Annotated in this window: 102 protein-coding genes and 3 pseudogenes (1 of these 105 cut by a window edge); 43 read left to right on the top strand and 62 right to left on the bottom strand. The window is 71.9% G+C overall.

Going from position 1 to position 113,281, the window contains the following annotated elements; all coding sequences use genetic code 11:
• Together DLJ47_RS07700 and DLJ47_RS07695 are read left to right on the top strand one after the other, a co-directional pair.
• Positions 1–793, top strand: the 3' portion of a protein-coding gene (locus DLJ47_RS07700; protein WP_109899358.1) for a helix-turn-helix transcriptional regulator. It extends 197 nt beyond the left edge of the window; only the last 793 of its 990 coding nucleotides appear in the window; its start codon lies beyond the left edge, outside the window; its stop codon occupies positions 791–793.
• A gap of 144 nt (positions 794–937) precedes the next feature.
• Complete coding sequence (locus DLJ47_RS07695) at positions 938–1,288, top strand: DUF1801 domain-containing protein (RefSeq protein ID WP_233257705.1); 351 nt, start codon at positions 938–940, stop codon at positions 1,286–1,288.
• 22 nt (positions 1,289–1,310) lie between these two features.
• On the opposite strand, the gene DLJ47_RS07690 is transcribed toward DLJ47_RS07695, so the two are convergent.
• Positions 1,311–1,913: a hypothetical protein gene (locus DLJ47_RS07690; protein ID WP_109899357.1), complete on the bottom strand. Its 603-nt coding sequence runs from the start codon at positions 1,911–1,913 to the stop codon at positions 1,311–1,313.
• A gap of 298 nt (positions 1,914–2,211) precedes the next feature.
• Between DLJ47_RS07690 and DLJ47_RS07685 the strand changes: the two genes are divergently transcribed.
• The gene (locus tag DLJ47_RS07685; RefSeq protein WP_109899356.1) at positions 2,212–3,411 is read left to right on the top strand and encodes a Cmx/CmrA family chloramphenicol efflux MFS transporter; all 1,200 of its coding nucleotides are present in this window, start codon (positions 2,212–2,214) and stop codon (positions 3,409–3,411) included.
• 72 nt (positions 3,412–3,483) lie between these two features.
• Entirely contained in the window at positions 3,484–4,041 is a 558-nt protein-coding gene (locus tag DLJ47_RS07680; RefSeq protein ID WP_146228048.1) for a hypothetical protein, read from the top strand.
• Positions 4,042–4,284: 243 nt separating this feature from the next.
• On the opposite strand, the gene DLJ47_RS07675 is transcribed toward DLJ47_RS07680, so the two are convergent.
• A complete protein-coding gene (locus DLJ47_RS07675) occupies positions 4,285–4,620 on the bottom strand; it encodes an HIT family protein (RefSeq protein WP_109899354.1) in 336 nt (111 codons plus the stop codon).
• 116 nt (positions 4,621–4,736) lie between these two features.
• On the opposite strand from DLJ47_RS07675, the pseudogene DLJ47_RS07670 reads away from it, so the two are divergent.
• Positions 4,737–5,168: pseudogene (locus DLJ47_RS07670) on the top strand (transposase); the annotation flags it as partial.
• On the opposite strand, the gene DLJ47_RS36700 reads toward DLJ47_RS07670, so the two are convergent.
• The 4 genes from DLJ47_RS36700 to DLJ47_RS07650 all read right to left on the bottom strand — a co-directional run bounded on the left by DLJ47_RS36700 (position 5,117) and on the right by DLJ47_RS07650 (position 7,226).
• On the bottom strand, positions 5,117–5,482 hold the full coding sequence (locus DLJ47_RS36700) for a DUF305 domain-containing protein (protein WP_233257708.1): 366 nt from the start codon (positions 5,480–5,482) through the stop codon (positions 5,117–5,119). The pseudogene DLJ47_RS07670 and the gene DLJ47_RS36700 overlap by 52 nt on opposite strands.
• A 431-nt stretch (positions 5,483–5,913) precedes the next feature.
• Positions 5,914–6,117, bottom strand: coding sequence for a zf-HC2 domain-containing protein (locus DLJ47_RS07660; RefSeq protein WP_109899352.1), 204 nt, complete (start codon positions 6,115–6,117; stop codon positions 5,914–5,916).
• A complete protein-coding gene (locus DLJ47_RS07655) occupies positions 6,107–6,769 on the bottom strand; it encodes a cytochrome b/b6 domain-containing protein (RefSeq protein WP_109899351.1) in 663 nt (220 codons plus the stop codon). The genes DLJ47_RS07660 and DLJ47_RS07655 overlap by 11 nt, the downstream gene beginning before the upstream one ends.
• Before the next feature lie 4 nt (positions 6,770–6,773).
• The gene (locus tag DLJ47_RS07650; protein ID WP_109899350.1) at positions 6,774–7,226 is read right to left on the bottom strand and encodes a hypothetical protein; all 453 of its coding nucleotides are present in this window, start codon (positions 7,224–7,226) and stop codon (positions 6,774–6,776) included.
• Between the two features lie 83 nt (positions 7,227–7,309).
• On the opposite strand from DLJ47_RS07650, the gene DLJ47_RS07645 reads away from it, so the two are divergent.
• Positions 7,310–7,858, top strand: a complete 549-nt coding sequence (locus DLJ47_RS07645) for an RNA polymerase sigma factor (RefSeq protein ID WP_199235736.1) — start codon at positions 7,310–7,312, stop codon at positions 7,856–7,858.
• A complete protein-coding gene (locus DLJ47_RS07640; RefSeq protein WP_109899349.1) occupies positions 7,851–8,549 on the top strand; it encodes a zf-HC2 domain-containing protein in 699 nt (232 codons plus the stop codon). The genes DLJ47_RS07645 and DLJ47_RS07640 overlap by 8 nt, the downstream gene beginning before the upstream one ends.
• Positions 8,550–8,845: 296 nt before the next feature.
• On the opposite strand, the gene DLJ47_RS07635 is transcribed toward DLJ47_RS07640, so the two are convergent.
• The 3 genes from DLJ47_RS07635 to DLJ47_RS07625 form a co-directional block, all read right to left on the bottom strand.
• Positions 8,846–9,622 (bottom strand): peptidase, encoded by a 777-nt coding sequence (locus DLJ47_RS07635; RefSeq protein WP_109899348.1) that lies wholly within the window; start codon positions 9,620–9,622, stop codon positions 8,846–8,848.
• Positions 9,622–10,902 carry a VWA domain-containing protein gene (locus tag DLJ47_RS07630; protein ID WP_109899347.1) on the bottom strand — a complete coding sequence of 427 codons (1,281 nt, stop codon included), beginning with the start codon at positions 10,900–10,902 and terminating at the stop codon, positions 9,622–9,624. Before DLJ47_RS07630 ends, DLJ47_RS07635 begins: the two co-directional genes overlap by 1 nt.
• Positions 10,903–11,056: 154 nt before the next feature.
• Complete coding sequence (locus DLJ47_RS07625; RefSeq protein WP_158289796.1) at positions 11,057–12,157, bottom strand: serine hydrolase domain-containing protein; 1,101 nt, start codon at positions 12,155–12,157, stop codon at positions 11,057–11,059.
• A 178-nt stretch (positions 12,158–12,335) separates the two neighbouring features.
• Between DLJ47_RS07625 and DLJ47_RS07620 the strand changes: the two genes are divergently transcribed.
• From DLJ47_RS07620 to DLJ47_RS07575, 10 genes are all read left to right on the top strand, one after another.
• A complete protein-coding gene (locus DLJ47_RS07620; protein ID WP_199235735.1) occupies positions 12,336–13,883 on the top strand; it encodes an ABC transporter substrate-binding protein in 1,548 nt (515 codons plus the stop codon).
• A gap of 62 nt (positions 13,884–13,945) precedes the next feature.
• Positions 13,946–14,914 carry an ABC transporter permease gene (locus DLJ47_RS07615; RefSeq protein ID WP_199235734.1) on the top strand — a complete coding sequence of 323 codons (969 nt, stop codon included), beginning with the start codon at positions 13,946–13,948 and terminating at the stop codon, positions 14,912–14,914.
• Between the two features lie 34 nt (positions 14,915–14,948).
• Positions 14,949–15,839, top strand: coding sequence for an ABC transporter permease (locus DLJ47_RS07610; protein ID WP_109899344.1), 891 nt, complete (start codon positions 14,949–14,951; stop codon positions 15,837–15,839).
• A complete protein-coding gene (murQ, locus tag DLJ47_RS07605) occupies positions 15,836–16,735 on the top strand; it encodes an N-acetylmuramic acid 6-phosphate etherase (protein WP_109899343.1) in 900 nt (299 codons plus the stop codon). The genes DLJ47_RS07610 and murQ overlap by 4 nt, the downstream gene beginning before the upstream one ends.
• A gap of 11 nt (positions 16,736–16,746) precedes the next feature.
• The gene (locus DLJ47_RS07600) at positions 16,747–17,907 is read left to right on the top strand and encodes an anhydro-N-acetylmuramic acid kinase (protein ID WP_199235733.1); all 1,161 of its coding nucleotides are present in this window, start codon (positions 16,747–16,749) and stop codon (positions 17,905–17,907) included.
• Positions 17,907–18,881 (top strand): ABC transporter ATP-binding protein, encoded by a 975-nt coding sequence (locus tag DLJ47_RS07595; RefSeq protein WP_109899341.1) that lies wholly within the window; start codon positions 17,907–17,909, stop codon positions 18,879–18,881. Before DLJ47_RS07600 ends, DLJ47_RS07595 begins: the two co-directional genes overlap by 1 nt.
• Before the next feature lie 142 nt (positions 18,882–19,023).
• A complete protein-coding gene (locus tag DLJ47_RS07590; RefSeq protein ID WP_109899340.1) occupies positions 19,024–20,019 on the top strand; it encodes an ABC transporter ATP-binding protein in 996 nt (331 codons plus the stop codon).
• Between the two features lie 94 nt (positions 20,020–20,113).
• On the top strand, positions 20,114–21,064 hold the full coding sequence (locus tag DLJ47_RS07585; RefSeq protein WP_109899339.1) for an NAD-dependent epimerase/dehydratase family protein: 951 nt from the start codon (positions 20,114–20,116) through the stop codon (positions 21,062–21,064).
• Between the two features lie 244 nt (positions 21,065–21,308).
• Positions 21,309–22,124 carry an SRPBCC family protein gene (locus DLJ47_RS07580; protein ID WP_233257703.1) on the top strand — a complete coding sequence of 272 codons (816 nt, stop codon included), beginning with the start codon at positions 21,309–21,311 and terminating at the stop codon, positions 22,122–22,124.
• 69 nt (positions 22,125–22,193) lie between these two features.
• Positions 22,194–23,351: a vWA domain-containing protein gene (locus tag DLJ47_RS07575; protein WP_233257702.1), complete on the top strand. Its 1,158-nt coding sequence runs from the start codon at positions 22,194–22,196 to the stop codon at positions 23,349–23,351.
• Here the strand turns inward: DLJ47_RS07575 and DLJ47_RS07570 are convergent.
• The 3 genes from DLJ47_RS07570 to DLJ47_RS07560 form a co-directional block, all read right to left on the bottom strand.
• On the bottom strand, positions 23,276–24,229 hold the full coding sequence (locus DLJ47_RS07570) for a LysR family transcriptional regulator (protein WP_109899376.1): 954 nt from the start codon (positions 24,227–24,229) through the stop codon (positions 23,276–23,278). The two genes, DLJ47_RS07575 and DLJ47_RS07570, sit on opposite strands and share 76 nt — an antisense overlap.
• Positions 24,230–24,316: 87 nt before the next feature.
• Entirely contained in the window at positions 24,317–25,312 is a 996-nt protein-coding gene (locus DLJ47_RS07565; RefSeq protein ID WP_109899337.1) for an NAD(P)H-dependent flavin oxidoreductase, read from the bottom strand.
• Positions 25,313–25,362: 50 nt separating this feature from the next.
• Positions 25,363–25,866, bottom strand: coding sequence for a DUF2867 domain-containing protein (locus tag DLJ47_RS07560; protein WP_109899336.1), 504 nt, complete (start codon positions 25,864–25,866; stop codon positions 25,363–25,365).
• Positions 25,867–25,946: 80 nt separating this feature from the next.
• Here DLJ47_RS07560 and DLJ47_RS07555 point away from each other — a divergent pair, with 80 nt between their 5' ends.
• On the top strand, positions 25,947–26,528 hold the full coding sequence (locus tag DLJ47_RS07555) for a TetR/AcrR family transcriptional regulator (protein ID WP_109899335.1): 582 nt from the start codon (positions 25,947–25,949) through the stop codon (positions 26,526–26,528).
• A 60-nt stretch (positions 26,529–26,588) separates the two neighbouring features.
• Here DLJ47_RS07555 and DLJ47_RS07550 read toward each other — a convergent pair whose 3' ends face one another.
• From DLJ47_RS07550 to DLJ47_RS07520, 7 genes are all read right to left on the bottom strand, one after another.
• Entirely contained in the window at positions 26,589–30,851 is a 4,263-nt protein-coding gene (locus DLJ47_RS07550) for a papain-like cysteine protease family protein (protein ID WP_109899334.1), read from the bottom strand.
• A 9-nt stretch (positions 30,852–30,860) separates the two neighbouring features.
• Positions 30,861–31,145 (bottom strand): hypothetical protein, encoded by a 285-nt coding sequence (locus DLJ47_RS07545; RefSeq protein ID WP_109899333.1) that lies wholly within the window; start codon positions 31,143–31,145, stop codon positions 30,861–30,863.
• A 9-nt stretch (positions 31,146–31,154) separates the two neighbouring features.
• Positions 31,155–36,317: a poly(ethylene terephthalate) hydrolase family protein gene (locus tag DLJ47_RS07540; protein WP_109899332.1), complete on the bottom strand. Its 5,163-nt coding sequence runs from the start codon at positions 36,315–36,317 to the stop codon at positions 31,155–31,157.
• Positions 36,318–36,682: 365 nt separating this feature from the next.
• Positions 36,683–39,007, bottom strand: a complete 2,325-nt coding sequence (locus DLJ47_RS07535) for a beta-xylosidase/alpha-l-arabinosidase (protein ID WP_109899331.1) — start codon at positions 39,005–39,007, stop codon at positions 36,683–36,685.
• A gap of 38 nt (positions 39,008–39,045) precedes the next feature.
• Entirely contained in the window at positions 39,046–39,906 is an 861-nt protein-coding gene (locus DLJ47_RS07530) for a carbohydrate ABC transporter permease (protein WP_109899375.1), read from the bottom strand.
• Complete coding sequence (locus tag DLJ47_RS07525) at positions 39,903–40,898, bottom strand: carbohydrate ABC transporter permease (RefSeq protein WP_109899330.1); 996 nt, start codon at positions 40,896–40,898, stop codon at positions 39,903–39,905. The genes DLJ47_RS07530 and DLJ47_RS07525 overlap by 4 nt, the downstream gene beginning before the upstream one ends.
• Positions 40,895–42,202 (bottom strand): ABC transporter substrate-binding protein, encoded by a 1,308-nt coding sequence (locus DLJ47_RS07520; RefSeq protein ID WP_109899329.1) that lies wholly within the window; start codon positions 42,200–42,202, stop codon positions 40,895–40,897. The genes DLJ47_RS07525 and DLJ47_RS07520 overlap by 4 nt, the downstream gene beginning before the upstream one ends.
• Before the next feature lie 139 nt (positions 42,203–42,341).
• On the opposite strand from DLJ47_RS07520, the gene DLJ47_RS07515 reads away from it, so the two are divergent.
• On the top strand, positions 42,342–43,391 hold the full coding sequence (locus DLJ47_RS07515; RefSeq protein WP_109899328.1) for a LacI family DNA-binding transcriptional regulator: 1,050 nt from the start codon (positions 42,342–42,344) through the stop codon (positions 43,389–43,391).
• Between the two features lie 130 nt (positions 43,392–43,521).
• Here DLJ47_RS07515 and DLJ47_RS07510 read toward each other — a convergent pair whose 3' ends face one another.
• From DLJ47_RS07510 to DLJ47_RS07495, 4 genes are all read right to left on the bottom strand, one after another.
• Complete coding sequence (locus DLJ47_RS07510) at positions 43,522–44,715, bottom strand: endo-1,4-beta-xylanase (RefSeq protein WP_109899327.1); 1,194 nt, start codon at positions 44,713–44,715, stop codon at positions 43,522–43,524.
• A 268-nt stretch (positions 44,716–44,983) separates the two neighbouring features.
• Entirely contained in the window at positions 44,984–46,606 is a 1,623-nt protein-coding gene (locus tag DLJ47_RS07505) for a glycoside hydrolase family 43 protein (protein ID WP_109899326.1), read from the bottom strand.
• A 120-nt stretch (positions 46,607–46,726) separates the two neighbouring features.
• Positions 46,727–47,935, bottom strand: a complete 1,209-nt coding sequence (locus DLJ47_RS07500; RefSeq protein ID WP_109899325.1) for an MFS transporter — start codon at positions 47,933–47,935, stop codon at positions 46,727–46,729.
• A 77-nt stretch (positions 47,936–48,012) separates the two neighbouring features.
• Positions 48,013–48,495 carry a hypothetical protein gene (locus tag DLJ47_RS07495; protein ID WP_109899324.1) on the bottom strand — a complete coding sequence of 161 codons (483 nt, stop codon included), beginning with the start codon at positions 48,493–48,495 and terminating at the stop codon, positions 48,013–48,015.
• Between the two features lie 173 nt (positions 48,496–48,668).
• Here DLJ47_RS07495 and DLJ47_RS07490 point away from each other — a divergent pair, with 173 nt between their 5' ends.
• The gene (locus DLJ47_RS07490) at positions 48,669–48,857 is read left to right on the top strand and encodes a DUF6767 domain-containing protein (RefSeq protein ID WP_109899323.1); all 189 of its coding nucleotides are present in this window, start codon (positions 48,669–48,671) and stop codon (positions 48,855–48,857) included.
• Between the two features lie 8 nt (positions 48,858–48,865).
• On the opposite strand, the gene DLJ47_RS07485 is transcribed toward DLJ47_RS07490, so the two are convergent.
• Entirely contained in the window at positions 48,866–50,467 is a 1,602-nt protein-coding gene (locus DLJ47_RS07485) for a glycosyltransferase 87 family protein (protein WP_158289795.1), read from the bottom strand.
• 202 nt (positions 50,468–50,669) lie between these two features.
• Here DLJ47_RS07485 and DLJ47_RS07480 point away from each other — a divergent pair, with 202 nt between their 5' ends.
• From DLJ47_RS07480 to DLJ47_RS07470, 3 genes are all read left to right on the top strand, one after another.
• Complete coding sequence (locus DLJ47_RS07480; RefSeq protein ID WP_109899321.1) at positions 50,670–52,238, top strand: amidohydrolase; 1,569 nt, start codon at positions 50,670–50,672, stop codon at positions 52,236–52,238.
• Positions 52,239–52,470: 232 nt separating this feature from the next.
• Positions 52,471–53,097 carry a hypothetical protein gene (locus tag DLJ47_RS07475; RefSeq protein WP_146228044.1) on the top strand — a complete coding sequence of 209 codons (627 nt, stop codon included), beginning with the start codon at positions 52,471–52,473 and terminating at the stop codon, positions 53,095–53,097.
• Between the two features lie 235 nt (positions 53,098–53,332).
• Positions 53,333–53,845, top strand: coding sequence for an HAD domain-containing protein (locus tag DLJ47_RS07470; RefSeq protein ID WP_158289794.1), 513 nt, complete (start codon positions 53,333–53,335; stop codon positions 53,843–53,845).
• Positions 53,846–53,895: 50 nt separating this feature from the next.
• Here DLJ47_RS07470 and DLJ47_RS36690 read toward each other — a convergent pair.
• From DLJ47_RS36690 to amcA (DLJ47_RS37725), 6 genes and pseudogenes are all read right to left on the bottom strand, one after another.
• A pseudogene (locus DLJ47_RS36690) lies at positions 53,896–54,466 on the bottom strand (kinase).
• Between the two features lie 15 nt (positions 54,467–54,481).
• Positions 54,482–55,144 carry a pentapeptide repeat-containing protein gene (locus DLJ47_RS07460; RefSeq protein ID WP_109899318.1) on the bottom strand — a complete coding sequence of 221 codons (663 nt, stop codon included), beginning with the start codon at positions 55,142–55,144 and terminating at the stop codon, positions 54,482–54,484.
• A 59-nt stretch (positions 55,145–55,203) separates the two neighbouring features.
• Entirely contained in the window at positions 55,204–55,386 is a 183-nt protein-coding gene (gene amcA, locus DLJ47_RS07455) for a multiple cyclophane-containing RiPP AmcA (protein ID WP_109899317.1), read from the bottom strand.
• Entirely contained in the window at positions 55,383–56,519 is a 1,137-nt protein-coding gene (gene amcB / locus DLJ47_RS07450) for a cyclophane-forming radical SAM peptide maturase AmcB (RefSeq protein WP_109899316.1), read from the bottom strand. The genes amcA (DLJ47_RS07455) and amcB overlap by 4 nt, the downstream gene beginning before the upstream one ends.
• A complete protein-coding gene (locus tag DLJ47_RS07445; protein WP_109899315.1) occupies positions 56,516–56,863 on the bottom strand; it encodes a hypothetical protein in 348 nt (115 codons plus the stop codon). The genes amcB and DLJ47_RS07445 overlap by 4 nt, the downstream gene beginning before the upstream one ends.
• A complete protein-coding gene (amcA, locus tag DLJ47_RS37725) occupies positions 56,860–57,024 on the bottom strand; it encodes a multiple cyclophane-containing RiPP AmcA (RefSeq protein WP_342447630.1) in 165 nt (54 codons plus the stop codon). Before amcA (DLJ47_RS37725) ends, DLJ47_RS07445 begins: the two co-directional genes overlap by 4 nt.
• A 421-nt stretch (positions 57,025–57,445) precedes the next feature.
• Here amcA (DLJ47_RS37725) and DLJ47_RS07435 point away from each other — a divergent pair, with 421 nt between their 5' ends.
• Positions 57,446–58,792, top strand: coding sequence for a hypothetical protein (locus DLJ47_RS07435; protein ID WP_109899313.1), 1,347 nt, complete (start codon positions 57,446–57,448; stop codon positions 58,790–58,792).
• On the top strand, positions 58,789–59,364 hold the full coding sequence (locus DLJ47_RS07430; RefSeq protein ID WP_109899312.1) for a flavoprotein: 576 nt from the start codon (positions 58,789–58,791) through the stop codon (positions 59,362–59,364). Before DLJ47_RS07435 ends, DLJ47_RS07430 begins: the two co-directional genes overlap by 4 nt.
• Before the next feature lie 37 nt (positions 59,365–59,401).
• On the opposite strand, the gene DLJ47_RS07425 is transcribed toward DLJ47_RS07430, so the two are convergent.
• The 3 genes from DLJ47_RS07425 to DLJ47_RS07420 are packed head-to-tail and all read right to left on the bottom strand — an operon-like array spanning position 59,402 to position 61,271.
• Positions 59,402–59,587 carry a hypothetical protein gene (locus DLJ47_RS07425; protein ID WP_109899311.1) on the bottom strand — a complete coding sequence of 62 codons (186 nt, stop codon included), beginning with the start codon at positions 59,585–59,587 and terminating at the stop codon, positions 59,402–59,404.
• Positions 59,581–59,706: a hypothetical protein gene (locus DLJ47_RS37460; RefSeq protein WP_255562286.1), complete on the bottom strand. Its 126-nt coding sequence runs from the start codon at positions 59,704–59,706 to the stop codon at positions 59,581–59,583. Before DLJ47_RS37460 ends, DLJ47_RS07425 begins: the two co-directional genes overlap by 7 nt.
• Entirely contained in the window at positions 59,703–61,271 is a 1,569-nt protein-coding gene (locus DLJ47_RS07420; RefSeq protein ID WP_109899310.1) for a helix-turn-helix domain-containing protein, read from the bottom strand. The genes DLJ47_RS37460 and DLJ47_RS07420 overlap by 4 nt, the downstream gene beginning before the upstream one ends.
• Positions 61,272–61,407: 136 nt before the next feature.
• On the opposite strand from DLJ47_RS07420, the gene DLJ47_RS07415 reads away from it, so the two are divergent.
• Entirely contained in the window at positions 61,408–62,670 is a 1,263-nt protein-coding gene (locus DLJ47_RS07415) for an NAD(P)/FAD-dependent oxidoreductase (protein ID WP_109899309.1), read from the top strand.
• 85 nt (positions 62,671–62,755) lie between these two features.
• Positions 62,756–63,067: a molecular chaperone DnaK gene (locus DLJ47_RS07410; RefSeq protein ID WP_146228043.1), complete on the top strand. Its 312-nt coding sequence runs from the start codon at positions 62,756–62,758 to the stop codon at positions 63,065–63,067.
• A gap of 73 nt (positions 63,068–63,140) precedes the next feature.
• Here DLJ47_RS07410 and DLJ47_RS07405 read toward each other — a convergent pair whose 3' ends face one another.
• From DLJ47_RS07405 to DLJ47_RS07395, 3 genes are read right to left on the bottom strand one after another with little or no spacing between them, the layout of a single operon-like run.
• A complete protein-coding gene (locus DLJ47_RS07405; RefSeq protein ID WP_233257701.1) occupies positions 63,141–65,258 on the bottom strand; it encodes an iron ABC transporter permease in 2,118 nt (705 codons plus the stop codon).
• Positions 65,255–66,238, bottom strand: a complete 984-nt coding sequence (locus DLJ47_RS07400) for an ABC transporter substrate-binding protein (protein WP_109899307.1) — start codon at positions 66,236–66,238, stop codon at positions 65,255–65,257. The genes DLJ47_RS07405 and DLJ47_RS07400 overlap by 4 nt, the downstream gene beginning before the upstream one ends.
• A gap of 35 nt (positions 66,239–66,273) precedes the next feature.
• Positions 66,274–67,101, bottom strand: a complete 828-nt coding sequence (locus DLJ47_RS07395) for an ABC transporter ATP-binding protein (protein ID WP_199235732.1) — start codon at positions 67,099–67,101, stop codon at positions 66,274–66,276.
• A 109-nt stretch (positions 67,102–67,210) separates the two neighbouring features.
• On the opposite strand from DLJ47_RS07395, the gene DLJ47_RS07390 reads away from it, so the two are divergent.
• Positions 67,211–67,954, top strand: coding sequence for an N-acetyltransferase (locus DLJ47_RS07390; protein ID WP_233257700.1), 744 nt, complete (start codon positions 67,211–67,213; stop codon positions 67,952–67,954).
• A gap of 107 nt (positions 67,955–68,061) precedes the next feature.
• Here the strand turns inward: DLJ47_RS07390 and DLJ47_RS07385 are convergent, their stop codons facing one another.
• A complete protein-coding gene (locus DLJ47_RS07385) occupies positions 68,062–68,622 on the bottom strand; it encodes an NADPH-dependent FMN reductase (protein ID WP_109899306.1) in 561 nt (186 codons plus the stop codon).
• Positions 68,623–68,755: 133 nt separating this feature from the next.
• Between DLJ47_RS07385 and DLJ47_RS07380 the strand changes: the two genes are divergently transcribed.
• Together DLJ47_RS07380 and DLJ47_RS07375 are read left to right on the top strand one after the other, a co-directional pair.
• Positions 68,756–69,211: a MarR family winged helix-turn-helix transcriptional regulator gene (locus DLJ47_RS07380; protein WP_109899370.1), complete on the top strand. Its 456-nt coding sequence runs from the start codon at positions 68,756–68,758 to the stop codon at positions 69,209–69,211.
• A 140-nt stretch (positions 69,212–69,351) separates the two neighbouring features.
• Positions 69,352–70,203: a hypothetical protein gene (locus DLJ47_RS07375; protein WP_109899305.1), complete on the top strand. Its 852-nt coding sequence runs from the start codon at positions 69,352–69,354 to the stop codon at positions 70,201–70,203.
• 103 nt (positions 70,204–70,306) lie between these two features.
• Here DLJ47_RS07375 and DLJ47_RS07370 read toward each other — a convergent pair whose 3' ends face one another.
• On the bottom strand, positions 70,307–71,017 hold the full coding sequence (locus DLJ47_RS07370; RefSeq protein ID WP_109899304.1) for a YoaK family protein: 711 nt from the start codon (positions 71,015–71,017) through the stop codon (positions 70,307–70,309).
• Between the two features lie 111 nt (positions 71,018–71,128).
• On the opposite strand from DLJ47_RS07370, the gene DLJ47_RS07365 reads away from it, so the two are divergent.
• A complete protein-coding gene (locus DLJ47_RS07365) occupies positions 71,129–71,809 on the top strand; it encodes a GntR family transcriptional regulator (protein ID WP_158289793.1) in 681 nt (226 codons plus the stop codon).
• Positions 71,810–71,812: 3 nt separating this feature from the next.
• On the opposite strand, the gene DLJ47_RS07360 is transcribed toward DLJ47_RS07365, so the two are convergent.
• The 7 genes from DLJ47_RS07360 to DLJ47_RS07330 all read right to left on the bottom strand — a co-directional run bounded on the left by DLJ47_RS07360 (position 71,813) and on the right by DLJ47_RS07330 (position 80,843).
• Entirely contained in the window at positions 71,813–73,600 is a 1,788-nt protein-coding gene (locus DLJ47_RS07360; protein WP_109899302.1) for a gamma-glutamyltransferase family protein, read from the bottom strand.
• Positions 73,597–74,598: an ABC transporter ATP-binding protein gene (locus DLJ47_RS07355; protein WP_109899301.1), complete on the bottom strand. Its 1,002-nt coding sequence runs from the start codon at positions 74,596–74,598 to the stop codon at positions 73,597–73,599. Before DLJ47_RS07355 ends, DLJ47_RS07360 begins: the two co-directional genes overlap by 4 nt.
• Positions 74,595–75,656: an ABC transporter ATP-binding protein gene (locus DLJ47_RS07350; RefSeq protein ID WP_109899369.1), complete on the bottom strand. Its 1,062-nt coding sequence runs from the start codon at positions 75,654–75,656 to the stop codon at positions 74,595–74,597. The genes DLJ47_RS07355 and DLJ47_RS07350 overlap by 4 nt, the downstream gene beginning before the upstream one ends.
• Positions 75,656–76,540: an ABC transporter permease gene (locus DLJ47_RS07345; RefSeq protein ID WP_088994306.1), complete on the bottom strand. Its 885-nt coding sequence runs from the start codon at positions 76,538–76,540 to the stop codon at positions 75,656–75,658. The genes DLJ47_RS07350 and DLJ47_RS07345 overlap by 1 nt, the downstream gene beginning before the upstream one ends.
• Complete coding sequence (locus tag DLJ47_RS07340) at positions 76,537–77,493, bottom strand: ABC transporter permease (protein ID WP_088994307.1); 957 nt, start codon at positions 77,491–77,493, stop codon at positions 76,537–76,539. The genes DLJ47_RS07345 and DLJ47_RS07340 overlap by 4 nt, the downstream gene beginning before the upstream one ends.
• Before the next feature lie 5 nt (positions 77,494–77,498).
• Positions 77,499–79,175: an ABC transporter substrate-binding protein gene (locus DLJ47_RS07335; protein ID WP_109899300.1), complete on the bottom strand. Its 1,677-nt coding sequence runs from the start codon at positions 79,173–79,175 to the stop codon at positions 77,499–77,501.
• A gap of 165 nt (positions 79,176–79,340) precedes the next feature.
• The gene (locus DLJ47_RS07330; RefSeq protein ID WP_158289792.1) at positions 79,341–80,843 is read right to left on the bottom strand and encodes a pyridoxal phosphate-dependent decarboxylase family protein; all 1,503 of its coding nucleotides are present in this window, start codon (positions 80,841–80,843) and stop codon (positions 79,341–79,343) included.
• 84 nt (positions 80,844–80,927) lie between these two features.
• Between DLJ47_RS07330 and DLJ47_RS07325 the strand changes: the two genes are divergently transcribed.
• Positions 80,928–81,299 (top strand): nucleotide pyrophosphohydrolase, encoded by a 372-nt coding sequence (locus DLJ47_RS07325; RefSeq protein ID WP_109899298.1) that lies wholly within the window; start codon positions 80,928–80,930, stop codon positions 81,297–81,299.
• 143 nt (positions 81,300–81,442) lie between these two features.
• Complete coding sequence (locus DLJ47_RS07320) at positions 81,443–82,171, top strand: DUF998 domain-containing protein (protein WP_199235731.1); 729 nt, start codon at positions 81,443–81,445, stop codon at positions 82,169–82,171.
• A gap of 15 nt (positions 82,172–82,186) precedes the next feature.
• On the opposite strand, the gene DLJ47_RS07315 is transcribed toward DLJ47_RS07320, so the two are convergent.
• The 5 genes from DLJ47_RS07315 to DLJ47_RS07295 all read right to left on the bottom strand — a co-directional run bounded on the left by DLJ47_RS07315 (position 82,187) and on the right by DLJ47_RS07295 (position 86,094).
• On the bottom strand, positions 82,187–82,750 hold the full coding sequence (locus DLJ47_RS07315) for a TetR/AcrR family transcriptional regulator (protein WP_233257699.1): 564 nt from the start codon (positions 82,748–82,750) through the stop codon (positions 82,187–82,189).
• Positions 82,740–83,207, bottom strand: a complete 468-nt coding sequence (locus DLJ47_RS07310; protein WP_109899296.1) for an SRPBCC family protein — start codon at positions 83,205–83,207, stop codon at positions 82,740–82,742. Before DLJ47_RS07310 ends, DLJ47_RS07315 begins: the two co-directional genes overlap by 11 nt.
• 28 nt (positions 83,208–83,235) lie before the next feature.
• A complete protein-coding gene (locus DLJ47_RS07305; RefSeq protein ID WP_109899295.1) occupies positions 83,236–83,856 on the bottom strand; it encodes an L-threonylcarbamoyladenylate synthase in 621 nt (206 codons plus the stop codon).
• A 78-nt stretch (positions 83,857–83,934) separates the two neighbouring features.
• The gene (locus tag DLJ47_RS07300; RefSeq protein ID WP_109899294.1) at positions 83,935–85,275 is read right to left on the bottom strand and encodes a nicotinate phosphoribosyltransferase; all 1,341 of its coding nucleotides are present in this window, start codon (positions 85,273–85,275) and stop codon (positions 83,935–83,937) included.
• Positions 85,276–85,380: 105 nt separating this feature from the next.
• Entirely contained in the window at positions 85,381–86,094 is a 714-nt protein-coding gene (locus tag DLJ47_RS07295; protein ID WP_109899293.1) for an alpha/beta fold hydrolase, read from the bottom strand.
• An 85-nt stretch (positions 86,095–86,179) separates the two neighbouring features.
• Here DLJ47_RS07295 and DLJ47_RS07290 point away from each other — a divergent pair, with 85 nt between their 5' ends.
• Positions 86,180–86,731 (top strand): TetR/AcrR family transcriptional regulator, encoded by a 552-nt coding sequence (locus tag DLJ47_RS07290; protein ID WP_109899292.1) that lies wholly within the window; start codon positions 86,180–86,182, stop codon positions 86,729–86,731.
• Between the two features lie 163 nt (positions 86,732–86,894).
• Positions 86,895–88,550, top strand: a complete 1,656-nt coding sequence (locus DLJ47_RS07285; RefSeq protein WP_233257698.1) for a hypothetical protein — start codon at positions 86,895–86,897, stop codon at positions 88,548–88,550.
• A gap of 10 nt (positions 88,551–88,560) precedes the next feature.
• Here the strand turns inward: DLJ47_RS07285 and DLJ47_RS07280 are convergent, their stop codons facing one another.
• Both DLJ47_RS07280 and folE read right to left on the bottom strand, forming a co-directional pair.
• Complete coding sequence (locus DLJ47_RS07280; protein WP_109899290.1) at positions 88,561–89,802, bottom strand: NAD(P)/FAD-dependent oxidoreductase; 1,242 nt, start codon at positions 89,800–89,802, stop codon at positions 88,561–88,563.
• A 19-nt stretch (positions 89,803–89,821) separates the two neighbouring features.
• Positions 89,822–90,478: a GTP cyclohydrolase I FolE gene (folE, locus tag DLJ47_RS07275; protein ID WP_446723539.1), complete on the bottom strand. Its 657-nt coding sequence runs from the start codon at positions 90,476–90,478 to the stop codon at positions 89,822–89,824.
• A 101-nt stretch (positions 90,479–90,579) separates the two neighbouring features.
• Between folE and DLJ47_RS07270 the strand changes: the two genes are divergently transcribed.
• Positions 90,580–91,230: a helix-turn-helix transcriptional regulator gene (locus tag DLJ47_RS07270; protein WP_109899289.1), complete on the top strand. Its 651-nt coding sequence runs from the start codon at positions 90,580–90,582 to the stop codon at positions 91,228–91,230.
• A 9-nt stretch (positions 91,231–91,239) separates the two neighbouring features.
• Here DLJ47_RS07270 and DLJ47_RS07265 read toward each other — a convergent pair whose 3' ends face one another.
• Together DLJ47_RS07265 and DLJ47_RS07260 are read right to left on the bottom strand one after the other, a co-directional pair.
• Positions 91,240–92,844 (bottom strand): Na+/H+ antiporter, encoded by a 1,605-nt coding sequence (locus tag DLJ47_RS07265; RefSeq protein WP_109899288.1) that lies wholly within the window; start codon positions 92,842–92,844, stop codon positions 91,240–91,242.
• A gap of 173 nt (positions 92,845–93,017) precedes the next feature.
• Positions 93,018–94,655: a BCCT family transporter gene (locus DLJ47_RS07260; protein ID WP_109899367.1), complete on the bottom strand. Its 1,638-nt coding sequence runs from the start codon at positions 94,653–94,655 to the stop codon at positions 93,018–93,020.
• A 356-nt stretch (positions 94,656–95,011) separates the two neighbouring features.
• Between DLJ47_RS07260 and DLJ47_RS07255 the strand changes: the two genes are divergently transcribed.
• Both DLJ47_RS07255 and DLJ47_RS07250 read left to right on the top strand, forming a co-directional pair.
• Positions 95,012–95,869: a S1 family peptidase gene (locus DLJ47_RS07255; RefSeq protein ID WP_109899287.1), complete on the top strand. Its 858-nt coding sequence runs from the start codon at positions 95,012–95,014 to the stop codon at positions 95,867–95,869.
• A 121-nt stretch (positions 95,870–95,990) separates the two neighbouring features.
• A pseudogene (locus DLJ47_RS07250) lies at positions 95,991–96,484 on the top strand (ABC transporter ATP-binding protein); the annotation flags it as partial.
• Between the two features lie 220 nt (positions 96,485–96,704).
• Here the strand turns inward: DLJ47_RS07250 and DLJ47_RS07245 are convergent.
• A complete protein-coding gene (locus DLJ47_RS07245; protein ID WP_233257706.1) occupies positions 96,705–97,919 on the bottom strand; it encodes a low temperature requirement protein A in 1,215 nt (404 codons plus the stop codon).
• A gap of 588 nt (positions 97,920–98,507) precedes the next feature.
• On the opposite strand from DLJ47_RS07245, the gene DLJ47_RS07240 reads away from it, so the two are divergent.
• Complete coding sequence (locus DLJ47_RS07240) at positions 98,508–100,640, top strand: amylo-alpha-1,6-glucosidase (protein WP_109899285.1); 2,133 nt, start codon at positions 98,508–98,510, stop codon at positions 100,638–100,640.
• Between the two features lie 680 nt (positions 100,641–101,320).
• Here the strand turns inward: DLJ47_RS07240 and DLJ47_RS07235 are convergent.
• The 5 genes from DLJ47_RS07235 to DLJ47_RS07215 all read right to left on the bottom strand — a co-directional run bounded on the left by DLJ47_RS07235 (position 101,321) and on the right by DLJ47_RS07215 (position 107,015).
• Complete coding sequence (locus tag DLJ47_RS07235) at positions 101,321–101,869, bottom strand: hypothetical protein (protein ID WP_109899284.1); 549 nt, start codon at positions 101,867–101,869, stop codon at positions 101,321–101,323.
• A gap of 224 nt (positions 101,870–102,093) precedes the next feature.
• Positions 102,094–103,428, bottom strand: coding sequence for an ABC transporter permease (locus tag DLJ47_RS07230; RefSeq protein WP_109899283.1), 1,335 nt, complete (start codon positions 103,426–103,428; stop codon positions 102,094–102,096).
• Positions 103,429–103,495: 67 nt separating this feature from the next.
• Positions 103,496–104,200, bottom strand: a complete 705-nt coding sequence (locus DLJ47_RS07225; protein ID WP_109899282.1) for an ABC transporter ATP-binding protein — start codon at positions 104,198–104,200, stop codon at positions 103,496–103,498.
• Positions 104,197–105,087 (bottom strand): efflux RND transporter periplasmic adaptor subunit, encoded by an 891-nt coding sequence (locus DLJ47_RS07220; RefSeq protein WP_233257697.1) that lies wholly within the window; start codon positions 105,085–105,087, stop codon positions 104,197–104,199. The genes DLJ47_RS07225 and DLJ47_RS07220 overlap by 4 nt, the downstream gene beginning before the upstream one ends.
• Positions 105,088–105,689: 602 nt before the next feature.
• Positions 105,690–107,015, bottom strand: coding sequence for an MFS transporter (locus DLJ47_RS07215; RefSeq protein ID WP_233257696.1), 1,326 nt, complete (start codon positions 107,013–107,015; stop codon positions 105,690–105,692).
• Positions 107,016–107,113: 98 nt separating this feature from the next.
• On the opposite strand from DLJ47_RS07215, the gene DLJ47_RS07210 reads away from it, so the two are divergent.
• A complete protein-coding gene (locus tag DLJ47_RS07210; RefSeq protein WP_109899281.1) occupies positions 107,114–107,707 on the top strand; it encodes a CGNR zinc finger domain-containing protein in 594 nt (197 codons plus the stop codon).
• Between the two features lie 51 nt (positions 107,708–107,758).
• Positions 107,759–108,292 (top strand): DUF3592 domain-containing protein, encoded by a 534-nt coding sequence (locus DLJ47_RS07205; RefSeq protein ID WP_158289791.1) that lies wholly within the window; start codon positions 107,759–107,761, stop codon positions 108,290–108,292.
• 38 nt (positions 108,293–108,330) lie between these two features.
• Here the strand turns inward: DLJ47_RS07205 and nhaA are convergent, their stop codons facing one another.
• Together nhaA and DLJ47_RS07195 are read right to left on the bottom strand one after the other, a co-directional pair.
• Entirely contained in the window at positions 108,331–109,650 is a 1,320-nt protein-coding gene (gene nhaA, locus DLJ47_RS07200) for a Na+/H+ antiporter NhaA (protein WP_109899279.1), read from the bottom strand.
• 119 nt (positions 109,651–109,769) lie between these two features.
• Entirely contained in the window at positions 109,770–110,987 is a 1,218-nt protein-coding gene (locus DLJ47_RS07195; RefSeq protein WP_233257695.1) for an FUSC family protein, read from the bottom strand.
• A gap of 64 nt (positions 110,988–111,051) precedes the next feature.
• Between DLJ47_RS07195 and DLJ47_RS07190 the strand changes: the two genes are divergently transcribed.
• Both DLJ47_RS07190 and DLJ47_RS07185 read left to right on the top strand, forming a co-directional pair.
• Positions 111,052–111,678, top strand: a complete 627-nt coding sequence (locus DLJ47_RS07190; RefSeq protein ID WP_158289790.1) for a universal stress protein — start codon at positions 111,052–111,054, stop codon at positions 111,676–111,678.
• 231 nt (positions 111,679–111,909) lie between these two features.
• Positions 111,910–113,281 (top strand): tachylectin-related carbohydrate-binding protein (locus DLJ47_RS07185; protein WP_199235730.1); only part of this gene is annotated, 1,372 nt, incomplete at its 3' end.

Raw genomic sequence — 113,281 nt, 5'->3', positions numbered from 1 at the left:
CCGGCACGCCGCGGTCGCCCCCGACGTCGCGCTCGACAACCTGAGCCGGGTACGCGAGCAGGAGATCGCGAAGGCCCGGGCCCTCGCCGGTGAGCTGACCGAGCGGTGGCGGCGGGCCGGACGTGCCACGGTGCCGGCCGGGATCATCGAGGTCGTGGTGGGGCGGCAGGCGACCCTGCAACGCTTCGAGCAGATCCAGCGGACCTCCACGACGGAAGTCCTCATCATCGACACCCCACCGTACGCGGCGGAGCACCTGGGCAACCCGCTGGAGACCCAACTACTGACCGAGGGAGTGACCAGCTATCGCTGCCTCTACGACCGGAGCGCGCTGGAGACTCCCGGCAAGTACGAGGCGATTCGTGGCCTGGTCGCCGCCGGGGAGGTCGCCCGGGTGATCCCGGGGCTGCCGCTGAAGATGGTGATCGGTGACCGCCGCATCGCGATGCTGCCGTTGGAGACGGCACCGGAGGCGATCACCGCCGCCGCCGTCATCCACCCCTCGTCCCTGTTGGACTCGCTGCACCTGCTCTTCGAGACGCTCTGGCAGCAGGCCACCCCGCTCGTCGCCGGCCCGACGCCCGGGTCGCTGCGGACCGGGCCGCGGCTGGATCCGCTGGAGCAGAACGTGGTGCGGCTGCTGGTCGCCGGCCTGACCGACAAGGCGATCGGGCGCCAGCTCAACCTCGCGGAACGGACGACGCAGCGTCGGGTGCAGGCAATCATGCAGGCGTACGGCGTCCACAACCGTCTCCAGTTGGGCATCCGGCTGGCTCAGGAGGGCTGGGCCTGAACGCGCGACGCCAGTTCGATGCGAGGTGCGGGCCGAAACAGACTGATGGCAGCCAAAGGTGTCAGACTGATGATCTTTCATTCTTCGCGGACATTCGGAAGGACGTGGCAGGTGCCGAACAGGTCTGGCGAGGTTGACGCGTTCATGGCCACTCTCGATCACCCGCTGAGAGCCGGTGTCGAGGAGTTGAGATCGGCAATCCTGGCGTCGAACGCTGACATCTCGGAGCATGTGAAGTGGAACGCCCCGAGCTTCCGATACAACGGAGATGACCGCGTCACCTTCCGGCTTCGCCCCGCTGATCGCCTGCAACTCATCTTCCACCGCGGCGCGAAGGTCCGATCGGACGTTGCCGATTTCACCTTCCACGATTCCACCGGGCTGGTGACCTGGCTGGCACCCGACCGGGGCGTCGTTACCTTCCCCGACCTGGAGACCATCCAGTCCCAGCAGGCAGCTGTAGTGTCCCTGGTGAACCGCTGGGTCCGGGCATAGCGCTACCCGACACTTCCGGGCGTCAGTAGCGGCGTACGACGTCGGCGGCGTCGTCGGTGGTGGCACCGGGATCGAACAGCACCTCCAGGCACGCCGCCTGCGGCCCGTCGTGCCCGAAGCCGGCGATGACGCGATTCGGATCGAAACGGTGGCTCTCCCGCACCAGGTTCCAGGCGGGCTCGCCCGACCGCAGGCACACCACCGCGTCCGGCTGCGTGCCACCCCACGCCAGCGCGGGAGCCGACACGCCGATGGTGAGCACGAGGGCCAACCCCAGCCCGATCACGGTCGGCCGGCCGAGCGCCGGCCGGCCGGGCGGCAGCGCCACCGCCGCGAGAGCCGCCACGGCGTACGCCCACAGGGCCCGCTTGTCGGGCGTGTCGTGCAGGGCCAGCGCGATGACGCCGGCCCCGATGGTCTGTGTCGCCAGGGCGGTCAGCCGGAATCTTGGCGAGCCGGCGAACGCCGCCGGTATGGCGGCGAGCGCGCCGAGCAGCAGGACGAGCACGACGAGCCCGCCCGCGCTCCATTCCCGCCGGGCGTCGAGGGCGAGCAGCAGCCAGGCGAGCGCCTGCCCGCCCACGACGATCACGGGACGGAGCTGCGCCAGGAACCGCAGGGCCATCGGGCGACGATACGTGACGCGATCGATCTGGCGCAGACCCTCGTTTCTTCGCGGCAACAGGGCGACGACACCGAATCCAGTTGCGTGACGAGCGGTGGGCTTGAGTAGGGTGTGCGCCATGTCGAGCCCTGAGGCAGCCACGGTGGGGGCTTTCGGTCACGCCGTCAGCCCCCTGAACCACTGAGTTCCCTCGTTCGCCTCCCAGCAGTCTTCGCTGTCTGGGACATCTGCGTGCACCCATGGGCGCTGGCCGCGGTGACGAGACGTTTCCTCGTTCTCTCTCACCACGGAGTTCCTGATGCCTCTGCCGCTCTACCTGCTTGCCGTGGCGGTCTTCGCCATGGGCACCTCGGAGTTCATGCTCGCCGGCCTGGTGCCGGACATCGCCGCAAGCTTTGACGTGTCGGTCGGTGCCGCCGGGCTCCTGACCTCGGCGTTCGCTGTCGGGATGATCGTCGGCGCGCCGCTGATGGCGGCGCTGGCACGCTGGTGGCCTGCCCGGGCCAGCCTGCTGGGCTTCGTGCTGGCCTTCGCCGTGGCCCACGTCGTGGGCGCCAGCACGACGAGTTTCGCGGTCCTGCTCGTCACCCGGGTGATCGCCGCCCTGGCCAACGCGGGCTTCCTGGCGGTGGCGCTGAGCACGGCGGCCACGCTCGTCGCCACCGACCAGAAAGGGCGCGCGCTGGCGGTGCTGCTCTCGGGTACGACGGTGGCCACCATCGCAGGAGTTCCCGGCGGTGCGCTGCTCGGCACGGTGCTCAGCTGGCGGGCAACCTTCTGGGCGGTCGCGCTGCTCTGCCTTCCCGCCGCCATCGGCGTGGTGAGGGGCATCCCGGCACGTGCCGGACAGACCCCTCGGGGCACTCCGGCCGGTTCATCGCTGCGGGGCGAGATCGCCCAACTCGGGATGCCCAGGCTGGCCCTGGTCATGCTGCTCGGCGCCCTCGTCAACGCCGCCACCTTCGCCACGTTCACCTTCCTGGCACCCATCGTGACCGGCACGGCCGACCTGGGCGCGCTGTGGGTCTCGGTCGTGCTGGTGCTCTTCGGGATCGGGTCCTTCGTCGGCGTGAGCGTCGCGGGACGGCTCTCCGATCAGCGTCCCGGCATGGTGATCGCAATCGGCGGTCCCTCGCTGCTGCTCGGCTGGGTCGCGATGGCGACCCTGGCCGCCCAGCCGGTGGCGCTTCTGTCCCTCGTGTTCGTGCAGGGCACGCTCTCCTTCGCGGTGGGCAGCACGTTGATCGCCAGGGTGCTCTACGAGGCAGCCGGCGCACCCACCATGGGCGGATCGTATGCGACCGCCGCGCTCAACATCGGTGCCGCAGGCGGCCCCGTCGTCGCGGCAGCGACCCTCGGGGACGGCGCTGGAAACCTCGGCCCGGTGTGGGTCAGCGGCCTCCTGGTCGCGGTCGCCCTGCTCATCGCCCTGCCGCTCCGGAGACTCGTCGCACCCCCGCGCCAGCGAGGCGATGCGACGACCCACGCGAACGCCTGATGGAGTAGGACCTCGGTAGGCCGAGTCGGCATCGCATGCCGACCGCCGTCCGGAGCAGGCATGGTACCCGGCGTGACCAGCGGATCGGGATTCGAAGCGGCCTGTGAGGTGCAGCTGCCCCAGTTAAACGCCCAGTTGCAGACCAGGATCAGTTGGGCGCCGAGCTTCGCGGTGGCCCGGGCCCGCTTCGACCAGCTGCTCCGGACCTGCACCACGACCGTCGCGAACCGGCACAACGGGCCGCTGACGGTCACCGGCGTCACCTGCCTGATCGGGGCGACCGTCTCCGGGCCGGTCACGGTCCGCCCGGGTGCCACGCTGCTCGCCATCGACTCGTCGATATCCGGCCCGGTGTCGGCGTCGAATGCGGCGGCGGTGCACCTCTACCACAGCACCGTGCGCGGGCCGGTGAGCGTCACCGGTACGACGGGCAGCGCCGCCATCGTGGACACCGAGATCCACGGGCCGGCCGTGCTGACCGGCGGCACCGGAACGGTCGAGCCGATCATCGCCGACAGCACGGTGCGCGGCCCGCTCGCCTGCACCGGCAACTCGCCGGCGCCGATCAACCTCGGTGCGGCCAACACGGTGCAGGGGCAGGCCACCGGCCAGTGCGCCGGTCTCGACTGACGCACACTGAGGATCGCCAGGCGGGGGCGTGTCCTGCCGAAGCCTTGGCAGGACACGCCCCCGACGCTGTCCGGCGGCCAGTGGTGGCCTCGCGCACCGGGCGTCAGCGACGGCCCGCTGCGCGGCTCCGCCCAAGGGCGTCAGTGGCGGCCCGTGACGCGGCGCGGCCTGCGACGGGAGTCAGTGGGGGCCGGTGCCGCAAGGAGCGTGGGTTAGTAATGATCGCGCTGGCGGTGGTGTTCATCAGTCGTGACGCAACGGCTCGCCGCTGTTCACGTGGAAGTGCAGGTGCTTGGAGTCCTGGTAGGCACCGAGATTGGTCAGGACGCGAGCTGCGCCGTGTTCGGCGGTGACCTGTGTCGCGATATCGCGGACGACGGCCAGGACTTGATGGACCTCGGAGATGTCGGCGTCACCCAGGTCCACCAGCGACGGGATATGGCGTTTGGGAACGACGACGATATGGACGGGCCAGAAGGGCCGGGTGTGGTGGAAGGCGAGCACGTGGGCGGTCTCGGCCACGACCTGGATCGGGGTCCTGCCGTTGAGTGCCTGCTCGCAGTAGAAGTCGTCGGTCACCGGGCAGATGGTAGTGGTGTCGCGTCCAGGCAGTGATCGCCCGGTGGGCGAGGATGCGGTATAGCGCAGACGACGGCTTGTTCACGGTGGCGCCGGTATCCGGGCCGAAGATCGCGGTGGACAAGCGGTTCGGGATGTTCGATCCGCATCAGGTCTACCTGATGCCGCCGTCGCTGGACGAGTGGCTGCCCGAGGGGCACCTGGCTCGGTTCGTCGCCGATCTGGTCGACGAGGTGCTGGATCTGGGTCCGATCCTGGCCTCCTACACCGAGAAGCGCGGGTTCCCGCCGTACGACCCGCGGCTGATGGTGCGGCTGCTGATCTACGGCTACGCCACCGGTGGTGCGTTCATCAAGGGCGGTCGAGCGCAAGTGCGTGGACGGTGGCGTTTCGCTACCTGGCGGCGGGTCAGGGTTCTGACTACCGGTCGATCTCCCGGATCCGCGCTGGACGGCACCAAGCTGGAGGCGAACGCCTCCAAGCACAAGGCGATGAGCTACGCCCGGCTGATCGACAAGGAACAGCAGGTCGAGGCCGAGATCGCCAGCCCACCGCCCGCCGCGTAGAGCTGCTCCACCATGGTCAGTGCACCGTTGTGGTGCCGGATCATGAGGTCGAGGAAGAGCCGGTCGAACTCCGCGCCGCGGGCCCGCCCCAACCGGCCGAGCTGCTCCGGGGTGAGCATCCCCGGCATCACCGCGTCGTGCCCGGCGTGTTGCGCGTGCGGCCCGGGGACCTGCTCGCCGCGTTCGGTGAGCCACCGCTGCATCTGCGCGATCTCGTCGCGCTGCGACGTCTCGATCCGCTGGGCGAGCAGCGACACCTCCTGACTGTCCGCGCGGTCCGGGACGAGCGCGGTCATCTCCAGCGCCTGCGCGTGGTGCGCGATCATCCGCTGCATGAACTGGGTGTCGGCGGCGGTGTGCGCCGGCGGCGGGGGCAGTTGGGCCTGCTCGGCCGGGGAGAGCGTACGGCCGGCCTGCCCCGGCGCGCCCGGCTGGACGACCCGGGTGGCGGCCGGTTCCTCGGGCCGGTCGCCGGTGAGCTGGAGTACGGCGACCAGCGCCGCGACCGCGGTGACGGCGGCGACCGCCACGGCGGTCAGGACTCGGCGACGCGACGAGAACACGATCTGATCACCGTACCTAGGTTGTGTCCTGCGCCCGGATCGCGGCCAGCCCGGTCAGGTAGGTGGCCAGCGTATCCCGGCCCGCCGCTGATCTCCGCTGCTCGACCCCGGCTCGTCCCTGACCGGGGTCGCCGGACCGGCCTCGCGGCCTCCTGGCCCGTCGTTCACGGATCCCGTCGGGGGCACGAGCCAGGGGGCGCGGCTCGGTGCAGCAGGCCGGGCAGCGGCGCGAGGAGGACGAGTTCCCCCAGGCACGTCGGGCACTGCCGTAGGTGGGCTTCGAGGTCCTGCCGTTCGCGCGGGCCGAGAGCGCCGAGGAGCAGCGCGGCGATCGCTGTCGTGTAGGTGCATGGCGGCTCATCTGTCATGGTCTGCTCCGCGTTGCCGCTCGAGCCAGCCCGGCCAGATCCGTTCGGCGACGCGTAGCGGCAGCCGGCCACCGAGGTGCATGGCGCGGGAGACGCCGCGGTATCCGGGCGGCAGGCCGGCGGCGATCACGATGTGTCCGATGAGGATCGGCGTGATGAGGTACGTGGCCCAGCGGTGCACCCGTTGCAGCCAGACGAACCAGAAACCACCGGTGACGACCACCAGCCCGATGCCGCTGCCGATCAGGGCGGCGAGCAGGCCGACCATCAGCAGGTTCGCGACGCGCTGTCCCGGGTCGAAGTGGCCCTCGTGCCGGGCGAACCGGCCGGTCACGAGCCCGGCCGGCCAGCGCGTGAACCACCGCAGGTCTCCGCGGTCGTAGCGCAGCGACTCGCGGACGAACGTACGAGTGGCCCGTACCCCGAGCGTCAGCGCGGTCGCGGCGAGTGCCGCGAGCCCCCAGCCGGCGTACCGGTGCAGGCTGGTGTCGGCGATCCCGGTCAGCCGGGCGGCGACGCTGGGCTGCCCTTCCCGCCCGGCGACCAGCCACCAGCCGGTGCCCAGTGCGATCAGCACGGTGAGGTAGGTGAGTGCGTGAAACCACCGGGTGGCGCGGGAGTAACGCCGAACGGTGGCCGGGCCGCGAGCCATGCCGTCAGTAGCTGTACGGGTCGGTGCCGGCGGACGTCGGCGAAGCGCCATCGCCCCCGGCACTGGACGAGGGCACCGGTCCTCCGCCGCCGACGGTGATCGGCGTGGTGGCCTCGGCCCCGGCCGGCGAGTGGTTGGCGTTGCGCAGCGACACGTGCATCGTGTGCTGCCCGGCAGGCGCGGCGGTGATCTGAACGGTGTCCGACTCGACGATGAGGTAGTCGGATTCGTTGTCGTCGAACCAGATGTGTACGTGGTGCTGGCCGGACTCGCTGGGGCCGAGCGGCACGTTGCTGTCGATCTTGACGGTGAACGGGGTGGGCACGGTGGCGCCGCTCGCGGGCTCGACGACGATGACGGACGGTCCGCCGCCATCGCCCTCGGTCGCGGCGTTCGTCCCGGTGCAGGCGGTCAGCGTGGCCAGCAGTGCGGCGCATGCCGCGGTCTTGGGTCTCATGCCGGTACTACCTGTGTCGACCTGTTGCGGGATCTATCGCGCAGCAGAGATCCCGCACCGACCCGCCGTGCGTAGTACTGGACGTGGGTGTCAGTGACGAGGCGCTGGTCGCCGGGATGGCCGCCGGCGACCCGCAGTACACGGCGAGCTTCGTGCGCCGCTTCCAGGCCCGCGTCTTCGGCCTGGCGGTGAGCATCGTCGGAGTCTCGGCCACCGCCGAGGATGTCGCACAGGAGGCGTTCGTGCGGGCCTGGCGGTACGCCGGCGGCTACGATCCCCGGCGGGGTGCCGTTCTGCCGTGGCTGCTGTCCATCACCCGGAACGCGGCCATCGACGCCATTCGGTTGCGCCGCGATCTCCCCTACGAGCCGGAGGTGATGGTGGCGCTGCTCACCGCTACCGGAACTGCCACCACCGAACCGTCCGACGAGGTTGCTGACGCCGACCGTGTCCGCGTCGCCCTGCACGGGCTGCCACCCGAACAAGCCTCCGCCGTCGTGCTGGCGATCTTCAACGGACTCACGGCGAAGGAGATCGCCGAGTTGCAGGGCGTGCCGCTGGGCACTGTCAAGACGAGGATCAGGCTGGGCATGTCCCGGCTGCGCGATCATTTCGAGGTACGCGATGAGTGAGCTGCCGCCGTGTCGGGAGGTGCACGCCCTGCTTCCGGAACTCGCCGCTGGCGTGGCCGCCGGGGACGACCGGGCCTGGGCGCTGGCCCACGTCGCGCAGTGCCGTGACTGCCGCCGGGAACTCAGCCAGTTGACCACGGCCGCCGATGCGGTCCTGCTGCTCGCGCCCTCCGTCGATCCCCCGCCGCGGTTCGAGAGCAGGGTGCTCGCCCGGCTGGACGCGGCTCCCGCACCGCCATCCCGGCGGCGGTTCCTGGCCCGTCGACGAGTCGCGGCGGCCCTGGCGTTCGCGGTCTCGGTGCTGGTCGCCGCCGGCGGCGGAGCACTGTTCGTCCAGGCGCGTACGGCGGAGGACCGGCGTCTCGCCGACCAGTACCGGCAGACCCTCGCCGTCGCCAACGGGCGCTACCTCAAGGCGGTCGCCCTGACCACCGCGGACGCACGACCGGCCGGCACCGTCTTCCTCTATCAGGGAAACCCGTCCTGGCTGCTGGTGACCGTCACCGCCGCGCCGGCGGACGGCGCGTACCGGGCCCTCGCCGTCGACCGCGCCGGCGCCGCGCACCCGGTCGGCACGTGCCAGGTCGTCAACGGCACGGGAACGATCGGATACCGGCTCCGGCTGGCGGTGGCCGACATCAGCCAGATCCGCCTCCAGTCGACCGACGCCGTACTCATCGGCACTCTCTAGTGACTAGCGTTCGCTTGTGCCCACAACGGCGTCGGGCTCCCGCACCCCGCGCCGAGCGTCTCCGCGGTTTTCGTTCGGCGATTGAGTGCCGGGGCAAAGCGGCTCCGATTCGTAAGTCGCCCGCCGGCCGCTCCTCCGGATCGACTGTCGCAGACAGCGGTCTCCGGTGCCGCCGTCCACGACAACCAGCAACGGATGCGGCTCGAGCGAGGGCTCATCGGTTCGCTGCTCCGTCCTCCAATCGTCTCCGGTACCGACCGGTGGCCGCCCGCGCGGGGGGCGGCCACCGGCACCGGTCACGGCCGGCGGGGCCGGCGGGTGAGAGCGAAGCCGACGACGCCGGCCGCGGCGGCGAGTACGCCGCCCATGGTGCTCCAGATCCAACGCGAGCCGAGGTCGGGCAACCAGTCGAGGTACCCGCTCTCGTCCTCCTCCGCCGCTTGTGCCACCGGTTCGGCGTTGAGTATCGTGCCGGCCTTCGTGTGCGGCACCAGTGGCGCCTTCAGCTCGCCGTCGTCGCGGGAGTCCTGCCGGTCCGCGCTGACCTGCAACTCCACCTCGATCGGGAGACCGAGGTCAGCCTCCGGCAGCTCGGTCACGGACAGTCGGACGTAGTACGTCCCGGGCAACGGGTCGGCCGACCAGGGCTCGGCCCAGGACCGCACCTGCCGCAGCGTGCAGCCGAGCGACACGCTGTCGGCGGAGGCGTCGGCCGTAGGCGTCTGCGCGCCGGCCGTGCAGGACTGGCGTCGCCGGAGGCCGTCGAAGACCTCCACCGTCCAGATCGACGCGCCGCTGCGCGACTTCGGGAACGACACGGTGGCGGTGAGCTCGTGCCGTTCACCGGCCACGGCCGGGAACGACCAGTACAGAAAGTCGCCGGTGGAGGCGTCGACCTGGACCGGCTGGTCGGCGGCGATGCCGGCGGCGGTCAGGAAGGAGGTTCCGGCTCGGGTGACCGGGGTTGCGCCCGGCGAGGGCGTGGGCGCGGCCTGGACCGGGGCGGGGGCTGCCAACAGGGCCAGGCCGGCGGCGGCCAGCGCGGCACCGCTCCGGATCGTCGGGGTGCTCATCACTTCTCCCTCCAGGTGGCCACCCACCAGCGGGTGAGCAGGCCGGTAAGCAGTCCGGTGAGCAGGCCGGCCACGGCCAGCAGCAGCAGTAGCACCCAGCCCCGGCCGAGGTCGGGGGCGGTCGGGGCGGGGGAGGACGCGACCACGTCCACGGTCAGCTCGACCGGCATGCCGGGTGTCGCGTCGGTGCCCGGCTGCGGCGCGAGGGCGTTGCTGACCACCAGGCAGACTGTGGTGGCCGGGACGATCGTGGCCTCCGGCGTCGGGGGTGCCCCGTCCGCCCGCTGCTCGCCCGCCGACCAGCGCAGGCCGGCGGAGACCACGTCGGTACGGCCGCTGCCCGCGTCGACCCCGCGGACCAGTTCCCGGCCGTCGCTGGCGGTGGCCCGCAACAGCACCCCATAGTCGCGGTTGACCGGCCGGTCCAGCGCCACGCTGACCGAGGCGCGCAGTTCCTGCCCGGGGCGCACCGGCACCCGATACCACCGGTGTTCCGAGAACGCCTCCCGGTCGCTGTACACGCCGGGACCCAGCAGCGGTGCGTCGGCGCACGCCGACGTGCCGGCGATTACCGTCGGGGACGCCGTGTAGGTGTCCTTCGCCCGGTCGACCAGCTGCTTGATCCGACTGGTCAACTCGTCAGCGCTCTGCGCGGCGGTGTACGTGCCCCCGGTGGCCGCCGCGATGCAGAGCAGCTGCCGGCGCACCTTCTCGTCCGGGGCCAGGCCAAGCGTGTCGACCACCAACTTCGTACCCTGGGCGGCCAGCTCCCGGGCCACCTCACAGGGGTCCGGTGGCGCGCAGGTGTCCTCACCGTCGGTGATCAGCACGATCCGTCGGGCGGTCGTGCCGGTGCCGAGATCCTGGGCGGCCGAGCGTAGGGCCAACCCGACCGGGGTGAACCCGGTCGGCCGCAGAGTCGCCACCGCGGCCTTGGCCTGCACCCGGTCGACCCGACCGACCGGCACGATCTGCTGGGTGTCCAGGCAGCCCTGCTTCTTGTCCTTGCCCCGGTAGGTCGCGCCGAGGACCCGGATGCCGAGCTGGGTCTCTTCGGGCAGCGCATCGACCACCTCGTTGAACGCCTGCTGGGCCACGGAGATCCGGCTGCGCCCGTCGATATCCTTGGCCCGCATCGAGCCGCTGACGTCGAGCACCAGCTCCACCTTCGGCGGTTCAACCGGTGTCTCCTCGTCCGCGAGGGCGGGCGCCGGACCAGTCAACGCGGTCGCCGCCAGCAGTCCGATGAGGACGACCGCCGATCTTCTCTTGTTGATCACCGGGCGGAGTGTAGGCTAAATCCAGTTTGGACTGTCTTCCGGGTGGCTGGCTGGTTGCGACCGCACCGGAGATAATCAGTTGATCCAGCGGCGGGCGCCTACCCGACTCCACCGACTCCTGCAGTGCGCACACCGAGAACCCCTGCGCGGCGACTCAACCTCGGCATACGGGTGGGGCGGCGAACTCCGCCACGGCCCGTCGGATCTCCGCGATGTCCGACCATTCCCGGCTGGGGTGTACGCGGTTCGTGAGCAGGACCACCACGAGGTCCCGGCTGGGGTCGACCAGGAGGGATGTGCCGGTGAAGCCCGTGTGGCCGAAGGCCCCGTCCGCCGCCAGCGTGCCCATCCAGTGCGGGTCGCCGATACGTACGCCGAGGCCGTGGCGGAAGCCCGGGTCGATGGCCGGTGGTAGCTGATCGCGGGTCATCTCCGCCACGGTCTCCGGGCGTAGGACGCGGACCCCGTCGACGGCGCCGCCCTGCCGCAGCAGCTCGCCGAAGCGGGCGACGTCGGCTGCGGTGCCGAACAACCCGGCGTTGCCAGCGGTCCCGCCGAGGGACCACGAGTTTTCGTCGTGGACGCTGCCGCGCAGCATGCCGCGGCCGAGGTGGGGCTGGTGTTCGGTGGCCGCGGCGCGGGCCGCGCGTGCCGGGTCGGGCAGGAAACCGGTGTCGGTCAGTCCCAGGGGCCGGCAGATCCGCTCGTGCACCAGGTCGGGCAGCGGCTGACCGGTGATCCGCTCGGCCAGCAGTCCGGCGACCATGAATCCCACGCAGGAATATTCGAAGGAGGCGCCGGGTCGGTTGACCAGTGGGGCGCGCAGCACCGCCTGCACCCGGGACGCCGGTTCTGGCCAGTCGGTCCACAGTTGCAGCAGCGCCGGCAGCCCGGAGGTGTGGCTGAGCAGGTGCCGAAGGGTGATTCGCCGTCGCTCGTCGCCGCCGAAGGTGGGCAGCCAGTCGGCGATCGGCTCGTCGAGGCTCATCCTGCCCTCGTCGACGAGGCCGAGCAGGACGGTCGTGGTGAACAGTTTCGTCACCGAGGCGAGGTCGAAGATCGTCGACTCCAGGGCGGGCTGGAGGGCCTCCGGTGCGACCGGGGTGCCGTCCGCGTCGGCATACCGAGACAGGTGACCGACGGTAACCAGGTCGGTGGGGTGGCCGCCCCGCTGGATCAGTGCGACGGCCGCGCTGTAGAGCGGGCGGTGTCCGCCTACCAAGCCATCTACCAGCGTTGCTGTCAGTCTGGACACGGAGAGCACCATAGCGCAGCCGGCAAGTTTCTTCATCGCGCGCCAGCATTTCGGAAACTATTGACAGCTTTCCGTCACCCCTTGATACTCGGTCGCCGGGCGTACGGCCACCGCCGACGGCGGACGGCGCCCGCGGCACTCGCGGCGATCCGGCCGTGGCATACCGGAGGGAAGGAACGTGAAGCTCCCCAGCACGCTGAGCTCACCAGCGACCAGGTGTCTGGTGGCCGTCGCGGCCACCGCCCTCGTCGCGACGGGCTGCTCCAGCGGCACACCCGGCAAGGAAGGGTCGACCGGCGGCGGCACCCTGGTCGTCGGCTACACCGCCGACCCCAACACGCTCGACCCGTGGAAGGCCACCCAGTTCCAGGCGGTACATCTGCTCGAGCAGATGTACGGCACGCTCACCGAACTCGACGGCGACCTCAACGTCAAGCCCGGCCTGGCCGAGAAGTGGCAGTACGCCGACGAGAACAAGACGCTGACCCTGACGCTGCGTCAGGGCGTGAAGTTCCACGACGGCAAGCCGTTCAGCTCCGCCGACGTCAAGTCGTCGATCGAGCGCATCCAGAAGCCCGAAACCGCGGCGGTGGCTGCGGCCACGGTCAAGTCGATCCAGTCGGTCGACGCGCCCGACCCGCAGACCGTCGTGCTGCACCTGGCGGCGCCAGATGCGGGCCTGCTCGCCGGCTTCGCCACCACCAACCTGGCGATGCTGTCCAAGGATGACACCTCGGATGCGGTCGGCCAGAAGCCCAACGGCACCGGCGCGTTCAAGTTCGACAGCCGCACCGCCGGTCAGTCGGTGAAGCTGACCGCCAACGACGACTACTGGGGTGGCAAGCCGAAGGTCAGTGGCCTCGAGTTCCGTACCATCCCGGATCAGACGTCGGTGGTCGCGGCCCTGCAGTCGGGCAACGTCCAGTTCGCCACGCTCGACGACCCGCTGGTCGCCAAGTCGGCCGAGGGCAGCGGGATCAACGTGGCCAAGACGCCGAGCCTGTCGTACCACGTGTTGCAGCTCAACGCGCGCAAGGCGCCGCTGGACAAGCGGGACGTACGCCTGGCCATCTCCTGCGCCATCGACCGGAAGCAGGTGCTGGACACCGCCGCCCTCGGTGAGGGTGAGGTGACGGGGCCGATCACCTCCCCCGCGTACAAGTCCGACCCCGCCGCGCGTCCCTGCCCGACCCGCGACGTGGCCAAGGCCAAGCAGTTGCTGGCGGGTGCTGGCTTCGCCAACGGTGTCACGATTCCCGCGATCGTGTCCCAGGGCGGGTACGCCACGTCCGTCAACGAGGCGCAGAACCTGCAGGCCCAGCTCAAGGAGGCCGGCATCAACCTCACCCTGGAGACGCTGGAGTCGGGGGCCTACGTGGACAAGTGGGTCGCCGCCGACTTCAGCGCGGCCGTGGCGCTCAACGGCGGTCGACCGGACCCCGACGGTATGTACGGGCGCTACTTCACCAGCAACGGCAACCTCAACAAGGTCGCCGGCTACTCCTCGCCGGAGTTGGACCGGTACTTCGCCGAGGGCAAGGCGACCACCGACCCCGCCAAGCGCAAGGAGATCTACAGCCAGGTCTCCCGGCACCTGGAGGACAACGCGGCATGGGTGTGGCTCTTCTCGAGCTACGGCTACACCGCGACCACCCAGGGCGTCTCCGGCTTCAAGCCGATGCCGAACGGCTCTTTGCAGAACCTGCGCGAGATCTCGCTGCAGTGACCGCACGACCTGCCGGGCGGTGCGCGCACCGCCCGGCAGGACCCTCACCCAAGGAGGTGCCGGTGCGGTCCATCGCACGTCACCCGCTGGCCCGCAGACTCGTGGAGACGGTGCTCACCCTCTTCGGGGTCGCGGTGCTGGTCTTCACCACCCTGCGGGCGATTCCCGGCGACGAGGTCACCGCCACTCTCGGCACCGAGGCAGCCGGGCTCAGCGCCGAGCAGCAGGAGTCCCTGCGCGCCTACTACGGCCTGGACAAGCCGCTGGTCGTGCAGTTCTTCTCGTGGCTGGGCAACGTGCTCACCGGCAACCTCGGCTTCTCCCGCCGAGCCGGCGCCTCCGTCCTGGAGATGACCGCGAACGCCCTGCCGGTCACGCTGGAGCTCGCGGTTCTGGCCATGATCGTCGGTCTGCTGATCGGGGTGCCGCTCGCCATGCTCTCCGCGTCGCGCCCCAATGGCATCCGCGACGGATTCGGCCAGCTCGTCGGCCTGGCTGCCCTGTCCGTGCCGAACTTCCTCCTCGGCGCCGCGCTGCTCACCGTGGTCTCCAGATACGCGCACTACAACCCCAATGCCCAGGGTTTCGCCCCGCTCGCCCAGGACCCGCTGCTGAACCTTCAGCAGATGCTCTTTCCGGCGCTGATCCTCGGCTTCGGCCTCGCGGCCCCGATCATGCGCACCGCACGCTCGGCACTGCTGGAGGTCCAGACCCAGGACTTCGTCCGCACCGCGCGTGGCAAGGGTGTCGCACCGTGGCGGCTGCGGGTGCGCCACGTGCTGCACAACGCGTTGAACCCGATCGTCACGATGACCGGCATCCAGTTCGGCTACCTGCTCGGCGGCGCCGTGGTGGTCGAGCAGATCTTCTCCGTGCCGGGCCTCGGGCGGCAGGTCCTCGCGGGAATCCAACAGAAGGAGTACGCCGTGGTGCAGAGCACCGTTCTGGTGATCGCGACCACGTTCGTCGTGGTCAACCTCCTCACCGACCTGCTCTACCGGGTCATCGACCCCCGGGTGCGTGCCGCATGACTCAGCACAGCACGGGGTGCGGCGGGGGGCGGGCATGACGGCCGCGGTTGCCGGGCAGCAGGTGCCGGTGGCTACGGCGCCGACCCGCACGGCGGCGTGGCGGCGACTGCTGCGCAGCCCCGCCGGTCTGGTCGGCGCGGTGCTGGTGGCGCTCGTCGTCCTCGCCGCGGTCACCGCCCTGCTCGGGATGACCCCGTACGACCCCATCGCCCAGCACCCGCAGGCCCGCCTCCAACCGCCGTCGGCCCAGTACTGGTTCGGCACTGACCAGTTCGGCCGCGACGTGTTCTCCCGTTCCCTGGCCGGCGTGGGCAACTCCCTGCGCGTCGCCGTCGTCGCGGTTCTCCTCTCCGCCCTCGTCGGCACGACCGCCGGCATCTGCGCCGGCTTCTACGGCGCCCGGGTACGCGGGCCGGTGCTGGCCGTGACGAACGTGCTCTTCGCCTTCCCGCCGCTACTGCTCGCGTTGACTCTCGCGACCACGTTCACCCGCAACTGGCTGACCATCGCGATCGCGATCGCCATCGTCTATGTGCCGATCTTCGTCCGGGTCAGCCGCGGGCCGGTACTGTCGCTACGCGAAACCGACTTCATCAAAGCGGCCCGGGTGCTCGGCATCCCGACCTGGCGGATCCTGGTGCGTCACCTGCTGCCGAACCTCGCCGCCATCGTCATCGTGCAGGTGACCCTGTCGCTGTCCTGGGCGGTGCTCACCGAGGCCGCGTTGAGCTTCCTCGGCCTGGGCAGCCCGCCCCCCGCGCCGTCGCTGGGGTCGATGGTCTTCGACGCCAAGATTCTGGCCGGTATGGCCTGGTGGAACCTGGCGGCGCCGGGCGCCGTCATCGTCGTCTTCGTGGTCGGGCTCAACCTGCTCGGCGACGGGCTGCGTGACGCCCTCGACCCGAGAAACGGACGCAACGCATGACGGATCGCCTTGGTGACCTGCTGACCGAACAGGTGGACGAACGGTACGCCGGCCTCGACACCGCGTCGGTCGCGCAGTTGGCGGCGGTGATGAACGACGCCGACGCGACAGTGCCCAACGCCGTGCGGGCGGTGCTGCCGCAGATCGTGCCGGCCATCGAGGGGATCGCTGACCGGCTGGCGGCCGGCGGCCGGCTGCTCTACGTCGGGGCGGGCACCGCCGGCCGGATGGGAGTGCTCGATGCGTCGGAGTGCCCACCGACGTTCAGCACCCCACCGGACCTGGTGCGCGCCGTCATCGCGGGCGGACCCGAGGCGTTGCTCGCATCGAAGGAGGGCGTCGAGGACGACGAGGCGGCCGGCGCGGCCGTGATCGCCGACTGCGCGATCACCGCCGGCGACGCGGTCGTCGGTATCTCGGCGAGCGGTCGTACCCCCTATGTCCTGGCGGCCGTGCGGGCGGCCCGCGCGCGTGGCGCCCTGACGGTCGGGCTTTCGTGCAACGCCGGCACGCCGCTGAGCGCGGCCGCCGACCGGGAGATCGAGGTGCTCGTCGGCCCCGAGGTGCTGGCCGGCTCGACCCGGCTGAAGGCAGGCACGGCGCAGAAGCTGGTGCTGAACATGATCTCGACGATCTCGATGATCAGGCTGGGCAAGACGTACGGCAATCTCATGGTCGATCTGCGGGTGACCAACGTCAAACTGCGCGACCGGGCGGTCCGCATCATCCGGCGGGTCACCGGTGTCCCGCGGGCCGACGCCGAGGCGGCCCTCGACCGCGCCGATCTCGATGTCAAGACCGCGATCCTGCTGCTCGACCGCTCGGTGGCGGATCCCCACCAGCGGCTGGCCGCGAGCGGCGGCCGGCTGCGTGAGGCGCTGGAGGCGAGCGCGTGAAGGTGCTGGGCATGATCTCCGGTACGTCGCACGATGGCATCGATGTGGCGGCGGTCGACTTCGCGCTGCGCGACGGTGTGCTGCATGGCACGGTCGAGTACGCGGGCAGCTCGCCCTACCCGGAGGAGCTGCGCGCCCGACTGATGCGGGCTCTGCCCCCGTCGGCGCTGACCTTCGCCGAGGCGTGCGAGTTGGACACGCTGATCGGTGAGGCGTTCGCCGAGGTGGCCGCTGACGCGGCCGAGCGGGCCGGTGGGGTCGACTTGATCTGCTCGCACGGGCAGACCGTCTACCACTGGGTCCAGGGGCGACAGGTGCGGGGCACCCTGCAGATCGGGCAGCCGGCCTGGATCGCCGAGCGTACAGGTGTGCCGGTGGTCGCCGACGTACGGGTGCGGGACGTGGCCGCCGGCGGCCACGGCGCGCCGCTGGTGTCGATGATGGACGTTCTACTGCTGGCCGGCCTGCCGGGCCGCCCAGCGGGCCTCAACCTGGGCGGCATCGCCAACATGACCGTCCTGCGACCGGCCGGTGGCGGCGGCCCGGTGGCCTACGACACCGGGCCGGCCAACGCGCTGATCGACGCCGCCGTCGTGCGGGCCAGCCGCGGCCGGCGGCGGTACGACGAGGACGGTCGTCTCGCCGCCGGCGGCCGGGTGGACGACGCTCTGCTCACCGAGCTGCTCGCCGAGCCGTACTACCGGCTGGACCCGCCGAAGAGCACCGGCAAGGAACTGTTCCACGCCGGCTATCTGGAGAAGGCCCTGACGGCGCACTCCGCTCTGTCGGACGCGGACATCGCCGCGACCCTGACCGCGCTGACCGCGCAGACCGTCGCCAACGAGGTACGCCGCCACCAGATCGACACCCTCGCCGCCTCCGGCGGGGGCTGCGCCAATCCGACGCTGATGGCGATGCTGCGTGAGCGCCTGAGCGGGGTGCGGGTCACGACAACCGCTGAATTCGGCGCGCCGAGCGACACCAAGGAGGCCATCGCCTTCGCGCTGATCGGCTGGCACACCGCCCACGGCCTGCCTGGCACCGTGCCCTCGTGCACCGGCGCCACCGGTGCCCGCGTGCTCGGCGCCATCGTGCCCGGCGCCGCTGCCCTGCGCCTGCCCGAACCACTGGCCACCGCCCCCACCGGGCTGCGCTTGACCGGAGCCGCCTGATGACCGCCCTGCTCGAGCTTGCGGACCTGCGCGTGTCGGCCCGGTCCGGCCGCACCGACCGGGAGATCGTGCACGGGGTCGACCTGACCGTCGACGCCGGGCAGACCGTCGCCGTGGTTGGCGAGAGCGGCTCGGGCAAGTCGCTGACCATGCTGGCCGTGATGGGCCTGCTCGCCGATCCGCTGCACGTCTCCGGCGGGTCGGTGCGGCTCGGTGGCCGCGAGCTGACCGCGCTCTCCGAGCGGGAGCTGCGCGCCATCCGGGGCAACGACGCGGCGATGATCTATCAGGACCCGATGACGTCGCTCAACCCGCTGATGCGCGTCGGCGAGCAGGTCATCGAGGCGATGACCGCCCACGGGGTGCCGAAGGCCGAGGCGGGCCGGCGGATGCTGGACCTGCTGGCCCGGGTCGGCATCCCCGATCCGAGCCGGACCGCGCGGGCTTATCCGCACGAGTTCTCGGGCGGGATGCGTCAGCGCGTGATGATCGCCTGCGCGCTGGCGATGCGCCCCCGGCTGCTCATCGCCGACGAGCCCACCACCGCACTCGACGTCACCATCCAGCAGCAGATACTGGCGTTGATCGACGAGCTACGCCGGGAGCTCGGCATGACCACCATCTGGGTCACCCACGACCTCGGGGTGGTGGCCCGCCTGGTCGACCGGGTGGTGGTGATGTACGCGGGCCACCTGGTCGAGGACGCGCCGGTGCGGCAGGTGTTCCGCGCTCCGCAGCACCCGTACACGAAGGCGCTGCTGGCCGCCCTGCCCGATCCGAGCGACGACAGCCGGCCGCCGCTGGCCCAGATCCCCGGGCGGCCGCCGGCCGCCACCGACCCGGTCCCGGGCTGCCCGTTCCGGTCCCGGTGCGCGCAGGCCGTCGAGAAGTGCGCGAGCCGCCCTCCCCTGCGGCCGCGCGGTCAGGGACAGGTGGCGTGCTGGGTGCCCCCGCACGAGTGGCGGAGCGCGTAGTTGGTGAAGCAGATCCTGCGGGACCGGGCCTGTCGCCACCGGACCAGAGTGCCGGTCCAGGACTCCAGGGCGGCAATGGTCGAGCGGCGAGCGATCCATCCGAACCGCTCAACAATGAGCAACTAGTAGGAGGCGGGAACTGATGCTCACGGCGACCGACCTGGTCAAGCAGTACCCGGTGCGGGGCGGCGACGGCGTCGTACACGCCCTCGCCGGCGTGTCGCTGACCGTCGGGGACGGCGAGACCCTCGGCATCGTCGGCGAGTCCGGCTGCGGCAAGTCGACCCTGGCCAAGCTGCTGGTACGACTGGAGGATCCGACGTCCGGCCGGGTCGAGCTGGACGGGGTGGACCTGACCGAGCTGCGGGGCCCAGCCCTGCGCCGGCAGCGCCGGCACATCCAGATGCTGTTCCAGGACCCGTACTCTTCGCTCAACCCGCGACTGCGCGTCGGCCAGACCCTGGCCGAGGTGCTGGCCGTGCACCGGCTCGCCGACGGCCGGCAGCGCGAGCGGCGGGTGGGCGAGCTACTGGAGATGGTCGGCCTGGGTGCGGCGTTCGCCGACCGGTACCCGCACGAGCTCTCCGGCGGCCAGCGGCAGCGCGTCGGCATCGCCCGGGCCCTCGCGGTGGAGCCGAAGGTGCTGCTGCTCGACGAGCCGGTCTCGGCGCTCGACGTGTCGGTACGCGCCGAGATCATGAACCTGCTGGTCAATCTGCGCGCCGAGCTGGGCCTCAGCTACGTGTTCATCAGTCACGACGTGGCCATGGTGCGGCACATCAGCGACCGGGTCGCGGTCATGTACCTCGGTCGGGTCGTGGAGATCGGCGACTGGAAGTCGACACTGGACGACCCACGGCACCCCTACACCGCCGCCCTGTGCGCCGCGGTGCCCGCGCCCAACCCGGAGCTGTCCCAGCCGATCGAGGCCACCGTCTCCGGCGAGGTGCCGAACCCGGCCGCGCCGCCGTCCGGCTGCCCGTTCCACCCGCGCTGCCCCCTCGCCCAGGACGACTGCCGGCGGCTCGATCCGGCGCTGCTGCCGCTACCGCTGGGCTCCGGCCAGCGGGTGGCCTGCCACGTCGCGGCCGAGCAGGTGAGTGACCGGTCGGCGCAGCTCGCCCGCTCCGGCTCGTGACCGTCCGGGTGCGCCGGGCGGTGCCGGGGCCGAAACTGAAACGGGCTCAAATCGGGGCTTGACAAGCTCCGGGGTCTGGCGTGGACGATTCAGCGTGCGGATTCTCGTGGTAGGTGGAAGCGGTCTGATCGGCGCCCACGCCGTGGACGTGCTGCGCGAGCGGGGCCATGCCGTGACCACGGTGGCGCGCACCGCCCATCCGGGTGTTGATCACGTACTCGATCTCGAGTTTGCCTCGGTCGACGACCTGCGGCCGCTGCTTGCCGGACTTGACGGTGTGGTCTACGCGGCCCGGACAGACGAGCAGCGACCACTGCGCAAGCCGATCTATCCGGTGTTCCGCCAGGACATCGTCGAGCCGGTGATACGCCTGTTCACTGCGGCCCGCCACGAAGGTCTCACCCGCGGGGTCATCATGGGCTCGTACTACACCTACTTCGATCGGCTGCATCCGCAGTGGCGCCTTGCGACCCGACACACGTACATCCGGTGCCGGGCGGAGCAGGCCCAGGAGGGACGGGCGGCCGCCGGCCCGGATCTGCCGGTTGCCGTGCTCGAATTGCCGTTCGTCTTCGGCCGGGCCGGCGACCGGCTGCCGAACTGGGCCGGCCCGCTGGACCGTTGGGCGAGGTCTCGTACACCCCTGGTCGTCCCCGCCGGCGGGACTGCCGCAGCCTCAGCGCGCAGCGTGGCCGAGATCGCTGTCGACGCCCTCGAGCAGGCCCGCGGTGCGGACATTCCCGTCGCTGACGAAAACCTCACGTGGAGCGACATGATGGCGCGCATCGCCGAGGCGGTCGGCCGACGCCGCCGGGTCGGCCGCCTGCCCGCCGGCGCCGCACGAGTCTCCCTACGATTTGCCGGCATGCTGCAGGCCCTCGGTCGCAAGGAATCGGGCATCAACCTCACCCACCTCGCCGATCTCCTACTCGCCGAGCTGTTCATCGAACCGGCGACTGGCCGGTCGCTGGACCCGGCGCTCCGCGAGACCTTCGCCGATTCGGCAACGACCGCCGAGCACGATCGCGTGCCGCCATCGGCGTGATGCCGGTCGGGAGCTTTTGGGTAGCGGTCCAGGCTGCTGCTGGGATGCGCCTCGGTCGACCTGAACGGTAATGCCGACAGGGAGGGCGAAAGCGCGCCCGATTCTCGTCGCCCACCGGGGTTTCAGCAGGCGCTGCTGCCATCCCTCACCGTCCGGATTCGGCGGCCCTGCGCCGACCACGGTCCTGCGAGCGGCAGCGGGTCGTTTGTCCGGTCAGCGCTTCTCACGCGTGGTGGATCGGCGTGTGCAGGTCGGTGAGGGGCCGACCTGTCCCTCCCCACGCCTCGGCGATGATCTCGTCGCGCCCTGCCTGCCCGGGGCGCAGCTGACCGGCGTCGACGGCGACGTCTACCGCGGCAAGGTGAAGGTCAAGGTCGGGCCGGTCGTCTCGGAGTTCGCGGGGACCGCCCGGTTCGTCGAGAAGGACGAGACGCGGTACCGCGGCGTGATCGACGCGAAGGGACGCGACGCCCGCTCGGCGGGCAACGCGTCCGCGCTGGTCACCGCGCAGCTGCGGCCCGACGGCGACCGGACGCTGACCATTGTGGACACCGACCTGAAGATCTCGGGCAAGCTCGCCCAGTTCGGCAGCGGCATGATCAAGGAGGTGTCCGGCAAGCTGCTCGCCCAGTTCGTCGCCAACCTCGAGGCCAGGCTGGCCGCCGAGGACGCGGGCAGCATCGCGCCGGTGGGCAGCCCGGCTGAATCAACCGCGCGGCCCGGGTCCGCAGCCGCGGCGATCACGCCCGGCGCCGCTGCGGCCCTCGCGGCCCCGCCCGGCACCCCTGGGGCCGGCGTCGCCCCGGCCGACACCCCGGTAGCCGTCCCTGCCTCGCCCGACACCCCTACGACCCTCGCGGCCTCGGCCGGCGCGGCCACGGCGGCGAAGACGCCCGCCGCCCGGCCGGCCAGCACCATCGGTGCCGGGCCGGCCGCCGAGCCGGAGGCGCTCGACCTGCTCAGCCTCGCCGGCGGCTCGATCACCAAGCGCCTCGTGCCGGTGCTGGTCGGCCTCGTCGTCGTCGGCGCGGTGATCGCCTGGCTGGTCGCGCGCGGGTGAGCGGCCTGCTGCGCGGGGTCGACCGGGCCGCGTTTGCGGTGGCCTTCGCCGACCGACTGCGGCGCCGGCGTGCCGGCCGGCCTCACCGAGGTCGACGACTTCGTCCGGGCGCTCGCCACCAACCCACCCGTGCAGATGTCCACGCTCTACTGGACCGCCCGAATCAGCCTGGTCCGGCGGCACGCCCACCTCGCCGCGTTCGACCGGGTCTTCACCGCGGTCTTCGCCGACGCGCCGCCGCTGCCGCTGCCCCGGTCCGCAGCCCCGCCCGGTGCCCGCGACGACGTGCACGTGCCGGTGCCCGCGACCACCGACGACGCGGGCCCGGGCGGCGGGCTGCCCTGGGCGACGCTGCCACCGGCCGTCGCCGAGGCGGCGGAGTCCGAGACCGCGACCCGGCTGCCCGAGCGGACACCCAGCGCCCTCGCCGGGCTCGCCGACCGACCATTCGAGGACCTCGACGGCGCACAGCTCGACCTGCTCGGCGACGCCCTGCGCGCGGCCGTCGCCCGCTGGCCGACCCGACGCACCCGACGCCACGCCGTCGCCCCGGCCGGACGGCGGATCGCGCTGCGGCCGACGATCGCGCGGGCCCGCCGCACCGCGTGGGAACCCGTCGAGGTGGTCCGCGAACGGCCAGTACGGCGACCCCGCCGGGTGGTGCTGCTCTGCGACGTCAGCGAGTCGATGCGGGCGCAAGCGGCCGCGTACCTGCACCTGATGCGGGCGTTCGCGGTGGCCGCCGACGCCGAGGTGTTCGCGTTCGCGACGACGCTGACCCGGCTCACCGTCGCGCTGCGGCACACCTCGGCGACCGCCGCCGTCGCGCAGGCCAGCGCGGCCGTCACCGACCGGTTCGGCGGCACCCGCATCGCCACCAACCTGCGCGCCCTGCTCGCCTCCCACCACGGTGCCGCCGTGCGCGGGGCGGTGGTGGTGATCGGCTCGGACGGCTGGGACAGCGACCCGCCCGGCGACCTGGCCGCCGTGATGGCCCGGCTGCGCCGCCGCGCGTACCGGATCGTCTGGTTGAACCCGCGGGCCGGCGCCCCCGGCTTCGCGCCCCGGGTGGCGGGGATGGCCGCCGCGCTGCCCTACTGCGACCGGCTGCTGCCGGCTGGCACGTTCCGGGAGCTGGTGGCGGCCGCCGGTCAGCTCCAGAGCGTCACGTGCACCGACGGCTTGAAGTGGCCCACGCTGACCCCCGCGCCGCGCATCATCGCCTGAATCGCCCGCGGCGTGGACGCGAACCGGGACAGCTCGGTCGCGGCCGACGGAGCGCCGGGGTTGGCGAGCACCAGCGAATGCCAGACGGCCTCGACGGTCGCGTGCGGTCCGACCAGCGGCCGAAGCTGACCGGTACGGACGTCCGGCGCGACGGTGAACGACAGCGCCGGCGCGACGCCCCTGCCGCGCTTCGCCTCGCCGAGCGCTGCCGCGTGGCTCTGGAAGATCCGCTGCCGATCCTCGGGCACGGCGAGCCGGCGCAGCATGGCCGGGACCGCACCCAGGTCGCTGGCCGCCGACGGCCCGAGCAGCCAGGTCTGCTCGCGCAGCTGCGCCGGCGACGCCGGCACACCGGCCAGCGGATGGTCCGGGCCGACGACGACCACGAGCCGGTAGTTCATCACCGGCCGGCAGGCGATCGCCGGGTCGACGACCGGCTGCGGCCCGATCGCGATGTCCGCGGCCCGGGTCAGCAACAGCGACTCGAACGAAGCCGGGTTGCACACGCTCAACTCCACGTCGAGGTCCGCGGCGCGCTTCGCGAACAGCTCGATCAACCCCGGCGCGGCGAGCTCGGCGAAGAGGCTGGACGCCGCGACCCGCAGCAGCCGGCGGCCCCGGGCCGCCGCGCTCACCTCCAGCACCGTACGGTCCTGCAGGCCCAGCAGCTCGGCCGCGCGGCTGGCCAGCCGCAGCCCGCCGGGGGTGAAGGCGAGCCCCGCCGCCGTCCGGGTGAACAGTTGGTCGCCGAACTCCCTGCGCAACTGCCCGATCAGCAGCGAGACGGCCGACTCGGAGACCTCGAGCTGCGCGGCGGCCCGCTTGACCGACCCCAGCCGGACCACGGCGACGTACGCGCGCAGCTGCGTCGGGGTCATCGTCGTCGACCACTCTCCCGATCGGATGATCCGGAACGTCTCGTGCTCCACCGCGATCATTCCCGGTCAGCCGCCCCGCCGCCAGAGTCACTTCACGTCGCCGCGCCCGACCCGCCCGGGTCGGCGCCGTCCGGCCCTGGACAGGGCGTCCTCGGCCTGGGTGGCCAGGGTGGCGACGAGGTCGGCCGCGGCGGGCAGGTCGGTGATGAGGTCGACGGCCTCGCCGGCCCAGACCGGTAGCGGAGGTACGGCCCCTCGTGCCACGTCGTCCTGATAGTCCTGTCTGGACCGGGCGTCGCCGGCGAGTTCGGCCTCCCGACCGCGCCACCGGTCGAGGTAGGGGTGGCCGAGGGTACGGGCGGTGTACGTCGACGGCCATCGGGAGCCACGGACGATGTCCAGCACGTTGCTGCGCTCAGTGTCCTCACCCCGTCCGTCGACGATCGCCCTGGTGATCCGGGGATCGACCAGGGCCTCGGCGGTGGCCTGGAAGCGGGTGCCGATCAGGGCTCCGGCCGCGCCCAGGGCCAGGGCCGCGGCGAGGCCGCGGCCGTCGGCGATCCCGCCGGCCGCCAGCACCGGCACCGGCGCCGCGAGATCCACCACGACGGGTACGAACGGCAGCGTGGACCGCCCGCGCCGGGCGCCATGGCCGCCGGCTTCGGTGCCCTGGGCCACGATGACATCGGCACCCAGGTCCACGGCCCGGCGGGCCTCCGCCAGATCCGTGACCTGGATGATCAAGGCGGCCCCGGCGCGACGGACACGGTCCGCGAACGGGCCCGGGTCGCCGAAGGAGAACATGACCGCCCGGGGCCCGTACCCCAACGCACGCTCGACCGCGCTGACGTCGACCGCCCAGGTCAGGAAGCCGACTCCCCACGGTTGGTCGGTGCCCGAAGCGACGATCCGCACCTCACGATCCAGCCACTCCCGCTGCCCGTCCGCTGCGCCGAGCATCCCGAGGCCCCCGCCGCGGGAGACGGCCGCCGCCAACGCGCCACCGGCCGACCCGCCCATCGGCGCCAGCACGATCGGATGCCGCACCCCGAGCAACTCCGTGAACTCCGTCGACAACGCCATCGCTCACCTCACGACGGTGGAAGCACGGCCCCGTCCCGGCTGGGGCCGCCTCACGGGATCGTCCGGTCCGCGCGCCGGGATGCGGTCGTCACGCGGGCGGCGGCGGCGCGGAGCACCCCCGGCACCAGTCGGCGATGGATGGCGGACAACGGGGGCCACACACCGTGGCCCAGGCGCCGCTCGTAGCGCAGGAAGGTGCCGAGTGCCACCCGCTCGTCGGCGGTCTGTACCAGGAGGTTGGCGGTCAGGAACCAGGAAGTGGCCTGGAGCCGGATCCAGTCGTCGCCACGGCCGTCGATCCGCCATCCGGCCACAGTGTCCGCCGATCGTCCTCGGCTGAGTCGCAGACCGAGGAAACCGCGCCAGATCAGCAGTTCCGCGACGCTGGGGACGTCGCCGAACATCGCCCGGGCCCACTGCTCCGGCGTGGCGTCCGCTTCCGTGCGGAGGGTGAACCGGTCGGCGTAGTCGATGCTGGGTAACGAGCTGAGCGCGCGGACGGACGCGGGGATATGGTGCGTCCCCACGGCACTGTCGACAAGGCCGATGGTCATCTCACTGCCCCCGATCAGATATACGGTGCCGTATAAAGCAGGCTAACCCAGTTGTACGGTGGCGTATATAGGAAGGGTGGGTGAGGCACATCGTGGGCGCGACTCGCACGCCGCGGGACAGGTGGATCAAGGAAGGGCTGCGGGCGCTGGCCGCCGGTGGCCCGGACGCCGTCCGCGTCGAGGCACTGGCGAAGAATCTCGGCGTCACGAAGGGCGGGTTCTACGGGTCCTTCGCCGACCGGGACGCGCTGCTGACGGCGATGTTGGACGCCTGGGAGCGGGAGAGCATCGACGAGGTGATCGACCGCGTCGAGCGCGAGGGCGGTGACCCGAAGACCAAGATTCAGCGCGCGGGTGTGCTCACCTTCTCCAGCGAGCGCCTGCTGCCGATCGACCTCGCGATCCGCGACTGGGCCCGGCGCGACGAGGCGGTCGCCGAGCGCCTGCGACGGGTGGACAACCGGCGGATGGCGCTGCTGCGCGAGATGATCGGCACCTTCTGCCCCGATGCCGACGAGATCGAGGCCCGCAGCCTGCTCGCCTTCTGCCTGGCGATCGGCGAGCACTTCCTCGCCGCCGACCACCGCGACCGCACCCGGGCCCAGGTCCTCGCCCGCGCCGCCGACCTGCTGCTCGACCGCCCCACAAGGGCCAGCCACTGACCCGGCCTCGTTGCGGCGGTCGTGGCCGCCGGCCGCCTGGACCAGCCGGCCAGGTCGCCGTCAGAAGTGGAAGACGCCGACGAGCAGCGCCACCGGGTCGGCGCCGGTGTGCAGTTGGTCGAAGGCCCGGACGGCCATGGTCAGCGCCGTGCCGCTGGCCGGGTCGACCAGCGACACGGTGCTCCCGTCCGGGGTGCCGTCGCCCTGGACACCGGTGAGGATCCGTACGTGCGAGATCTGGTTGTTCTCGATCCCGTCGTCGCCGATGTCGAGCACCGGGCCGACCGCCTCGATCAGCCGGGCGAGACCCTCCGGCGTGTAGCTCGCCGGGCCGTCCTCGGTCAGCCCCACCGCGGCGAGCACGGCCCGCAAGTCGGCGACGCCCACCCCCTGGTTCAGGTCGTACCTGCTGCGCCACGAGCCCCCGAGACCGTCGAGGACCTGTTCGACGGTGGCCGACCGGCCGGTCTTCCAGTTCGACATCATCGCGCCACCGGCGGCCCAGCAGACCAGCGACGACTTCTGCTTGATCGGTACGACCGGCGGGTCGACCGCGACGTCGAGTGCCGGTCGGCCGGCGACGGCGCCGGTCTTGACCGACACCGTGCCCTCGGGCCGGGTGACCCGCAGCGAGCCCTGATCGGAGGTGGCCACCCGGTCGATCGCGCGTCGCACGGCCGCGGAGCGGGTCGCGCTCGGGGTCGCCGGCCGTACCTCGCCGATCGCTCCCCGCAGCGTGCTCCGGGTCAACGCGCGCGCCTCGTCGTCGGAGAGGAGCCCCTTGTCGCGCGCGTCCTTGATGTGCGCGAGGGTGCGGTCGAGTTCCTTGTTCAGGAACCGCTGCTGGGCGAGGGCGCCTGCCTTGGTGGCGAAGCCCTGCGCCGCGGTCATCGACGTCTTGAGCGCCTCGGCGGCGTTCTGCTGGTTGACCGCCAGGCCGGTGAGGTCCTTGAAGATGGTCGCGCTGCCGAGCGCGGTCATCGCCGCCGCCAGACCGGTCGGGTCGGGAGCGCTCGGCGCCTGTTGCAGGCCGACGACGGGCGTCGGCAACGCGTCGGGCGTCAGGTTGGGCGGGGTGGTCCGCCGGCTGGCCGTACTGAGCGGGTCAATGCCGGGTGGACGGTCCGGGATGGGCGCCTCCTCCCACCGCCAGAACTTCGTGTCGTCGATGACCTCACAGCTGTTGCACCTGCTCAACACGGCCTCGGCGAAGACGCCGGAGGTCGGCAGGCTGATCCGCATCGGCGGCGCCGGGTCGGCGGCGTAGAGGTGACGCAGGTCCGCCGGGGTCGACCGGCCGAACTCGTACGTCGCGTCGAGCTTCAACCCCGGCGCGACCGGCATCACCAGGCTGTTGCCGACGACGCCGACGACCCGGTTCTCCACCACGGAGGCGACGCTGCGCCCGCCGGCGTCCGGTGCGACGAACCCGTCCAGCAGCAGGTAGCGGCGGTTCGGGTCCATCATGAGCCAGATCGCCCGGTGGTAGTGCTCGACGTGTTCGTCGAGGTGGTCGAGGAGCCGCTCGGCCAGGCGGCGGTCCCGGTCGCGCGGGTTCCGCTTCTCGGCGGCGTCCAGCGGCACCGCGATCTCGACGTCGTCGCCGAGGCTCAGGTCGTTGAGGATCCGCCGGTTGAGGAACAGGTGGTGGCTCAGATGCGCGGTGCGGTAGCGCAGCGAACCCGAGTCGACCACCAGCCGGGCGCCCGGCGGCAGGTTGCTGATCGCCAGCGACAGCCGGACCCGGTCGATCTGCGCGCGCAGCACGGTCGGTAGCGGGATGCCGGCCTGCAACCCGACCAGCAGGGGACGGTCCTGCCCGAACAGTCCGACCATCGCCGGGTCGACAGTCACCGTCCGGGTGGCCGCCCCGTCCTCGATCAGCGACATGGTCATGGTTCCGAGCAACCGTTGGGCCACCCCGGGCGCGATCCGGCTGTCCCAGATGGCGTCGCGGGACGCCGGCAGGGCGACTCCCAGATACCGCTGCCAGATGTTGGCCGGTGAGTCCCAGAGCAGGTCGGCGTAGCCGTCCCAGTTCGCCTCGACGAACTCGCCGGACTCTCCGTCCGCCGGCCGCGGCAGGGTCGCCCGCACCATCAGCTCGCCGTCGAGGTCGACCAGCGCCTCGTCGGCGTACCGGGCGGGCGGCACGTCCGCGCCGGCCCAGTCGGCGCGGACCCGAGCCAGGGCGTCGAAGGCGGCCCGCAGCTCAGGGCGGCGCAGCCCGCGTTCCAGTGGTTCCCGCCAGCGCAGCGCCTTGTCGGCGGTGAACGGCGAGATGGCGAACGGGATGAACAGGCACTCCTGCACCGCGGCGAGTTCCTGGCTGACCTGCAGGTGGCGCAGCACCTCGAAGTACTCGACGGTCAGCGCGTGGCAGTGGTTGTAGTTCGCCACCACCTCGGTCTGCGCACGCACCGACTCACCCTGGCGGGCGGTCTGCACGACGGTGGACCGCTGGCCGCGGACGGCGCTGGCGGACTGCAGGGTGCGGTCGCGGACCTGGTTGAGCGCGGTGCCGGTGAGCGCGCGGGCGGAGGTCTGGTTGGCCGTCGAGCCGGCCGACGACACGCCGCCCGCGGCGCCGAAGACCAACGGCCCGATGAACCCGCCGATGGCGGCCGCCACGGACGACACGTCGGCCGAGGAGCTGCCGCGCATCGACTCGGTCAGGGTGGACCGGATGACGTCGCTGATGTCGCTGTCGTGGCTCAGGTCGGCGACGAGTTCCTCGGCCACGGTCCGTTCGGCCCGCCGGCTGGCGACCTCCGACCGGTTCCAGTCGAGCACGGAAACGAGCTTCTGCTGCCCGGGCGCGAGCGGCAGCGAGTAGAGCAGGTCGCCGAGGGAGTAGCCGTCAGCCCGCCACACCTGTTTGATCGTCAGCAGATGTCCGTGCGCGATGGTGGCCGCCTGGTAGCCGTACGGGATCTGGTCCCAGTCGAGCTGGCGGTCCGGATCAAGGGTGAACCGGCCCGGCTCCGGCTGCGCGAGCAGCCCGACGGCGGCGCGGAACCGGCGGACGACGCTGGTCTGTTCGGCGGCCACCAGCCGCAGTGGCGTGACGTCGTGCGGGTCCCGGGCCAGGTCCGCGAGCACGCTGGCGTCCAGCCGCAGCGGGTCGCCCGCCAGTGCCCGCTGTTCGAGGACCCGGCTGGCCAGGGTGTCGGGGGCGGTCGACGCCCACCGACCGTCGAGTTCGATGCCGGGCACGAAGCGCTGCGCCGCGGTGAGGGCGCGCGGCACGACCTCGGGTTGCCGGGCGGCGCCGGCGGTGGAGCGGGCTTCCGGTGCGCCGGACGCGAGGCCGGCGGCCGCGCGGGTGGCCCCGGCGCCGAGGGCGAACGGGCCGGTGCGCGGCAGGTTCGCGACGGGATCGGCGGTCGGGGCCGGCGCGACCGGCGGGACCGGGTCCAGCACGACCGGACGCACCCGGGCCAGCCGCACCAACTCGTCGACCAGGGCGCCGGGGATGGTTGGCCGGCCTGTCGGGGTGACACCCTTGAGCCGCGGTTGGGTCGTGCGTACGACGGCCTGATAGGTCACCTCGTCGAGGGTGCGGTTGGAGACGGTGAAGTCGACGCAGCGAACCGCGTCACTCGCGTACGCCTCGACGTTGCCGGCGACGTCCACCTGGTCCGGGGAGCGGGGCGGGACGGTCGGGTCCGGGCAGTCGCAGTCGTCGGGTTTCGGCGGCGGGGCCGGCAACGCCGGCGCCTGCAGCACGATCCGTCGGGGCAGCAGCCCGTCCTCCAACGGGATCGGGATGGGCGGGCCACCCGACAGCACCGCGTACGCCTCGGCGAACCCGCGACTCGGCCACGGCCCGGAGAAGTAGCCGCCCACCGCCGTCCGGGTCACCGACACCGGGGCGGCCGGTTCCGCGTCGGCCCGCGCCCAGATCACCAGCAGCAGGTCACTGGGCACCCCCCGCCCGCGCGGGTCGATCGCCAGACCGGTGTACTTCAGCTGCTGGCCGAGGGTGAGGTCCTCGCTCGGTGGCACCTCGGTGGCCGGCCGCGCCACGACGGTGATCTCGACCGGTTCGGTGGGCAGGTCGGCGGAGACGACCCGGCCTCCGGCCGGCAGCCCGTCAGGGGCGAATGCGGTGAGGGTCACCGGCCCGCGTCGGTCGGCGGGATCGGGCAGGTCCAGCGCGAAGGCGCCGTCGCGCTCGACGACCGCGTCGCGGCGTCCGGCCACGAAGACGGCCTCGGCCGCGTCGACGGTGAGCCGCTCCTCGAACCTGGCGGTGACCGCGTATCCGGTGAAGTCGTGCACGCCGGTCGCGTCGAGCGTGCCGCGCAGCAGGGTCGTCATCTCGTCCTCCTACGCGTCCGGAGCGCTGTACGTGATGCCGGTGGAGGCGAGGTCCTCGCCGTTGGCGTAGCCGATCCGCAGCTCGTCGCCGTCGGTCGGCACAGTGGTCAGGAAGCCGAGCACGACCCCCTCCTCCAGGGTCGGCATCAGGCCCTGCACCGCCTGGGAACCCACCCTGGCGAGCATCGGGGTCGCGCCGAAGACGAGGCCGCTGCCGTGGATGACGACCCGCATCACCCAGTCGGTGGGCAGCGGCGTGGTGATGGTGTCGAAGTCGGCGCTGTCGACCTGCATGGCGTGCTCCTAGTGCCGCACGAGCTGGAGGGAGTCGAAGAACAGGTGCCGCAGCATGCCGGGCGCCGCTCTCAGGCCGACCTGTGCGACCCGGGCGGGGTTGATGCCGGTGAGCTTGTCCACCGGGAGGGTCATGGTCTCCAGGCGCAGAACGGAGGAGTTCCCCGTTGTCCAGTGCCAGACGGGTCGTCGGGGAACGAGCGGTCCGTTGAGGGCCGACGCGTTGATCGTCGTGCTGGCCCCGTCCGCGTCGGTGACGATCACGCTGAAGGCCGGCAGTTGCCCCGCGTCGATGGTGTCCTGGCTGCTGAGGTCGTAGTCGGCGCCCACACCGAAGGTCAGTGCGTCGAAGCTCGACCAGTCCGACTCCCCCGGCCGCAGGGCGATGGAGTAGGCCGAGCCGGCCGGCCCGGGTGGCTCAAGGACGAGGATCGTGGTCACGTGGTTGGTCGCCTTGTCCAGTGACCGGGCGCCGATCAGGACGTCCGGGAACGGGTCGATGGAGCCACCGGTGAGAGTGCGCGGCTTGACCGGGTCCTCCATGTCGTCGAGGACCTGGATCTGGCTGCCGAACGACCACTGCAACGACACCCCCGCGCCGAGCGTGTTGGCGGCGGTGCCGTCGAAGAGCCCCTTCGGCTTCGCATCGCCGAGCAGTCGCCACCGGAACAGCCCGCCGATGTACTCGTCGGCGAGCTTCTCGTGATCCGCGGCGGACAGGAGAAGATCCGGGAACAGGCCCGTGTCATCGCCGGCTTTGAACCATTCGGAGTTGAACCGGTTGTGGTTGCAGTTGTCGATGAAGACCATCGCCTTGTCGCAGGTGGCGCGATCGTAGTGACGGAACCCGGTCCCCCCGTAGTACCTCGCACCTCGACCGCCCGCCACGTCGCCGTCGCGCGCGCCGTAGACGACGGCGAAGAAGGGCGTGTCACTCCTGCCGAGCGCCACCTCCTCCGGCTTGCCGAACGCGAGGTCGGTCGGGGCGAGCGCGCACACGGCCCGGATGCCGTACCGGGTGGCCGGCGGGCGGACGCTGTTCCTCCGGGCGGCCCGGATAACGGCGTCGCCGCCGCGGGAATGCCCCATCAGCGCGACCCGGTCGAAATCCACCCGTTGGTGCAGCGACGACGACGGGTTCGCATCCAGGGTCCGCAACGCGTCCAGCGCACCGAGCACCATCTGCGTCCGCATCTCGATCATCGAGTCGAAGAGGTTCGCGACATTGGTGTCGACCGAGACCGAGATGATCCCGTGCCGGGCCAACTCCTCCTGCAGCTTCTGGTATCCGTTGAAACTCGGGATGAGCCTGCCGGGGACCGACTGCCCGTGCAGGATCACCGCCACCGGCAGCCGGCCGGTCCCGGCCACCCGGGTCGGCGTGGCGGCGTCGGCCGGGTACACGATCCGCAGCCGCCGCTCGACGAGGTACTTCGTCGGATCGAGCGGATCCTGCTCGATCAGCCCGGCCGCTTCCGGCTTCTCGAGGTGGTTGCCGAGGAGAGCCTTCAGGGTGTCGTACGTGTCGATCACGAAGGGGGTCATGCTGGTTTCCCACCACGGCTCGACGACCACCACCTGCGGAATCTGGTGGAACAGCTCCAGGGGCGGCGACGGGATGAGCCCGGCGCCGACGACGCCCCGCTCGTCGGCGAAGCTGACCTCCACGGTTTCGCTGGGGCTGCTCACCTTGATGTCGGCCTTCGCGCCCTGCGCCGCCTTGTCGATCACGTCATCGACGACCGGGTCCGTGGTCGGGCCCTGCGCGCCCGGCCGCGGCTCGCCGACCAGGCCGCGCAGCGCGGACGAGGCCAGCTCCTGCGCCTCGCTCTGGCTGAGCAGGCCGTCGCCCCGCGCCTGGTTGATGCGGTCCAGCATCCGCTCCGCGTTGCGACCGAGCTCCTGCTGGCTGGCGAGCTTCGCCGCCTCGTCGCCGAGCGCGGAAGCGGCTGACAGTGACGCCTCGAACGCGGCCGCGGCGTTGCGTTGGGTGCCCTCCAGTCCGGTGACGTCCTGGAACAGGCCCGGCGTGGAGAGCAGCTCGAAGGCGGCCCGGAGGCCGACCGGATCGGGCACCGCGGGCGCGTTCTGGATCTGCACCAGCGGCGCCGGCAGCGGGGTCGGGGTGAGGTCCGGCTCCGTACCGGCCCGGCTCTCGGTGGAGACGGGGGAAATCTCCGGCAGCTCGAGCTGACCGTCGGTGCTCCACCGCCAGTAGCGGGTGTCGTCGACGCTCTCGCAGGCGTTGCACGAACCGGCGACGGCTTCGGCGAAGACGCCACGGGTCGGCACGCTGACCCGCAGCGGCGGCGCCGGCGGGGCGGCGTACGCGTTGACCAGCGGCACGGGGGCCACGTCGCCGCCGGCCTCGGTGAGCGTCGGGTCGAGGCGCAGCCCGGGCGCCGCCGGCAGCACCAGGCTGTTGCCGACGATGCCGATGAGCTGGTTGCTGCACAGGCTGGCCACGCTGCGGCCACCCAACCCCGGCACCTCGACCGCGTCGAGCAGCATGAACCGGCGCTGCGCGTCCAGGCTCATCCAGATCGCCTGGTGGTAGAACTCGAGGTGGTCGTTGAGGTGGGCGACCAGCAGGTCGGCCAGCTTCACGTCCTCCTGCCGCGGGTTCCGCAGCTCGCGCTGGGACAGCGGCGCGGCGACCACGACGGCGTCGCCGAGCTTGATGTCGTCGATGATCCGGGCGTCGTCGAAGAGCACGGCCGACAGGTGCGGCGTCCGGTAGCGCAACCGGCCGGAGTGCACGATCACCTGGGCGTCCGGCGGCAGCGGCGGTCCGTCGTACCAGATCTTGACGTGCGCGATGTCGTCACGCGGGACGCCCGGCACCGCCCCGGCCTGGTTGACAGTGACGTACAGCGGCACGCTCTCGGCGTAGCGCGACACCAGGGTGGCGTCGACCGGCACCTCGGACTCGCCACCGTCGGGCCCGACGAACGCCAGCCGCAGCCGCTGCACCAGCCGCTCGGCGATGCCGGGCGCGATCTCGGTACGGAAGATCCGGTCCCGCTCGCGCGCGGTCCGCTCGTTCAGCTTGGCGGTGAACAGTTCCAGGGTGTCGACGTTCAGGAACGGCGCCAGCGGCCGCCACATGTCGACCTGGTACCGACCGTCGGCGGCGTCGCGCGGGCGGGGCAGCAGGAAACTGATCCGCAACTCGCCCTCGATCGACTCGGGCGCCTCCTCGCTGTAGCGGGCCACCGGAAAGTCCCAGCCCACCCAGTTGTCGGCGATCCGCTCGATGGCGTCGAAGCCGCCGCGCAGCTCGCCCCTGCGGAGGAATCGTCCCAGCACCTCGCGCCAGCGCAGCACCTTCGCCCGGTCGAAGGGCGCCAGCGGCAGCGGCACGAACAGGCACTCGCGCACGTCCGCCAGCTCATGGGTGACGAGGAAGTGCCGCAGCACCTCGAAGTACTCGACCGTCATCGCGTGGCACCGGTTGTAGTTGGCCACCACCTCGGTCTCGGCCCGCAGCGTTTCCCCCTGGCTGACGCTCTGCACCACCGACGAGCGCTGGCTGCGCAGCGCCGAACTGCGCTGGGACACCCGGTCCCGCAACTGCTGCATGGAATCGCCGGCGAACGTCCGCGCGGCGTCCTGCCAGGATGAGGAACTGGACCCGCTGGTGCCGCCGGCGACGCCGCCGAAGATGCCGAAACCACTGCCGATGAAGCCGGCGCCGAGCCCGCCGGCGACCCCCCAGGTGGTGTTGCGCGAGCCGGCCGAGATCTCCTCGTGCAGGTCGGTGCCGACCATCTCCAGCACGGCCCGGTCGCGGCTGAGCAGCGCGTCGAGGTGCTCCTCGTACTCCAGCCGCTCCTCCCGGGCCGACGACGTGCGCCGGTCCCAGTCGACCACCGCGACCTGGCGGCGCTGTCCGGGCGCGAGCGGCAGCGAGTAGAGCAGGTCGCCGAGGGAGTACCCGTCGGCGCGCCAGACCTCGCGGAACTGCAGCAGATGGCCGTAGGCGATATCCAGCGCGGGGTGGATCCGCGGCGTGTAGTCCCAGTCGATGGCGTGTTCGGCGTCGAGGATCGTCCGATCCGACGCTGTCCGCAGCCCGGCGTCGATCATGTCCGTGGTGGCGGTCACCTCCGACAGCCACGCCGCGCGGGTGATCGCGGCGACGCTCGGCGGCCGGTCGGTGCGAACCAGCGAACGCGCCGCGTGCACGTCGAGGGTGAGGTTCGTGGTCTGCAGGGCCACCGACGTCGGCCGGGTCAGCCCGAGGGCCTGCGCCGCGATCGACACGCCGAGCAGGTCGGCGAGCAGATCCGACGGTACGGCCCGGCGCGGGTTCAGGGTCAGCCCGGCCACCCGCGGCTCCGAGGTCCGTACCACCTGGAAGTAGGCGAACTCCTCGATGACCCGGTTCGGCATCGTGAGATCGACACAGCCGCCGCCGAGGTCCTGCGAGAACGCCTCCGGGCTGCCGGTCAGATCGGCCTGGTCCGGCACTCGGGGCGGCGTCGCGGAGCAGCCGCAGTCGTCGTCCGGCAGTTCGTCGTCGTCGAGGTCGACGACCAGCAGGATCGCCTGCGGCAGCCGGCCGTCGGCGGCCAGTGGCACAGGCTGCCGCACTCCCCCGACGACGCTGCCGGACGCCGAGACCAGCACGTCGTCGACCCAGTCCGCACCGAACCGGCCGTCGGACCGGGTGGCGGTGATGACCAGGGGCCGGGCCGGTCGGTCACCAGCGGTGTCGGGCTCGCCGGCCGGGTCGACGCCCCAGATCACCACCGGCAGGTCGGGCGGAACCCGCCGGCCCTCCTGGTCGACGACCTGGCCGGTGATCCGGGTGCGGGCACCCAGGTTGGGCTCGTCGCTGGGCACGACCTCGACCCGGTCGACGGTCTGGACCCGCAACCGGAGTGGTCTGGCCAACTGCTCCAGCGAGCGGCGCAGCCGGTGGACCTCGACACCGGTCGCGGCCGCCACGGAAATCTCCACCGGGTCGACCGGGACGCCGTCCGGCCTGACCTCGATCCGGAACTCGCCGTCCGCGGGCAGCCGCGCCGAGCCGACGACGGGGAACCGGAGCACCTCGTCGCCGAGCGTCCGTTCGGCCCGGAGACCGACCTGCACGCGGTAGCCCTCCACCGACCCTCCGGTCGCCCGGGGCCGGACTGTGCCGTGCACGACGAGTATCTCGGCCATGGTGACCTCCGCGCAGCGTCGGTAGCGATCGCGTCAGGCCGACTCCGGTCGTGGCTCGCCCTGCGGAGGTATCTGCCGGCTATCGCCGGCGCCATGCCGGGCAGACAAGGGATGAGCAGCGCATTCACGTCTCGCAAGGCTCATCGTCCGCCGCCGGGACGGGTAGGTAAAGCCATCGGTCGAGTCAGATCACCGACCGCCGGCGAGGTTCCGCGAGGATCTGGCCGGTCGCGGGCACACCAGTGCCACTCGGCCGCGCGCCACGGTCGCCGGCCGACCGCGGGAAGTCTCGCCCAGCTGCTCCCGGGAAAAATCCCCGGACGGCGCCCGCCGGCCGTCCGTCACGGACGACCGGCGGGCGGACCTCAGCTGATCCCGGACGTCGTCCACCGCGCGGACGCGGTGGTGACCGGCACGGTGTCACCGACCAGCGTGGTCAGCGCCTGGGCGTCCCGTCGCGCGCTCGTACCGACCCAGACCTCGACGTCACCGGGCTCCACGACCCGGGTGAGCGTGCGGTCCGAGAAGGCCAGCCGCGTCGTGGGCACCGTGAACTCGACAGTGACCGACTGGCCCGGCGCCAGCCGGACCCGCCGGTAGCCCAGCAGCTGCGCCACCGGCCGGGTCACCGAGGCCACCAGGTCACGGCCGTAGAGCTGGACCACGTCGTCGCCGGCCACCGCGCCGGTGTTCGTCACGCGTACGGTCACGGGCAGCGCCCCGTCGGTCGGCACCGTGGCCGGCACGGTCAGGTCGGTGTACTCGAACGTCGTGTAGGACAGGCCGTGGCCGAACGGCGCCGCGGGCGTGGTGGGCAGGTTGGTCACCTCGCTGCCCTCGCCGAGCGTGGGGTGCAGGTACGAGTACGGCTGCGCCCCGGCCGACCGGGGCAGGCTGACCGGCAGCTTGCCCGACGGGTTGACCCGCCCGGACAGCACCCCGGTGATCGCCCCGGCGCCCTCCTCGCCCGGGAAGAACGCCTGCACCACCGCCGCGCAGCGGGCCAGCGCCCAGTCGACCGCGTACGGCCGGCCGGTGAGCAGCACGAGGACGACCGGCGTACCGGTCGCCAGCACCGCCTCGACGAGCTCGCGCTGGACGCCCGGCAGCTCCAGGTCGTCCCGGTCGCAGCCCTCGCCGACCGTGCCGCGCCCGAAGAGGCTGGCGTGGTCGCCGACGACGAGCACGGCGACGTCCGCGGCGGCCGCCGTCGCGACGGCCTCCTCGAAACCGGACCGGTCGTCGTCGTCCACCTCGCAGCCGCGTGCGGACGTGACGAGATCGGCGCCGAACTCGGTGCGCATCGCGTCGAGGACAGTCGGGATCTCGATACCGGTCTCCACGTCGGAATGCTGGACGAGGACGTGGTTGAGGAAGGAGTAGCACCCGAAGAGCGCACCGGGCCGGTCGGCGTTCGGGCCGATGACCGCGACGCGCCGGCCCGCGGGCAGCGGAAGCGCGTCCCGGTTGGCGACCAGGATGATCGACTCCTCGGCGAGGCGGCGGGCGATCGCCCGGTGCTCCGGCGAGTCGAGGTCGACCACCTGAGGCGGTTCGTCCGTGAAGGTGGCGTCCAGCAGCCCGAGTTCCAGCTTCTGCCGCAGGACCCGCAGCACCGCCCGGTCGACGATCGCCTCGTCCAGCGTGCCGGCCCGCACCGCCTCCCGCAGGGCGAGGTAGGCGTCGCCCGTCGGCAGCTCGACGTCGACACCGGCGGTCAACGCCTGCACGGCCGCCTCCGCGTGGTCGCCCGCCACGTGGTGCAGCAGGTTCAGGAACGCCACCCCGTAGTAGTCGGCCACCACCGTGCCGTCGAAGCCCCACCTGTCCCGCAGCACGCCGGTGAGCAGCGTCGGGTCGGCGGCGACGGGCACGCCGTCGATCTCGGCGTAGGAGTGCATGACGGAGCGTGCGTTGCCGTCGAGGATCGCCATCTCGAACGGCGGAAGCAGCACGTCGGCGACCTCCCGCGGACCGGCGTGCACGGGGGCGAAGTTGCGCCCGGCGCGCGAGGCGGAGTAGCCGACGAAGTGCTTCAAGGTGGCGTGCACCCCCTGCGACTGCAGGCCACGCACGTACGACGTGCCGAGGGTGCCGACCAGGTAGGGGTCCTCGGCGATGCACTCGTCGACCCGGCCCCAGCGCGGGTCACGGATCACGTCGAGCACCGGGGCGAGTCCCTGGTGGATGCCCAGGGACCCCATGGACGCCCCGACCGCCGCCGCCATCTCGGTGACCAGCTCGGGGTCGAAGGCGGCTCCCCAGGCCAGCGGGGTGGGGAAGGTGGCGGCCTTCCACGCCGAGAGCCCGGTGAGGCACTCCTCGTGGACGATCGCCGGTATGCCGAGCCGGGTGCCGGTCACCAGGTCCGACTGGAACTTCCACAGCCAGGACGCACGCGCGGCGGCGTCGACGGGACGCGTGCCGTACGGCCGGGTGAGGTGGCCGAGCCCGTGCCGGGAGAAGTCCTCCAGCTTGCTGCTGTCGCCGAACTCGCCCTGCAGCGGTGCGACGGCCTCGCCGTCCTCCTTCTCCCAGAAGCCGACCAGCTGGGCGACCTTCTCCTCGATCGTCATCCGGCCGAGCAGCTCGCGAAGGCGCGCCTCGCCGTCGCGCCCGTCCGGCAGGTCGTGGTCCGGATCCGCCTGGGCCGGCACCGACCCACCCACCGCACCGCGAACCTCAGTCATGATGTGCTTCCCCTTCGTTGTGCTGGTACCGCTGTCGCTCATCCCTTGACCGCGCCCTGCAGGCCGCCGACGATCTGCTTCTCAGCCAGCGTGAAGAAGAGCAGGGCCGGCAGCATCGCCAGCGACGTGAAGGCGAGGATTCCCGCGGTGTCCGAGGTGTATTGACTTGAGAAGTTCTGGACACCCAGCGGCAGGGTGTGCAGCTCGGCGTCGCCGAGGACGAGCAGCGGCAGCAGGAACGCGTTCCAACTCGCCACGAACGCGAGGACCCCGACGGTGACCAGCGCCGGCCGCGACAACGGCAGCATGATGCGCCAGAGGAACCCGAGCCGGCCGGTACCGTCGATCGCGGCGGCGTCCTCCAGCTCGCGGGGCACCGCGGAGAGGAAGGGACGCAGGATCACGATCGTGAGCGGCAACTGGAAGGCGACCTGCGGGAGGATCACCGCGTAGTAGGAGTTGATCAGGTTCAGGTCGCGCAGCATCAGGTAGAGCGGCAGGATCGCCGCCCCGGCCGGGAAGAGCAGACCGAGGGTGAAGAAGGTGTAGAGCCCCTCGCGCCCGCGGAAGGTGTACCGGGCGAGCACGAACGCGGCGCCGACGCCGAGCACCACGACGCCGAGCGTCGTGCCCAGGGCGATCACCGCGCTGTTGACCGCCTGCTGCCAGAAGTCGCTCTGCGTCAGCACCCGGACGTAGTTGTCCGCGACCCACGGGTCGGGCAGGCCGGCCGGGTCCGCGATGATCTGCGGGGTGGTGCGGAAGCCGCCGACGATCACGTAGACCACCGGAGTGATCGACACGGCCGCGACGGCGAGCGCCAGCACGTAGGTGAGCGGGGTGCCCCACGCCACCGGGCGGCGGCTCGAGGAGGGAGCTGGATTGGCCACCACGGTCAGTTCACCCTCCCGGTGATGGCGCCCTCGATGTCCCGGCGGAGCAGGAAGCGCTGGAACAGCAGCGCCGCGACGAACGAGATGACGAACAGGATCACGGCCACCGCGTTGCCGTAGCCCCAGAGCCGGGCGAAGAAGCCGTTGTCCACCATGTACGTCGCCATGGTGGCGGAGGCACCGAGCGATCGCACCGCGGGCACCGAGGTCACCCAGATCACCTCGAAGGTCTGCAGCGAACCGATCATCGACAGGAACATCCAGATCCGGATCGTCGGGCCCAGCAGCGGGAGCGTGACGTGGCGCTGGGTCTGCCACCAGCCCGCGCCGTCGATGGCGGCGGCCTCGGTCAGCTCGGGCGGGACGTTCGACAGACCGGCGAGCAGCAGGATGATGGCGAAGCCGACGTACTTCCAGGTGAGGACGAACAGCATCGTCCAGATGACGATGTCGAGGTCGGCGAGCCACGCCTGCACCAGGCCGCCCAGCCCCAGGGACCGCAGCAGCGCGTCGACCGTCCCGTTGTCGGTCAGCAGCAGCTTCCACATGATGCCGACGGTGACCTCGGCGAGCACGTAGGGCACGAACACCAGCAGACGGAACGCTGTGCGGCCGCGGAAGCGACGGTTGAGCAGCAGGGCGATGCCCAGCGCGAGGGGGCCCTGGATCACGAGCGACCCGATCACGATGATCGCGTTGTTGCGCAGCGCGTCGAGGAAGATCGGGTCCTGGAAGGCCAGCACGTAGTTGTCGAAACCGACGTACTCGGTCGGCGGCCCGACCCCACGCCAACGGAACAGGCTGTAGTAGACCGCGAAGCCCATCGGCACGAGCACGAACATCACGTACACGACGATCGCCGGCGTGGTGAGCCCGATGATCTCGTACCACTTGCGCCTGGTCTCGGCCGCGCGGGACGAGCGGCGGGCCGCCGGGGGACCCGCCGGCGGCGCGAGCGCGCCGCCGGCGGGGTTCAGGGTCGGGTTGGTGGAGGTCACTTCTTCGCGGCCGCCTTCATCGCCGAGACGACCTGCTCGGGGCTGCCGTTGCCGGCGAAGATGGCGACGATCGCGTCGTTCATCGCGTTGCCGACGGTGCTGCCGAAGGCGGTGTCCAGCCAGAGTTGCACGTAGGTCGCGCCGGAGGTGGCCTCCAGGATGGACTTCAGGGCGGGGTCGGCGACCCCGTCCTCCGCGCCCTTGGCGACGGGCAGGCCGGTGCCGGTCTCGGCGTAGCCCTTCTGCACCTCGGGGCTGACGATGTACTTGAGGAACTCGACGCACTCGGCCGGGGCGTTCTTGGCGCAGGCGAACCCGTCGCCGCCGCCGAGGGCCGCCTTCGGGTCACCCGCCGAACCGGAGATCGCCGGCACCGGGAACCAGCCGAGGAACTTCTTGAGCGCCTCCGGGTCCTCGGAGACGGTCTCCAGGGTGCCCCGGTTCCAGTCCCCCATCAGCTCCATCGCGGCCTTGCCGTTGGCGAGCAGGCCGTTCGCGCTGGTCGGGTCGTTCTGCCCCGGCGTGGCGATGAAGTTGGCCTGGAACGGCTTGGTGTCGATGAAGGTCTTCAGGTCCTGGCCGGCCTTGACGAAGCACGGGTCGTCGAAGACGAGGTCGACCGAGGCCTTCTTCAGCGTGTCGACCGAGCAGGCGCGCAGCGCGAAGTTGTACCACCAGTGCGCGGCGGGCCACTTGTCACCGGCGCCCAGGGCGATCGGGACGACGTTGATCGCCTTGAGCTTCGTGACCGCGTCGTTGAGCTCCTCGAACGTGGTCGGCGGGGTGGTGATGCCCGCCTTCGCGAACATGTCCTTGTTGTACCAGATGCCCTCGATGCCCATCCGGAACGGCAGGCCGTACTGCTTGCCGTCCACCTGCCAGATCTCGGCCGCGCTGCCGATGTTGGCGACCTCCGTCTTGACCTGGTCGGTGATGTCCTTCAGGTAGTCGGCCTCCACCTGCTCGCGCATCTCACCGCCGCCCCACGCCTGGAAGATGTCCGGCGGGTCGCTGGTGAGCAGCGCGGCGGGGAGCCGGGTGCGCTGGAGCTGGTTGGTCTCGATCGCCTCGATCTGGATCGTGACGGTCGGGTGCAGCGCGGAGAAGTCCTTGGCGACCTTCTCCCAGTACGTCTTGCCGGGCCCGTCCTGGGAGGCGTTGTGCCACCACGTCAGGGTTACCGGGTTCTTGTAGAGCTCGCTCTCGGCGGGGGCTTCGTCGTCGCCGCCGTTGCAGGCGGTGACAAGGAGTGCGCTGGTCAGGAACAGCGCTAGGACGGCGCCCGCACGGCGCTTCATCGCCATCGGTGTCTCCTCGACTGGTCAGTCGCGATACTCGGCTGGTGGCCGAGTTTTACAGCCGTGTAACTCAGTGTCAATCGTTATCGATAACGTTTTCGAATCTCCGGTGACGACGTCCGGAGGGCCCTCTATCATCGTCGGCGTGGCGTTTCCCCAGCGTGTCAAGATGTCGGACGTGGCTCGTACGGCCGGCGTCTCGGTGGCGACCGTGTCCAAGGTCGTGAACGGCCGGTACGGCGTGGCAGAAGCGACCGTGGAGCGCGTCCAGCAGGTGATCCGCCAGCTCGGCTACGAGGCCAGCCTGGGGGCGCAGAGCCTGCGCAGCCACCGCACGAACGTGCTGGGCATCCTGGTGGCCGAGTTCGAGCCGTTCTCCACCGAACTGCTCAAGGGGGCGTCCAGGGAGGTCGCCGGCTCCGGCTACCAGCTGCTGGCCTACTCCGGCGGCGACGGCGGCGGCGCGGCGATCGGCTGGGAGCGCCGGTCGCTGGCCCGGCTGTCCGGAACCCTCATCGACGGGGCCGTGATCGTCACGCCGACCGTGGTCGAGACCAAGCCGGGCTTCCACGTCGTCGCCGTCGACCCGCACACCGGCCCGTCCGGCCTGCCCACGGTCGACTCCGACAACTTCGCCGGCGCCGTGCTCGCCACCGAACACCTGCTGTCGCTCGGCCACCGCCGCATCGGGCACATCAGCGGACGCCCCGACCTCGAGTCGGCGCGCCTGCGCGAGGCGGGCTTCCGCAAGGCCATGGCCGACGCCGGCGTGCCGGTCGACGAGCGGCTCGTACGGGTCGGCGGGTTCCGGATCGAGAGCACCGCCGGCACGGCCGCGGAGCTGCTGGCGCTCCCCGACCGGCCGACCGCGATCTTCGCGGGCAACGACCTCTCGGCCATCTCCACCGTGGACGTCGCCCGGAGCATGGGCCTCACGGTGCCCGACGACCTGTCGGTGATCGGCTTCGACAACGTCCCGGAGTCGGCGCTGGTCGACCCGCCACTGACGACGATCATGCAACCGCTGCAGCGCATGGGTGCCGAGGCGCTGCGCCTGCTCGTCGACCTGATCGCCGGCGTCGAGCGCGACACGCACGTCCGGCTGCCCACCGAACTGGTCGTCCGCGCCTCCTGCGCCCCGTACCGCCCCGGCCCGGCCGTGCCGCTGTCCCACGCCACGACGGCCGGCGGCTGAGCCGTCGGTCCCGGTCACGACCGGCACCCCGGCGTCGCGCGTCGGCCTGGTCGAGGTGGCGGCGGGACCGCACGGCCCGCTGCTGTACGACCAGCAGGAAGGTCCGTGCGGCCCCGCCTCCGCCGGTGATTCACCGGCGCGGCTGGTGCGGGACGCGCGGCAGGACGTACGGCGGGCCGGCGTAGATCAGGTCGGCCTTCATCTCCTGGTAGGCCCGCTTGGGCTGGTAGTTCTCGTCGTAGATGGTGGCCAGGCCCTCCGGCGGGTCGCTGAACCAACCGGGCACCCAGGAGTGCTTGTCGGTGAAGCCCCAGACGGTGAACGACAGGCAGTGCCGGTCGGCCAGGCAGGCGCGCAGCAGCACGCTGAAGTTGGCCGCGGACGCCTGCAGCCGCGGGTTGATCTCCGCGGGGTCGCCGGCCTGGACGCCCTCGGTCAACTGGCTGCGCACGTCGACCTCGGTGAACGCGGTGGCCAGGCCCAGGCCGGAGAACTTCTTCAGTGCCGCCGCCACCTGGAGGGTGTCGTAGTTGCCGTACTGGGTGCCGAGGTGACCCTGGCTGCCGATGCCGTCGATGGGCACGCCCGAGGCCCGCAGCTGCCGGGCCATGTCGTAGACGAACTGCGTCTTGTCGTTGGCCGGGTCACCCGAGCCGAACGCCTCGATGTTGTAGTCGTTGTAGAACAGCAGCGCCTTCGGGTCGGCCGCGCGCGCCCAGCGGAAGGCGTCGGCGATGTAGTCGGGCCCGAGGTGCTGGGCCCAGAAGCCCTTGTAGTGCAGGGTCGGCGGGTTGTCCCACGGGTCGCTGACGGCCTCGTTGACGACGTCCCACTGCCAGATCTTGCCCTTGTAGCGGCTCACCACGGTGGTGATGTGCTTCTTCAGCAGGGCGCGCAGCTCCTCCTTGCTGATCGAGCCGTCGGCGACGCCGCCGGTCAGCCAGCCGGGCAACTGGTTGTGCCAGACCAGCACATGGCCGCGCACCCGCTGGTTGTTCTGGCGGGCGAAGTCCACGAGTTCGTCGGCCGGTCCCCAGTTGTAGCTGCCCCGGGTGGGTTCCAGGCTCTCCCACTTCATGGCGTTCTCGGCGGTCACGGAGGAGAACTCCGACGCGGCGAGCTGGCGGTACCGCGGGTCGGCGGGGTCGTTGAGGACGGCCATGTCGACGGCGGTGCCGATGTGGAGGCCGTGTCGCTGGCCGAGCGTACGCAGGCTCTGCTCGGCGGGGTCGTACGGGCGGCCCGCCGTGGCGGGCAGGACGTTGAGCGTCGCGACGGTCGCGACCGCGACCACGCCGGTGGCTATCCACCGTCTCAGCTTCATCTGCGTTCCTTTCGGGCTGACCCGGCGACCGGCGCCGACGAACAGGGCACGGACTCCGCGCTGGTGCCGGACGGGGCGATCAAAGGATGCGAGGGTGGCCGGCGTGGCGATGTTTCGGCCGCGACGCCGGAAGTTTCGGAACTCCGACCGGAACTTGGTCGGAAACGTTAGGAGTCGATGTGGGGTGTGTCAACACGGAAGATTTCCGGAAAGGAGCGCCGCGGACCGGGCCACGACTGGCGGCCCGGTCCGGCGGTGACCCGGCGGTTCAGTGCTCGCGGTACGTCGCCTGGTCGAAGTCGGCATACCCCCCGTCGCCGCCGAGGTCCTGCACCCACAGCCCCAGGAGCGCGCCGGTGAAACCCCACGCGGCCGGCTCGCCGTCGACGATCACGGCGGCGTGCTCGTCGGAGAGGATGGTGGCGTCCAGCTCGACCGGGAGTTGGCGCCAGCCGTCGCCCAGGTCGTAGCCGAACCGCAGCGCCGGCCCGTCGAACTCGACGCGCAACCCGACGCGGGCGGCGGCGCCGACGTCGACGGTGAGCTCCGGGTAGGCGGTCCGTCGGCCGCTGTCCGAGCTGAGCAGTTCCAGCACCACCCGGCCGTCGTCGGCCCGGGTCAGGTAGAGGTAGTACCAGTTCAGGGTGTTGTAGTAGGCGGTGATCCCGGCCAGCTGCCGGTGGTCGACCGGGTCGAACTCGACGACCGTCTCCAGCGAGCAGCGGGCCGCACCGACCCGCCGGGCGACCAGACTCGGCGCCTGCTTGCCGACCGGCGACTGGCCACCGTGGACGCGCAGGTGCGAGGGGCGCGCCCGCAGGTCGACCCAGTCGGCGGTGGCCGGGCGGCGCAGCGTGGACCACCAGGTGGCCAGCCGCGGCGCGTCGAAGTGGTCGGTCGCGGGCTCGTCGGGCCACGGATGGGCGGGCAGGTCCGGGGCGGGGATCTCGGTGGCCGGCACGCCGCCGGGAATGGTGGGCCAGCCGCCGCGCGGCCAGTCGACCTTCTGGATGGCGGTCTCCCGCCCCAGCACGCAGTTGCCCAGCGGAGTGTAGGGACGTCCGACGAGGTGGGCGAGGTACCAGTCGCCCCGCTGGGTGCGTACCAGGCTGCCGTGACCGGCCTTCTGCAGCGCGAGGTCCGGCCGGCCGACGGAGGTGAGCAGCGGCCCGGCCGGATCGACCTCGTAGGGACCGAGCAGATCCCGCGACCGGGCGACGGTGACCTGGTGCTCCCAGCTGGTGCCGCCCTCGGCGGTGACCAGCCAGTACCAGCCCTCGTGGCGGTAGATGTGCGGCGCCTCCGTCAGGCCGGCGTCCGTACCGGTGAAGATGATCTTCGCGTCTCCCACCAACTGTCGCCGGGCGCGGTCGTAACGCTGGATCTCGATGCCGCCGAACCGGTCGCGTCCCGGCCGCCAGTCGGCGCTCATGGACAGCAGCCAGGTGGAGCCGTCCTCGTCGTGGAAGAGCGAGGCGTCGAAGCCGTGCGCGTGCAGCGCGACCGGATCCGACCAGGGGCCGGTGATGTCGGGGGCGGTGGTGAGGAAGTTCTGCGCGTCCCAGTAGCCGCTGGCGAAGCTGGCGACGTCGCTGTAGACCAGGTGGAACAGGCCGTCGTGATAGGACAGGTCGGGTGCCCACACCCCGTTGGAGTCGCCGCACCCGCGCAGGTCCAGCAGGCGGCGCTCGGTGATGATCCCGCCCAGCGCACGCCAGTGCACGAGGTCCCTGGAGTGGTGCACGCGCACTCCCGGGTACCACTCGAACGTCGAGGTGGCCAGGTAGTAGTCGTCGCCCACGCGCAGGATCGACGGGTCCGGGTGGAAGCCGGTGAGGACGGGGTTGCGGATCGACCGGGTGGTGACTACCTCTGCGATCTCGGTCGACATGTTCGACTCCTTCAGGTTTCCTCCCGGCAGCTTTCCGGAAATCGTCGCCGGGCAGCGTCAGAATTCCGCTCACCGTAACGGCTCGCGCCCGGACCCGAACACCCCTTTACCGCTGATGTTTCACAAGGAAGGCTCCGCCATCCTGCCGGCACGAGCGTCGACCGAGGCCTCGAAACTTTCGGCCCGACGGCTCCGGTGGGCTACCGCCACCGACATCAGGCAGATCACCGCCGCCGCGATGAGCGGCGGCCGGCCGCCGAGGTGGACGGCGGCGGAGCCGAGCGGGATGGCCACGGCGATCGGCCCGAACATCGCGGTGGTCGCCGTCCCGGCCACCCGGCCGAGCAGCGCCGCCGGCGTGTGCGTCTGCACCGCGGTCACCGCCGCGACCAGCGTCCAGGGCAGGCCGACACCGGCGACGACCGACGCGGCCACCGTGACCGGCCACCACGGCAGGCACCGCGCCAGGCAGCCGACCGCGAAGAGCACGGTGCCGGCGACCGCGACGGCGACCGGGCCGCGCCGGGCGATGAGCCGACCGACGATCAGGCCGCCGACCAGGGACCCTGCCCCCTGCGCGCTGACCAGCACGCCGAGGAACGTCGTCGGCAGGCCCAGTTCGGTGACGACGATCGCGTACAACGCCGCGGTGGAGAAGCCGGACATGGCGATCGACACCGCGGCCAGCACCACCGGCACGCGGGTCACCCGCTGCCCGGCCAGCACGGCGAGCCCGGCGCGGAGGTTGCCCCGCTCGGGCGCCGGGGAGTCGGGTGGGGTGTGGACCAGTCGCACCGCCAGGTACAGGCCCGCGACCAGGACCGGCATGGCCGCGCTGAGCACGGCGACGGCGTGGCCGCCGTGCCAGGCGTACAGGCCGGCGCCGGCCGCGGGCGCTACCAACTTCATGCCCTCCTGGGCGCTGGAGCGCCACCCGTTGACGTCGCCGAGTTCGGCGGGCGACAGGGCGGCCGGCAGCAGCGCCGTCTCGCCCGCGTCGATGAGCACGTAGCTGAGGCCGTAGGCGCACGACACGGCGAACAGCAGCCAGGTCTGCCCGGGGCCCCGGACGGCGAGGAGGCTCAGCAGGACGGCGGCCAACGCCAGGTTGACGCCGATGACCAAGGGTCGGCGAGGCGCCCGGTCGAGCAGGGCGCCCAGCCACGGGCCGGCGAGGACCGGGGCGTACACGCACAGGCCGGCGAGGGCCGCGAGACTGGTGGAGCCGGTGAGGTCGAGGATCCAGATGCCGGCCACCAGGGCCATGGCGGTGCTGCCGAAGCCGGACAGCAACGAGATCGCCACGAACAGGCCCGCATTGCGGCGCATGACCCCTCCAAGGTTGAGCCGGGACGACTCACATCCTCAGGTCTTGAGCGCGATACAGGCAACATTGGCGGCGGTCGTCAATGAGCTGTTGACAGCGCGGCGTCGAGGGCAGCCGCGACCGTCCGAACGGGTGCGGGCAGGCGATCCCGCCCCGCCTCGGCGAGGTCGGCGGCGATCAGCAGCGCCAGCGCGTAGAGCGAGCCCGGCGGGGCGTCGAGGGCCGCCTCGGCGGTTCGGCGCACCAGCTCCGCCCGGCGGAACCGGGAGTCCCACCGCCGGTCCGTGTCGATCCATCGCCGCAGGTCGGACACGGCGCTCCGGATGGTGGCGATCGCCTCCGGGTAGTGCAGGTCGAGGCTGCGCCGGCGCGCCGACCGGGCGGCTGCCAGGCGTTGCCGGCGCTGCTCCGCGGCCTGCCGGCTGGCCAGGCCCAGCGCGGCGGCGACCTGCGCCCAGGTCGCGCCGCCGTAGCGCGCCCGGTCGATCAGTTCCAGCTCCTGCTCGTCCAGCCGGACGCGGGTGGCGCGCAGGTCGGCCAACCGGGCCAGCTCCGAGGTCACCTGTCAACGCTACATTGACAAGAGGTCAGACAGACCGCCCCGGCCCGGCCGGCCACCGGGCTCGGGGACCGCACACCGTCGACGAGGGCCCGGCGCGGTGTGACCGGCACGACCAGGGTCGGGGGACCAACGGCCCTGCCGGGACGGTCACCGGCGGAGCGACGCTGGCGTCCGTGAGCAGCCGTATCGCCAGGCCGGACGCCAGGTGCCCGCTTCGCCCCGGCGAGCCGTGCACCCTGTGCCAGCTCGACGTGACCGGCCCGCAGGACTGCCCGCTGGTCTACCTCGTCATGACCGACGAGGAGTTGCGCGACGGGGTGCACCGCACCCGGCCGGTCGCCGCGCCCCACCAGCGGTCCTGACCGAAGACCTACGGCCGGCCGGCGCGGAAGGCGGCGGCGAGTTCCTCGTCGTACGTGGCGATCGGCTGGCCGTCGGCGGCGTACGCGACCAGCCGCCCGTGCGCCATGGTCGCCGACCGGAAGGAGAACGTCCGGCTGCCCGGGTACGCGGCCAGCAGCGGGATCTCCCGGGGCGCCCCGCCCGGTGCCGAGTAGTAGGCCAGCCGCGCCACCCGCGGGGCGACCACCCCGTTGACCCGCACCTTGGTCTTCTCCACCCGGGTGCCGAAGGTGACCGGCGCGCCGGTGCCGAAGGCGGCGCACTCGGCCGGCCCGCGGCAGACGAAGAAGTACCGCGGGTTGACCACGTCGTCGAGGTCGTACGCCTTGAAGGTGGGGTCGGCGCCGGCGGGTAGCGGCTGCACGGCGAAGAACGCCAGCGTGGCGGCGGCCGCGACGCCGACCCGCAGCCAGGCCCGGCGCGGCGCCGCCGTGCGGGCGGTGCGGGTGGCGGCGACCGCCACCCCGCCGAACCCGGCCAGGCAGAGCAGGCACACGCCGAGCGTGCGCGCGTTCTCGAAGAGGAACTGCACGCCCGGCCGGGTCGAGATCGGGCTGAGCACGGCACCGAGCGACACCACCATGGTCACCAGCAGCGCGACGCCGGCCACCCGGCGGGCGACGCCGGAGAGCCCGATCAGCAGCATGGCGGCGAGCACCGGCCAGATCTGGTGGTGGGTCCAGGACACCGGGGAGGCGGCCACTGTCGCGCAGCCGACGAGCACCGCCGCGTGCCCCGGCCGGCCGTGCGCGGCCAGGTGCCGGGCGCGCAGCAGCGCCACCGCGCAGATCGCGGCCACCAGGGCGGCCCACACCAGCGGCAGGGCGGCCTCGTCGACGCCGACGCGCAGCAGCATGCCGTGCACCGACTGGTTGCCCAGCGAGGCCAGGTTGCCGATCCGGGACGTCTCCAGCATGGTGCCGGCCCAGTAGGTCCAGCTCTCCGTCGGCAGCACCACCGCGGCGATCGCAGCGCAGGCGACGAAGGCGGCCAGCGCGCGGGCAGCGTCCCGCCACCGGCCGGTGGCCAGGAAGTAGACCACGAACAACAGCGGCGTCAGCTTGATCGCCGCGGCCACCCCGACCAGGATCCCGCGCAGCCGGGCCGGCACGACGCCCATCCCGTCGAGCAACGCCGCCAGCACGATGAAGATGCTGACCTGCCCGAAGCGCAGGTTGCTCTGCACCGGCGCGGAGAGCAGCAGCCCGAGCGCCACCGCCGCGACCACCAGCGCCCGCCGGGACCGGCCGGCGGTCAGGGCGGCGCCGACCGGCACGGCGACGGCGACCACCGCGGCGTACGTGGCCAGCAGCCAGACCCCCTGCGCCACGCCCTCCGGTACGGCGGTGATCGGCCACAGCACCAGCGCCGCGAACGGCGGGTAGGTGAACGGGCCGCCGTTGTCCGCGACGTAGCCGTAGAGCGGGCGGCCGGCGCGCAGGTCGGCCAGGGCTCCGTAGTAGATGTGCACGTCGGAGAGGCGGTCCTCGCGGCGCAGCACGAGCAGCGTGGACACCAGCGCGGTCACCGCGAACGCGGCCCAGAGCAGCACCACCCGCCGGTCTCGCATGACCCGAGGATAAAAGAGACAGCAGCGGCATGGGGTGCGTCGAACTCGGCCCCTGCACCCGGCTCGCGAGGCGTGCCGGCGCAGGTCGAACCCGGGCCGCAGGAGCGCCTCCGCCGGGCCACGGCCGAGGATCGCGATCTTTCCGCTGTCCGCTCCCCCTCCTACAGTGAGGGCCACCCGTCCCTCGACCCCGGAAGGTGCCATGAGCATCCGCGTGTACCGCAACGCCGCGATCCGCACCGGCGACCGCGCCAACCCGTTGGCCCAGGCGATGGCCGTGGACGGCGAGCGGCTGCTGGCCGTCGGCACCGAGGCCGAGGTGCGCGCGGCCGCCGGACCGGGGGCGGAGCTGGTCGACCTGGCCGGCGCCGCGGTGCTCCCCGGCCTCTACGACGCCCACATCCACACCGCGCAGTACGCGCAGAGCCTGGACGCGGTGGACCTACGGGACGCGCGCTCGCTGGACGATGCGCTGGCCCGGGTGGCCGCGCACGCGGCGCGGCTGCGACCCGGCGGGTGGCTGTTCGGGGGCCGGTGGGACAGCAACACCTGGGCTCCGCCGGTCCAGCCGGACCGGTACGCGCTGGACTCGGTCTGCCCCGAGCTGCCGGTCGCGCTGCCCAGCGTGGACGGCCACACGGTGTGGGCCAACTCGGCCGCGCTGCGGCTGGTCGGCATCGACGCCGACACCCTCGACCCGGTGGGCGGGGAGATCGTCCGGGACGAGCAGGGCGAACCGACCGGGATCCTGCGCGAGTCCGCCTGCCGGCCGCTGCGCGACCTGATGGTCTCCCCCGACCTGCGCGACCAGCTCCGCGCCGCGCAGGAGGAGTTGCTGGCGCTCGGCCTGACCAGCGTGCACGACATCGACGGCGAGGACTGCCGGGCGGCCTACCTGGAGCTGCGCGCCGCCGGCGAGTTGAAGCTGCGGGTGCACAAGGCGATCCCGATGAGCCACCTGGACGCCGCGATCGCCGAGGGCCGCCGCACCGGGCAGGGCGACGACTGGTTCCGCACCGGGCCGGTGAAGATCTTCAGCGACGGCGCGCTGGGCTCGCACACCTGCCACATGAGCGAGCCGTTCGCCGGCGAGCACGGCAACGTCGGCATCGCGGTCACCCCGTACGAGGATCTGGTCAAACTGTTCGGCCGGGCCGCGGAGGCCGGCATCGCGGTGGCCACGCACGCCATCGGCGACCAGGCCAACCACCTGGTGATCGACGCCTACCAGGCGATCGGGCGTACGCCGGGGCTGCGGCACCGGATCGAACACGCCCAGCACCTGCGGGCCGGCGACCTGCCCCGGATGGCCCGGCTGGGCATCGTCGCCTCGATGCAGCCGGTGCACTGCACCAGCGACATCGACCTGGTGGACACCCTGCTCGCCGGGCACGACCTGGCCTCGTACGCCTGGCGGGGGATGCTGGACGCCGGCGTGCCGCTCGCCTTCGGCTCCGACGCCCCGGTGGAGCACCCCAACCCGTTCCCCGCGCTCTACGCGGCGGTGACCCGCACCCGCCCCGACGGGACCCCGGCCGGCGGCTGGCAGCCTGAGCAGCGACTCAGCATGGCCGAGGCGCTCGCCGCGCACACCCTCGGCGCGGCCCGGGCCGCCGGTGAGGAGGAGCGCAAGGGCGTCCTCGCGCCCGGCATGCTCGCCGACTTCATCGCCGTCGACACCGATCCCCTGCGGGAGTCACCGGAGGCGGTGCTGCGCACCCGGGTGCTGACCACTGTCGTCGGCGGCGAGATCCGCTGGCAGCGCGGCTGACGGACCAGCTACCGGAATGCGGGCCAGTGCTGCGCCCTTCAGGGCGGGCGTGAAGGCCCGTCTTGGGAGCGTCGCCAAAGCCCGAGCAGTGCCTTACGCTTGCCAGCGCTGTCCACCCCAGCAGCAGTGACGATCGGCGGCAATCGCAGCTGACTTTCGGACAGCATTCAACATCCGGACAGCGCACGTGGCGAAGCCAGCCCTCACGGGCCGGAGCGAGCACCATGGTCAGATGACTGCAGAACCCGGAGTGTCGATCCCCTACCGCGCGGCATGGGTGCCGGACGACGATCCGGAACGAGATTGGGACACCGCCTCAGCGCTGGCCCTGCGGTGGCTGGATGCGGAAGCATCCCACTCGGGCGGCACCGTCGTTCTGGTGACCCACTCGTTCGACAACGGTGCGGGCAGCCAGGTGCTCAGCCGGTTCACCCGCGGTCGCAACCACCTCACCACGCGGTCCAGCTCGTTGCCCGGCGTCCGCGGCCCGGTCCTGGCGTACGTTCCCACTAGTGAGGTGCTCGCCCTGGCGATCGCCAGGGCGCAGGGGTCGGCGCTGTGTGTGGTGGAGAGCGTCTCCAATCCTATGCGCGGCTGGGCGATGGTCACCGGTGCCGTCAACTTGCTCACCGGGGAGACCGACGTACTCGACGAACGGCTGCGCGAGCACCTGGACCGCTTGAAGTTCTACGGCAACAACGGCTACGGCCCGAAGTTCGATCAGGATCGCGCCCGCAATGTGTTGGACGACCTCCGAACCGATGGTCTGCTCAACGTCGATGTCATCGTAAGCGCGCTCGCCGCGCTGAACGTCTCCGTGCGGGGGCAGGAGAAGATCCGCGAACTGGCGAAGAGGTAGAGGCTCCGACTCGCGCGGAGGGTAGGGGCAGCACGGGGTGCTGGTGGCCTGGTCCGGGCACGACAGCGCTGCCGGAGCGGAAAGGGCCCGGTGAGACGCATCCGGCGCCGGCCCTGCCGTGGTCGCCGTCAGCGGCGCATGAGTGCCGACCGCCGGGAACACCGGCGCGACGAATAGCCTTGGGGCAGGCGCACGGAGGTACTCGTTGGCGGGGTGAGGGCTAGCCTCTTGGGTCATGTCCGTCCCTGCACCGCGTCCGTTGCTGTTCCTTGACGTGGACGGCACCGTTATCCCGTTCGGCACACCCAGGGCGGCTGGGCCGGGCATGCCGCATGGCCACCCCGAGGCGCCAGCTCTACCGGCCGATGCCCATCCCCTGCTGCACAAGGTCGATCCGGAACACGGCCGCCGGCTGGAGGCCCTGTCGTGTGATCTTGTGTGGGCGACGACCTGGATGAGCGACGCGAACGACGTGCTCGCGCCGCTGCTCGGGCTACCGCCTCTGCCCGTGGTGGACTGGCCCGACTCCGACGAGGTCGGGCTCATGCACTGGAAGACCCGTGGGCTGGTCGAGTGGGCGCAGGGACGCCCCTTCGTCTGGGTCGACGACGAGATCTCCCTCGCCGATCAGCAGTGGGTGTCGACTCATCACCACGGTCCGGCCCTCCTGCATCGGGTCGACCCCCGTCGGGGGCTGACCGAGCACGACTTCACTGTCATCGAGAGCTGGCTCATGCAGGCGCGGTAGAACAAGCTGGTTGCCGTCGCAATCGCTGTGCTTGAGCCGGTTGGGCTGCTCTACGGGAACGGAACATTCGGAAGCACGTCGTCGTCGCGTCCGGTCTGGGGTAGCCCGGCGGCAGCGGCGATGGCCTTGACCGCCTCGTTCAGCCCGGTGGTCTCGGGGAGGACGAGTTCGTCGGGCCAGCCCAGGACGTCGTGGGCGGCGTACCAGCCGCTCATGTGCTCGGCGGTGAACTCGGTGGTCTGCGGGCGGGTGAGGTGCCGGCGGAGGGTCTCGGGCAGGGACACGTCGAGGTAGCAGAACAGCGACCGGCCCCGGTGGCCGTCCTGCAGGGCGATCAGCGTGCTGCGGTAGGGGCTGGTGTGCATGATGCCCTCCAGCACGACGTGATAGCCGTGGTTTCAGCGCGAACCGAACGGTCTGCGCGATCAACGCCGGTGCCGTGCCGCCGGACAGGTCCCTCTCGCGCAGCACGATGCGGCGCAGGTAGTCCTGCTCGACCAAGGCGCAGCCCCGGCCGTGCCGGCGTCGTAGCTCGCGGGCGATGCTGCTCTTGCCTGAGCCGGAGTTGCCCCGGATGCAGACGAGGATCGTGTCCGGGCTGCCGTTGGGTTCAGCGAGCACGATGCGTCCTCGGCTTCAGTTGTTGCGGACGGTGAGGTCGAGGGCGGCGACGGTCAGCTGGGTGAGGTCGGGAACCTGGTCCTCGCCGAGGGTGACGCCGCGCAGGTTGTCCAGCGGCGTCTTGAGGCCGTGGAGGCGGCTGCCCCGCAGGTCGGTGCCGTCGAGGTGGCAGGAGTCTAGTTCCAGGCCGGCGAGGTCACAGGATCGCAGTGCGATGCGCGGTAGTCGGCAGGACGACCATGCGCCGTTGGTGAGAGTGCAGTCGGTGAACGCGACCGAGCCGGCGGCGGTGACGCGGTCGAGGGTGGCGTAGTCGAAGCGGCATCCGTCGAACAGGACGTCCTTGAGGCGTACGTCGGTGAGTCTGGTGCCGGTGAAACGGGAGTCGGTGATCGCGCACCGTTCGATGGTGATGCCGGTCAGGGTCGCGCCGGAGAAGTCGGTGCGGGTGATCTCGCAGCCGTAGAGGCTGCCGGCTTCCCAGGTGCTCTCGCTGAGGTCCACGCCGGTGATCAGGCTGCTGCGGATGGTGACGTCCTCAAGTTGCGCGCCGTGCCAAGCTGCGCCCTCGACGAGGGCCTCGGTGAGGGCGTCGGCAAGGTTCGTCGTGGTGTCGAGGTCATCCGGGTCGAGGTCCGGCAGCAGGACCTTCACGTCGCCGATCGTGGTGGTACGCATGTGTCCTCAACCTGTGTGGGCGCGGGGTGGGCACCACCCCGCGCGTCCCGTGGTGGGGGCTACTTCTTCTTGTTCCAGTTGTCCCAGCCGGGTCGGCTGTCGAACTTACCCTTGTTATCCCAGGTGGGACGGTTGTCGAACTTCGCCGCGTCGATCGACGCTACCGACCGCTCCGGGTCGACGCCGAGGCGGGAGAGTTGCTCGGGTGCGGCGTTGACGAGGGTCGCGAGTGCGTTGGTCATGGTGCTTCTCCTTGCGGGGTGAGGTGGTCCGCGGCTGCGCGGACGAGGGCCTGTCGGGTGGTTCGGCAGTAGGTCGTCTCTCGGGCGGTGAACGTCCCGTGCTCGAAGTAGCGGTTGCCGGCCTGCGCGCCCCGACAGAAGTCGTAAAAGGCGCAGTGGTCGGCGCAGTCGTTGAGGGCCGCTATGAACTCGGCGACGTAGTCCAGGTCGCCGGCGCCGGCGAGCATGGCGGTGATGGGCTGATGGAGGACGTTGCCGGCGATGAAGTCGCCGTATCGCGGCTCGGTGATGCCGAGCAGCTCCGGCGACAGCAGCACCACCTGCCCATCCCAGGAGACGGTCGGGATCGGCTCGTACGGCGCGTGGTCGACGCGCCCGGCGCGGGTGACGGCGAGATAGTCGGCCAGCCGGTCCACGTCGCGGATCCGCAGCGGGCTGCCGCCGACGCGACGTGCGATGAGGTGCTTCCAGAACCGATACGCGGCATCATCCGACACCGGTGCCCGGTCGGTGCCCTCCTGCTCTTCGATGTTGAAGCCCACCGACTGGCAACCAGACAGGCCGGTGAAGAAATCGACGAGGGCTTCCGCGTGGCCGATGGTTTCCGGTGTCACAACACAGATCACCGAATACCCCAGCCCCGCGTCGGCCAAGGTCTGCATGCCGCGCAGGGTGCGGGCGTCCGTCGACGTGCCGGCCCGGTCGAGGCGGTTCCGGTTCAACGCGCCCGGTCCGTCGATGCTGACCCCGACCTCGAAGCCGTGGCTGGCGAACAGCTCGCACCACTGGCGGTTGATCAGCGTCGCGTTCGTCTGGATCTCGTGACGCACCATCCCCGCGCGCCGCAGTTCTTCGAACGGGGCCAGCAGATCCCGGAACAGCCCGGTGGGTGTGGCGGTGGGTTCGCCCCCGTGCCACACGACACTCACCGGATAACCGCTGTTCTGCTGGGCGATCGACTCGGCGCAAGCCTGCGCGACCGCGCCGCTCATCAGGCGCAGGGATCTCCGGTCGGGCAGGTAGCAGTAGGTGCAGTCGAGGTTGCAGAAGCTCGTCGGCTGCACGACCAGGGTGTGGAAGCTGCCGGCGATCGCCGGCTGGCCGGTGGCGTTGATGAGGCCGATGCCGTTCACGACGAGGCCTCCTCGTTCCTTACGGCCGTGATGGTACGGACGCGGTAGGCGTGGATATGGCGGGCGGGCCAGCCGAGGAACCGGTCGAACATGTCCGCCGCGCTGCCCGTCACGCTCGGGTTCAGCCGGTGCAGATCGTCGATCGCGTCGTGCAGGCAGCCGGCCAGGTAAAGGAACAGGCTCACCAGGCTGTCCCGGTACTCGACCACCAGAGCCGCCTTCGCCGCCCCGCAGGGCCAGGGCTGCCCGCACCGGCGGCACAGCCACAGCCGACGCATTGGCAGATGCTCAAGCCGTGCCGGCACGGTCCGGTGGGCCGTGAGGCGGCGCTGCTGGCCGGTCACCGCCGATCACCCTTTGTGGTCTGCTGTTCGAACAGCTGACGCCACACATGGGTAAGCAACGGCGGATCAGCAGGCCGCAGCTGCCACTGCGAAGACGAGCACGAGGGCTCGGGCCGCCGGGGCTGGTCGGCCGTCGCGTTACGCGAGACGTACACGGTCATGCCTGCACCCCCGGTCGAGACGGCCGGCGGTGGGCTCGTCGGGGGAAAGGCGAGCCCACCGCCGCACCACGGCGGCTGGGAGCAGACCGCCGATCACCCACCCACGCAGCTCTCATGGCGGTACGCAGGCGAGGCCTCAGCCGCACGCGTAAGAGGGCGTCACACGATGGGGCCGGCCGACGCGCCGACGCATACCCATGCCGTCCGGTGGTCCCGTCGTTCATCTCGAGTCCCCTGGCGTGAGGCTGCGATTCGGTGCCGGCCGCCTACTCACCAAGAGCGGCGCACCGGCACGATTAGGTTCGCTCGGCGGGCACGGCGATGGGGATGTCCTGGCGGTGCACTCACGGTGCACCTGAAAGCACGCCGAGTGCCGTTACGATCGTCCGGCTGACAACTGTCGCAACGGGAAGGACGCGCGATGGCCGCGGTGACGACCTGGACCGGCCGGGAAGCAAACGCGCTGCGCCGGGCGTTGCGGATGAGTGTCACCGGCTTCGCGGAACACCTGGGCGCGGCCCGGCGGACGGTGGCCAAGTGGAGCAGCCAGGGCGACAAGATCTACCTGCGTGCCGATATGCAGGCTGCTCTGGACACCGTGCTGGCGCGGGCTACCCCGGACGTCCGCGAGCGCTTCGAAGCACTGGTGAGAGCAGGTACCGGCGGTGCACTTGCGGATCCCGCGAAGCCGTCCGTCGCCGCCACGCACGTCCATACTGTCGAAGGCAGCATTCACGACATCGACTCGGACGGCGACGTGCGGCGCAGAGACCTCTTGACGGGCGTGACGATCAGCGGCATGGCCCTGCCGAACGTCGCAGCGCTGCTCAATGCACTGGTCGCACCACCCTTCCGAAACACCGAGCCAGTTGCCCTACCGCTCCGGCAGTTCGCTCGAGACGTCGCCGCAGCCAAGACGGACTACCAGGCCTGCCGGTACGAGCAGGTTCTCGCCGGGCTCGTGGCCCTGTTGCCCGCCCTGGAACCGACTCGCGCGGAGGCCGAGCGCGAGCAGCGAGCGCAGGTCGACGCCCTGACCAGCGACCTGTACCACGTCGTCGGCAGCGTACTGCTCAAGGTCGGTGACAACGGCATGGCTCTGGTTGCCGCTGAACGCAGCAACCGCGCCGCCTTGATCAGTCAAGACCCGGTGGCGATAGCCGCCAGCGCGCGGATCATGACCCACGCCCTTATGAGCAACGGCCACAGCAATCAGGCACGGCAGCTTGCCGAACACGCGGCCGAGACCCTTCAACGTGGCACCCGGCTCGCCTCGACCGACGCGGTCGCCGTCTACGGCGCGCTGCTGCTGCGCGGTGCTATCGCCGCAGCCCGTGACGACAACCGAGACAGCGCACAAGTCATGCTCGACGAGGCCTCCCACGCCGCAGGACGACTCGGCTACGACGGCAACGACCGGTGGACCGGGTTCGGTGCCACAAACGTCCTGCTGCACCGCGTCAACGTCGCGCTGGCCCTGGGCGACGCCGGCACCGCGATTGCTCTCGCCCGCAAGGTGCCGCTGGACAGGATCGACCTCGCCGAACGCAAGGCCTCCCTGTTCGTCGACGTGGCACGCGCCTACACGCAGTGGGGTCGCTACGAGCACGGTCTGAACGCGCTACGCAGCGCGTATGAGGTGGCCCCACAGGAGATCCGGTGCCGGCCAGCGGTGCAGCGCATCGCCAGCGACCTGGCAGTCCTCACCCACGGGCACGTCCGTACCGCCGTCATCGACTTCGCCCAGCAAGCCGGGATCCACGTATGACTCGCCGCCACCTGCAAATCGTCGTCTGCGCTGCCGGGCCCGCCGCAGACGTGACTCAACTGATCACCACCGCGACGCAACAGTCGTGGACAACGGCGGTCACCGCCACCCCCAGCGCCCTCGAGTTCATCGACATTGAAGCGATAGAGCGGCTGACCGGGCACCCGGTCCGTTCCACGTACCGGTCGTCTCCCGGCGCCCGCCGCTCGCTCCCCGCAGCGGACGCGCTCATCGTCGCCCCCGCCACCTACAACTCCGTCAACAAGATCGCCCTCGGCATCGCCGACAACTACGCGATGACAACAGTCGCCGAGCTGATCGGCCGGCAGGTCCCGACAGTGGTCGTCCCGTTCGTCAACGCCGCCCTGGCAGTCCGCGCGCCCTTTCAGCGCGCGGTGGCGGACCTCCGCGACGAGCGCGTAAGGATCTTCCTCGGGACAGACGACGGATGGGAGCCTCACCAGCCCGGCAGCGGCAGTAGTCGCCGAAGGGCGTTTCCTTGGGCGGCGGCGTTAGAAGCAGCGACCCCGATGACCAGCGGCGTGCCTGCCAGGAGCACCGATCAGGGCTGAGCCCGCCTTACGGTCAGCGCGGAGACAGCAAGCAAGATCAGACTCCGAGGTCGGCCAGTCGCCGGGCGTTGGCATCCCCGGGCAGCCTCCGCACCTGGTCATTGGGCCAGTGCCGATACACCATCTCCCTGGTAGTCACCGCTATCTGCGATCGCAGCGGATCGCGGATCATGTCATCCAGCAGTTGCTCTCCACGCTCGGCGTCCTGAGCGATGATCAACACGCCCCGACCGGCACCGCTCGGTCGCTACGCAGGTAGCCGGTCAGCAGCCCGCTCAGTCCCGAGGTCCGCCTCTCCCAGTCGGCGATGACGTCCTTTAGGGCGAAGAGGATGTCAATCACCCGGGCGGCGCTAGCGGCTCCCGGCGCAGCGCGGCGAGCTGGATCTGCAGCGCCAGCCGGGTACGCGCCGAGCCCAGGTCGACGGGGACGACCTCGGCGAGGCGGCGCATCCGGTACCGCAGCGTGTTGGGGTGCACGTGCAGCCGTCGGGCCGCCCGCGTCGGGTCACCCTGCTCCTCGATCCAGGCGGCGACCGTGGCCACGTAGTCGGTGCCGTGCTGCCGGTCGTGCGCGACGAGGGCGGGCAGCGGCCCGCCGACCAGCAGGTCGGCCCTCGGCACCGTGCTGACCACCCGGTGCACGACCACGTCCGCCCAGACGTCCTCGAACCGCAGCACCGGACCACGCCGGGCCGGGCCGTGCAGGGCGAGCAGTTCCGCCGCCTCGGCGCGGGAGCGCCGCAGGTCCGGCAGGGTGCGGGCGACACCGCCGGAGGCGGCGGACAGCGCCGGGTCGTGCCGGGCGATGTCGTGGATCAGCCGCTCCAGCCACAGCCAGGAACCGGGCGCCTCGCCGTCGGCGGCCACCACGGCGAACAGCACCTCGCCGAGGTCGGCGATCAGCGGTTGGCGCCACCCGTGCCGACGGGTGATCGACTCCCACAGGGCGAGGTTGTGCACCAGCTCCGCCGTACCGCCGTGGGCCCCGAGCGCGACCACCCGCCACGGACCGGCGGGCAGGCCCAGCTCCTCGCGGCCCAGCCGGCCGGGGTCGCGCAGCGCGGCGCGTAGCCGGTCGGCCGCCGCGCGGCGGGCGACGTCGGCCTGCACCCGCAGCCGGAGCAGGTGCAGCGCCAGCTGGGACGCGGTGCCCTGGAGGTCGCGCAGTCGCTCGTCCGGCACCGGGCCGTCGACCACCGCCCAGATCGAGCCGAGCAGCTCGCCGCCGGCCCGGATCGGGATCACCAGCCGGGGCAACGTCCCGTCCGGCCCCTGCGGTACGAAGATCAGGTCGCTGCCGGTGGCGAGCTTGCGGAACACGCCACGGGACCGGAAGTGCGCGATCACCTCGCCGGGCACCCGCCGCCCGACGATGGTGGAGACACGCGCCGGGTCGGTGCGGTCCTGGCGGGACGAGTAGGCGAGCACCCGGGACTGGGCGTCCTCGATGGTCACCGGCGCATCGACGATGGCGGCGGTCGCGTCGGCGAGGGCGAACAGCTCGTCGTACACCCCGGCCTCGCCGCTCTCCGGCGGGCCGGGCGCGACCGCCCGGTCGATCACCCCGCGGAGCAGCCAGACGAGTTGCGCCCACGAGCCGTGGCTCTGCAGCTCGACCAGGGTCAGGTCGCGGTCGGCGGCGGCCGCCGTCACCTCGGGGTGGGTGGCCAGTGGCGGCTTCAGCACGAGGCCGGCCGCGGCGGTCTCCGCGCACCAGGTGACCACGCCGATGGCCTGCTCTCCGGTCGCGATGCCGGCGCCGAGGACGAGGTCACCCCGCTCGCCGGTCGTCGCGTCGTCGGGGTCGGCGAAGGTGACGTCGCGGACCTCCGCCGCGGCGCCGCGGACGACGACCTGGAGCAGCGCGGCACCGACGGCGTCCACCACACCACCCACGGTGATCATGATGATGATTATGCCTTGGGCGTTGTCTGTTCCGACCAATGGCCGGAACGATCGTTGGCCTGGCCGGACAATGACGTTGCGGCCCGGCGCGGCCAGGATTGGGCCCGATCCCCCGTTGATCCGAAGGAGAGAACCGATGTCTGCCGCCGAGTCCGGGCCCGCACCCCAGCACGTCGCCGTCATCGGCGCCGGGATGGTCGGGCTGGCCACCGCCTGGTTCCTCCAGGAGCGGGGGGTGCGGGTCACCGTGCTCGACCGGACCGGGGTGGCGGCTGGCGCGTCCTGGGGCAACGCCGGCTGGCTCACCCCCGGCATCACCACTCCTCTGCCCGAGCCCGCGGTGCTCCGCTACGGGCTGCGCGCCGTGCTCAGCCCGTCGTCACCGGTGTACGTGCCGCCGCGCGCGGACGTCAAGCTGCTGCGGTTCCTGGCCGGCTTCACCCGGCACAGCACGGCCGCCAAGTGGCGCACCGCGATGCGGGCCTACATCCCGATGAACCGCCGCGCGCTGGAGACGTTCGAGGCGCTGGAGGCGGGCGGGGTCACCGCCCGGGCGAACGAGGCGAAGTCGTTCATCGCGGCGTACCGGACCGAGACCGAGCGGTCGGTGCTGCTGGACGAACTGGGGCACATCCACGCCGCCGGTCAGGAGATCGAGTTCGACGTGCTGACCGGCGCCGAGGCGCGCGAGGTGGAGCCCTCCCTCTCCGACCACGTCGGCGCCGCCATCCGCCTGCACGGCCAGCGCTTCGTCAACCCCGGCCAGTACGTGCACGCGCTCGCCGACTCCGTCCGCGCCCGCGGCGCCTCGATCGTGACGGGGGCGGACGTGGTGGACGTCCGCGACGAGGGCGCCGGGGTGCGGGTGGTGACAGCGACCGGCGCCGACGACCGGTACGACGCGGTGGTGCTGGCCACCGGCACCTGGTTCGGTGAGCTGGCCCGGCGATTCGGCGTCCGGACCGTCGTGCAGGCGGGCCGCGGGTACAGCTTCAGCGTCCCGATCGAGCACCTGCCGGCCGGGCCGGTGTACTTCCCGGCGCAGCGGGTGGCCTGCACGCCGCTCGGCGACCGGCTGCGGGTCGCCGGGATGATGGAGTTCCGCCGCGCCGAGGCGCCGCTGGACCGCCGCCGGATCACCGCCATCGCCGAGGCCGCCCGGCCGCTGCTGCGCGACGCCGACCTGGACGCCCGTACCGACGAGTGGGTGGGCTCGCGCCCCTGCACCCCGGACGGCCTGCCGCTGATCGGCCGGACCCGGTCGCCGCGGGTCTACGCGGCCGGCGGCCACGGCATGTGGGGCATCACCCTCGGCCCGCTGACCGGCACGCTACTCGCCGAGCAGATCACCACCGGCCGGCAGCCGGCGGAGCTGCGCCCCTTCGACCCGCTGCGCTGACCACCACTCAACGAGCGGGCGGAGCGCGGCGGCGCTCCGCCCGCTCTGCCATGTGCCCACCGGAGGGAAAGCCGACGTGTACGCCGTGAGCAGGCAGGACGAGCTGGGGGTGCTGCGGATCGTCCTGGAGGAGCAGTACGAGCGGCACACGACCCAGCTCGCGCTGCTGGCCCGGCAGGCCAGCCAGCTGCCCGGCGCCGATCCGGCGGCCGCCGCCGCGTTGACCGCCGCGTCGCGCCGGGCCCTGGGTGACATCGCCCGCGCCCTGCACTACCTGGAACAGGACGGCTACGGCAGTTGCGAGGGGTGCGCCGCTGACATCCCCATCGAGCAGCTCGCGCACCGCCCGGCGACCCGCTTCTGCACCGCCTGCCGGCCGGCACGAGGTGGGTACTGACGGCGCCCGACCCGGGCTGACGCGGCGAGTGTGGGACGGCGGGACGCGCGGACGAGCGGGCAGCGGCGACCCGTCAGCGGGCCGAGGGCGACACCACGGCGCGCGAGCGCCACAGCAGCCAGACGAAGTACGGCGTGCCGATCAGCGCGGTGACCAGGCCCGCCGGGATCTGCGCGGGCGCGATGACCGTCCGGCCCAGGGTGTCGGCGAGGCTGACCAGCAGCGCGCCGAGCAGCGCGGCGACCGGCAGCACCCGGCTGTGCCGGCCACCGACCAGCGCGCGGGCGGCGTGCGGGGCGACCAGCCCGACGAAGCCGATCACGCCGACCGCCGACACGGCGGTGGAGGTGAGCAGCGCCGCGGCGACCAGCGCGACCAGCCGGGTGCGTTCCAACCGCACGCCGAGCACCCGTGGCGTGTCGTCGTCGAGGGCGAGCAGATCCAGCTCCCGCCGGGCGGCCACGACCGCCGGGGTGAGCAGCACCAGCGCGATCGCGACCGGCAGCACCTGCGTCGCGGTCCGACCGTAGGTGGAGCCGGAGAGCCAGGTCAGCGCCTTGCCGGTGTTCCACGGGTCGAACACGACGATCAGGAACGTGATCACCGCCATGCCGCCGTACCAGGCGCCGAACCCGATCAGCACCAGCCGGTCGGAACTCAGCCCACCCCGCCAGGCCGCGCCGTAGACCAGCGCGAAGGCGAGGATCGCGCCGACACCGGCGACGCCGGAGACGGCCCACACGCCGGCCAACGGCACGAAGGTGAGCAGCGAGACCGCGCCGAGGCCGGCGCCGGCGGTGATGCCGAGGATGCCCGGCTCGGCGAGCGGGTTGCGACAGACCGCCTGCACGGTGGTGCCGGCGACCGCGAGCGCCGCGCCGGCCAGCACCGCCGCGGCGACCCGCGGCCACCGCTGGTCCAGCACGAAGGTGTACGCCGGCCCGGTGCGTCCCTGCATCCAGTTGACGATGTCGCCGAGCAGCACCCAGGTGTCGCCGGCCAGCATGCCGACGACGACCGCGGTGCCGGCGAGCACGGCGCAGCAGGCGACCACGGCACGGTGGAAGGTCGCGGACCGCACTGCCGCGTGGCCGCCGGGCGGGCGGCGGGTCGGCCCGGCGTCGCGGTGCCGGCGGGCCAGCCAGATCAGGATCGCCGCGCCGAACAGCGTGGTGACCACGCCGGTGGGGATGTCCACCCCGGCCTGCGCGCCCATCACGGCGCGCAGCAGCACGTCGGAGCCGAGCACGATGATGGTGCCGGCGATGCCGGCGAGCGGCAGCAGCACGCGGTGCCGGTGCACGCCGGGCACCAGCGGCCCGAGCAGCCGGACGATGACCGGCGCGCAGAGCCCGACGAAGCCGACCGGGCCGGTCAGGGTCACCGCGGCGGCGGAGAGCAGGACGGCCAGCACGGTGACGATCAGCCGGGTACGCCGTACGTCGAGACCGAGCACGGTGGCGGTGTCGTCGCCGAGGGCCAGGATGTCGAGGCGGTGCCCGAGCAGCACCAGGGCGACCACGGCGATGCCGATCACCGGGGCGAGCTGGGTCAGCGCGTCCAGGTCGCTCTGCACGAGCGAACCGTTGCCCCAGGCGAACAGGCCGATGGTGGCCTGCTCGAACAGGATCAGCAGCAGCATGGTGGCCGAGTTCAACGCCAGCGCGGTGGCGGAGCCGGCGAGGATGAGCCGGGTGGTGTTCGACTGGCCGCCGGCGGACATCGCCATCACCAGGGCAGCCGCGGCCAGCCCGCCGAACAGGGCGAGCCCGCCCGCGGGCAGCACGGGCAGCGAGATGCCGAACGCGGCGACCGTCACGATGGCCAGGTGCGCGCCGGCGTTGACGGCGAGGGTGTCCGGTGAGGCGAGCGGGTTGCGGGCGATGGACTGCAGGGCGGCGCCGGCGAAACCGAGGGCGACGCCGATGGCGAGCCCGGCGAGCAGGCGCGGGATCCGGGAGGCGACCAGGACCCGGGCCGCCTCGCCCTCGCCGCCGGTGACCAGCCGCAGCAGGTCGAGGGCACCGACGGTCGAAGTGCCCTGGGTCAGGTGCACCGCCGCGACCACGAGCAGCAGCAGCGCCCCGACGACGAGCGCCCCGACCACCCGGGGCGCGGACAGCGGCCCGGCCGGAGCCGGCCGGGTGGCCGGCTCCGGGCGCGGGCGCGGGGGTGCGGTCAGCGTGGTCACACCGTGTAGGTCTTCACGAGCTGGTCGATGTACTGCTTGCCGGAGAGCGGCCCGCCGAAGGTCCAGATGCCGTCCGGCATCCGGTGCAGGTTGCCCTGCTTGACGAAGGGCAGCGACTTCCAGATGGCGTTGCTGGCGAGCCCGTCGGCGAAGACGTCGTCGCCGTCGGAGGCGTTGTAGAAGAAGTGCAGGTTCGGGTCCTTGAGCCCGGTCAGGCCCTCGACGTCGGTCTGGCCCAGGCCCCACACCTCGTCGGTCTTGCCGGTCCACGCGTTGGTGAGGCCCAACTGGATGCCGAGCTGGGAGACGAGCGCGCCCTGACCGAACATCCGGATGCTGACCGTGCTGCCCTCCTTCCAGCCGTCGGCGATGGCGAACGGCCGGCCGGCGGCCCCGGCGTCGGCGATCTTCTTCTTCCCGTCGGCGATGGCGGCGTCGAAGTCGGCGAGCAGCTTCTCCGCCTCGGTGGTCCGGCCGACCGCCTGGGCGATCATGTTGAGGTCCGACCGCATCCGGCCGAGGTTGTCCTTGGCGTCGCTGCCCTTGGTGACGATCACCGGGACGTACTTCTCCAGCTGGGTGACCAGGGCACCGCCCCGGTCGTCCTCCATCACGACCAGGTCGGGCTGGAGGGCGACGATGGAGTCCACACTGGGCTCGGCCCGGGTGCCGACGTCCTTCACCCCGGCGTCGAGCTTGGCCGCGGTGACCCAGGTGGCGTAGCCCTTGGTGTCGGCGACGCCGACCGGTATGACGCCGAGGCTGACGAGCATCTCGACCTCGCCCCACTCCAGGCCGACGACCTTGGTCGCCGGAGCCTTGAGGGTGACCTGCTTGCCCCGGCTGTCGGTGACGGTCACCGGGCCGCTGGCGGAGGAGCTGGACGACGCCGGGCTGGCGGCGTTCTCGGTGGTGCCGCAGGCGCTGAGCAGCAGCGCGGCCGTCGCGGCGACCAGGGCGGTGACACGGATACGGGTCATGGTGATCTTTCTCGGGTACGAACGGGACTGACGGGTCAGGCCGGCAGCCGGGTCAGGTGCCGGCCCACCGGGCGGGTGGTGACGATTCCGCTGACCGGATCGGTGGTCACCTCGATCCGGATGCCGTACGTCTCGGTGAGGGCGTCCTCGGTGAGGACGTCGACGGGAGCGCCGGCGGCGCGGACCCGACCGTCGTGCAGCAGCACCACCTCGTCGGCGACAGCGGCGGCCTGGTTGAGGTCGTGCAGGACGACACCCACGGCGACGTGGTGGTCGTCGGCGAGATCCCGCATCAGGTCGAGGATCTCCACCTGGTAGCGCAGGTCGAGGAAGGTGGTCGGCTCGTCCAGGAGCAGCACCGGGGTGTCCTGCGCCAGGCAGGTGGCGAGCCAGACCCGCTGGAGTTCGCCGCCGGAGAGCTCGTCCACCGGACGGTCGGCCATCGCCGTGACGCCGGTGACCTCCATGGCGCGGCTGACCGCGGCCGGCCCGTCCGGGTCGTCGGCCCGCCAGCGCCCCCGGTACGGGTGCCGGCCGTAGCCGACCACGTCCCGGACGGTGACCCCGCTGGGCACCGGCCGGCTCTGGGCCAGCAGGGTGACCCGCCGGGCGAACTCCCGGGCCGGCAGCCCGGCGGCGATGCCGTCGGCGAGCAGCACCGAGCCGCCGCCGATCGGGTGCAGCCGGGCCAGCGCCCGCAGCAGGGTGGACTTTCCGCTGCCGTTCGGGCCGACCAGGGCGGTGACCACTCCCGGCCGCAGCGCGATGGACGCACCCCGCACCACGGTGGTGCCGTGGTAACCCAGGTGCAGGTCGACACCACGCAGGCTCTCGTCGCGGGGCAACGCTCGGTCGTCGGACACGCGCTTAGGTTAGCCTAACCTTTGAGGGTGCCAAGCAGCCCCCCGCCGCACCCCACCCCGCGTGGGTAATTGATGTGCGGCTGACGGCCCGGGGGCCTAGGGTGCCGCGGTGACCATCGACATCATGAGCCTGGCGGACCGCCCGGACCTGGCCCCGCTGCTGGAAGAGGACTTCCCCGGGGCGTGGCCGCCGTTCATGCTCCGGGATCCGATGGGCGGGGTGTACTACAGCGTCGCCCACGAGCTGTACCCCGAGTTCGTGTTCGCCGCCGTCGACTCGGACGAGCCGGAACGCGCCGTCGCAAAGGCGTACGCCGTGCCGCTGCGCTGGACCGAGCCGGAGCTTCCCGACGGCGGCTGGGACCGGATGATCCAGCGGGCCACCGTCAACCGGCTCACCGGCGCCACCCCGAACCTCGTGTCGGCCCTGGAGATCTGCATCCGGCCCGACCGGCGCGGCACCGGCCTGTCCGCGCGGATGCTCGACGCCATGCGGCAGACGGTCGCGAAGCGGGGTTACGACACGCTGGTCGCGCCGGTCCGCCCGAACGGCAAGCACAACCAGCCCGACGTGCCGATGACCGAGTACGCCACGCAGGTCCGCGCGGACGGCCTGCCGGTCGACCCGTGGCTGCGGGTGCACGTCCGCGCGGGCGGTCGTATCGAGCGGGTGGCGCCCCGGTCGATGGTGATCAGCGGGACGCTGGACGACTGGCGCGGCTGGACCGGCCTGCCCTTCGACACCGACGGGCCGGTCCACGTGCCGGGCGCGCTGGTGCCGGTGCAGTGCGACCTGACGCACGGCCACGCCGTCTACGTCGAACCCAACGTCTGGGTCCGGCACCGGCTGTGACGCGGGGGGCGCACCGGCCGCGGTCGACGCTGACCGTGGATCCGTGCCGGTGCGTTCCCCCGCGCCGTTCCCGGTGCCCGGCGGTCACTCCGCCGGGCTGACCGGGGTCAGCGGTGGCGCAGCGGCGCGAGCGCGCCGCTCCAGGCCACCACCTGGTCGAGGGTGGTGTTGAGCGCGCCACGCTGGAACTCGTTGGGCGTGAAGACGCTGAAGTTCTCGAAGTCGGTGAAGAGCGACAGCGCGACCTGGGCGCGTACGTCGGCCATCTGGAGCTCGCCGGCGATCAGCCGCAGGTGCTCCACCGCCCGGGTGCCGCCGGCCGAGCCGTAGCTGACGAACCCGACCGCCTTGTTGTTCCACTCCGCGTAGAGGAAGTCGATGGCGTTCTTCAGTGCGCCGGAGGTGGAGTGGTTGTACTCGGGCGTGACCATCACGAAGCCGTCGAACGAGGCGATGGTGCTCGCCCAGCGCTGAGTGTGTGGCTGGGTGTACTGGCCCAGCGAGGGCGGGATGCTCTCGTCGAGGTGGGGCAGCTGGTAGTCGAGCAGGTCGACGAGCTCGAACTCGGCGTCGGTGCGCTGCTTGGCGACGTCGAGGACCCAGCGGGCCACCGCTTCGCCGTTCCGCCCGGGGCGGGTGCTGCCGAGGATGATGCCGATCCTGGTCATCGTGGTGCCTTTCTGACATGGGGGTCGAGCCCTGCTGGGCCCACGATACAGAACTTGCTTCGTCAAGCAACTTCTTCCCGGCATGGCGCCGGTCACAGGCTGGTTGTTCGGTCAAGCAACTATGCTGGTCGGTATGGCCGACGAGCGTCCGCAGCCGCTGAACCCGGAGGAGGAGGCGTTGGTCCGTGCGCTGCGCCGGGTGATGTACGTCCTCCCCCGCGCCATCGACGCCGACATGACCGGCGACGGACAGCTGCCACTCACCGAGTACACCGCCCTGATGCACCTCTCCGAGACGCCCGACCGGCAGCTGCGGATGAACGAACTGGCGGCGGCGTGCGAACTCTCGCTCAGCGGGATGACCCGCACCATCAACCGCCTGGAGGGCCAGGGCCTGGTCGAGCGGGTCAAGTGCGCCGACGACGCCCGGGGCTGGAACGCCGTCCTCACCGACGCCGGCCTCGCCCGGCTGGAGCGCGCCTGGCCGAGCCACCTGGCCGCGGTACGGCGACGGTTCCTCGACCACTTCCAGGGCTTCGACCTCGCTCGACTGGCCCACGCGTTCGAGCGGGTCGGCACGGCCGACTGACCCCGCACCGGACAGGAACCGGCCGCGAATCGCCCGCCGCGGCGGCGCAGGGACCTGGCCGGGCCGCCATAGAATCGATGGCGGTTCATGCCCCGCGGGCCGGGGCGTCCCGGGCGGGTACGGCGGAGGGCGGTGCGGGCATGGGGCCGGACGAACGGCAACGGCTGTTCGAGCAGGCGCGCGAGTACTCCACCCGCCAGCACAGGTGGACGGAGGCGGACCGCCTCTGGGTCAAGGTGATCAACGCCTACCGGGACGCCACCCGCCGTCCCGGCCCGGTCGACTCCGAGGACCGACGACAACTGGCCCGGGCGCTGTGGCGGCGGGCGATGCTGCTGTCGGCGCTGGGCCGCCCCGGCTCCGGCGTGGTGCCCGGGCGCGAGGCGGTGGCCATCTTCGAACAGCTCAACGACGCGGCGCGGGGCACCGGCCAGGACCATGCCACGCCCCGCCCCGACGAGGCGTTGGCCGAGATGGTCACCGCCGTGGTCGACGTCGCCGAGATCGCCTTCGCGGCCGGGCAACCCGCCGCCCGCGTCCAGCTGCTGGAGCGGGCGATCGCCGCGGGGCTGCTCACGGTCGGCTCCCCGACGACCGCCGGCCCCCGCACCCGGGAGGCGCTCGGCACGGCGTACCACAACCAGGCGACTGCGCTGCTGCACCGCGCCCTGACCGGGTCGACCGGCGACCTGGCGGAGGCGGCGCTGGCCGCCTCCCGCGCCTGCGAGCTGCGCCAGGGTCTGCTCGACCCGACCCGTCCGCTCAGCCGCTGGGAGCTGGCCAACACCTACGGCCTGTACGCGCAGTGCCTGGTGCTCATCGGCGACGTCGACCGGGCCGGCACCGTGCTGAAGCTGGGCAACCGGTTGACCGGCACGCTCGGGCCGGCCGGCGCCGAACCGGCGCTCAAGCTGCGCGTCGCCGCCGAGATGCTGGCCCAGCAGCGGGGCGGGGTGCCCCGGCCGCGCCGCTGGGGCTGGCGGCGCCGCTGAACCGAGACCTGACGCCCAACCCCGCCGTCCACGTCGAACCCGACGTCCGGGCCGACGCCAGCTGCAGCCGTCGTCCCGTCGAGCACCAGCCCTCGCCCACCGATCAGCTCCGGCGCGCGTTGACATCGGAGGAAGGCTTCTCCGCCATCCGCGCGGACACGGCGATGACGAACCCGAGCGGCACGATCAACAGTGCCGGCGCCAAGGCCGGCAGGCGGAGGGCGACCAACGCACCGACAGCGGCTCCGCCCATCAGGGCCAGCAGGACGTGTGTCTTCGGCCGAAGGCTGTGCCACGGCTTTCGAGCGGCGACGCCGGCGATCAGACTGGTGAGTGTGCCGGTCAGGTAGGTGGAGGAGAGGCCAGGAACGCCGAACCGCTGGACGGCGCTGCTCTGCACCCCCAGCGCCGCTGCCGACAGCATGAGGAGCGTGAGATCGACGTGCTCCGAGCGGTTCGGAAGGTCGACCTCCCAGACGACGAGGAACACGACGAACACCAGGAACTCCAGCACGAGCGCTCCGGTGACCCGCCGTGGCCACACGGGATCGTCAGGCTGAGCCGCGCCGGCGAGCCGCGCGCCCGCGAGGACACCGGCGATGAAGCTGACGATGGCGCTGCCCGAGGTCAGGGCGAGCTCGGCCTCGCCGCGGCCCGCCGATAGCCCGAGCAGCACCATGTTGCCCGTCATGACGCTCGCGAAGGCCCCACCGAGGGAGAGGAAGCCGAGGGCGTCGGCGCTTCCGGTCAGGAAGGTGAGCACGACGACGAGGGCGTGCCGGCGCCGAAGCAGATCCGGTTGCCCTCCCGGCATGACTCGTGAACGTATGACTCGTGGCACTGTTCTCAGCACTGTCAGCCATCCCTAGACCGATTGTTCTTCGTATACACTTCGCCATGGACGGTTCACGGAGAGGCGACCGGGTTGACTGAAGACCTGCGGGACAAGCTCGGCGCTCAACACCTGCCGCTACGCGACCAGGTCCTCGCCGCACTACGGACCGCCATCATCAACGGCGACTACCTTCCCGGAGAGCGGCTGACCGAAGACCGGTTGGCCGAGGACTTCGGTGTCTCCCGTAACCCGGTTCGGGAGGCGCTGCGCGTCGCGGAGGCGGAGGGTTTCGTCGTGATCCTGCCCCGCCGCGGGGCGGTCGTCGCCTCGCCGAGCAGCGGCACCATCGCCGACATGTTCGCCGTACGCGAGCGTTTGGAGGCGCTGGCCGCCCGGCTGGCGGCCGAGCGGGCCACCGCGGCGGACGTGGCCGCGCTGCGGAACCTGCTGGACCAGGGCCGCGAGGCGACGCAGCGGCAGGACCTGCGCCGGGTCGCCGAACTGAACAGCGCCCTGCACCTGCGAATCCTCCAGATCAGCGGAAACCCCTGGCTGTCGTCGATAGCCAAGGCGCTGTACCTCCATGTGCAGTGGGTCTTCCGGCTCGGGGCCGCGGAACGGGCGCCGCACTCGTGGGCCGAGCACATCCAGCTGGTCGACGCGATCGAGTCCGGCGACGGCGACCGGGCCGAACGGGCCGCACTCGCCCACCTCGACGCCGCGTCCGCGGCGGCGTACGAGAACGCCGAGGGCGGGTACGGGGCCCGCTGACGGCTACCGGCCGCAGGCGTAGCCCTGCATGCCGCGGGGGTTCGCTCCGGCTGCGAGTACTCCGCTGGTCGGGTCGCGGGTCACGGCGCAGAGCCGGCCGAGGCTCCACGGGTCGGACAGCCGCACCTCGTGCCCGTATGCCCGCAGGGCCGCCAGCACCTCCGGGTCCAGGCGGTCCTCGATCACCAGGACGCCGGGTTCGAAGTCGCGCGGGTAGAACGACGCCGGCAGGCTGGCGGTGTGCCACATGGGCGCGTCGATGGCCTCCTGCAGGGACTGTCCCCCGGCGAGATGGCGGAGCAGGAACAGCAGCTGCCACTGGTCCTGCTGATCGCCGCCGGGCGTGCCGCACGCCAATACGGGCTCCCCGTCGCGGTGCACCATCGTCGGGCTCAGGGTGGTACGCGGTCGGCGTCCCGGCGCGAGCGACGACGCGACTCCTTCCTCCAGCCAGAACATCTGCAGCCGGCTGCCGAGCGGGAAGCCGAGATCCGGAATAGTGGGAGAGCTCTGCAGCCAGCCGCCGCTCGGCGTCGCGGAGATCATGTTCCCCCAGCGGTCGACCACGTCGACGTGACAGGTGTCGCCGCGGGTCACGCCGTCCGCCTTCACCGTCGGCTCCCCCGTGGTGGGATCCGCCGGGTCGGCGTGACGTCCCGCACCGCGGCAGACCTGGCGGGGCAGAATGGGATCCGCCCCGTCGGGGCGCCCCGGCCGCAGCTCCGCCGACGCCCGTTCCCCGACCAGGGCTGCCCGCTCCCTGGCGTACTCCCGGGACAGCAGTGCCTTCGCGGGCACGTCACCATCGCCGTACCAGGCCTCGCGGTCGGCGAAGGCAAGTTTGAGCGCTTCGGCCTGGGCGTGGATGCTGGCCGCGGTCGCCGGGTCGTACACCCGAGGGTCGTCGAGCGCGTCGAGAACGGACAGCGTCTCGAGCAGTACCGGGCCCTGGCCCCAGAAGCCGGTCTTCGCCACCGAGTAACCGTGCCAGTCGAGGGTGACCGGCTCCTCCCAGGTGGCGGAGTAGGCGGCCATGTCCGCGCCGGTGACGAGGCCGGCGTGGGAACGCCCGCTGGAGTCCTGGAACGGCTGCCGACTGAACTGATCGACCGCCTCAGCGACGAAACCTTCCCGCCAGGCGCGACGTGCGGCGTCGATCTGTGCCTCGCGGTCGGGGCCGGCCGCCCGGCCGGCGTCGACCAGTCTCCGCAGCGTCCGCGCGTAGGCCGGGTTGGCGAACAACTCCCCCGCCGTCGGCGGCTTGCCGTTGCGCAGCCATAGCTGAGCGGAGGTGGGCCAGTGCTCCTCGAACAACGACCGCACGGCGGCGACCGTGTCGCCGACCCTGCCGACCAGCGGGTGACCGGCGCCGGCGTAACCGATGGCCGGCTCCAGCACCTCCTCCAGGGAGGACGTGCCATGGTCCCGCAGCAGGAGCAACCAGGCGTCCACGGCGCCCGGCACGGCCGCCGCGAGCGGGCCGGACCCGGGAATGAGTTCCATCCCGAGCGACCGGAAGTGCGCGATGGTGGCGCCGGCGGGCGCCGGCCCCTGCCCACACAGCACCTTCGGCGCCGGGTCCTGGGCCGTCGCCACGATCGCCGGCACCTCACCGCCGGGCCCGTTGAGATGCGGTTCGACGACGTGCAGGACGAACCCCGCGGTGACGGCCGCGTCGAAGGCATTCCCACCGCGCTCAAGGATGCCCATGGCCGCCTGGCTGGCGAGCCAGTGCGTCGAGGAGACCATCCCGAAGGTTCCCTGCAACGTCGGCCTGGTGGTGAACGTCATGACAACACCTCATTCGGGTCGGCGGCCCGGACATCGGGCCGGCTGCCGTCCGCCTGGACCAGGTGGCAGGCGGCCATGCCGCCACCGACCTCCACCTGCTCCGGCACCTCAGCCGCACACCGTTCGAACGCGAGCGGGCACCGGGTACGGAAGCGGCAGCCGGACGGAGGATCCAGCGCCGACGGCAGGTCGTCGCCGAGCAGGACCGGCTGACGCTGGCGTTGGCGGACCGGATCGGCCACCGGTGCTGCCGCCAGCAGCGCCTGGGTGTAGGGGTGAGCGGGTCGCGTGAAGATCTGCTCGCGGGAACCTTTCTCGACGAGCTGGCCGAGGTACATGACGGCGATGTCGTCGGCCAGGTACTCCACCGCGGACAGGTCGTGGGTGATGAAGAGGCAGGCGAATCCGATGTCCCGCTGCAGGTCGGCGAGGAGGTTGAGCACCGACGCCTGCACGGACACATCGAGCGCGCTGGTGGGTTCGTCCGCGATGAGCAGCATGGGCTCGGAGATCAGTGCCCGGGCGATGCTGACGCGCTGGCGTTGCCCTCCGGAAAGCTCGTGGGGATATCGGCGGGCTACCTCGGCCCGGAGACCGACCCTGCCCAGTTCCGTGGCAACGCGAGCCTCCCGGTCACGTCGCGAGTACCGCCGACCTGACAGGCGTAGCGGCTCCGCCACGATGTCACCCACCAGCATCCGCGGGTCGAGCGAGCCGGCGGGGTCCTGGAAGACGATCGACACGCTGCTCCGGTACGGGCGCAGCTGTCGCCGGGACAGGTGCGTGACGTCCGTCCCGGCTATCCTGACCACGCCCGCGGTGGGCTCCACGAGCCGCACCACGCATCGACCCACGGTCGACTTGCCGGAGCCGCTCTCCCCCACCAACGCGGTGACTCGGCCCTTGGGGATGACGAGCGAGACGCCGTCCACGGCCCGCACCAGCCCGAAGTGCATCACCAGGTCCTCGAGTTCGAGGGCGTTCGGCTGCGGCGTCATGTGTTCCTCTCCTCAGGCTGCGTCCGAGGCGTCGGGCAGGGATGCCAGCAGGCCGCGAGGTGGTCCGTCGCCGCGGGCGTGGTTCCGGTCCGCACGACCTCGAGCGCCGGGGCATTGTTGCGGCACCGCGAGTCCGCGGTCGGGCAACGGTCCGCGAACGTGCAGGCATCGGGCTGGGCCGACAGCACCGGCACGAGACCGGGAATCTCCTGTAGGCGCTCGGTGCCGGCGTGCCTGCCCGGCGTCGGCGAAGCCGACAGGAGCCCGGCCGTGTACCGGTGGAACGGGTGCGCGAACAGGTCGGTGACCTGCGCTCGTTCGACCACCCGCCCGGCGTACATGACGACGACGCGGTCCGCGATGTCGGCGATCACGCCGAGGTCGTGCGTGATGATGAGGATGGTCGTGCCAAGCCGGTCGCGCAGGTCTCGGAGCACCTGGAGAATGCCGGCCTGGACCGTGACGTCCAGGGCGGTGGTCGGCTCGTCGGCCACCAGCACCTTCGGGCCGCAGGCCACCGCCATCGCGATCATCACCCGCTGGCGCATGCCCCCGGAGAGCTGATGCGGATAGTTGTCGACTCGCGTCGGGGCGGAGGGAATGCCGACCAGCGACAGCAGCTCGACGGCCCTGGCCCGGGCGGCCCGCCGGGACATCCGCTCGTGGACCTGGAGCACCTCTGCGATCTGGCGCCCGACGGTGAGCACCGGATTCAACGATGTCATCGGTTCCTGGAAGATGTAGGCGATCTCCTTCCCACGCACCCGGCGCAGCACCGACTCTCGACTGCCGACGAGCTCGGTCCCGTTCAGCCGCACGGAGCCGGAGATTCGGGCGCTGTCAGGGAGCAGGCCCGCGATGCTCATCGCCGTGACGCTCTTTCCGCAACCCGACTCGCCCACCATTCCGACGATCTCTCCGGAGGCAAGATCCAGGTCCACCCGGTCCACCGCCGAGACGGTTCCGCCCTCGGTCGTGAACGAGATCGAGAGATCGCGTACCGCCAGCACGGGTGCGCCGACGACGGCGCCGGCACCGGCTCGTTCAACCGTCGTCATCACCGGTCTCCCTTCGGGTCGAGGGCGTCCCGCAGGGCGTCGCCGAAGACGTTGAACGCCAGCGCCAGACCCATGATCACGACACCGGGGAGGACCGCTGCCCACGGGGCGCGAGCCGCGAACTGCTGGGCGGTGGCCAGCATGGTTCCGAGACTGGGGGCCGGGGGTTGGATGCCGAGGCCGAGGAAGGACAGCACCGCCTCGCCCAGGATCGCGGCCGGGATCGCGACCGTGGCCTGCACCAGGATCACCGACGTCGCGTTGGGCATGATGTGCCGGGCGAGCACCCACAGGTCACTCGCGCCGTCCACGACGGCCGCCGCGACGAAGTCCAGCGACTTGAGCCGCAGGGTGTCCGAACGCACCACGCGGATCACACCCGGGATCTGGGCCACCCCGATGGCCACAGCGGCGTTGCCGAGGCTGGCGCCCCGGATGGCGGCCAGCCCCACCGCCATGATCAGAAACGGGAACGCGAGCAGCAGGTCGGTGAAGCGCGAGATCACGGCGTCCCAGACCCGGAAGTAGCCCGCCGCGAGGCCGAGCGGAACCCCGATGGCCAGGGAGGTGGCTACCGCCAGGAGTGCCACCTGCAGGGAGGCCCGAGCTCCGAGCATGATGCGAGACAGGACGTCACGACCCAGGTCGTCGGTCCCCAGCATGTGCCCCGGCGTGCCCGGGGGCGAGAACGTGTGGGCGAAGTCGGTCTGCTCGACCGAGTAGGGGGCGATCCAGGGCGACAGCAGGGCGATGACGGCCGCCACCGCGAGGACGACGAAGCTCACGACGGCGAGCGGGTTCCTTCGCAACCGCCGCAGGACCCGGGTCCGCCGGGTGATGCTGGCGGGGCCGGTCTCCGCCATCGGAACGGTGAGGACGCTCATGCCGGGTCCCCCGTCACCCTGATTCGTGGGTCGATGACCGAGTAGAGCAGATCCACCAGGAAATTGATCACGATGTAGGCCGTCGCGGTGAGCAGGACGACGGCCTGGATCACCGGGTAGTCCCGCTGAAAGACCGCGTCGATGGTCATCTTGCCGAAGCCCGGGAGCCCGAAGATCTGCTCGGTCACGACCGCGCCGGAGATCAGCCCTCCGAGTTGGAGGCCCACGATCGTCACCACCACGATCAGACTGTTCCGTAGGGCATGCCGGGTGATGACGGCCCGTGGTCGAAGGCCCTTCGCCTTCGCCGTACGCACGTAGTCGGAGGAGAGCGAGTCGAGCATCGCCGAGCGCGTCTGTCGCATGATGATGGCGGCGAGGCCCGTGCCGAGGATCACGGCCGGCAGGACGATGTGGTGCAGGTTGTCCAGCGGATCCTCTAGGAACGGCACGAATCCGGAGGCCGGGAAGAGCCCCGTGGCCACGGAGAGGTAGAGGATCGCGAGCAGACCGAGCCAGAAGTGCGGCACCGACAGGCCGACGAGGGCCAGCCCGTTGGCGAGCCACTCCGCCGGGTGCCCGCGGCGCACCGCCGCGAGCACCCCGGCGCCGACGCCCAGCGCCGCGGCGATGAGGATCGCCAGGACGGAGAGTTCGGCCGTGACGGGCAGGGCGGTGGTGAGCATCGACGAGACCGGGATGCCGGTTCGGATCGACTCGCCGAAGTCGCCCTGCGCGACGCGTTCGACGTACTGCGCGAACTGCAGTGGCAGCGGTTGGTCCAGGCCGTAGTGGTGACGGATGGCCGCCAGCGCCTCCGGGGACCGGTCCTCCCCCGCGAGGGCGAGGGCCGGGTCCCCGGGGAGGGCCCGCACACCGAGGAACACCACGACGGTCGACAGCAGCAGGGTCAGCGCTGAGTGCCAGGCGCGCGTGATCAGATACCGGGCCACGAGACCTACTTGGTGAACCCGGCGAAGGCCGCACGGATCACGCCGTCCGGGAAGACCTGCAGGCCCTGGACGGTCTTGGAGACGGCGGTCAGGTTCCGCTGCCGGTAGAGATAGATCAGCGCGTCATCCTGCTGGAGGATCGTCACCGCCTGGCCGTACAGCTTCTTGCGCTCCTCGAGGTCGTTGGACTGACGAGCCTGGGTCAGCACGGCGTCGAGCTGGGGGTTGCTGTAGCCGGAGACGTTCTGGCTCCCGCCGGTGCCCACGAAGTTCGTGATGTTGGCGTCCGGGTCGATCCGCCCGCTCCAGCCCAGTTGCAGCAGCTCGAAGTTGCCACGGTCCTGCTCGTCGAGGAGGGAGGAGTACTCCACCGGGTTTATCTTGAGGTCGAATCCGCCGTCCTTGACCATGGCCTGGAGCGCCTGCGCCAAGCGCAGCGTGTCGGGCGTGTTCGACGCGAGCATCGTCACCGTGTACGGCGTCTGGACGCCCGCTTCGGCGAGCAGTTGCTTGGCCTTCGCCGGGTCGTGCGCCGGGCAGGTCTGCGCCTCCGGTGACGAGAACGGGCTCGCGGGCGAGATCGGTGAGCAGGCGACGGCGGGGATGCCGTTGAAGACCGCCTGGACCAGCGCCTTCCGGTCGATCGCGTGCTCGAAGGCCTGCCGGACCTTGGCGTTCTGGGCGATCGGACGGTTGATGGGCTTCGGCGTCGTACCGACGCCGTCGACGTTGCCGATGTTGAAGGTGAGCCCCTGGTAGCCGAGGGACTGCGACTGCAGGGCGGAAATCGAGCTGTCGGACTGCAACGCGGCGACGTCCTGGGTGGAGACGCTGTCGGCGACCTGGGCGTCGCCGGAGCGCAGGTTGGCCGCGCGGATGCTCGCGTCGCTGAGGATGCGCCACGAGATGGCGTCGAGGTGGACCTTGGCGGCGTCGTAGTAGTTCGGGTCCTTCACGACCTCGATGGAATTCTGCGGCACCCGCTTGGCGAACTTGAAGGGCCCGACGCAGACCGGGGCCGAGGCGAAGTCGTCGCCCAGGCTCTGCAGCGCCTTCGGACTCATGATCATGCCGGCCCGGTCCGCCAGCGCGCCGAGCAACGGCGCGAACGGCTGCTTCAGGCGTACGACGACGGTCTGGGCGTCGGGCGTGTCCACGCTCTCGATCGGGCCGAGTTCGCTCTTGCGCGCCGACCGGGAGTTGGTCAGGTGTCGTTGCAGCGTGGCCTTGACCGCGGCGGAGTCGAACGGCGTGCCGTCCGCGAAACGCGCGCCCTGACGTAGCGGAATCGCCACTGACCGGCCGTCGCTGCTGGTGGTGGGTAGTGCCGTCGCCAGTTGCGGCACGACCTGCGCCCGCTCGTCGACGTCGTAGAGCTTCTGGCACATCGCCTGGAAGACGTAGCGCGAGTAGAGGCTCCGGGAGAGGGTCGGGTCCAGCGCGTCGGGTTCCGCCGAGAGCGCGATGACGAGCTTGCCGCCCTGCTTCACCGCGGCCGGGTCTGCCGGTGTACCGAAGAAGTCCTGGCCGGTCGGCTGACTGTCACCGGACTGCGTGCCACTCCCGCTGTTCGACACCGGCGAGCAGGCCGCGACGACACAGACGACAGCGACCGCCGCCACAGTGGCCCGGAATGGACGGAGCCGACGCGGGCTCGTTTCGCTGACGGAGAGGTTCGTCATTGGGAGCTCCTCGAGTGGGCGATTCGGGGAGCGTATGTTGTATACGAAGCCTGACGCAAGACCTTCGTCGATGGCTGCCGAGCCTCGCGTCCGTAGGGCGATGAGGGACGGGACACGACCGTAGAAGCCGCCGCTCGGCGGCTGCGGCGGCGGCTCCTACGGTGGCTACTCGGCGCCGGACAGCGCGGCGGCGCGGCGTACGTCGTCCAGCAGGACTTCCATGTCCGACCGGGTGGTGCGGTAGTTGAGCACACAACCGCGCAGCGCGAAGCGGCCGTTGACGGTCGCGTTCGACAGGTACGAACTGCCGGCCTGTTGCAGCGACAGCATGATGCGCTCGTTGAGGCGGTCGAGTTCCTCCTCGTCGGCCTCGGATCGGGACCCGGTGCGTGCCGCTGGTGGCAGGTAGCGGAAGCAGAAGATGGAGAGCCCGACCGGGGCGAGCAGTTCGAGGTCGTCGCTCGCCGCGATGAGTTCCGCGACGTGGCGGGCGCAGTCGAGGTTGGCCTCGATCGCCTCCCCGATCGCCCGGGAGCCGGCGTGCCCCAGCAGCATCCACACCTTGAGGGCCCGGAAGCGCCGGGAGAGCTCCAGGCCGTAGTCCCAGAACGCGAAGGCCTCGGCGGGCTCGGTCTGCGTGACCCGGGTGTAGTCGGCGTCCAGGCTGAAGGCGGCGCGCGCCGCCTCGGGATCGCGGTAGATCAGGCAGCCGCAGTCGGCGGGCAGGTAGAGCCACTTGTGCGGATCGAGGGCGATCGAGTCGGCCTCCGCCAGGCCGTCGAAGAGTGGGCGGGCCGAGGGGGCCAGTCGGGCGAAGCCGCCGTAGCAGGCGTCGACGTGCATCCACAGCCCGTACCGGCGGGCGACCGCCGCGATCTCCGGCAGCGGGTCGACCGCCCCGGTGACGACAGTGCCCGCGGTCGCCACCACGCAGAACGGTTCCGCGCCCGCGGCCAGGTCCGCCTCGATGGCGCGGACGAGGTCGTCGACGTCCATCCGGAACCGGGCGTCGACCGCCACCTCTCGGACGTTCGCGCGGCCGATGCCGAGCAGCGCGGCCGCCTTGTGGATCGAGTGGTGGGTCTCCGTGGAGACGTAGACGCGCAACGGTGCGGGGTGGGCGCTCGCGCCACGGGTGGCGACCTCGTCGCCGCAGTGGCGGTGCCGGGCGGCGGCGAGCGCGGTGAAGTTGGCCATCGAGCCGCCGCTGGTGAAGAGGCCGCCGGCGCTCGGGTGACACCCGAGCGCTTCCTTGATCCAGTCGATCGTGACGTGCTCCAGCTCGGTGGGCGCGGGCGCCGATCGCCAGGCGGGCAGGTTCGCGTTCAGCGTCGACGCGAGGAGGTCCGCGACCGACGCGACAGCGGTGCCCGGCGCCGAGACGTACCCGAAGAAGCGTGGATGCCCGTTGTGCCGGCTGCCCGGCACGATCACCTCGCGGAAGACCTCGAGCAGGTCGGCGAAGTCGCGACCCTCGACGGGCAGCGGCTCGGCGAGTTGCTCCCGCACCGCGGCGGCAGTGGCGCGCGGAGCGATGGGCAGGTCGCGGAGCGAGGCGTGGTAGGCGGCCATCCACTCCACGGCCTGGCCGGCCAGCTCGCTGATCGTTGCGGGTGAGGGGTCCAACGCGGAGTCGACGCCGCGCCGCTCGGGAGACGTGGAACTCATGGCGGGAGAGTAGTTCGACCGGGCGACATTCCTCCGTGCCCGCTGGTGCCTCGACCGCCGTCCGGGCCCGTATCCTCGACGACCATGACGGCCGAACCCGAGGAGCCCGGGCGCTGCGCGCATGCCCTGCTGCGCGAGCGGGTCCGCCGGTTCGCCGAGGAACGCGACTGGCAGCCGTTCCACACGCCGAAGAACCTCGCCATGGCGCTCGCCGGTGAGGTGGGTGAGCTGCTCGCCGAGTTCCAGTGGCTCACCGCCGAACAGTCCGCCGAGGTGCTCGCCGACCCGGCGGCCGGCGCCCGGGTCCGGGCGGAGATCGGCGACGTGATGATCTACCTGACCCGCCTCGCCGACGTGCTCGGCGTCGACCTGACCGAGACCGCCCTGGCCAAACTGGACGAGGCCGCCGCCCGCTACCCGGTCGAGGAGGCGAAGGGTTCGGCCGCCAAGCGGTGACCCCGGGTGGCGGATTGACACCGGGGTCTCCCCGGGATTCCACTGGTGGGAGCGGCTCCCGAGCCCGCCGGTAGCGGGTGCGACGGTTGGCCGGCCACGCCAGCCGGCGCGCAGCGGCGCCGCTGTGACACCTGGGAGAGATCATGGACTCCTCGCCCGTCAGGCCACCGCAGGACGCCCAGACCATCCGCCGGCTGCGCCTCGGCGTCGGGGTGGTCGGGATCGCGCTGCCGTTCGTGCTGACCGTCGGCCACGCGCTGGTCACCGGCACGCCGGCCCTGCTCACCTCGATCAGCGCCTACTACTACACCGAACTGCGGGACGTCTTCGTCGGCAGCATGTGCGCGGTCGGGGTCTTCCTCATCTCCTACCGGCAGCGCAAGGTCGACGACCTGCTCGGCACGATCGCCGGGGTGCTGGCCATCGCGGTCGCGCTGTTCCCGGCCGCGACGCACGACCCGGGCGGCCCGGTCACCGCCACCGACGTGCTGGTCGGTCGGGTGCACCAGGTCTCGGCCGCGGCGCTGTTCGTGCTCCTCGCGATCTTCTGCATCGTCCTGTTCCCGCGCACCGATCCGCGTATCGGTGAGGCGCGGACCCGGGTCCGCGATGGCCTGTACCGCGCCTGCGGTGGGGTCATCCTGGCCGCCATCGCGCTCGCCGTGGCGAGCAACGCGCTGCCGGAATCCACTCGCGACACGCTGCGGCCGCTGTTCTGGTGCGAGGCGGTCGCGGTGCTCGCCTTCGGGATCGCGTGGTTCGTCAAGGGCGAGGCGATGTTCCGGCACGCGCGGGAGGCCCGGCGCGGAAAGCAGGACGGGCTGGCGCGCGCCCCGGATCCGGCACCGAGCCCGGCACCCGGTGCGCCGTAGCGTCGAGCGCGCCGGTCAGTCCGGACGCGGGGCCATGACGAGCCGCGCGAACAGGTCGGCGGCCGCGTCCAGCACCTCCCGGTCACCGGTGACCAGCAGGTCCAGCAGCAGGCCACGGGTGGCGGCGAGGGCGAGCCGGGCCCGCTGGCGGGCCTGCGCCGCGTCGAAGCCGAGGCGCACGAACAGGTCCTCGACGGGACCGGCCCAGGCGGCGATGACGGTGGCCCGGAACGACTCGGTCCAGCTACGACCGAACAGTGCCTGCGCGTAGATCTCGAAGAACAGCCGCTCCGCCGGGGCCAGTTCGGGATCCGCGAGGCGCCGCCAGAACCGCCGGCTCACCTCGACCGGGTCGTCCAGCCCGTCGGCGAGTGCGGCAAGCGCCGCCCGCTGCTCGGCCTCGATCCGCCGGACGACCTCGGCGAGCAGGCCCTCCCGGCTGCCGAAGTGGTAGATCAGCATGCGGTGGCTGGTGCCCGTACCGGCGGCGATCTCGCGCAGGCTGAGCTGGCTGAACCCGCCCTCGGTCAGGAAGGCGACGCAGCGGTCGAGCAGCGCCGCGCGGGCGTCACCGGCCACCGGTGGGCGCCGCGCCATCGCCGGCCGCCGCAGCGGCCGGGTCCTCGGCGGCCGCGGCGAGGCCGGCCGCCTCCATCCGCAGGTAGCGTCGGGTCTTCGCCGCGGTCAGCAGCGCGACCAGCCCGGCGAGGGCACCGGTCTGCCGGATGCCCACGGTGATCCGGGTGGCTCCGTCCGGCTGGCGTTCGACGCGGTGGTACGCGACGGTGTGCACGCCCGGCGCCGTTGCCTCCCAGGCGAACGACGCGCCCTCCCGGAGGTCGCAGACCCGCCACACAGTGGTCGGGAGGCCGGGCTGCCGGACCCGGAACCGGCTGCCGGTCACGAGCGCCGGCCCGTCGAGGGGCTCCACCGAGGACATCGACGCCGTCCACCGGGGATATTCCGTCACGTTCCGCACCGCCGCCCACGCGCGGGCGGGGTCGGCGGCGGTGGTGATGGTCTCCTCGTAGTCCATGTACCAGATGGTACATGGACCGGGGTAGTCACTCGAAGCGGGACGGGTCCCCGGCGCCCCGGCGCAGGATCTCCGGCTCCGGCTGCGACAGGTCGACCACGGTCGTCGGCTCCTTGCCGCAGTCACCGGCGTCGAGCACGGCGTCGACCAGGTGGTCGAGCCGTTCCTTGATCTCCCAGCCCCGGGTCAGCGGCTCGTCCTCCCCCGGCAGCACCAGGGTGCTCGACAGCAGCGGCTCGCCCAGTTCGGCCAGCAGCGCCTGGGCGACCGTGTGGTCCGGCACCCGTACGCCGACGGTGCGCTTGCGGGGATGCAGCAACCGGCGCGGCACCTCGCGGGTCGCCGGCAGGATGAAGGTGTAGCTGCCCGGGGTGCTCGCCTTCACCAGCCGGAAGGCCGCGTTGCTCACCTTGACGAGCTGGCCGAGCTGGGCGAAGTCCCGGCACACCAGCGTGAAGTGGTGCCGGTCGTCCAGGTGCCGGATCTCCCGGATCCGGTCCAGCCCGTCGCGGTTGCCCAGCTGGCAGCCCAGGGCGTAGCAGGAGTCCGTGGGGTAGGCGACCAGCCCGCCGTCGCGGATCAGGTCGACGACCTGCCGCAGGGCCCGGGGCTGGGGGTTGTCCGGGTGCACGTCGTAGTACCTCGCCATCCACCGAGACTAGGCGCTTCCCGGCGGCCCTGCCCTCCCCCGGCAGGCTGGTGACCGCCGCGGCCGGCACCGGCACGGTCAGTACCGGCCGCCACTGCCGACCCGCGCGGCCACCCGGTCGTGCAGCGCGGCCAGCGCCGGGCTCACCGCGGCGGTGAGCGGCGTCGGGTCGGCCAGCCGCCGCGCCGCCTCCGGCAGCCAGGCGAGGTCGGCGTCGAAGCGGGCACGGGCGGCGCGGACCTCACCGGCCGGGTCGGCCGGGTCGAGACGCCGGCCGCCGCGCATCACCGGCACCAGCAGCGGCTCCCGGTCGCCCGGCGGCGGCTCGTCGCGCAGCCCCACCACGTCGCCGCTGGCGCCGGTGGGATCGCGGAAGACCTGCTTCGGTCCGGGCAGGGTGGCCTTGCCCGGGGACAGCTTGAGCACCGGCCGGTCGCCGACCGCCACCAGCTTGTACGCGCTGTCCAGCGACGGCGCGTCGTAGGAGACGCCCATCCGGGTGCCTACGCCGTACCCGTCGATCGGTGCACCGGCGGCGACGAGCGCGGCGATGACGTCCTCGTCGAGGCTGCCACTGGCCACGATCTGCGCCCGGGTCAGCCCGGCGTCGTCCAGGATCGCCCGGGTCTGCTTGGCCAGCGCGGCCAGGTCGCCGGAGTCGAGCCGGACGCCGAGCGGCCCGGTCAGGCCGAGTTCGGCGACCACGTCGACGGCCGCCCGCACGCCGGCCGGCGTGTCGTAGGTGTCGACCAGGAAGATCGGGTTGGTCGGGAAGTCGGTGGCGAACGCCCGGAACGCCGCCCGCTCGTCCGGGAACGCCTCGACGTACGAGTGGGCCATCGTGCCGGACGGCTTGAGCCCGTAGCGCCAGGCGGCCTCGACGTGGCTGGTGGCGGCGAAGCCGGCGATGGCCGAGGCGCGGGCCACCCCCGCCCCCGCCTCGATGCCGTGGGTACGGCGGAAGGCGAAGTCGATCAGCTGGGCGTCACCGGCGGCGAGCCGGCAGCGGGCGGCCTTGCTGGCGACGGTGGTCTGGAAGGTGATCAGGTTCAGCACGCCGGTCTCCACGAGCTGCGCCTCGGCGAGCGGCGCGGTGATCTCCAGCAACGGCTCGTCGGCGAAGACCACCCGCCCCTCCGGCACGGCCCGGACGTCGCCGGTGAACCGGATCCCGGCCAGCGCGGTCAGGGTCTGCTCGTCGAAGCCGCCGACGTCGCGCAGGTAGGCCAGGTCGTCGTCGTCGAACGCGAAGTTCTCCAGGAAGGTCAGCGCGTCGGCCAGCCCGGCCGCCACCAGGAAGCCGCGCCGCGCGGGCAGGCGGCGGGCGAACAGGCTGAACGTGGCGGGCTCGACCAGGCCGCGGCGCAGGTAGCTGGCCGCCATCCGCAGCTCGTACAGGTCGGTCCGCAACCCGGTCATGCCGTCTCCTCGACCACGCCCCCACTGTGGCCGAGCGGGTGCGGCCACGTACCGCGAACGGAGGAACCGGCGGTCCGGGCGCCGGGCGGGGCGGGGTGGCCCGGCTCAGCGTGCGGCGGGATGGCGGCGCTCGGCGTGGGCGGCCGCGTCCTCGATCAGCCGGGCCAGCCGGACCGGGTCGGCCAGCACCGTGACGTGGCCGGTGCGTGGCAGCCGGATCAGCCGACCGTCGCGGCAGGCGGCCAGGTACGACCGCTCGTCGGCGCGGAACGGGTCCCGGTCGCCGTTGACGAGCCAGACCGGGCCGGGATAGGCGGCCAGGGCGCCGAGCTGGTCGTGGCCGGCGACCGCCGCGACCACCGCCGGCATCACCTCGCTGGACAGGCCGCCGGCCACGACGGCGTCCGCCGCCGGGCGCGGCAGGGCGCGGCGGAAGGCGTACGCGCTGAGCTGGTTGGCCTGCTCCGGGAAGCGCGCGGCGAGCGCGGCCGCCCCGCGGTAGAGCCCGACGAGCCGGGTGGGCCGTGCGGTGCAGCCGATGGCGACCAGCCCGGCCACCCGCTCGGGGAAGCGGCCGGCGGCGGCGATGCCGGCGAAGCCGCCGAGCGACAGGCCGGCGACCAGCGCCCGCCCGCCGACGTGGTCGACCGCGGCGGCGACCGCCTCGGTGGCGGCGGCCATGGTGAAGGGTTCGCCGCGGCGGGCGCCGTGGCCGGGCAGGTCGACCGCGTGCGCGGGCCGGTCGAGGTGGCTGACCACCGGCTCCCACATGGTGCGGCTGACCCGGATGCCGTGGACGAGGACGACGGGCAGGGCCATACTGCGCTCCTTTCATCCGCAACGCAACGGTGCGTTGCGGTACCAGTAGAACACAACGCAACGGTGCGTTGCTATCCTGATCGGCGTGGCACCACGCAGGCAGCAGGAGATCTTCGACAGCACGCTCGCCCTGCTGGCCGAGAAGGGCTACGACGGCCTCACCATCGAGGCGGTGGCCGAGCGCGCCGGGGTGAACAAGACGACGATCTACCGGTGGTGGCCGTCCAAGGCCGCGCTGCTGGCGGACGCGCTCGTCGAAGCGCCGCTGCTCGACCTCCACACCCCGGACACCGGCACCCTGCGCGGTGACCTGACGGCGGTCGTGGGCGCCATCGTCGCGCTCCTCACCACGCCGCCCTCATCGGACGTGGCCGTCGCGGCGCTCGCCGCCTCCGCCCACCGGGCCGAGCTGGCGACGGCCACCCAGCGGTTCTTCGCCGACCGGCTGGCCCGCGAGCGTCCCATCTTCGAACGGGCCGTCCGCCGGGGCGAGCTGACCCCCGACGCCGATCCCATGACGATCATGGACGCGCTCGCCGGAGCCGTGTGGTGCCGCGCGGTGTTCCGGGGGCGGCCGGTCGACGACGCCTTCGTCGACCGCACGGTGGCGATGGTCCTGCACGGCGTGGCCGACTGACCGGCGACACCAGCCTCGGGGCGGCACCCGGTCCGCGCGGCCCGCCCGCGACCGCCGGCCCACTTACGCCGAACGGAGCAGCACAAACAGCGGCAACCGGGGTAAGCAGCGCCGCGCGGGGATCCCGCGACGCAGGATCGGTTGCCGGCAGGAGCTGCTTGACGTGCGTACGTCCGAGGGGGCCGGGGTGGCTCCACGGCTCGGGAGGACCCTCCCGCTGCTCACGCTGGCCGCCGTCCCGCCCGCGCTGGAGGCCGCCGTGCTGGCGGCGCTCAGCTTCTACTCCGCGAGCGGGCTCGCGCCGCAGGCCACCGCCGTCTGGCCGTACGACTCCTACCACGACCTACGCTGGCTGCTGGTCTACCACAACTCCTGGTCGATGTTCCTGCTCGGCCTGCTGGCGGTGACCGCGGTGCGGGGTCTGCTGTCGGCGTGGATGACCGGCCTCGCGTGGCCCGCGCACACGCCCCGCCCGTCGTACCGCTGGCTGATCCGGCGCAATATCGAGGTGGCCGCCCTCGCCACGGTGATCATCTCGCCGTGGGCCGCCCTCGCCGTGGCGTACTCGGCGGTCGCGCTGTCGTGGTATCTGCTGGCGTCGCTGCTGCCCATGCTCGTGCTGGCGCCGTTCCTGGCCCGCGGCGGCGTGGTCAGCCGGTGGTGGCGCGGCCTGCCCTCGGCGGCCCTGTTCGGCTGGTCGCTGCTCAACTTCGTGGTCCTCACCGCCGCCGGGGCGATCATGTCGGCCGTGCCGCTGTGGTGGGGCGTGCCGATCGCCGCCGCAGCCGGCGCGGCCAACGGGCTGCTCTGGCGAAGCACGGTCGCCGCCGCGGCGTTCCAGGCGCCGGTGCGCCTGCAACGGGTGCCCGTGGCGCCGCTGGCGATCGTCGTCACCATGGCCGGCTCGGTCTTCGCCGAGGCCGGCGTCGGCATCGCGGCCGGCGGGTCGGGCGACTGGCGGGCTCCGGTGCTCACGGAGCATCTCGAGGAGCGGATCCCCTACGCCGTGATCGCCATCGCCGGGCACGACTCCAGCTACGACGGCCGCCCCGCGGTGGACCCGCGGGTGGAACGGTTCTCCTACCGCGGCCTGGACGACCGGGAGCGCCCGCTGCCCTACCAACCGCAGGACACGCACCAGTCGGTGGGCTCCAGCGCCGCGCTGCTCTCCCAGCACATCGACTCGCTGCAACGCCGGACCGGCCGGCCGGTGGCGCTGCTCGGCGAGAGCGAGGGTGCCATGGTGGCCCGGATGTACCTGGAACGGTGGCCGGAGTCACCGGTGGACGCGGTCATCATGTTCAGCCCGCTGACCCGCCCCGGCCGGGTCTACTACCCGCCGGCCGGGTACGACGGCTGGGGCGTGGTCGCCGGATGGGAACTGCGGCTGGTCGCGGCGCTGTCCAACCTCACCAAGGAGGTCGACAGCGACCCGGACGAGCCGTTCGTCCGGTCGGTGCTCGCGGATGCGCCCTTCTACCGCAACCGCACGCTGTGCCCGGTTGCCGGAGTCCGCATGATCGCGTACCTACCGACCGTCTCCGCCGTCGAGGCACCGCCGGGCGAGTACTCCCGGATCCCCACCGTCGAGGTGCCCGGGCTGCACGCGTTCCCGCTCGACCAGGCACTGGTGCAGGAGACCGTGATGGCCTTCCTGGCCAACGAGCCGGTCGACCGGCCCCGCCGGGAGTACCGGCTCTTCCAGCACCTCGGCGCCGCCTGGCAGGCGCCGCCCCTCGCCATCGGGCTCAACCCCATCTGGTCGGCGAACCGCGAGGCCGACCCGGCCTTCAGCGGGCGGATCTGCGAAGCCCAGTGACCGAGGGCGGTCAGCCGGGTTCCTGGGTGACCAGGCTGTCGAGGGCGACGCCGGGGTCGGCCAGCCGGTCGGGGTCGACCGGCTGCCGGGAGCGGATCAGCTCCTTGATCGGGTCGGTCACGTCCCACACGTTGACGTTCATGCCTGCCAGCACCCGCCCCCGCGAGGTCCAGAACGCGATGAACGCGCCGCCGTCGAGGTCACCGCGGACGACCACCCGGTCGTACGAGCCCGGCGGGGCGTGGCCGGTGTACTCCATGCCCAGCTCGTACTGGTCGGTGTAGAAGTAGGGCAGCCGGTCGTAGCTGACCGGCTGGCCGAGCAGGCCGCGGGCGGCGGCCGGCCCGGAGTGCAGGGCGTTGGCCCAGTGCTCGACGCGGACCCGGGTGCCGAGCAGCGGGTGCTGGGCGTTGGCCAGGTCGCCGGCGGCCCAGATGTGCGGGTCGTCGGTGCGCAGGGTGTGGTCGACGAGGACGCCGTCGTCGACCGCGAGGCCGGCCCGCTCGGCGAGTTCGGTGGCGGGCCGCACCCCGACGCCGACGACCACGAGGTCGGCCGGGAGGGTGGTGCCGTCGGCCAGCCGGACGGCACTGACCCGACCCGTCCCCTGGAACTCTTGCACCTGCGCCCGGAAGTGGAAGGTGACCCCGTGGTCGCGGTGCAGGTCGGCGAAGACGGTGGCGAGTCGGTCGCCGAGCACCCGGTGCAGGGGCAGGTCGGCGACCTCGACGACGGTGACGGTGGCGCCGCGGGTGCGCGCGGCGGCCGCCACCTCCAGGCCGATCCACCCGGCGCCGACCACCACCACGTTCGCGCCGTCGACCAGCGCCTGGCCGACCCGGTCGCTGTCGGCGAGGGTACGCAGCCGCAGCACCCCGTCGAGGTCCGCGCCGGGTACCGGCAGGGTGCGCGCCCGCGCCCCGGTGGCCAGCAGCAGCCCCCCGTAGCGCAGGCGCTGCCCGTCGGCCGTCTCGACCGCACGCGACACCCGGTCCAGCCCGGTCACCCAGGTGCCGGTGCGCAGGTCGATGTCGTGTTCGGGGTACCAGCCAGCGTCGTGCACGTGGACGCTGTCCCGCTCGGCGGTGCCCAGCAGCAGGCCCTTGGACAGCGCCGGCCGTTCGTACGGGCGCTCGGCCTCCTCGCCGAGCAGGACGACGTCGCCGTCGTACCCCTCCTCGCGCAGCGTCTGGGCGGCCCGGGCGCCGGCCAGGCCGGCGCCCACGATCACGATCGGACCTTGCTCGGTCACTGTTCCTCCTCGTACGGATTCACGGGCGGGCGCCGACGCCGGTCAGCGCGAAGAACTCGGCGCGCGAGCGCGGGTCGTCGCGCAGCGTGCCGAGCAACGTCGAGGTGACGGTGGTGGCGCCGACCGCGCGCACCCCGCGCAGGCTCATGCAGAGGTGCTCGGCCTCGACGACCACCCCGACCCCCTTCGGCCGCAGCTGCGCGGCGAGCCAGTCGGCGATCTGCCGGGTCAGCCGTTCCTGGACCTGCGGCCCGTGCGCGAAGAGCTCCACCACCCGGGCGAGCTTGGACAGCCCGAGGATCCGCCGGCCGGGCAGGTAGCCGACGTGGGCGACGCCGAGGAACGGCAGGAAGTGGTGTTCGCACACCGAGCGGATCGGGATGGAGCGGGCGACGACGAGTTCGTCGTAGCCCTCGTCGTTGTCGAAGGTGGTGAGCCGGAACTCGCGCGGGGTGAGCAGTTCGGCGTAGGCGCGGGCCATCCGGCCCGGCGTGTCGGCCAGCCCGTCGGCGTCGACGCCGACGCCGAGCGCCGCGAGGAAGTCGGCCGCGGCCCGTTCGGCGGCGGCCAGGTCCCGGCCGGGCCGACGCCGCAGCACCCGCAGCGGGCCCGGTCCGGCCTCGTCCTCGGCGACCGACGCACCGTCGGTCGTGGACGCCGGGTCCATCAGGTCCATGTCGGCCACCCATCCGTTTTCGCCAACCACCGTTGTTGTTATTCATGCTGGACCCGGCGCGGCGGAATTTCAATAGTGGGCGCTGGTGATAATCTCGGGGGGTGCCGGACCGGTGGACCGCCGTGGCCGCGCTCGCCGATCCGTCCCGGCGGGCGCTGTACGACCACGTCCGTCACCAGGACCACCCGGTCAGCCGCGAGGAGGCGGCCGACGCCACCGGGATCACCCGCGGGCTGGCCGCCTTCCACCTCGACAAGCTCGTCGACGCCGGCCTGCTGCGGGCCCACTACCAGGCGCCGCCGGACCAGCCCCGGGGCCGGGGCCGCAGCCCCAAGGTGTACGAGCCGGCCGGCGACGGGCTCGCCGTGACGATCCCGGAACGCCGCTACGAGTTGATCGCCGAGATCCTCGCCGACGCGGTCGCCGAGGACCCGACTCGCGCCGACGACGCCGCGCGTCGCCTCGCCGGGCAGCGGGGCCGCGACCTCGGTGCCGGCCTGGCCGCGGACGGGTGCGGGATCCTGGCCGCGTTGGACGGGCTCGGCTTCGAACCGCGGCCCGACGCGTCGCGCCGGGTGCTGCTGCACAACTGCCCGTTCCACGCCCTGGCCACCCGGCACACCGCGCTGGTCTGCGGGCTCAACCACGCCTTCCTCACCGGGTTGCTCGACGGGCTCGGTGCGGCGGGCGCCGAGGCCCGGCTGGCGCCCCGCCCCGGGGCCTGCTGCGTGGAGCTGGATCTGCCGTCCTGAGCCCCGGCTTCAGGACGGGGGCAGCGGCGGCAGGACGCTCTCCACGTGGTCCAGCTCGCGTTCCAGCACCCGCATGTCGGCGTCGGCGAGCCGGCCCGCGTCCCGCCAGGCGAGCAGTTCCTCCCGCTCGGCGTCGATCATCTCCCGCCGGGCCCGCAGCGCGGCCCGGTATTCCTCGTCGGTCGGCAGCATCTGGTCCTCGACCGCGGAGAGCAGCTCGACCCGGGTGGTGTACCGCTGCTGGCGGACCTCGGCCGCGCGACGCAGCGGCGCCGCGACCTTCGCAACGGTGGGGTCGGCCGCGGCGAGCGAGTCCAGCCGCTGCAGGGCGGCCTGCACGGCGGCGGCGCGCGCCTGGTTGCGGGTCAGCGCCCGGCTGACCTCGGTGCCCGGCAGCCGCAGCCGGCGCAGCAGCGGGGCGAAGGTCAGCCCCTGGCCGATCAAGGTCACCAGCACCACCAGGTAGGCGCAGAAGAGCAGCAGGTCCCGGGCGGGGGTGTCGGCGGGCAGGGTGAACGCCGCGGCCAGGGTGATCACCCCACGGGTGCCGGCCCAGCTCAGCGCGAGCAGTTCCCGCCCGGACAGCGGCGGGTTGCCCGGGCGCGGGTCGCCGCCCAGCCGGGCGTGCATCCGCGTGGGCAGGTGCGCCGCCAGCAGCAGCCACAGCGGCCGTACCAGCAGCACCGTGCCGACGGTGACCGCGGCGGCGGTGACGACCGTGCTGACGTCGTAGTCGCGCAGGCCGCGGACGACCGCCGGCAGTTGCTGGCCGATCAGCAGGAACACGTAGCCCTCGAGGAGGAACTCCACCAGGTGCCATACCGCGCGGGTCTGCAGGCGTGCCCGGCTGGACTGCAGCGACGCGCTGCGGTGGCCGAGCCACAGGCCGGCCACGACGACCGCGAGCACCCCGGACACGTGCAGCTTCTCGGCCGCCAGGTAGGCGGCGAACGGGGTGCCCAGTGACAGCGCGTTGTCGATCAGCGGGTCGCTGACCCTCTTCCGGACCTGGGCGATGGCCGCGGCGAGGACCAGGCCGACCAGCAGCCCGCCGGCGGCCACGACGAGGAAGTCTCCTACCGCGTGGCCGACGGAGAACGCCCCGCCGACCGCCGCCGCGACGGCGACCTGCAGGATTGTCAGGGCGGTGGCGTCGTTGAGCAGCCCCTCCCCCTCGACCAGCGTGATCAGCCGGGGCGGCAGGCCGGCGCGCCGGCCGATCGACAGCGCCGCGACCGGGTCCGGCGGCGAGACCGCCGCGCCCACCGCGATGCCGACGCTCAACGGCACGGCGGCCACGGTCGCGTTGAGCCCGAACCCGACGGCGAGCGCGGTGACCAGCACCAGGGCCACCGACAGCCCGGCCACCGTACGGGCGTTGGTGCGCAGCGCGGTCAGGCTCGACTGCAACGCGGCGGCGTAGAGCAGCGGCGGGATGACCAGGTAGAGCACGGCCTCGGGGTCGAGGGTGAGGTTCGGGCCGGGCAGGTAGCCGTAGCCGATGCCGGCGAGGACCAGCAGCACCGACGCCGGCACGCCGCTGCGGTGGGCCACCGCGTTGACGGCCGTGACCACCACCAGACCGCCGAGCACCAGCGCCAACGCGGTCACCATCCGAGCCGATCCCTCCTGTCGCGCGGCCGGGTCACCAGCCCACGCTCGCACGGGTGCGGGCCCGGCCAAGCGGAAACGGCGGCCGGCAGCGGCGGGTCAGCGACCGGGCCGGGCGGCGCAGCACGACGCGGGCCGGCCCCCGTTCGAGGGCCGGCCCGCGTCGGGCGTACCGGTCAGGAAGCCTCAGGGCTCGCTGCGGCCTGCCGCTCGGCGGCGAGGGTCAGGGCGCGCAACTCCGGGGCCATCGTCGCGGTGGCGGGTTCCCGACGCAGTTCACGGAGCAGCCCGACGACCATGCCGACCATCACGAACAGGAACGGCAGAGCGGCGAGGATGGTCAGCGACTGCAACGCGGACAGCCCACCGGCAAGCAGCAGCACTGCGGCCACCAGCCCGGTCAGCACCCCCCACATGGCGACCAGCCAGTTCTTCGGCTCGATGTCGCCGCGGGAGGAGAGCGTGCCCATCACCACCGAGGCGGCGTCCGCGCCGCTGACGAAGAAGAGCGCCACCAGCACCATCACCACGATCGCGGTGACGGTGAAGAGCGGGAACTCCCGCAGCACCGCGAAGAGCGCCGCCTCCGGGCTCTCGGCCACCGCGGCGGACAGGTCGGTGCCGCCGAGCTGCAGGTTGATGGCGGTGCCACCGAACACCGAGAACCAGACGAAGCTGACCAGGCTCGGGATGGCCACCACGCCGAGGACGAACTGGCGGATCGTGCGGCCCCGGGAGATCCGGGCGATGAATGCGCCGACGAACGGCGTCCAGGAGATCCACCACGCCCAGTAGAAGATGGTCCAGCCGGCCATCCAGTCCTCGCCGCCGAAGGCGCCGGTGCGGAAGCTCATCGGGATGAGGTCGTAGAGGTAGCCGCCGGTCGACGCGGTGAGCGTGTTGAAGATGAAGACGGTCGGGCCCACCACGAGCAGGAAGAACAGCAGCGCCACCGCGAGCACCATGTTGGTGTTCGACAGGAACTGAATGCCACGCTTGACGCCGGTGATGGCGGAGACCACGAACGCCGCGGTGAGCACCGCGATGATGCCGATCGCCAGCGGGGTGGAGTTCGGCACGTCCCACAGGTTCGTCAGCCCGCTGTTGATCTGAAGAGCGCCCAGGCCGAGCGAGACCGCGGAGCCGAACAGCGTCGCGAAGATCGCGAAGATGTCGATGGCCTTGCCGGGTCCGCGGTTGGCGCGCTCGCCGATGAGCGGGAAGAAGGCGCTGCTGATCAGGCCGCGCCGGCCCTTGCGGAAGGTGAAGTAGGCGATCGCCAGGCCGACGACGGCGTAGATCGCCCACGGGTGCAGCGCCCAGTGGAAGAACGAGTACTCCATGGCCACCCGGGCGGCCTGCTGAGAGTTCGGCTCGGTGAGCCCGCGCGGCGGGGTGCCCAGGTGGGACAGCGGCTCGGCGGCGCCCCAGAACATCAGGCCGATGCCCATCCCGGCGCTGAACATCATCGCCACCCAGGACACAGTGGAGAACTCGGGCTTCTCGTCGTCGCGGCCGAGCTTGATCCGGCCGTACCGGCTCAGCGCCAGCCAGATCGACAGCGCCACGAAGCCCGCGCTGCCCACCACGAAGACCCAGCCGAACACGCTGACGACCCAGTCGAGCGCCGTCCCGGTGACCGACGCCAGGTTGTCGGTCGCCAGGATGCCCCACAGGACGAAGAGTACCGACGCCGCGGCGGCCACGCCGAGCACGGTCCGGTCGATGCCCCGCTGGCCGCGGTCCGGCCCGCCGGGCGGACCGCCCGGCGCGGTGTTGTCCTCGGTTGTCGCCGGTGTGGCAGACACGGTCATGGTCTGTGGACCCTCCGTGGTCTCACGGGACGCGGGCCACATGCCTGGGCGCGATCGCGCGTCCGTCCCCGCGTCCCTGTCTTGGCCCCGGCCGACCGGAGCGGCCACCGGGCACTCGGGAAGCAGTCGCGGCGTGCGGCGCTCGCTGGTGTGCGACCAGTGCGACGTCGCGACTGTGCGGCCACCACTCTTGGAGCCGATCGTGGCGGCGACCCTGCGGTTTCATGACAGTTGTGTGACAAGATCGGCTCCCGAACGGCCCAGACGGGGCCAGGGCGACCCTTCGTGGTTGATAGCGCCGGGCCGGTGGCGGATGCTGTGGCTACATCCACGTTAACGAATATAGGAGGGGTTTGATGCGCCGCCTGCCGATCGTCGCCCTCGTCCTGGCCACCCTGCTGCTCGGCGGGCCACCCGCCGCCCACGCCGCCGCCCCCGCCACCGCTGACGCCGCTGACGCCGCGGCGGCGCTGGCCGGGATCCGCACCCCCGGCACCGCCTGGGGCGTCGACCCGGCCACCGGCCGGCCGACCGTCACCGTCGACGACACCGTCACCGGCGCCGACCTCGCGGCGCTGCGCACGACCGCCGCCCGGGCCGGCGCCACGCTACGGCACGAGCCAGGGCGGTTGCGCATCCTCATCGCCGCCGGTCAGGCCGTCTACGGCAGCTCCGGCGGACGCTGCTCGCTCGGCGCAAACGTGCGCAGCGGCAGCACCTACTACCTCGTCACCGCCGGGCACTGCACCACGACAGCCGCGACCTGGTACGCCGACGCCGCGCACAGCACCGCCATCGGCTCCCGGGTCGGCAGCAGCTTCCCGACCAACGACTACGGCCTGGTGCGCTACACCGGCCGCATCGCCCACCCCAGCGCCGTCTACACCCACCCCGGCCTGCTCACCGTCTACGGCGCCGGCAACGCGTACGTCGGGCAGGCGGTGTGCCGCAGCGGCGCCACCACCGGCGTACGGTGCGGCCTGGTCACCGCCCTCAACCAGACGGTGAACTACGCGCAGGGCAGCGTATCCGGCCTGATCCGCACCAACATCTGCGCCGAGCCCGGCGACAGCGGCGGCCCGCTCTACGTGGCCGCCACCGGCACGATCATCGGCATCCTCTCCGGCGGCAGCGGCAACTGCACCAGCGGCGGCACCACCTACTACCAGCCGATCACCGAGGTTCTCGCCGCGTACGGCCTCACCATCCCCTAAGCCGGCATCGACGCCCGCGTCCTCACCGGCTTCCCCGGCCGCACCACCGGTAGTACGGTGACGGCGGTGCGCCGGGAAGCCTGGTCGGCAGTCGTGACACTTCGTCGACCGGAGGCGCCACATGGCCACCCCTGCCGTCCGCACCGAACACCTGACCAAGCGCTACGGGTCGTTGCTCGCCCTCGACGGGCTGGATCTCACCGTGCCAGCCGGCGAGGTGTTCGGTTCCTCGGCCCGAACGGCGCCGGGGAGTCCACCACCATCCGGCTGCTGCTCGGCCTGGCGCGGCCCACCGCCGGCCGCGCCTGGATCTTCGACACCCACGCCGGCGACGTCGCCGCCCACCGCCGGTTGGCCTACGTGCCCGCCGACGTCGCGCTGTGGCCCCAGCTCACCGGCGCGGAGACCCTCGAACTGCTCGCCGCCACCGGGCCCGGCGTCGACCGCGCCTACCGCGACGAACTGGTCGACCGGTTCGCCCTCGACCCGTCCAAGCCGGGCCAGACGTACTCGACCGGCAACCGGCAAAAGGTCGCGCTGGTCGCCGCGTTCGCCACCCGCGCGCCGCTGCTCGTCCTCGACGAACCCACCAGCGGCCTCGACCCGCTGATGGAGCGGGAGTCCCGCCGGGCAGCCACCTGAGCGCGTCCAGTGATCACTCGGCGAGCTTCCCGCGGATGGTCTGCCGGGCTTTTCCTTACCAGTCGGATCCACAAGGAACAATGACCGGGACTGCTTCTTCGCCACCCGTTGCTGCGGGAGATCAGGCAGGCGGCTCCCCTCGGGCACTTATGTCGGCCGGATTGCTGGCGGCGGTGGCGGCGTAGGAGGGCCGTTATAGGCTGGTACGGGCGCGGCCGCCGCCCGTGGGCGGTGGTGGCGGGGTGGGCTTGCTGGGGTGGACCCGCCAGGAAATGGTGTCCGAGGCGGCGATCGCTGTGAGGATGACGACGGCCACGACGGCGATCAAGATCGGTGGTTGGATCGCGACCACGGGTGCCAGCCCGACCAGTACCACCAGCCCGATCACCCGGGACAGGGCGACCCGGCTGAACGACAGGTAGTCGAGCCGGGCACGGCCGGCCAGGAAGATCGCGGGTCCGCAGAGGATGACGGCGGACCAGACCAGGTTGGCCTCGGCGAACGGGTGGGTAATGATGATCTCGTCGCCGACGGAGCTGAGCACGATGCCGGCGGCCATGAGCAGGTGGGCGTAGGAGGCGGACCGACTAAAGACGGCGGGGGTGGTGCTGGTCGCGATCACGGCCGGTAGGAGCAGGCCAGCCCGGTAGAAGTAGATGCGCCAGAGCAGCGTGGTGATGGCGAAGGTCAGCACGAACGCGGTCACGCGGTCCCGTTCGAAGCCGAACGCGGCGAACCGGCCGCCCGCCGCCAGGACGGTCTCGCCGAACGCGACGATCATGATCTGCTGGTACCGCTCGGCGAGGTGCTCCGCGTTGACTGTCTGCGTGGCGATCCGGGCCGGACCGAGCTTGGGCAGTCGGAACTCCAGCCGGCTCATGGTGTAGCCGAGGGCCGCCGCGAGGAGCCATATCACCACTCGGGTGGTGCCCTCGGTGAATGCGCCGGCAATCCACAACACACCCGAGAAGATGGACCAGATGAGCTGTTGCAGCGAGCCGATCGCCACCTCCCGGCCGCGCATCGCAAGTGTGACGAAGAGGGCCCGGCCCACCTGGATGGTGACGTAGGTGGCGGCGAAGATCATGCCGTCCTCGCCGAACGCTCCAGGTACGGCGCCCGCCATGATCAGGGTGCCGAGCATGATCGGGATGATCACGAGTTGGATCGCCGGTTGGGCCGGGTTGAGCCGGTTCGTGGTCCATGCGGTGAAGACCCAGACCCACCAGAACGCGACGAGCAGGATCACGGTGTGCAGGGCGCCGAGCCAGGTGAGGTCGCTGAACAGGGTGTGCGACAGCCTAGTCAACGCGAAGACCAGGATGACGTCGAAGAAGAGTTCGACGTAGGTGGCGCGTTGCGGTTCGGCATGATCCCGCAGCAGGTCCCCCGTCTTGCCGGCGGTCATCGGCACGCCCGTTCTGTCTGGGTTGCGGTATGTGCGCCATCAGTCGTACCACGCGGCGGTGGCCGATCCGGGCCGATGGGCTTGGCTTGGCTGCCGCGCGGGACAGTCGATCCGGGTCGGCATCTGTCATGCCATCTGATCGACCAACGCCGCCAGGCCACCTCGCCCTTGCGCCCCAGCACGAATCGGGCGATCCCGCGTCGTACGTCTGTGCGGAGCCTCAGGAGGTTTCCGGACAAGGCCATCCGGTAGCACAGGCTCCTCCGCGACCGCAGTCTGTCGGGGTCCGGCCCAGGTGGACCCGGGCGTGTCGCTAGTGATCATGTGAGCGGCCAGCTCGGACATCATGGCGAACTCGACTTCGTCCGGGACGCCGTAGCCTGGCCAATCCACGTCGTGTCACAGGGCGTTTCCAGACGGGGCGATCGGGTAGCACAAGCTGCCTCCGCGGGGACGTGCTCGGTCTCGTCCCTGGGGCGTGGCGTCGCCCCGGCATAACTCGTATGCGCCAAGCATCAGGCCGTCTTACCGAGGACTGGAGGGTGTGCCGTGACGACGTCAGGCCCCAGACCGACACCAGCCGAACCGATGCCCCACGACATGCCGGAGCACCGGGTCGAGGACGAGGTGTTGCGGGAGCTGCCGCCCGAGCTGGGCCCCAACACGGTGGCGATTCTCGAAGGTGACGCCTTCATGTTCTCCGAGGCCACCGGCGACGTACCGCGTGGTTCGATCGGGGGGCTGGTGTTCGCCGACACCCGGTTCCTCGATTGCTGGCGGCTCACGCTGAACGGATCCCCGTTGCTGGTGCTGGAATCGGCGCCGGTGAAGCCGTACGCGGCCGCGTTCTTCCTGACCAACCCCGATTTGCCTGGATTGCGGGCGAACAGCGTCGGGGTGCGCAGGCAACGTCTGGTGGGTCGAGGCGTGGAAGAGACCATCACTCTGCAGTGCTTCTCCACGAAGCCGGCAGTTGTCCAGCTCCGGTTGGAAGTGGGCGCCGACTTCGCGGACATCCTCGAGATCAAGGAGACCGTCACGGACCGGTCGGACAAGATCGCCCGACAGCACGCCGCGGACGGCTCACGGCTCTCCTTCGCGTACGAGAACGGGCCGTTCTCGGCAACGGTGAAGGTGCTTGTCGAACCGGCGGCCGACCGCGTGGAAGGCGACGACCTGGTATGGGATCTGTACCTCGAACCCGGCGAGAAGTGGGCCTGCGAGCTGAAGATCCCCTGCTTCCACGGCCCTGCAACCCACACCTATCAGACGGCCCGCGAGTTCCAGCAGGTCTTCGACGGCGATACGGAGGACCCGGCACACCGATGGCGGGCAGCCGCTCCGACCCTCACTGCGGATTACCAGGTGCTGCGGAACCTCTTCGAGAAGTCCGTCGACGACCTGGTGGCGTTGCGCATCCAGACCGAACTGAACGGCCAGCGGATGGACTTCCCAGCCGCCGGCCTGCCCTGGTTCCTCAGCATGTTCGGCCGGGACTCCCTGATCACCGCCTATCAGACGGTCTGTTTCGGCCCGCGGCTAACCCGCGGCGCCCTGCGCACCCTCGCCACATATCAGGGCGACGAGGTGGACGACTTCCGGGACGAGGAACCCGGGAAGATCATTCACGAAGTCCGTAGCGGCGAGCTGACCCGGCTGGGCATCAAGCCCTACGACCCCTACTACGGCACCGCGGACGCCACCCCACTGTGGCTCATCATGTTGTCGGAGTACTGGCGGTGGACCCTTGACGACCAACTCGTCCAGGACCTGCGCGACAACGTCCACGCCGCACTGCGCTGGATCGACGAGTACGGCGACCGCGACGGAGACGGCTACGTGGAGTACGCGACGCGATCGCCACAGGGCCTGGGCAACCAGTGCTGGCGTGACTCGTGGGACGGCGTGCAGTTCCACGACGGCAGGATCCCCGTGCTGCCCATCGCGACCTGCGAGATCCAGGGCTACACCTACGATGCGAAGCTGCGAATCGCAGAACTCGCCGACGGCGGCGGCCCCCTCAACGACCCCGCCCTGGCACAGCGGCTACGCGCCGAGGCCGAGGAACTCCGCGCCCGGTTCAACCGGGACTTCTGGATCGAGGACCGGGGCGGCTACTACGCGATTGGACTGGACGGCGACAAACGCAAGATCGACTCGATGACGTCGAACATGGGACACCTGCTGTGGAGCGGTATCGTCCCGGAAGACCGGGCGGCCATCGTGGCCCGGCAGCTGATGTCCGACGAGATGTTCTCGGGCTGGGGCGTACGCACCGTGTCGACCGCCGAGCGGGGCTATAACCCGATCGGCTACCACATGGGCACCGTCTGGCCGCACGACAACTCCCTGATCGCGCACGGCCTCGCCCGCTACGGCTACCGCCAGGAGGCCAACCGGATCATCACCGCGATGCTCGACGCTGCGCAAACCTCCGAATTCCGGCTGCCGGAAGCATTCTCCGGCTACGAGCGCGAGTTCAGCCGAATCCCCGTACGCTATCCAACCGCCTGCAATCCGCAGGCATGGGCGAGTGGAGCTCCGCTGCTGTTCCTCCGCACCATGCTCGGCCTCGATGCCCGCGACGGACGACTGGTTCTGGACCCCGCACTACCGGAAGGCTACGGCCGCCGCATCCTGTTGGCGGGCACCAACGCCTTTGGCAGCCGCTGGGACATCGAACTCCGCGACGGACTGACCGACATTCGCCCCACCCATTGACGAACCCGCGCAGCTTACGGCTACACCGAGGTCATGCCCAACATCGCCATCCGCTGCGACGGCGAGCCGGTGCCGCTGAAGGACGTCAATGCGCGCTACCGGCCGGAACTTCCAGCGGTCTGATGGCCGCGTTAGCGGTGCCCGCTCAGGCCCAGCCGGCCTGGAGGGACGGACTTGGCGGTCGCAGCGCGGGGGCTGATCGGTTCGCCCATGGGACGGCGGTTGGCTGTAGGCCACCTCTTCGGGGGCGACAGCGGTGATCACCTTTGATCCCGTCCTTAATGGTTTTCGGCTGGCAAGCCGGGGGATACGGGAGTGGCCACGGAATCCCGGGGGTCGGTGCCTACCCGTCCGCCGGCCCCTGCCGTGGTCATGCGATGTCGAGCTGGAGGTCCGCCATCAGGTTGCACCGGGCGAGGGACTGTCAGACCAACGGCTCTGGCGCAGAAACGGTGGCCGGGGTAATCAATCTACGCGAGCAGGACTCGCTGCCGGAGCAGGGCGAATCCGACTGGGCCATACATCGGGAGTTGCCCCCTGGTCCTGGGCACTTGAGCCTTGGATCGTGTGGTCCGGGGAGATCAGGAGTCCCTGAAAGATGGTGATGAAGCACTACCCCGCCGAGTTCAAGGCCGAGGCGGTCGCGTTGTACCGGTCCCGGCGTGGTGTACCCGTTCCGCTTACCGATCATTTGAAAGGGTTACGGTGACGACTGTGCGGCCGGTAGCGTCGCGCGCGGTCACTGAGGGCGGCCGGCGGGAGCCCCAAACCACGACCAGGTGACCGTGGTACGGGATGGGCAGGCGGCGGCCACCGACGACGAGCTGTGCGATCCCACCGCCGGCAAGCAGCGTCGCGGCGCGCACCCAGCGCCCGGTCCACGGCAGTAGATGGTCGCGTAGGACGGCGGGGCCGCCGTTCACCACGACCTGGTGGGGCGAGAGGTCGTTTCGGGCTCGTTCAAACGCCTCCGCGGTGCGGTCCTCGTAGCCGTTCGATGACCCGCCACCGCCCAGCCTCCGCCAGCCGTCGTTGCCGTTGCGGACCAGTAGGTGGATCTCGTCACAGAAACAGCCGGTGCTGCGGCGCAGGAACCGCGTGGCGGCGACGTCACCGTCCACGTCGGCCGCGACTGGCGCGAACCGGCGGCGACGGCTCAGCCGCACCGGTTGAGCCGGCGGCCCGTCGGCGATCAGCCGAACGCTCTCGGCCACGGCGTCGTACGCCACCCGATGACCGTACCCACCCCGGTGGCCTTCCCGCAGCATCAGCTCCGACGAGCTCCTGAAGAGCGCCCGCCGCCAGCAGACAGCATCTGAACGCGCCGACGCACGAGGTCAGCCCTTGATTCGCGGCCTGCTTGACGGACTCGGGACCGCACGCGCGGGTGAGGCACGCCAGGCATCCGCGGTGCGCGTGCGTCGCCGCCGGTCTTCCATTCCTGGGCGAGGTCTCAGGCGCGCATGACGGTGGCGATTGGAATGCGGGCGGCGCGGATGGCTGGGATGAGTCCGCCGAGCAGTCCGGCGATCAGGCCGGCGATGACTCCTGCGACTCCTGCTTGCCAGGGGAAAACGAGGTCCCGCAGGAACTGCTCGCGGTCGCCGAACAACGTACTGATCGCGGTCAAGGCGAGCGTGGACACTCCGATGGCGGCGGCTGCGGTGAGGAGGCCGGTCAGGAGTGTCTCGGCGAGGACGATGCCGGCGAGCAGTGATCGTGAGGTGCCAACGGCACGCCGCAGGGCGAATTCCTCGACCCGCTCTCCGACGGTCGCGAGTCCGACGTTGAGGATGCCGGCGACGCCGATGAGGAGGACCAGGCCGGCCATGCCGAGGAAGATCCAGCGGATGAGCGCGAGCTCCTTGGCGATGTCCTTGCGTGCCTGGATCGTCTCGAAGTGGATTTGTTCCGCGGGCATTCCGCTGGCCGTGAGGCGGATCCGCAGGAGCTGCTCCAGGTCGCGTGCGGTGGGCGCGAGCATCACGTGCAGTCCGGGGCCGTAGTTGCCGGCGTTGCTCGGGTGGGGCACCCAGTTGTGCAGCTCATCGGCTCGGGTGTAGGCGGTGGGCTGCGGGTTGCCGTCGTCGATTACGCCAATGATGCGCGGCGTCGGGTTGGCGGTCGCCCCCTCTACGCGCATCTCGGCCGGAACATGGTGCCGCGTGAAGCCCTTGGCCGCCTCGAGGTTGATGACGACCCGTGGGGACAACGACGGGTCGGAGGAGAAGTCCAGCCACTGGCCGGACACCGACCGGAAGGGCCGGAACTGGCGGATGTCGCCGGTCAGCGCGTTGACGTTCAGCTCGATGGCCTGGCCGGGCACGGGAACGGCCGGGGCGTCGCCGGCCGCTTGTACCTCCTGGCAGTAGCCGCGAGGGTCGCAGTACATCTGAACGCCACCGGGACCCGGGTACTGTCCGCCGCCCGGCTGGTCGAACGGGGCGCCGCCGGGGTTGACCGGGCTGACGCCGGGCTCTCCGATGATCGCCTGGGTGGTGGTGACCGCGACCGCGTCCGTCCGCCCTTTCAGCGTGTCCTGGCTGATCTGGATGGTGTCGGCGTTGCCCGGCAGGTAGGTCTGCCGGGTGCCGTCCTTGCCCACGTGCAGCTCCAGATCAGCCAGCCGGGCGTTCTTGGTCGTCTCGGCGCCGACCTGGACGACCACGACGGCCAGCACCCCCAGGAACAGGCTCACCATCGACAGGAGCGTGCGGGTCTTGCGAGACCGGATGCCCTGAACACCGATGATCAGAGCTGACCGGAACCGCCCGGAGAGCCGGATCATCTCGCCACCTCGCTGTGCCCAGCGGTTCGGCCCGTTCCGATCGCCGAGTCGTGCCGCGTTGGCTGGCTCACTGACGCGCGCTCCTTGTGTCGGTGGCCGGGTGGAGCGCCCCGTCGCTGAGGCGCAGCACGCGCTGCATCTTGTTGGCGTGGTCCCAGTCGTGGGTGACCAGGATCAGTCCGCAGCCCCGGTCGGTCGCCGCGCGCATCACCTCGATCACCAGGTTGCCCGTCTCCGTGTCCAGCGCGCCGGTGGGCTCGTCGGCCAACAGCAGACGCGGCTGCCGGACGAGTGCCCGGGCGATCGCCACCCGCTGCTGCTCGCCGCCGGACAGGCGGGCCGGCCGGTGCTTGGCGAGATGCGCAATGCCGACCCGGTCGAGGGCCTCCAGAGTTCTGGCTCTACGTTTGCGGCGCGGCAGCCAACCCTGGCCGTTGACCAGGGCCATCGCCACGTTCTGCGCCGCGGTCAGGTGCTTGAGTAGGAAGAACCGCTGGAATACGAAGCCGAACTCGGCGCTGCGCAGGGCTGCCGCTTTGCGCTCCGGCAGCCGGGTGATGTCCCGGCCATCCAGCAGATACTGTCCACCGTCCGGGCGGTCGAAGAGGCCGATCAGGCTGAGTAGTGTGCTCTTGCCGGATCCCGAGCGGCCGAGAATGGCCACGCTCTCGCCGCTGTCGACGGTCAAGTTGGTGCCGTCGAGGATAGTGCGCGGCGCCTTCTGGCCCTTGAGCGTCTTGGTGATGCCGTGAAGTTCCAGCAACGCCGTCATTTCGCACCCGTCAGCGCGGACGGGCCGTCCCCTACGCCTGGTTTGGCTGGCGGGATGTTGGGGCCGGGGACCGCGACCCTCTCGTCGCCGGTGAGGCCGGACTTGATCTCCACGACCTTGCCGTCGCTGAGCCCGAGCACGACGTCCCTGGTCTCCCGGCTACCATCCGACCTGACCACGTCCACCTTGCCCCGGCCCTGCCCTCCGGCGACCGCCTCGACCGGTAGCACCAGCACCTTGGTGGCCCGCGCAGTCACCACTTCGAGCGTGGCGCTGGCGCCGTTGATGAGCTTCACCTTGGCGGGAGCGGTGCACACCAGCCGCATGCCGGTCGGCTCGGACGGCTCGGTGCTGTCCTGCGGGTTCGAGGGCGGTTCGACGACTGGCGGGGCGGACGGTTGGCCGGACGGGGCGGCCGATGGCCGCGGGGCCGGCGGGTCCGGGATGGTTCCGGCGGGCAGAGCGGCGATGGTGCCGAGCACTTTGCACGGGAACGGCCCGGGGCCGTTCTTGATCTGCGCTTGGACCGTCGCGAGCGCATCGGAGATCTGGTAGGCCTGGGCGCTGTCGATGTCGGCGACGAGCCCGTAGCCGATTCTCTTCGCCGAGACAACGGGCATCCCAGCGGTCACTTGGGAGCCATCGTCCACCAGCCGGCCGGCGAACACCGCACCCGCCGGGACCTCGATACGGTGCGCCTTGCCAGACTTCCAGACGCTCGCCACCCGCGTCGGCCTGGTCGGCGTACTCCGCGGCTTCCTGACATCGGCATACCGCACCTGCCCGGCGGTCGGGGTCACGATCCCGAACACCGGGTTGATGGTCACCTTGCCGGACAGGCTCACCTTATTGGCAAGGTCCTGACGGGTGGGCTGCACCGTGGTCATCGTGATGCCCCGGGGCGCGAGACCGGGCGTCTCCGCTTGCGCGCTCAGCTCGCTACAGCCGGCAGCGGCGGCCGCCAACAGCGCGAGGACGCACAGTGACAGTAGCCTTCGCACCGGTACCCCCAACTCGATGACCTCAGGCGAACGCCTGACATGACTCGGGGGGCGCCAATCGGGTGCCTGCGACATGGGCGAGTCGGCGACCATCGAATCGCCGGAAGACTAACCCGTGGCCCCCCTGGTGCGCTGCCCGCCACACGGCGAAGCCGATGTCTGGCGCCTCCACAAGGGCGCCTTGAGGAACAGCGCGCACGGGTTCCGTCGGACTCGCCGCCGCTGGCAGCCAGCCTCCACGCGGTCGGCGTCGTGCCACCACTCTCGCCGCGACGTGGTCGCTCGCCCAGCAGCCCACGCTTTCCAGCCGGACACGCGTCGAGGCGGACAAGAGCATCTGAAGGCGGTACGGTCGCGCCGGCCGGGCCGTGCGATACACGACTCGCAGTGCGGCAGGATCCCGACGGCGAGGCACGAACCTGACTCAACATCACCCCTACGACACTTTCCCAACCCCGACCAACCGGCGAACGTTAGTGGCCATCGCACTAGCGCTCGCCGGCGTGGCCCTGGCCGCGGGCGCCTGGGGTTACCGCCGCCGCGACCTGCGTCCGTAGCTGTACTTCTGTCGAGGGGTGACGGGTTGTCTCGGCGTCACGGAGGGCTTGGGTGGTGACCCGGGAGGCGAGCAGGAGCGCGGCGAGCACGAGGCCGAGGGCTGCGGCGATGAAGGGTGCGCGGATCCCCAGGCTGCGTCCGAGCAGGCCGCCGGCGAGGGCTCCGAAGGGGACGACACCCAGGACGACCAGGCGGTAGGCGGCAGTGACGCGGCCGAGGAGTACGTCGGGGACCGCTGCTTGGCGCAGGGTGCTGACGACGATCTGGTTCAGCGAGGTGGCGATGGCAGCGCAGAACATGCTGGCAAGGGCGAGGGGTGTGTGGTTCCCCAGGCCGAGGATGGCGTAGCTGGCGGCCGGGGCGAGGGCGGCGAGCCAGGTGATCGGGCCGCCGCCGATGCGGGGCACGACGTGTTCGGCGAGCAGCGAGCCGGCGATCGCACCGGCGGCGGGAACCGCGATGAACAGACCGTAGTGCGCCATGGGCAGCTGGTAGGGGCCGGTGATCAGCAGAACGAGCAACCCGCCGGTGGCCGCGCCGAAGAAGTTGATCGCCGCCGAGATGAACGCGACTCGGCGCAGCAGGTCGTGGTGCCAGAAGTGGGCCCATCCGGAGCGGATGTCCTGGGTGATGGTGGTCGGGCTCGAGCGGCGGCGCTCGTGTTCCTCGCCGGTGGGGCGCAGCGCGGGCAGCAGCAGAGCCATCAGGCCGGCGAGGGCGAACGCGGCCGCGCCGGTGTAGAAGGCCGCCGATGCCGCCAGCGCGAACAACGCCGCCCCGGCAGGCGGACCGATGAAGGTGTTGATGACGGACTGGGTCGCGAACAACCGGCCGTTGGCGCGCTCGAGCTGCTCGCGTGGCAGAAGGCGGGGCGGGATGGTCAGGGCGGCGTTGTCGACCATCGTCTCGGCGCAACCGGCCAGGAACACCGCGGCGTACAGCAGTGCGACGTGCCGCCATCCGTTCGCCAGGGCCACGGCGAGCAGCGCGAACCCTGCCGCGCGCAGGCAGTTGCCAGCGACAAGTATCCGACGTCTGTCCATCCGGTCGGCCAACGCGCCGGCGGGGAGGGTTGCGACCAGCCAGGGCAGGAACTGCACCACCGTCATGCCCGCCACCAGGAGCGGGTCACGGGTCAGCGTGGCGACGAGCAGCGGCGCCGCGGCTTGTAGCAGCCCGTCGGCGAGATTCGAGGACGCCTGGGACGCCCACAGGGCCGTGAACGATCTGCGTGGGGCGGCGGCAGGCACGATCATCTCCGGGCGATCCTCTCATGGGTGATTAGCTGATTGGGCGTGAGTATGCAGGGAGCGTGTCTCACATGCAACAATGCTTTTGACCATGAGAGGAGCTGATGGTGAGGTTCGGCCACATCGCGGGCGACCCCATGCTCGACCTGGTGAACACCGTCGACTGGCGCCTCGGCGGGTACGAACGCACGGAGAACCTGAAGTCCTTCTCGGACGTCGTGGACTGGTGCGTCGAGTCCGGCCTGATCAGCGAGGCAGAGGCCATGGCCCTGCGCGACCTCGCCAGCCGGGACGACGCCCGGGCCGAGCGGGAGCGGCAACAGGTCATCGCAGCGCGCGAGCGGGTCTACGCGGCTCTCTTCGAGGACGACCCGGAAGCCGCCGCGGACCTCGCGGACATGTACCGGGCGGCGATCGCCGCGGCCGACCTGGTTCGCACGGGCGACCGCTGGCAATGGCGAGACCGGGAAATCGACCTCCACCTGCCTCGCAATCGCATCGTCCGCGGACTCGTGGCTCTCACCCAGCGTGACGACCTCGACCGCCTGCACCAGTGCGAGGACGCCAGGTGCGGCTGGGTCTATCTCGACACGTCACCGCGGCGGAACCGCCGCTGGTGCAACACGAAGGACTGTGGCGACCGCAACCGCGCCCGCGCCTACTACGCCCGGCAGAAGGCGAAGGCCCAGCGGCCCTGATTCGGACCACCCCGGGTGGTCGTCCTCGGGGTCGATCCGCACACTGGGTCCGTGGCTGGTCGGCGGGAGCGGCGGCGGCGCCGGTGGGCGTCCGGGAAGCAGCGGGAGATCCTCGGCCGGCCGACGCTGCGCGGGCCGAAGCCGGGACGCCGGACCCGGGGCCTCGACTTCGACCGGCCGGGCTGGTTCGCCGCCGCGCTCGGGGTCGCCCTGGGCGGCGCGCTGCTCGCCGTCGGCATCGACTCCTGGCACGACCATCGGGTGCTCGACGCCCGCGGCGTGGTGACGAGCGGTCAGATCGTGGAGGTCCGCGGCGGAAAGACCACCCACCTGACGGTGCGCTTCACGACGGCCACCGGCGAACGGGTCACGGCCGAGGTCACCGACCCCGGCACGACGACCCGGCAGGAGGTGGGAGCACCGATCAGGCTGCGCTACGACCCGGACGATCCGGCCGGCCGGGTGGCCGACGCCGACGACGGCACCGCACTCGGCACGCGATGGATCCTCGTGGTCGGCGGCGTGGCGCTGCTGGCGGCGACCGGGTGGGCGATGTGGCGACGTCCGCGCCGCGCTGATCGGTGACGGCTGCCGCGTGACGCGGCGACCCGGCCGTCCTCGGCTCAGCGGATGTCGGGCCGGTCCGGGTCCGGGTCGTAGACGTCCGGCACCCCGTCGTGGTCACGGTCGACCGACTCGGCCTCGCACACCTGCCGGTGCACCCGGCTGCGGGCGCGCAGCACCACCGAGGCGAGCAGGGCCGAGAGCAGGGACCCGGCGAGCACGGCGACCTTGACCTGGTCGTCGCGTTCGCTGCCCGCCCCGAACGCCAACTCGCCGACGAGCAGGGAGACGGTGAAACCGATGCCGCCGAGCAGCGAGAGCCCCAGCGCGTCGAGCCAGTTGAGGCCCTCCTCGGGGTCGGCCCGGGTGAACCGGGAGACCAGCCAGGTCGCGCCCAGGATGCCGATCGGCTTGCCGACGACCAGCCCGACCACGATGCCGACCGCTACCCGGTCGGTCAGCGCGGTGGTCAGGCCGGTCAGGCCGCCCACCGCGACCCCGGCGGAGAAGAACGCGAAGACGGGCACCGCGACGCCGGCCGAGATCGGCCGGAACCGGTGCTCGAAGTGCTCGGCCAGCCCCGGACCGGCGGCCGGTCCCCCGGCGGCCTCGCTGCGGATCACCGGAACGGTGAAGGCCAGCAGCACCCCGGCCACGGTGGCGTGCACGCCGGACTCGTGCATCAGCACCCAGGTGGCCGCCGCCAGCGGCAGCAGCAGCCACCAGGACCGGACCCGCCGCTGGACCAGCAGACCGAAAACCACCAGTGGCACCAGCGCACCGAGCAACGGCAGGATCGACAGGTCGGTGGTGTAGAAGACGGCGATGATCACGATGGCGATCAGGTCGTCGACCACCGCGAGGGTGAGCAGGAAGGTCCGCAACGCCGGCGGCAGGAAGCGGCCGACCACGGCCAGCACCGCCAGAGCGAAGGCGATGTCGGTGGCCGTCGGGATCGCCCACCCCCGGCCCGCGTCGGCGCCGGCGATCAGGACGTAGAGCAGGGCCGGCACCAGCACCCCGCCGAAGGCCGCCGCCACCGGCACCGCCGCGCGCCGCGGGTCCCGCAGGTCACCGGCGACGAACTCGCGCTTGAGTTCCAGCCCGGCGACGAAGAAGAAGATCGCCAGCAGACCGTCCGCCGCCCAGGTGCCCAGGCTCAGGTCGAGGTGCAGCGCGGCCGGGCCGAGCCGGAGGTCCCGCAACGCCTGGTACTGCTCCGTCCAGGGCGAGTTCGACCAGATCAGGGCCAGCAGCGCCCCGACGAGCAGGAGCGCGCCGCCCACGGTCTCCCGCCGCAGGATCTCGGAGATGCGGCTGGTCTCGGCCCAGGAACGGCGGGCGAACAGGCTGGTACGGCGCCGAGTGGCGTCGGTCACGAAATCTCCTCGTCGGCAGGGGTCGCGTCATCCATCGCCGACCAGACTTCCCGGCACACCAGAGGCACAACGTTATCCGCTGGCCGAGCGGACGCGTACAGCGGAGGCCCGGCAGTCCGCTAGTACCCGGCGGCGGCCCGCCGAACCATCCGGCGTGCCTCGTCGCGGGGCACCCCGGTGGCGCGCAGCAGGTCGTTGGCGGCGGTCCGCAGCTGGGAGACCACGATGGTGCCGGAGAAACCCAAGCCCTGCCGGCACGCCGCGCCGGCCTGCCGCACCGCCCGCAGCACCCGCTCGCGTGCCCGCACCGGCTCCTCGGCCTCAAGGAACTCGCGGTGCAACACCCGCACGGCCTCGCCGAACCGCTCAACGGCGGCCGGCAGGTCGGCCGGGACGGGCTCCTCGTCGCGCAGGGTGGTGCCGATCCGGCGCACCATGGCCCGGCTGTTGCGCAAGGCCCGGTCCATGTGCACGACACCCCGCCGGTAGGCGGCCAGCGTCCGGCGACGGCGCCAGCGCACCGGAGAGAACCGGACCACCTCCTCGGCGGCGGTCACCGCATCGCTGAGCTGCCGCAGCTGCGGCTCGGCGTCGCGCATCCGGTCCAGGACCAGGTCCACGCCGCGGACGTCGACGCGGGCCAGGGCCTCCGCCGTGGCGGTCATCTGCCGTGCGAAGGCGTCCAGCGCGGGATCCGCGACCCGGCGTACGGTGCGCATCGGGTTGAGGGGAGCGAGCACCAGCACCACCAGCAGGCCCACCCCTCCCCCGACCAGCGCGTTGAGGGTCCGCGGCCACGCCAGGTCGGGCGTGCTGGGGGTGACGGTGGCAACCAGCACCGCGGTACCGCCGGCCTGGGTCATCAGCGCCCCGGGGCCGCGGGCCGCCGCGGCCAGCGCCGCGGCCAGGAAGACGATGACACCGGTCTGCCACGGTCCGGTACCCACGGTCTCGACCAGCAGATCGCCCACGAAGATGCCGAGCACCACCCCGACGACCAGCTCGACGGTGCGCCGGGTCCGGTTGCCCAGCGCGGCGGCGATCACCCCGACCGCGGCGGCCGGGGCGAAGGTCGGATCCTGGTTGCCCAGCACCAGCCGGGCCGCCAACCAGGCCAGCGACGCGGCCAGGCCGGCCTGCACCGCCACGATGAGATAGGTCCGCAGCCGGCGGCGACCCGCCCGGCCCGCGCGCACCGCCCGGCCACGCAGCGCCGTCGGCGCCAGTGCCCCCGCCGCGAACCGCATGGCCGGGCATACCCGGTCCGGACGGTCGCCGAACCCGTCACCGCGGACGCCGGTGTCCACCGTGCCCGACCGCTGCGGTGGCGTAGCCACCGCCGCCGGGGGTAGACACCGGCATGACCACGCCGCCCGCGCCGCCCACCCTGCCGGAGCGGCCATGACTGAGCTGGGCTGGGCCCTGTTGGCGCTGGTGGCCTGGCTGGCGACGGGGCTGGTCACCGCGGCGGTCTTCGTCACCCGCGGCGGGCACCGCAACCTGCTCTGGTATCTCGTCGGTGGGCTGCTCGGCCCGCTCTTCGTGCCGATCGCGGTCGAGCGTGGTCGGGCCGCCCCGCAGCGGATCGACGTCCGCTCCCGTGCCCCGGCACCCACCGGGCCCGGCCTGCGGGTACTGGTCGGCCTGGACGGCTCGCCCGACTCCGACCGGGCGCTGCGCGCCGTCGCGAACGCGCTGACCGGCACCACCAGCGAGCTGGTCCTGGTCACCGTCACCGACCCGGACCTGGTCGACCTCGAGGCGCACGCGGAGCGCCAGCGGGCCCGCCGGATGCTGGACGAGATAGCGAGCGCCCTGCCGGACGGGCTGGCCGACGCGAGCACGGAGGTCGTGGCCGGCCACCCCGCCGACGCCATCCTGGCCGTCGCCGACGCCCGCGACGTGGACCTGCTGGTGATCGGTCGGCGGGGACCCGGGCTCGACGAGAAACTGCTGGGCAGCGTGGCGGCGGAACTGGCGCAGCGCAGCAGCCGTGCCATCCTGCTCGGCAGCCTGCCCGGCCGGTGAGGCGGCGAGCCCGGCGCGGGGGTCGTTTCCGGGCGAGAGGTGCGGGTAACCCGGGTCACCCGCACCCGGCGGAGCCCCGACGGCGGGCGGAGCAGATGCCGGGACCAGGACCGTCTCCTGGAGGTCTTCGGCTCCCGCGTGCTGCCGCCGCGCCCGGTCCAATCCTCCGCCGGCGGTCCGGTTGCCGACTGAGCCACCGCTCCACCGCCACCGGCGCACTACGCTCTGCGCGTGGCCGTGACACCGTGGGTGGGCGTGCGCCGGATCGCCATCGTTCCGGCGCTGAACCGTCAGGTGGACCGGGAGCCGCCTGCCGACTGGGAGTACCAGGTGCGCAGCCGCGTCTTCTACGACCCGGAGCCGGGCACCGGCAGGGACCGTTCGTTCCAGCACTACCTGCACGCCCTGTCGTACGGCAGGGCGCACCTCGACGGCGAGGTGTTCCCGCGGGTGTGGGCCGAGGACGCCGAGGTCAATGTCCCGGCGATGCGGTCCCTGCCACCCGGACACGGCTACCAGGCGCTGCTCGCGGTGCTGCCGCACGAGGCCGGCGAGCACCGCGGCGGGCACGCCTTCGGTGGCATCTCCCCGGTGAACGGCATCAAAGGTTGGGCCCGGGTGGCGATGTTCAGCAACCCGTTGCTCCGCGACGACCAGCGCCAGCCGATCGGCGTCTGGGGGCAGGAGCTGTTCCATCTGCTGTGCGATCTCTGGGAGCATCCGGGGCTGCCCGGGTACGACCCGATGGACGGCGACGGCGCCCGCCGGAGCACCCACGCCAGCGCCACGACCAAGCGCCTGTTCGGCTGGCTGCCCGCTGGCGTCGTCGACCACGCCGAGGGGCGGCTGGACACCAACCTGCACGCGATCGGCCTGGTGCAACCACCGCCGCCGGACCGGGTGACGGCGGTCCGGGTGCCGTCCCGGCGCGCCGCCAACCGCTTCTTCTTCGTGGAGGGGCGGCTGCGGACCGATCCGTTCGACGGGATGGTGCCGGCCGAGGGGGTCCTCGTCTACGAGGTCAACGACACCGTCAAGGTGACGCTGCGGACCGGTCCCGCGCTGTCGACGGGACAGACGTACGACGACCCGGACGAGGGACTGCGCGTCACGGTCACCGACAACCTCACCGGTGGTTTCGCCGTCTCGGTGTTCCACGCCCCCGACCCGACGGTCTCGGGCCGCCTGCTGCGCTACGTCGACGCCTCCCAGACCGGCGGCGGCGACGTATCCAGTCCACAGGTCATCGGCCTCGGTGGTTGGCAACAGTTCCGGTTCCTGTTCCCCGGCGCCGACAACGTCATCTACGCCGTCGACCAGGCCGGCCGCCTCCTGCGTTACGTCGACGCCTCCCAGACCGGCGGCGGTGACGTATCCAACCCCCAGATCATCGGCCAGGGCGGCTGGCAACAGTTCCGGTTCCTGTTCCCCGGCGCCGACAACGTCATCTACGCCGTCGACCAGGCCGGCCGCCTCCTGCGTTACGTCGACGCCTCCCAGACCGGCGGCGGTGACGTATCCAACCCCCAGATCATCGGCCAGGGCGGCTGGCAACAGTTCCGGTTCCTGTTCCCCGGCGCCGACAACGTCATCTACGCCGTCG

Origin of the sequence: Micromonospora sp. S4605, assembly GCF_003176715.1 — a bacterium.
Lineage (GTDB): Bacteria > Actinomycetota > Actinomycetes > Mycobacteriales > Micromonosporaceae > Micromonospora > Micromonospora echinaurantiaca.
This window is presented reverse-complemented; position numbering and strand designations above follow the sequence as displayed.

Excerpts from the sequence above, each read along its gene's own strand:
- DLJ47_RS07350 (WP_109899369.1), bottom strand. The coding sequence starts at position 75,656 with ATGACGACGGTTGAACGAGCCGGTGCCGGCGCCGTCGTCGGCGCACCC.
- DLJ47_RS07245 (WP_233257706.1), bottom strand. The coding sequence starts at position 97,919 with ATGACCGCCGGCAAGACGGGGGACCTGCTGCGGGATCATGCCGAACCG.
- DLJ47_RS07370 (WP_109899304.1), bottom strand. The coding sequence starts at position 71,017 with ATGCCGGGAGGGCAACCGGATCTGCTTCGGCGCCGGCACGCCCTCGTC.
- DLJ47_RS07430 (WP_109899312.1), top strand. The coding sequence starts at position 58,789 with ATGACTCGCCGCCACCTGCAAATCGTCGTCTGCGCTGCCGGGCCCGCC.
- DLJ47_RS07295 (WP_109899293.1), bottom strand. The coding sequence starts at position 86,094 with ATGGCCCTGCCCGTCGTCCTCGTCCACGGCATCCGGGTCAGCCGCACC.
- DLJ47_RS07215 (WP_233257696.1), bottom strand. The coding sequence starts at position 107,015 with ATGATCGTGCCTGCCGCCGCCCCACGCAGATCGTTCACGGCCCTGTGG.
- DLJ47_RS07375 (WP_109899305.1), top strand. The coding sequence starts at position 69,352 with ATGGGGCCGGACGAACGGCAACGGCTGTTCGAGCAGGCGCGCGAGTAC.
- DLJ47_RS07650 (WP_109899350.1), bottom strand. The coding sequence starts at position 7,226 with ATGAGACCCAAGACCGCGGCATGCGCCGCACTGCTGGCCACGCTGACC.
- DLJ47_RS07590 (WP_109899340.1), top strand. The coding sequence starts at position 19,024 with ATGCTCACGGCGACCGACCTGGTCAAGCAGTACCCGGTGCGGGGCGGC.
- DLJ47_RS07415 (WP_109899309.1), top strand. The coding sequence starts at position 61,408 with ATGTCTGCCGCCGAGTCCGGGCCCGCACCCCAGCACGTCGCCGTCATC.
- DLJ47_RS07330 (WP_158289792.1), bottom strand. The coding sequence starts at position 80,843 with ATGAGTTCCACGTCTCCCGAGCGGCGCGGCGTCGACTCCGCGTTGGAC.
- DLJ47_RS07335 (WP_109899300.1), bottom strand. The coding sequence starts at position 79,175 with ATGACGAACCTCTCCGTCAGCGAAACGAGCCCGCGTCGGCTCCGTCCA.
- DLJ47_RS07300 (WP_109899294.1), bottom strand. The coding sequence starts at position 85,275 with ATGACCGGGTTGCGGACCGACCTGTACGAGCTGCGGATGGCGGCCAGC.
- DLJ47_RS07695 (WP_233257705.1), top strand. The coding sequence starts at position 938 with ATGGCCACTCTCGATCACCCGCTGAGAGCCGGTGTCGAGGAGTTGAGA.
- DLJ47_RS07320 (WP_199235731.1), top strand. The coding sequence starts at position 81,443 with ATGGACTCCTCGCCCGTCAGGCCACCGCAGGACGCCCAGACCATCCGC.
- DLJ47_RS07255 (WP_109899287.1), top strand. The coding sequence starts at position 95,012 with ATGCGCCGCCTGCCGATCGTCGCCCTCGTCCTGGCCACCCTGCTGCTC.
- amcA (WP_342447630.1), bottom strand. The coding sequence starts at position 57,024 with ATGACCGTGTACGTCTCGCGTAACGCGACGGCCGACCAGCCCCGGCGG.
- DLJ47_RS07305 (WP_109899295.1), bottom strand. The coding sequence starts at position 83,856 with ATGGCGAGGTACTACGACGTGCACCCGGACAACCCCCAGCCCCGGGCC.
- DLJ47_RS07190 (WP_158289790.1), top strand. The coding sequence starts at position 111,052 with ATGACTGAGCTGGGCTGGGCCCTGTTGGCGCTGGTGGCCTGGCTGGCG.
- DLJ47_RS07485 (WP_158289795.1), bottom strand. The coding sequence starts at position 50,467 with ATGCGAGACCGGCGGGTGGTGCTGCTCTGGGCCGCGTTCGCGGTGACC.
- DLJ47_RS07400 (WP_109899307.1), bottom strand. The coding sequence starts at position 66,238 with ATGACCCGTATCCGTGTCACCGCCCTGGTCGCCGCGACGGCCGCGCTG.
- DLJ47_RS07655 (WP_109899351.1), bottom strand. The coding sequence starts at position 6,769 with ATGGCTCGCGGCCCGGCCACCGTTCGGCGTTACTCCCGCGCCACCCGG.
- DLJ47_RS07230 (WP_109899283.1), bottom strand. The coding sequence starts at position 103,428 with ATGATCCGGCTCTCCGGGCGGTTCCGGTCAGCTCTGATCATCGGTGTT.
- DLJ47_RS07540 (WP_109899332.1), bottom strand. The coding sequence starts at position 36,317 with ATGGCCGAGATACTCGTCGTGCACGGCACAGTCCGGCCCCGGGCGACC.
- DLJ47_RS07500 (WP_109899325.1), bottom strand. The coding sequence starts at position 47,935 with ATGCGCCGCAATGCGGGCCTGTTCGTGGCGATCTCGTTGCTGTCCGGC.
- DLJ47_RS07240 (WP_109899285.1), top strand. The coding sequence starts at position 98,508 with ATGCCCCACGACATGCCGGAGCACCGGGTCGAGGACGAGGTGTTGCGG.
- DLJ47_RS07690 (WP_109899357.1), bottom strand. The coding sequence starts at position 1,913 with ATGGCCCTGCGGTTCCTGGCGCAGCTCCGTCCCGTGATCGTCGTGGGC.
- DLJ47_RS07470 (WP_158289794.1), top strand. The coding sequence starts at position 53,333 with ATGTCCGTCCCTGCACCGCGTCCGTTGCTGTTCCTTGACGTGGACGGC.
- DLJ47_RS07420 (WP_109899310.1), bottom strand. The coding sequence starts at position 61,271 with ATGATCACCGTGGGTGGTGTGGTGGACGCCGTCGGTGCCGCGCTGCTC.
- DLJ47_RS07520 (WP_109899329.1), bottom strand. The coding sequence starts at position 42,202 with ATGGCGATGAAGCGCCGTGCGGGCGCCGTCCTAGCGCTGTTCCTGACC.
- DLJ47_RS07220 (WP_233257697.1), bottom strand. The coding sequence starts at position 105,087 with ATGACCACGGTGCAGCCCACCCGTCAGGACCTTGCCAATAAGGTGAGC.
- DLJ47_RS07325 (WP_109899298.1), top strand. The coding sequence starts at position 80,928 with ATGACGGCCGAACCCGAGGAGCCCGGGCGCTGCGCGCATGCCCTGCTG.
- DLJ47_RS07385 (WP_109899306.1), bottom strand. The coding sequence starts at position 68,622 with ATGACCAGGATCGGCATCATCCTCGGCAGCACCCGCCCCGGGCGGAAC.
- DLJ47_RS07260 (WP_109899367.1), bottom strand. The coding sequence starts at position 94,655 with ATGACCGTGTCTGCCACACCGGCGACAACCGAGGACAACACCGCGCCG.
- DLJ47_RS07545 (WP_109899333.1), bottom strand. The coding sequence starts at position 31,145 with ATGCAGGTCGACAGCGCCGACTTCGACACCATCACCACGCCGCTGCCC.
- DLJ47_RS07435 (WP_109899313.1), top strand. The coding sequence starts at position 57,446 with ATGGCCGCGGTGACGACCTGGACCGGCCGGGAAGCAAACGCGCTGCGC.
- DLJ47_RS07565 (WP_109899337.1), bottom strand. The coding sequence starts at position 25,312 with ATGGCGTTGTCGACGGAGTTCACGGAGTTGCTCGGGGTGCGGCATCCG.
- DLJ47_RS07360 (WP_109899302.1), bottom strand. The coding sequence starts at position 73,600 with ATGACGTTCACCACCAGGCCGACGTTGCAGGGAACCTTCGGGATGGTC.
- DLJ47_RS07535 (WP_109899331.1), bottom strand. The coding sequence starts at position 39,007 with ATGACTGAGGTTCGCGGTGCGGTGGGTGGGTCGGTGCCGGCCCAGGCG.
- DLJ47_RS07480 (WP_109899321.1), top strand. The coding sequence starts at position 50,670 with ATGAGCATCCGCGTGTACCGCAACGCCGCGATCCGCACCGGCGACCGC.
- DLJ47_RS07460 (WP_109899318.1), bottom strand. The coding sequence starts at position 55,144 with ATGCGTACCACCACGATCGGCGACGTGAAGGTCCTGCTGCCGGACCTC.
- DLJ47_RS07640 (WP_109899349.1), top strand. The coding sequence starts at position 7,851 with ATGAGTGAGCTGCCGCCGTGTCGGGAGGTGCACGCCCTGCTTCCGGAA.
- DLJ47_RS07355 (WP_109899301.1), bottom strand. The coding sequence starts at position 74,598 with ATGACGCCGCAGCCGAACGCCCTCGAACTCGAGGACCTGGTGATGCAC.
- DLJ47_RS07550 (WP_109899334.1), bottom strand. The coding sequence starts at position 30,851 with ATGACGACCCTGCTGCGCGGCACGCTCGACGCGACCGGCGTGCACGAC.
- DLJ47_RS07210 (WP_109899281.1), top strand. The coding sequence starts at position 107,114 with ATGGTGAGGTTCGGCCACATCGCGGGCGACCCCATGCTCGACCTGGTG.
- folE (WP_446723539.1), bottom strand. The coding sequence starts at position 90,478 with ATGGACCTGATGGACCCGGCGTCCACGACCGACGGTGCGTCGGTCGCC.
- DLJ47_RS07660 (WP_109899352.1), bottom strand. The coding sequence starts at position 6,117 with ATGACAGATGAGCCGCCATGCACCTACACGACAGCGATCGCCGCGCTG.
- DLJ47_RS07380 (WP_109899370.1), top strand. The coding sequence starts at position 68,756 with ATGGCCGACGAGCGTCCGCAGCCGCTGAACCCGGAGGAGGAGGCGTTG.
- DLJ47_RS07685 (WP_109899356.1), top strand. The coding sequence starts at position 2,212 with ATGCCTCTGCCGCTCTACCTGCTTGCCGTGGCGGTCTTCGCCATGGGC.
- DLJ47_RS36700 (WP_233257708.1), bottom strand. The coding sequence starts at position 5,482 with ATGACCGCGCTCGTCCCGGACCGCGCGGACAGTCAGGAGGTGTCGCTG.
- DLJ47_RS07600 (WP_199235733.1), top strand. The coding sequence starts at position 16,747 with ATGATCTCCGGTACGTCGCACGATGGCATCGATGTGGCGGCGGTCGAC.
- DLJ47_RS07635 (WP_109899348.1), bottom strand. The coding sequence starts at position 9,622 with ATGAGCACCCCGACGATCCGGAGCGGTGCCGCGCTGGCCGCCGCCGGC.
- DLJ47_RS07225 (WP_109899282.1), bottom strand. The coding sequence starts at position 104,200 with ATGACGGCGTTGCTGGAACTTCACGGCATCACCAAGACGCTCAAGGGC.
- amcA (WP_109899317.1), bottom strand. The coding sequence starts at position 55,386 with ATGACCAACGCACTCGCGACCCTCGTCAACGCCGCACCCGAGCAACTC.
- DLJ47_RS07310 (WP_109899296.1), bottom strand. The coding sequence starts at position 83,207 with ATGGACTACGAGGAGACCATCACCACCGCCGCCGACCCCGCCCGCGCG.
- murQ (WP_109899343.1), top strand. The coding sequence starts at position 15,836 with ATGACGGATCGCCTTGGTGACCTGCTGACCGAACAGGTGGACGAACGG.
- DLJ47_RS07560 (WP_109899336.1), bottom strand. The coding sequence starts at position 25,866 with ATGACCATCGGCCTTGTCGACAGTGCCGTGGGGACGCACCATATCCCC.
- DLJ47_RS07610 (WP_109899344.1), top strand. The coding sequence starts at position 14,949 with ATGACGGCCGCGGTTGCCGGGCAGCAGGTGCCGGTGGCTACGGCGCCG.
- DLJ47_RS07475 (WP_146228044.1), top strand. The coding sequence starts at position 52,471 with ATGACTGCAGAACCCGGAGTGTCGATCCCCTACCGCGCGGCATGGGTG.
- DLJ47_RS07505 (WP_109899326.1), bottom strand. The coding sequence starts at position 46,606 with ATGTCGACCGAGATCGCAGAGGTAGTCACCACCCGGTCGATCCGCAAC.
- DLJ47_RS07510 (WP_109899327.1), bottom strand. The coding sequence starts at position 44,715 with ATGAAGCTGAGACGGTGGATAGCCACCGGCGTGGTCGCGGTCGCGACC.
- DLJ47_RS07570 (WP_109899376.1), bottom strand. The coding sequence starts at position 24,229 with ATGACCCCGACGCAGCTGCGCGCGTACGTCGCCGTGGTCCGGCTGGGG.
- DLJ47_RS07345 (WP_088994306.1), bottom strand. The coding sequence starts at position 76,540 with ATGAGCGTCCTCACCGTTCCGATGGCGGAGACCGGCCCCGCCAGCATC.
- DLJ47_RS07265 (WP_109899288.1), bottom strand. The coding sequence starts at position 92,844 with ATGGTGACCGCGTTGGCGCTGGTGCTCGGCGGTCTGGTGGTGGTCACG.
- DLJ47_RS07595 (WP_109899341.1), top strand. The coding sequence starts at position 17,907 with ATGACCGCCCTGCTCGAGCTTGCGGACCTGCGCGTGTCGGCCCGGTCC.